The 115343-nt window shown below is 56.4% G+C and carries 92 protein-coding genes, 1 pseudogene and 1 other annotated feature (1 of these 94 only partly in view); of the genes and pseudogenes, 49 read left to right on the top strand and 44 right to left on the bottom strand.

Annotation, left to right across the window (positions count from 1 at the left end):
- Positions 1 to 55 precede the first annotated feature (55 nt).
- The 10 genes from QCD60_RS27410 (at position 56) to yghX (ending at position 10507) form a co-directional block, all read left to right on the top strand.
- The gene (locus tag QCD60_RS27410; protein ID WP_279790241.1) at positions 56 to 1294 is read left to right on the top strand and encodes an ABC transporter substrate-binding protein; all 1239 of its coding nucleotides are present in this window, start codon (positions 56 to 58) and stop codon (positions 1292 to 1294) included.
- A 129-nt stretch (positions 1295 to 1423) separates the two neighbouring features.
- Positions 1424 to 2338 carry a sugar ABC transporter permease gene (locus QCD60_RS27405; protein ID WP_104152307.1) on the top strand — a complete coding sequence of 305 codons (915 nt, stop codon included), beginning with the start codon at positions 1424 to 1426 and terminating at the stop codon, positions 2336 to 2338.
- A 75-nt stretch (positions 2339 to 2413) separates the two neighbouring features.
- Positions 2414 to 3499 (top strand): carbohydrate ABC transporter permease, encoded by a 1086-nt coding sequence (locus tag QCD60_RS27400; protein WP_347950268.1) that lies wholly within the window; start codon positions 2414 to 2416, stop codon positions 3497 to 3499.
- Between the two features lie 27 nt (positions 3500 to 3526).
- On the top strand, positions 3527 to 4663 hold the full coding sequence (locus QCD60_RS27395; protein ID WP_279790239.1) for an ABC transporter ATP-binding protein: 1137 nt from the start codon (positions 3527 to 3529) through the stop codon (positions 4661 to 4663).
- A 68-nt stretch (positions 4664 to 4731) separates the two neighbouring features.
- Complete coding sequence (locus tag QCD60_RS27390) at positions 4732 to 5478, top strand: sugar phosphate isomerase/epimerase (protein WP_279790237.1); 747 nt, start codon at positions 4732 to 4734, stop codon at positions 5476 to 5478.
- Between the two features lie 44 nt (positions 5479 to 5522).
- A complete protein-coding gene (locus QCD60_RS27385) occupies positions 5523 to 6719 on the top strand; it encodes a Gfo/Idh/MocA family oxidoreductase (protein ID WP_279790235.1) in 1197 nt (398 codons plus the stop codon).
- 13 nt (positions 6720 to 6732) lie between these two features.
- Entirely contained in the window at positions 6733 to 7785 is a 1053-nt protein-coding gene (locus QCD60_RS27380) for a sugar phosphate isomerase/epimerase (RefSeq protein ID WP_279790232.1), read from the top strand.
- 22 nt (positions 7786 to 7807) lie between these two features.
- A complete protein-coding gene (locus tag QCD60_RS27375; protein ID WP_279790230.1) occupies positions 7808 to 8956 on the top strand; it encodes a Gfo/Idh/MocA family oxidoreductase in 1149 nt (382 codons plus the stop codon).
- A gap of 160 nt (positions 8957 to 9116) precedes the next feature.
- Positions 9117 to 9500 carry a pentapeptide repeat-containing protein gene (locus QCD60_RS27370; protein ID WP_279790228.1) on the top strand — a complete coding sequence of 128 codons (384 nt, stop codon included), beginning with the start codon at positions 9117 to 9119 and terminating at the stop codon, positions 9498 to 9500.
- Positions 9501 to 9619: 119 nt separating this feature from the next.
- Positions 9620 to 10507 (top strand): YghX family hydrolase, encoded by an 888-nt coding sequence (gene yghX, locus QCD60_RS27365; RefSeq protein WP_279790226.1) that lies wholly within the window; start codon positions 9620 to 9622, stop codon positions 10505 to 10507.
- 162 nt (positions 10508 to 10669) lie between these two features.
- On the opposite strand, the gene QCD60_RS27360 is transcribed toward yghX, so the two are convergent.
- The 11 genes from QCD60_RS27360 to QCD60_RS27310 form a co-directional block, all read right to left on the bottom strand.
- Positions 10670 to 11338 carry a VOC family protein gene (locus QCD60_RS27360; RefSeq protein WP_279790223.1) on the bottom strand — a complete coding sequence of 223 codons (669 nt, stop codon included), beginning with the start codon at positions 11336 to 11338 and terminating at the stop codon, positions 10670 to 10672.
- 120 nt (positions 11339 to 11458) lie between these two features.
- Positions 11459 to 12031 (bottom strand): hypothetical protein, encoded by a 573-nt coding sequence (locus tag QCD60_RS27355; protein WP_279790221.1) that lies wholly within the window; start codon positions 12029 to 12031, stop codon positions 11459 to 11461.
- Between the two features lie 274 nt (positions 12032 to 12305).
- The gene (oadA, locus tag QCD60_RS27350; protein WP_104152297.1) at positions 12306 to 14096 is read right to left on the bottom strand and encodes a sodium-extruding oxaloacetate decarboxylase subunit alpha; all 1791 of its coding nucleotides are present in this window, start codon (positions 14094 to 14096) and stop codon (positions 12306 to 12308) included.
- A 26-nt stretch (positions 14097 to 14122) separates the two neighbouring features.
- On the bottom strand, positions 14123 to 15541 hold the full coding sequence (locus tag QCD60_RS27345; protein ID WP_104152296.1) for an acetyl-CoA carboxylase biotin carboxylase subunit: 1419 nt from the start codon (positions 15539 to 15541) through the stop codon (positions 14123 to 14125).
- 762 nt (positions 15542 to 16303) lie between these two features.
- A complete protein-coding gene (locus QCD60_RS27340; RefSeq protein ID WP_279790217.1) occupies positions 16304 to 16780 on the bottom strand; it encodes a hypothetical protein in 477 nt (158 codons plus the stop codon).
- A gap of 391 nt (positions 16781 to 17171) precedes the next feature.
- Positions 17172 to 19166, bottom strand: coding sequence for a methyl-accepting chemotaxis protein (locus QCD60_RS27335; RefSeq protein ID WP_279790215.1), 1995 nt, complete (start codon positions 19164 to 19166; stop codon positions 17172 to 17174).
- A 361-nt stretch (positions 19167 to 19527) separates the two neighbouring features.
- Complete coding sequence (locus QCD60_RS27330; RefSeq protein ID WP_279790213.1) at positions 19528 to 21522, bottom strand: methyl-accepting chemotaxis protein; 1995 nt, start codon at positions 21520 to 21522, stop codon at positions 19528 to 19530.
- 483 nt (positions 21523 to 22005) lie between these two features.
- Positions 22006 to 23112, bottom strand: a complete 1107-nt coding sequence (locus tag QCD60_RS27325; protein WP_279790211.1) for a hypothetical protein — start codon at positions 23110 to 23112, stop codon at positions 22006 to 22008.
- A gap of 187 nt (positions 23113 to 23299) precedes the next feature.
- On the bottom strand, positions 23300 to 26293 hold the full coding sequence (locus tag QCD60_RS27320; RefSeq protein ID WP_279790209.1) for a response regulator: 2994 nt from the start codon (positions 26291 to 26293) through the stop codon (positions 23300 to 23302).
- Positions 26293 to 27363, bottom strand: coding sequence for a substrate-binding domain-containing protein (locus QCD60_RS27315; protein ID WP_279790207.1), 1071 nt, complete (start codon positions 27361 to 27363; stop codon positions 26293 to 26295). The genes QCD60_RS27320 and QCD60_RS27315 overlap by 1 nt, the downstream gene beginning before the upstream one ends.
- Before the next feature lie 418 nt (positions 27364 to 27781).
- Positions 27782 to 28717 (bottom strand): LysR family transcriptional regulator, encoded by a 936-nt coding sequence (locus QCD60_RS27310; protein ID WP_279790205.1) that lies wholly within the window; start codon positions 28715 to 28717, stop codon positions 27782 to 27784.
- Positions 28718 to 29207: 490 nt separating this feature from the next.
- Here QCD60_RS27310 and QCD60_RS27305 point away from each other — a divergent pair, with 490 nt between their 5' ends.
- Positions 29208 to 31886, top strand: coding sequence for a nitrate reductase (locus QCD60_RS27305; protein WP_279790203.1), 2679 nt, complete (start codon positions 29208 to 29210; stop codon positions 31884 to 31886).
- Entirely contained in the window at positions 31883 to 32800 is a 918-nt protein-coding gene (gene cobA, locus QCD60_RS27300; protein ID WP_279790201.1) for a uroporphyrinogen-III C-methyltransferase, read from the top strand. Before QCD60_RS27305 ends, cobA begins: the two co-directional genes overlap by 4 nt.
- Positions 32801 to 32844: 44 nt before the next feature.
- Here the strand turns inward: cobA and QCD60_RS27295 are convergent, their stop codons facing one another.
- Positions 32845 to 33702, bottom strand: a complete 858-nt coding sequence (locus tag QCD60_RS27295) for a universal stress protein (RefSeq protein ID WP_279790199.1) — start codon at positions 33700 to 33702, stop codon at positions 32845 to 32847.
- Between the two features lie 32 nt (positions 33703 to 33734).
- Entirely contained in the window at positions 33735 to 35213 is a 1479-nt protein-coding gene (locus QCD60_RS27290; RefSeq protein ID WP_279790197.1) for a SulP family inorganic anion transporter, read from the bottom strand.
- 1335 nt (positions 35214 to 36548) lie between these two features.
- Here QCD60_RS27290 and QCD60_RS27285 point away from each other — a divergent pair.
- From QCD60_RS27285 to QCD60_RS27230, 12 genes are all read left to right on the top strand, one after another.
- Complete coding sequence (locus QCD60_RS27285) at positions 36549 to 38552, top strand: EAL domain-containing protein (protein WP_279790194.1); 2004 nt, start codon at positions 36549 to 36551, stop codon at positions 38550 to 38552.
- A gap of 433 nt (positions 38553 to 38985) precedes the next feature.
- Positions 38986 to 39801 carry a transporter substrate-binding domain-containing protein gene (locus QCD60_RS27280; protein WP_110186223.1) on the top strand — a complete coding sequence of 272 codons (816 nt, stop codon included), beginning with the start codon at positions 38986 to 38988 and terminating at the stop codon, positions 39799 to 39801.
- 72 nt (positions 39802 to 39873) lie between these two features.
- Positions 39874 to 40548 (top strand): amino acid ABC transporter permease, encoded by a 675-nt coding sequence (locus QCD60_RS27275; protein WP_279790192.1) that lies wholly within the window; start codon positions 39874 to 39876, stop codon positions 40546 to 40548.
- Positions 40545 to 41198, top strand: coding sequence for an amino acid ABC transporter permease (locus tag QCD60_RS27270; RefSeq protein ID WP_279790190.1), 654 nt, complete (start codon positions 40545 to 40547; stop codon positions 41196 to 41198). Before QCD60_RS27275 ends, QCD60_RS27270 begins: the two co-directional genes overlap by 4 nt.
- 16 nt (positions 41199 to 41214) lie before the next feature.
- Positions 41215 to 41943 (top strand): amino acid ABC transporter ATP-binding protein, encoded by a 729-nt coding sequence (locus QCD60_RS27265; protein WP_279790187.1) that lies wholly within the window; start codon positions 41215 to 41217, stop codon positions 41941 to 41943.
- A gap of 175 nt (positions 41944 to 42118) precedes the next feature.
- Entirely contained in the window at positions 42119 to 43294 is a 1176-nt protein-coding gene (locus QCD60_RS27260) for an amidase (protein WP_279790185.1), read from the top strand.
- A gap of 37 nt (positions 43295 to 43331) precedes the next feature.
- Positions 43332 to 44954 carry a gamma-glutamyltransferase gene (locus QCD60_RS27255; RefSeq protein WP_279790183.1) on the top strand — a complete coding sequence of 541 codons (1623 nt, stop codon included), beginning with the start codon at positions 43332 to 43334 and terminating at the stop codon, positions 44952 to 44954.
- Positions 44955 to 45041: 87 nt separating this feature from the next.
- Positions 45042 to 45854, top strand: a complete 813-nt coding sequence (locus tag QCD60_RS27250; protein WP_279790181.1) for a sulfite exporter TauE/SafE family protein — start codon at positions 45042 to 45044, stop codon at positions 45852 to 45854.
- A gap of 117 nt (positions 45855 to 45971) precedes the next feature.
- Positions 45972 to 47207: an alanine--glyoxylate aminotransferase family protein gene (locus tag QCD60_RS27245; RefSeq protein ID WP_279790180.1), complete on the top strand. Its 1236-nt coding sequence runs from the start codon at positions 45972 to 45974 to the stop codon at positions 47205 to 47207.
- Positions 47207 to 48427, top strand: coding sequence for an allantoate amidohydrolase (locus QCD60_RS27240; protein WP_279790178.1), 1221 nt, complete (start codon positions 47207 to 47209; stop codon positions 48425 to 48427). Before QCD60_RS27245 ends, QCD60_RS27240 begins: the two co-directional genes overlap by 1 nt.
- A 319-nt stretch (positions 48428 to 48746) precedes the next feature.
- Entirely contained in the window at positions 48747 to 49391 is a 645-nt protein-coding gene (gene ompW, locus QCD60_RS27235) for an outer membrane protein OmpW (protein WP_279790176.1), read from the top strand.
- Positions 49392 to 49658: 267 nt separating this feature from the next.
- Positions 49659 to 51161 (top strand): adenylyltransferase/cytidyltransferase family protein, encoded by a 1503-nt coding sequence (locus QCD60_RS27230; protein WP_279790174.1) that lies wholly within the window; start codon positions 49659 to 49661, stop codon positions 51159 to 51161.
- 69 nt (positions 51162 to 51230) lie between these two features.
- On the opposite strand, the gene QCD60_RS27225 is transcribed toward QCD60_RS27230, so the two are convergent.
- Complete coding sequence (locus QCD60_RS27225; protein ID WP_279790171.1) at positions 51231 to 51875, bottom strand: hypothetical protein; 645 nt, start codon at positions 51873 to 51875, stop codon at positions 51231 to 51233.
- Between the two features lie 138 nt (positions 51876 to 52013).
- On the opposite strand from QCD60_RS27225, the gene QCD60_RS27220 reads away from it, so the two are divergent.
- Positions 52014 to 52352: a ribonuclease E inhibitor RraB gene (locus QCD60_RS27220; RefSeq protein WP_279790169.1), complete on the top strand. Its 339-nt coding sequence runs from the start codon at positions 52014 to 52016 to the stop codon at positions 52350 to 52352.
- Between the two features lie 91 nt (positions 52353 to 52443).
- On the opposite strand, the gene QCD60_RS27215 is transcribed toward QCD60_RS27220, so the two are convergent.
- A complete protein-coding gene (locus tag QCD60_RS27215; RefSeq protein ID WP_279790167.1) occupies positions 52444 to 53955 on the bottom strand; it encodes an acetyl-CoA hydrolase/transferase family protein in 1512 nt (503 codons plus the stop codon).
- A gap of 278 nt (positions 53956 to 54233) precedes the next feature.
- Between QCD60_RS27215 and QCD60_RS27210 the strand changes: the two genes are divergently transcribed.
- A complete protein-coding gene (locus QCD60_RS27210; protein ID WP_279790165.1) occupies positions 54234 to 54368 on the top strand; it encodes a hypothetical protein in 135 nt (44 codons plus the stop codon).
- 45 nt (positions 54369 to 54413) lie between these two features.
- On the top strand, positions 54414 to 54809 hold the full coding sequence (locus tag QCD60_RS27205; protein ID WP_279790163.1) for a DUF2809 domain-containing protein: 396 nt from the start codon (positions 54414 to 54416) through the stop codon (positions 54807 to 54809).
- 27 nt (positions 54810 to 54836) lie between these two features.
- Here QCD60_RS27205 and QCD60_RS27200 read toward each other — a convergent pair whose 3' ends face one another.
- On the bottom strand, positions 54837 to 55310 hold the full coding sequence (locus QCD60_RS27200) for a DUF2383 domain-containing protein (protein WP_279790161.1): 474 nt from the start codon (positions 55308 to 55310) through the stop codon (positions 54837 to 54839).
- A gap of 442 nt (positions 55311 to 55752) precedes the next feature.
- Between QCD60_RS27200 and QCD60_RS27195 the strand changes: the two genes are divergently transcribed.
- The 3 genes from QCD60_RS27195 (at position 55753) to QCD60_RS27185 (ending at position 58862) form a co-directional block, all read left to right on the top strand.
- The gene (locus tag QCD60_RS27195) at positions 55753 to 57399 is read left to right on the top strand and encodes an acyl-CoA dehydrogenase family protein (RefSeq protein ID WP_279790159.1); all 1647 of its coding nucleotides are present in this window, start codon (positions 55753 to 55755) and stop codon (positions 57397 to 57399) included.
- A 212-nt stretch (positions 57400 to 57611) separates the two neighbouring features.
- On the top strand, positions 57612 to 58490 hold the full coding sequence (locus tag QCD60_RS27190) for a hypothetical protein (protein WP_279790157.1): 879 nt from the start codon (positions 57612 to 57614) through the stop codon (positions 58488 to 58490).
- 42 nt (positions 58491 to 58532) lie between these two features.
- Positions 58533 to 58862: a hypothetical protein gene (locus tag QCD60_RS27185; RefSeq protein WP_279790155.1), complete on the top strand. Its 330-nt coding sequence runs from the start codon at positions 58533 to 58535 to the stop codon at positions 58860 to 58862.
- A 66-nt stretch (positions 58863 to 58928) separates the two neighbouring features.
- On the opposite strand, the gene QCD60_RS27180 is transcribed toward QCD60_RS27185, so the two are convergent.
- The 9 genes from QCD60_RS27180 to QCD60_RS27140 all read right to left on the bottom strand — a co-directional run bounded on the left by QCD60_RS27180 (position 58929) and on the right by QCD60_RS27140 (position 67375).
- Positions 58929 to 59069, bottom strand: coding sequence for a hypothetical protein (locus tag QCD60_RS27180; RefSeq protein ID WP_347950266.1), 141 nt, complete (start codon positions 59067 to 59069; stop codon positions 58929 to 58931).
- Positions 59070 to 59177: 108 nt separating this feature from the next.
- Positions 59178 to 60956 (bottom strand): hypothetical protein, encoded by a 1779-nt coding sequence (locus QCD60_RS27175; RefSeq protein WP_279790153.1) that lies wholly within the window; start codon positions 60954 to 60956, stop codon positions 59178 to 59180.
- Entirely contained in the window at positions 60902 to 62206 is a 1305-nt protein-coding gene (locus tag QCD60_RS27170; protein ID WP_279790151.1) for an HsdR family type I site-specific deoxyribonuclease, read from the bottom strand. The genes QCD60_RS27175 and QCD60_RS27170 overlap by 55 nt, the downstream gene beginning before the upstream one ends.
- 12 nt (positions 62207 to 62218) lie before the next feature.
- Complete coding sequence (locus QCD60_RS27165) at positions 62219 to 63469, bottom strand: IS4 family transposase (protein WP_279782765.1); 1251 nt, start codon at positions 63467 to 63469, stop codon at positions 62219 to 62221.
- 103 nt (positions 63470 to 63572) lie between these two features.
- Positions 63573 to 63713, bottom strand: a complete 141-nt coding sequence (locus tag QCD60_RS27160; protein ID WP_279790149.1) for a hypothetical protein — start codon at positions 63711 to 63713, stop codon at positions 63573 to 63575.
- Between the two features lie 107 nt (positions 63714 to 63820).
- Entirely contained in the window at positions 63821 to 64381 is a 561-nt protein-coding gene (locus tag QCD60_RS27155; protein ID WP_279790147.1) for a hypothetical protein, read from the bottom strand.
- Complete coding sequence (locus tag QCD60_RS27150) at positions 64378 to 65598, bottom strand: restriction endonuclease subunit S (protein WP_279790144.1); 1221 nt, start codon at positions 65596 to 65598, stop codon at positions 64378 to 64380. The genes QCD60_RS27155 and QCD60_RS27150 overlap by 4 nt, the downstream gene beginning before the upstream one ends.
- Positions 65595 to 67166 carry a type I restriction-modification system subunit M gene (locus QCD60_RS27145; RefSeq protein WP_279790142.1) on the bottom strand — a complete coding sequence of 524 codons (1572 nt, stop codon included), beginning with the start codon at positions 67164 to 67166 and terminating at the stop codon, positions 65595 to 65597. Before QCD60_RS27145 ends, QCD60_RS27150 begins: the two co-directional genes overlap by 4 nt.
- Positions 67163 to 67375 (bottom strand): helix-turn-helix domain-containing protein, encoded by a 213-nt coding sequence (locus QCD60_RS27140; protein WP_279790140.1) that lies wholly within the window; start codon positions 67373 to 67375, stop codon positions 67163 to 67165. The genes QCD60_RS27145 and QCD60_RS27140 overlap by 4 nt, the downstream gene beginning before the upstream one ends.
- A 277-nt stretch (positions 67376 to 67652) precedes the next feature.
- On the opposite strand from QCD60_RS27140, the gene QCD60_RS27135 reads away from it, so the two are divergent.
- Positions 67653 to 67865, top strand: a complete 213-nt coding sequence (locus QCD60_RS27135) for an aldo/keto reductase (RefSeq protein WP_279790138.1) — start codon at positions 67653 to 67655, stop codon at positions 67863 to 67865.
- Between the two features lie 493 nt (positions 67866 to 68358).
- Here QCD60_RS27135 and QCD60_RS27130 read toward each other — a convergent pair whose 3' ends face one another.
- From QCD60_RS27130 to QCD60_RS27115, 4 genes and pseudogenes are all read right to left on the bottom strand, one after another.
- Positions 68359 to 68565, bottom strand: coding sequence for a cold-shock protein (locus tag QCD60_RS27130; protein WP_279790136.1), 207 nt, complete (start codon positions 68563 to 68565; stop codon positions 68359 to 68361).
- Between the two features lie 559 nt (positions 68566 to 69124).
- Positions 69125 to 70342 (bottom strand): IS256 family transposase, encoded by a 1218-nt coding sequence (locus tag QCD60_RS27125; RefSeq protein WP_279784912.1) that lies wholly within the window; start codon positions 70340 to 70342, stop codon positions 69125 to 69127.
- 89 nt (positions 70343 to 70431) lie between these two features.
- A pseudogene (locus QCD60_RS27120) lies at positions 70432 to 71647 on the bottom strand (IS3 family transposase).
- Positions 71257 to 71373: a sequence feature (AL1L pseudoknot), on the bottom strand. (Overlaps the previous pseudogene by 117 nt.)
- Before the next feature lie 585 nt (positions 71648 to 72232).
- Entirely contained in the window at positions 72233 to 73102 is an 870-nt protein-coding gene (locus tag QCD60_RS27115; protein ID WP_279790134.1) for an AraC family transcriptional regulator, read from the bottom strand.
- 206 nt (positions 73103 to 73308) lie between these two features.
- Here QCD60_RS27115 and QCD60_RS27110 point away from each other — a divergent pair, with 206 nt between their 5' ends.
- Together QCD60_RS27110 and QCD60_RS27105 are read left to right on the top strand one after the other, a co-directional pair.
- Positions 73309 to 74214: a DMT family transporter gene (locus QCD60_RS27110; RefSeq protein WP_279790132.1), complete on the top strand. Its 906-nt coding sequence runs from the start codon at positions 73309 to 73311 to the stop codon at positions 74212 to 74214.
- Positions 74215 to 74511: 297 nt separating this feature from the next.
- The gene (locus QCD60_RS27105; RefSeq protein ID WP_279790129.1) at positions 74512 to 75087 is read left to right on the top strand and encodes a flavodoxin family protein; all 576 of its coding nucleotides are present in this window, start codon (positions 74512 to 74514) and stop codon (positions 75085 to 75087) included.
- Between the two features lie 32 nt (positions 75088 to 75119).
- On the opposite strand, the gene QCD60_RS27100 is transcribed toward QCD60_RS27105, so the two are convergent.
- Genes QCD60_RS27100 through QCD60_RS27090 form a run of 3 tightly spaced genes read right to left on the bottom strand, consistent with a single transcriptional unit; the run spans position 75120 to position 79355 of the window.
- A complete protein-coding gene (locus tag QCD60_RS27100; protein WP_279790127.1) occupies positions 75120 to 76712 on the bottom strand; it encodes an HD domain-containing phosphohydrolase in 1593 nt (530 codons plus the stop codon).
- Between the two features lie 15 nt (positions 76713 to 76727).
- Entirely contained in the window at positions 76728 to 78212 is a 1485-nt protein-coding gene (locus QCD60_RS27095) for an HD domain-containing phosphohydrolase (protein WP_279790125.1), read from the bottom strand.
- Complete coding sequence (locus tag QCD60_RS27090; protein WP_279790123.1) at positions 78213 to 79355, bottom strand: FIST C-terminal domain-containing protein; 1143 nt, start codon at positions 79353 to 79355, stop codon at positions 78213 to 78215.
- Between the two features lie 436 nt (positions 79356 to 79791).
- On the opposite strand from QCD60_RS27090, the gene QCD60_RS27085 reads away from it, so the two are divergent.
- Entirely contained in the window at positions 79792 to 83850 is a 4059-nt protein-coding gene (locus QCD60_RS27085) for a CHASE domain-containing protein (RefSeq protein ID WP_279790121.1), read from the top strand.
- Positions 83850 to 84788 carry a diguanylate cyclase gene (locus QCD60_RS27080; protein ID WP_279790119.1) on the top strand — a complete coding sequence of 313 codons (939 nt, stop codon included), beginning with the start codon at positions 83850 to 83852 and terminating at the stop codon, positions 84786 to 84788. The genes QCD60_RS27085 and QCD60_RS27080 overlap by 1 nt, the downstream gene beginning before the upstream one ends.
- Positions 84789 to 85371: 583 nt before the next feature.
- On the opposite strand, the gene QCD60_RS27075 is transcribed toward QCD60_RS27080, so the two are convergent.
- Together QCD60_RS27075 and QCD60_RS27070 are read right to left on the bottom strand one after the other, a co-directional pair.
- On the bottom strand, positions 85372 to 87204 hold the full coding sequence (locus QCD60_RS27075; protein WP_279790117.1) for a protein kinase: 1833 nt from the start codon (positions 87202 to 87204) through the stop codon (positions 85372 to 85374).
- 118 nt (positions 87205 to 87322) lie between these two features.
- Positions 87323 to 88015 (bottom strand): type 1 glutamine amidotransferase, encoded by a 693-nt coding sequence (locus QCD60_RS27070; RefSeq protein ID WP_279790115.1) that lies wholly within the window; start codon positions 88013 to 88015, stop codon positions 87323 to 87325.
- 177 nt (positions 88016 to 88192) lie between these two features.
- On the opposite strand from QCD60_RS27070, the gene QCD60_RS27065 reads away from it, so the two are divergent.
- Positions 88193 to 90055: a transporter substrate-binding domain-containing protein gene (locus QCD60_RS27065; protein WP_279790113.1), complete on the top strand. Its 1863-nt coding sequence runs from the start codon at positions 88193 to 88195 to the stop codon at positions 90053 to 90055.
- A 79-nt stretch (positions 90056 to 90134) separates the two neighbouring features.
- On the opposite strand, the gene QCD60_RS27060 is transcribed toward QCD60_RS27065, so the two are convergent.
- Both QCD60_RS27060 and QCD60_RS27055 read right to left on the bottom strand, forming a co-directional pair.
- Positions 90135 to 91031 carry a hypothetical protein gene (locus QCD60_RS27060; RefSeq protein ID WP_279790111.1) on the bottom strand — a complete coding sequence of 299 codons (897 nt, stop codon included), beginning with the start codon at positions 91029 to 91031 and terminating at the stop codon, positions 90135 to 90137.
- 202 nt (positions 91032 to 91233) lie between these two features.
- Positions 91234 to 92037 (bottom strand): lipid II flippase Amj family protein, encoded by an 804-nt coding sequence (locus QCD60_RS27055; RefSeq protein WP_110187687.1) that lies wholly within the window; start codon positions 92035 to 92037, stop codon positions 91234 to 91236.
- A 338-nt stretch (positions 92038 to 92375) separates the two neighbouring features.
- Between QCD60_RS27055 and QCD60_RS27050 the strand changes: the two genes are divergently transcribed.
- Both QCD60_RS27050 and QCD60_RS27045 read left to right on the top strand, forming a co-directional pair.
- Positions 92376 to 92759, top strand: a complete 384-nt coding sequence (locus QCD60_RS27050; protein WP_279790106.1) for a GFA family protein — start codon at positions 92376 to 92378, stop codon at positions 92757 to 92759.
- Between the two features lie 4 nt (positions 92760 to 92763).
- Entirely contained in the window at positions 92764 to 93729 is a 966-nt protein-coding gene (locus QCD60_RS27045) for an alpha/beta hydrolase (protein ID WP_279790104.1), read from the top strand.
- A gap of 24 nt (positions 93730 to 93753) precedes the next feature.
- On the opposite strand, the gene QCD60_RS27040 is transcribed toward QCD60_RS27045, so the two are convergent.
- Positions 93754 to 94722, bottom strand: coding sequence for a hypothetical protein (locus QCD60_RS27040; protein WP_279790102.1), 969 nt, complete (start codon positions 94720 to 94722; stop codon positions 93754 to 93756).
- 164 nt (positions 94723 to 94886) lie between these two features.
- Here QCD60_RS27040 and QCD60_RS27035 point away from each other — a divergent pair, with 164 nt between their 5' ends.
- Positions 94887 to 95357, top strand: a complete 471-nt coding sequence (locus QCD60_RS27035; RefSeq protein ID WP_279790100.1) for an Lrp/AsnC family transcriptional regulator — start codon at positions 94887 to 94889, stop codon at positions 95355 to 95357.
- Positions 95358 to 95537: 180 nt separating this feature from the next.
- On the opposite strand, the gene QCD60_RS27030 is transcribed toward QCD60_RS27035, so the two are convergent.
- Positions 95538 to 96806 carry a class I SAM-dependent methyltransferase gene (locus tag QCD60_RS27030; protein WP_279790097.1) on the bottom strand — a complete coding sequence of 423 codons (1269 nt, stop codon included), beginning with the start codon at positions 96804 to 96806 and terminating at the stop codon, positions 95538 to 95540.
- A 210-nt stretch (positions 96807 to 97016) separates the two neighbouring features.
- On the opposite strand from QCD60_RS27030, the gene QCD60_RS27025 reads away from it, so the two are divergent.
- The 6 genes from QCD60_RS27025 (at position 97017) to QCD60_RS27000 (ending at position 103197) form a co-directional block, all read left to right on the top strand.
- Entirely contained in the window at positions 97017 to 98237 is a 1221-nt protein-coding gene (locus QCD60_RS27025; RefSeq protein ID WP_279790095.1) for a multidrug effflux MFS transporter, read from the top strand.
- A gap of 268 nt (positions 98238 to 98505) precedes the next feature.
- Positions 98506 to 99891: a DUF805 domain-containing protein gene (locus QCD60_RS27020; RefSeq protein WP_279790093.1), complete on the top strand. Its 1386-nt coding sequence runs from the start codon at positions 98506 to 98508 to the stop codon at positions 99889 to 99891.
- Between the two features lie 227 nt (positions 99892 to 100118).
- On the top strand, positions 100119 to 100379 hold the full coding sequence (locus QCD60_RS27015) for a hypothetical protein (protein WP_279790091.1): 261 nt from the start codon (positions 100119 to 100121) through the stop codon (positions 100377 to 100379).
- A gap of 2 nt (positions 100380 to 100381) precedes the next feature.
- The gene (locus QCD60_RS27010) at positions 100382 to 101584 is read left to right on the top strand and encodes a hypothetical protein (protein WP_279790089.1); all 1203 of its coding nucleotides are present in this window, start codon (positions 100382 to 100384) and stop codon (positions 101582 to 101584) included.
- Positions 101581 to 101976 carry a hypothetical protein gene (locus QCD60_RS27005; RefSeq protein WP_279790087.1) on the top strand — a complete coding sequence of 132 codons (396 nt, stop codon included), beginning with the start codon at positions 101581 to 101583 and terminating at the stop codon, positions 101974 to 101976. Before QCD60_RS27010 ends, QCD60_RS27005 begins: the two co-directional genes overlap by 4 nt.
- Before the next feature lie 57 nt (positions 101977 to 102033).
- Positions 102034 to 103197: a T3SS effector HopA1 family protein gene (locus QCD60_RS27000; protein ID WP_279790085.1), complete on the top strand. Its 1164-nt coding sequence runs from the start codon at positions 102034 to 102036 to the stop codon at positions 103195 to 103197.
- A gap of 38 nt (positions 103198 to 103235) precedes the next feature.
- Here QCD60_RS27000 and QCD60_RS26995 read toward each other — a convergent pair whose 3' ends face one another.
- The gene (locus QCD60_RS26995) at positions 103236 to 104279 is read right to left on the bottom strand and encodes a substrate-binding domain-containing protein (RefSeq protein WP_279790083.1); all 1044 of its coding nucleotides are present in this window, start codon (positions 104277 to 104279) and stop codon (positions 103236 to 103238) included.
- A gap of 422 nt (positions 104280 to 104701) precedes the next feature.
- Here QCD60_RS26995 and QCD60_RS26990 point away from each other — a divergent pair, with 422 nt between their 5' ends.
- A complete protein-coding gene (locus QCD60_RS26990) occupies positions 104702 to 105643 on the top strand; it encodes a sugar phosphate isomerase/epimerase (RefSeq protein WP_279790081.1) in 942 nt (313 codons plus the stop codon).
- Positions 105644 to 105804: 161 nt separating this feature from the next.
- On the top strand, positions 105805 to 106725 hold the full coding sequence (locus QCD60_RS26985) for a sugar ABC transporter substrate-binding protein (protein ID WP_279790079.1): 921 nt from the start codon (positions 105805 to 105807) through the stop codon (positions 106723 to 106725).
- 76 nt (positions 106726 to 106801) lie between these two features.
- Here the strand turns inward: QCD60_RS26985 and QCD60_RS26980 are convergent, their stop codons facing one another.
- The 3 genes from QCD60_RS26980 to QCD60_RS26970 are packed head-to-tail and all read right to left on the bottom strand — an operon-like array spanning position 106802 to position 110710.
- On the bottom strand, positions 106802 to 108445 hold the full coding sequence (locus QCD60_RS26980; RefSeq protein ID WP_279790077.1) for a dihydrolipoyllysine-residue acetyltransferase: 1644 nt from the start codon (positions 108443 to 108445) through the stop codon (positions 106802 to 106804).
- Between the two features lie 46 nt (positions 108446 to 108491).
- The gene (locus tag QCD60_RS26975) at positions 108492 to 109469 is read right to left on the bottom strand and encodes an alpha-ketoacid dehydrogenase subunit beta (protein ID WP_279791075.1); all 978 of its coding nucleotides are present in this window, start codon (positions 109467 to 109469) and stop codon (positions 108492 to 108494) included.
- A 32-nt stretch (positions 109470 to 109501) separates the two neighbouring features.
- Complete coding sequence (locus QCD60_RS26970) at positions 109502 to 110710, bottom strand: thiamine pyrophosphate-dependent dehydrogenase E1 component subunit alpha (RefSeq protein WP_279790075.1); 1209 nt, start codon at positions 110708 to 110710, stop codon at positions 109502 to 109504.
- A gap of 453 nt (positions 110711 to 111163) precedes the next feature.
- Here QCD60_RS26970 and QCD60_RS26965 point away from each other — a divergent pair, with 453 nt between their 5' ends.
- On the top strand, positions 111164 to 112240 hold the full coding sequence (locus QCD60_RS26965; protein WP_279790073.1) for a methyl-accepting chemotaxis protein: 1077 nt from the start codon (positions 111164 to 111166) through the stop codon (positions 112238 to 112240).
- Positions 112241 to 112367: 127 nt separating this feature from the next.
- Here QCD60_RS26965 and QCD60_RS26960 read toward each other — a convergent pair whose 3' ends face one another.
- Both QCD60_RS26960 and QCD60_RS26955 read right to left on the bottom strand, forming a co-directional pair.
- Positions 112368 to 113273 carry a pseudouridine-5'-phosphate glycosidase gene (locus tag QCD60_RS26960; RefSeq protein ID WP_279790071.1) on the bottom strand — a complete coding sequence of 302 codons (906 nt, stop codon included), beginning with the start codon at positions 113271 to 113273 and terminating at the stop codon, positions 112368 to 112370.
- Between the two features lie 11 nt (positions 113274 to 113284).
- Positions 113285 to 114427: a PfkB family carbohydrate kinase gene (locus QCD60_RS26955; RefSeq protein WP_279790068.1), complete on the bottom strand. Its 1143-nt coding sequence runs from the start codon at positions 114425 to 114427 to the stop codon at positions 113285 to 113287.
- Between the two features lie 424 nt (positions 114428 to 114851).
- Between QCD60_RS26955 and QCD60_RS26950 the strand changes: the two genes are divergently transcribed.
- Positions 114852 to 115343, top strand: the 5' end (the start) of a protein-coding gene (locus tag QCD60_RS26950; protein WP_279790066.1) for an EAL domain-containing protein. 1743 nt of this gene lie beyond the right edge of the window; only the first 492 of its 2235 coding nucleotides appear in the window; its start codon is at positions 114852 to 114854; the stop codon falls past the right edge of the window.

Raw genomic sequence — 115343 nt, 5'->3', positions numbered from 1 at the left:
ACCGATCCGGCAATAACACCACAATCTGAAGCGTACTCGTGGAGACAATAAAAATATGAAATACACGATTCCACTGGCTGCAGCCCTGTCTGCAGCCCTCTGGCAACTGCCTGCACAGGCTGCCGATCTTGAAGTGATTCACTGGTGGACCTCTGGCGGTGAGCAGGCGGCGGTGTCCGTGCTGGCCAGGGAGTTTGACCAGCTGGGGGCTGACAAATGGAAAGACAGTGCCATTGCTCAGGGTGAGAATGCCCGTGCCGTGGCCTATCAGCGCATCTTTGGTGGTACGCCGCCGGGAGCCGCGCAGTTCAATACTTCACGCCAGTTTGAAGAGCTGATCAATGCTGGTCTGCTGCAGGATTTGAGCAGTGTGGCTGACAAAGAGCAGTGGGCTTCGTTTATCCGGCCTCCCGCTATCTTCGGACCCTGCCAGAAAGACGGCAAAGTCTACTGCGTGCCCGTCAATCTGCACTCGGAACAATGGATCTGGGTTAACCGCAAGGTCTATCAGCAGGCTGGTGTCACCGAGCCTACGACCTGGCAGGACTTTCTAGAGTCTGCTCCCAAAATCAAGGCGGCGGGCTTTATTCCGCTGGCGCAGGGTGGTCAGCCCTGGCAGGAGTTTCTGCTGTTTCGCGACATGTTGCTGGGCATGGCGGGTAAGGATGTCTGGTATCAGGTCTGGCGTGACAAGAATGCCGATGTTGCCGGAGGCAGCGCGGTACGCAAGGTGTTTGAAACCATGGGTGAGCTGCGCCAGTACACCGATCAGGGCATGGCCGGCCGCAACTGGAACGACACCACCAATCTGGTCATCACTGGCAAAGCGGCGGCTCAGGTCATGGGTGACTGGGCGCGCGGTGAGTTCGTGCTGGCCGGTAAACAGCCGGGTGAGGACTATGACTGCATTCCCGGCCCTTCCCCTGAGCCTTATCTGACGACCAATGGTGACGTCTTTATCTTCCCCAAACAGAGCGACCCGGCAGTCACTCAGGCACAGTTCAAGCTGGCTTCCATGCTGGTGGACGCACGGGTACAGACGCTGTTCAACAACGCCAAGGGGTCACTGCCCATTCGTGATGATGTGGACATGAGTCTGGCCGATGCCTGCATCAAGAAGGGGCTGGCGCTGCTGCAGCGACCTGATGCCATTGTGCAGGGCTATGCCCTCTTTATTACCCCTGATACCCGCGGGCAGATCGAAGATCTCCTGACGGAATACTGGAGTACGCCAGATATGACGGTGGATGCCGCCCAGCAACGCTTTGTCGGGATTATCGGCGACGCTGACTGAGAGCGTTCACCCATCTGCGACAGAGCCCTGCACGGTGTGCAACGCCGCAGGGCCAGAGGATCGCCGATGGTGAATACGTTCTGAGTATGACGGGCCGGTACGCTGGCCCCGCTATCAGGGGGGAGCCCTATGTCTTCATCTGCATCTCAGTCCGGGCGGGCAGGCGCTGCCCGCAAACGCTGGCAGTGGCGTCCGCTGCTGGCAACCACGCCCATGGCCCTGACGGCCATCGGTATCTTCGTGGTCTGTGTGGTGTATTCGGTGGTGCTGGCCTTTACCAGAACCAAGCGCTTCCCGACCTTTGATTTTGTCGGCTTCGATCAGTTTGGTCGCCTCTGGCACACCAGCCGCTGGCTGGCATCGGTGGAGAATCTGCTGATCTTTGGTGTGCTGTTTATTGCCATCTGTCTGCTGGTCGGCTTTCTGCTGGCGGTGCTGATGGATCAGAAAGTGCGGATGGAAAGTGCCTTCCGTACCGTCTTTCTCTATCCCTATGCCATGTCTTTCGTGGTGACCGGGCTGGTCTGGCAGTGGATGCTGGAGCCCAGTCTGGGCATCCAGAACGAGGTGCGCAGCTGGGGCTGGAGCAGCTTCAGTTTTGCCCCGCTGACCGACCCTGATTTTGCCATCTATGGCGTCATCATCGCTGCCGCCTGGCAATCCTCGGGGCTGATCATGGCCCTGATGCTGGCGGGCCTGCGGGGTATCGACAGCGATATCTGGAAGGCGGCACGGGTCGATGGCATCCCCACCTGGCAGACCTATCTGTTCATTGTGCTGCCGATGATGCGGCCGGTGGTGGTGACCTCGGTGGTGCTGCTCGGCGCCAGTGTGGTCAAGGTGTATGACCTGATCGTGGCGCAGACCGGCGGTGGCCCCGGCATTTCGACAGAGGTGCCTGCCAAGTTCGTGATCGATTACATCACCGAGCGCGGCAATGCCGGGCAGGGGATGGCTGCAGCCACCATGATGCTGTTGCCGATTCTGCTGCTGGTGGGACCCTGGGTCTATAACGAGTATGTGCGCCGCGGTGCGCGTCCCTGAGTGTTGAGTCGTGAGCTGCTGCGTGTTGCGCAGAAGATTATCGACCGACCCCAAGCCACAACAAGGATAACGACCATGGCCAAAATCGATGGGATGACCCATTCCAGCCTGATCGGGCGTGCAGCAGTAACACCGCGCTCGGCCTCCCCCCGGGGCCGACGTCGCAGTACGGCAGCGGTGGCAGTGAGAGCAACCGCTGTTGAAGAGACGCAGGTGGACGAGCGCGCCGCTGAAGCGCTGGCGACCGCTGCCCTGCGACAGCTGGGGCAAACGGACAGCGTGCAGCCTAAACCTGCCAGCCGTCGCCGTACGCAGCAACGCTATGGCCGTCTCGGTATCTATGGCTTCCTGCTGCTCTCGGCACTGTTTTTCGCCATTCCGCTGTACGTGATGATCATCACCTCCATGAAAGGCATGCCGGAAATTCGCCTCGGCCAGCTGTTCAGTCTGCCCGGTGACCCCACCTTTGCCGCCTGGATCAAAGCCTGGTCGCAGGCCTGTACCGGGGTGACCTGTGAAGGCATTCAGGCCGGCTTTTTCAACTCCATCAAGATCACGCTGCCCAGTGTGGCGCTGTCGATCCTGATCGGCTCCATCAATGGTTACGCCCTGTCGTTCTGGCGTTTCAAGGGGGCCAACATGCTGTTCGGCATGCTGGTATTCGGCGCCTTTGTGCCTTATCAGGTGGTGATCTACCCGATGATTATCGGCTTCCGGGAAGTCGGTCTGTACGGCACCCTGACCAGCATCATTCTGGTACACACCATGTTCGGCATGCCGATCATGACCCTGTTGTTCCGTAACTACTTCGCCTCCCTGCCCGGCGAGCTGTTCAAGGCAGCACGCATCGACGGTGCCGGGTTCTGGCAGATATTTCTGCAGATCATGCTGCCGCTGGCGGTACCTATCATCATCGTCGCCGTCATTCTGCAGACTACCAATATCTGGAACGACTACCTGCTGGGGCTGATCTTTGCAGGCTCCGACAATCTGCCGATGACAGTGCAGCTGAACAATATCGTCACCACGACCTACGGTGTGCGTGAGTACAACGTCAACATGGCAGCCACCATGCTGACGGCGGCGGTGCCTCTGGCCGTGTATCTGCTGTCAGGCAAGTACTTCGTACGGGGTATTGCTTCCGGTGCCGTCAAAGGCTGATCACTGCTGCGAACAGGAGAACGACTCATGACTCATCTCTCAACGGCTGCCCGCGCGGATAACCCTTACAGCGTCGCCATTCGCGATCTTGATCTGGCCTTTGACGGCGTGCGGGTGCTGCGCTCCCTCAATCTGAACATTCACAAGGGCGAGTTTCTGGTGCTGCTGGGCTCTTCCGGTTGTGGCAAATCCACACTACTGAACTGCATCGCCGGGTTGCTGGATGTCACCGACGGTCAGATTCTGATCAATGACCGTGATGTGACCTGGGAAGAACCCAAGGACCGTGATATCGCCATGGTGTTCCAGTCGTATGCTCTGTATCCGCAGATGACGGTGGAAAAGAACCTGTCTTTTGCGCTCAAGGTCGCAGGGGTCGACAAGCAGGAAATTCAGCGCCGGGTCAGCAAGGCGGCAGAGATGCTGCACCTCACCCCCTTGCTGCAGCGCAAGCCTGCAGCACTGTCTGGTGGACAGCGGCAGCGGGTGGCCATTGGCCGGGCACTGGTGCGTGACGTGGATGTATTCCTGTTCGATGAGCCGCTGTCCAACCTCGATGCCAAGTTGCGTACCGAGCTGCGGGTGGAGATCAAGCGTCTGCATCAGCAGCTCAATAACACCATGATCTATGTCACCCATGACCAGATTGAAGCGCTGACCCTGGCAGACCGCATAGCCATCATGAAGGAGGGGGTGATCCAGCAACTGGACACGCCGCAGACCATCTACAACAAGCCGGTCAATCGCTTTGTGGCCGGGTTTATCGGCTCCCCCGGCATGAACTTCCTGCAGGGACAGCTGCAGCTGCAGGACAGCCAGCCCTGGTTTATCGCGGACAGCGCACTGGCCGGGCTGAGCGTGCCGCTGACCCACTATCCGTTTTGTGCCGATCTGGCCGGCAGCAAGGCGGTGGAGCTGGGGGTGCGACCAGAGCATGTGGTGGTGGGTGAGGCCGCCACTGCCTTGCCTGTCTGCCAGGAGGTCGGGGTAGAGATCGTCGAGCCTATGGGCAGCGATACCCTGGCCTGGACCCGTTTGGCAGGGCAGGCCTTTTCCTTCCGTACGGATACCGAGCTGAATCTGAAACCGGGAGACCGGCTGCTGATCGGTTTTGACCCGGCGCGGGCATCCTGCTTTGACGCTCGCAGCGGTGAGCGAATCTGAGAGCGAGCCTCATTTCTAACCAACAATAACAAGCGTCGCCTGAGGGCGATGCCATCGAGGAAATCATCATGGCGGATTGGTCTTTTCAACTGTACAGCGCCCGTAACTTCCCCCCACTGGCGCAGACCCTGCAACTGCTGGCAAAAACAGGCTACCGCCAGGTGGAGGGCTATGGCGGCCTGTATCCACAGCTGGATGAGCTGCAGCAGGCACTACAGGCGTCGGGCTTGACCATGCCGACAGGGCACTTCGGCTGGGACATGCTGAAGAATCACTTTGCCGATGCCGTGCATATCGCCCGCACACTGGGCATGCATACGGTGATCTGCCCCTATCTGCTGCCCGATGCCCGACCCACCGACAGCGAGGGCTGGCTGGCCTTTGCCGCAGAGCTGGAGCAGGTGGCTCAGCAGCTTAAGCAGGAGGGCTTCGGCTTTGCCTGGCACAACCATGATTTTGAACTGAAAGCGCTGCCGGACGGTGGTATCCCCATGGCGTTACTGCTGGAAGGTGCACCTGGCATGCAATGGGAGGTCGATGTGGCCTGGGTGGTACGCGGCGGTGCCAACCCGCTGCACTGGATCAGTGAGTACGGTGGCCGTATCTGCGCTGCCCATCTGAAGGATATTGCCGCGGTGGGTGAATGCCGTGAGGAAGACGGCTGGGCCGATCTGGGTCATGGCGTCATGGACTGGTCAACCCTCTGGCGGGCACTGCAGGCCACGCCTGCCAGGGTGTTTGTCATGGAGCACGACAACCCCAGCGATCTGGCGCGTTTTGCTGCCCGTTCGCTCAGCACTGCCCATGCACTTTGACCCAAGCCACTTTGATCTGAGCATTTTGATAAGGACACGGAATCATGACCAACCACAGTCATCCTCAGGGGAACATCAATGGCAGCCAGAGCGCCGGGCAGGAACGCGTGCTGGGCGTGGGCATTATCGGCTGCGGCAATATCTCCGCTGCCTACCTCAAGCTGGCACCGCTGTTTCGCGGCATAGAAATGCGCGCCTGTGCCGACCTGAGCAGTGCGGCATCTGAAGCCCGTGCCCGGGAGTTTGGCATCGCCTCGCGCAGTATCGACGCGCTGCTGGCCAGCACGGATATCGACATCATCATCAATCTGACTGTACCGGCAGCCCACTTTGATGTGTCTATGGCTATTCTCGAAGCAGGCAAGCATGTGTACTCGGAGAAGCCGCTTGTGCTGGAGCTGGAACAGGGGCTGGCCCTGCAGCAGGCCGCCACGGCCCGCGGACTGGCGGTTGGCTGTGCACCGGACACCTTCCTCGGTGGTGCTCATCAGCAGGCGCGTGATCTGATCGACAGCGGCAGGCTGGGAACCATTGTGGGCGGTACCTGCCATGTGATGAGCCATGGTATGGAGCACTGGCATCCTAACCCTGACTTCTTCTTCAAGCATGGCGGCGGCCCCGTACTTGACCTTGGGCCTTACTACATCGCCAACCTGATCAATCTGATCGGGCCAGTCAAACGGGTGGCCGCCATCAGTGCCATTCCCAGCAAGCAGCGGGTGATCAGCAGTGAGCCACGCAAAGGTCAGCTGATTGAGGTGGAAACCCCGACTACCATTCACGCCCTGTTGCAGTTCCACAACGGTGCCACCGTCACCCTGGGCGCCAGCTGGGATGTCTGGGCGCATCGTCACGGCAATATGGAGCTGTATGGCAGCGAAGGGTCGATCTATGTGCCGGACCCCAACTTCTTTGGTGGTGATGTGCGTTACACCGAGCGCAGTGGCGAGGCCCAGCTGCTGCAACCCTGGGATCACCCGTTCAGTCCGCCCAACTATCCGGCAGAGGCACCGAAGTTCGCTAACTATCGCACCGCAGGGCTGGCCGAAATGGCGCAGGCGCTGTTACAGGGCGAGGAACCACGCTGTTCGCTGTCACGCACGCTGCATGGCATCGAGGTGATGACGGCCATTCTTGAATCCGGTGAAACGGGTCAGTTTGTCGAGCTGCAGACGTACTGTGAGCGTCCGCCTGCCCTTGATCCTCAGGCTGCCCGCGCCTTGCTGCGCCAGCCTCACTGACGGAGGAATTGCGATGAAAACCATCAAAGGACCGGCCATCTTTCTGGCCCAGTTTGCCGGAGACCAGCCTCCCTTCAACTCTCTGGCGGCCATCTGCCAGTGGGCCGCTGACAAGGGCTTCAAAGGGGTTCAGTTGCCGAGCAATGATGCCCGCCTGTTTGATCTGGCGCTGGCGGCGGAATCACAGACCTACTGTGATGAGGTCACAGGGAGTGCAGCGGAACACGGCATTGTCATCACCGAGTTGTCTACCCACCTGCAGGGGCAGCTGGTCGCGGTGCATCCGGTGTACGACACGCTGTTTGATGCCTTTGCGCCTGAGTCTCTGCGTGGCAAACCGGCAGAACGTCAGACGTGGGCAGTGCAGCAACTGAAGCTGGCGGCAAAAGCCTCGCGGCGGCTGGGCCTGCAGGCTCACGCTACCTTTTCCGGTGCGTTGCTGTGGCCGTTTCTCTACCCCTGGCCACAGCGTCCGGCCGGGCTGGTAGAGGAAGGTTTTGCTGAGCTGGGGCAGCGCTGGCGGCCCATTCTGGATGCCTTTGATGAGCAGGGCGTCGATCTGTGTTACGAGATTCATCCCGGTGAAGACCTGCACGACGGCGCCACCTTCGAGCGTTTTCTGGCGGCGGTGGATCAGCATCCGCGCTGTCACATCCTGTATGACCCAAGCCACTTCGTGCTGCAGGCGCTGGATTATCTGGCCTTTCTCGATATCTACGGCGAGCGGGTCAAGATGTTCCATGTCAAGGATGCCGAACTCAATGGCAACGGCCGCAGCGGCGTATACGGTGGCTATCAGGACTGGCTGCAGCGGCCGGGGCGCTTCCGCTCGCTGGGTGACGGCCAGGTCGACTTCAAGGCGATCTTTTCGCGGCTGGCAGCCATGGATTTTGATGGCTGGGCGGTTCTGGAGTGGGAGTGCTGCCTCAAACACCCCGAAGACGGTGCAAGCGAAGGGGCTGCCTTCATCCGCGATCATATTATTCGGGTCACGGAGAAAGCCTTTGATGACTTTGCCGGTGCGGCGACTGACCGTGGACGCAATCGGGCCATTCTGGGGTTGTAATCAGACGCAGGGGAGATAACCCATGACTAAACCACGTATCCGTCTGGGCATGGTAGGCGGTGGTCAGGATGCCTTTATCGGCGCCGTTCATCGTATCGCCGCACGCATTGACGACCAGTTTGAGCTGGTCGCCGGAGCACTGTCGTCAACGCCTGAGCGTGCGCTGGCCTCCGGCCTTGCACTGGGGCTGGAGCAAGCCCGTATCTACAGTGATTTCGAGGTGATGGCCCAACAGGAAAGCGAGCGTGAAGACGGCATTGAGGCCGTCGCTATTGTCACGCCGAACCATCTGCATTTCCCGGTAGCCAGGGCTTTTCTGCAGGCAGGGATTCATGTGATCTGCGACAAGCCGATGACGGCTACGCTGCAGGAGGCAGAGGCGCTGTTACAGCTGAGTCAGCAGCATAAAGCCCTGTTTGTCCTGACGCATACCTATACCGGTTACCCCATGGTGAGGCAGGCACGGGAAATGGTGGTTAGCGGACAACTCGGTACTTTGCGGGTAGCGCAGGTCAACTATACCCAGGACTGGCTGACCGAGCCGCTGGAGCAAAGTGGTAACAAGCAGGCCAGCTGGCGCACCGATCCTGCGCGCTCCGGTGCAGGAGGCTGCATTGGTGACATTGGTACCCATGCCTATCAGCTACTGAGTTATATCAGCGGGCTGAAGACGGCTTCGCTGTGTGCCGAGATGAGTAGTTTTGTCGCCGGGCGCACGCTGGATGACAACGTGCAGATACTGCTGCGGATGCGCGGAGGCGCCCGCGCCACGCTGTGGGCCAGCCAGGTCGCTGCCGGATGTGAGAACCGTCTGGATATCCGTCTTTACGGAGACAAGGGTGGGCTGGAGTGGTCACAGGAGCATCCCAATCAGCTGTGGTTCACCCCTTATGGCGGACCTGCTCAACTGCTGACCCGCGGCGGTGCCGGGGCAACGGCTATGTCCCGTGCAGAGTGCCGGGTGCCTGCTGGCCATCCGGAAGGGTATCTGGAGGCCTTCGCCTCGCTCTACCGGGATACCGCAACGGCGATCCGCCATTACCAGCAGACAGGTGAAGTGGCACTGTCGGCCTTGCTACCGGGTATTGAGGACGGTGTGGAGGGAATGCGTTTTATTGACTGTGCGGTGCGATCAGGCCGTGACGGCGCGGTATGGGTGGATCTGGCCTGATGGTCATAATGTTTTCTTATTGTTTCGATAAAGGTTGAACGGTGTAAATTGTGATTCTGTCCGTCTAGCCTTATCAACAACCGCAGTGGGCACAGCAGCCAGTGCGTGATCTCGCGAGCACGGCTCTGGTGCGGGGCAGTTGGCAAACAAGGAGGGCAGAATGTCTGAGAGCAAAAATCCTTTTCCTGACGCGCAGTTCAAAGGGTATGAATTTTCAGGATGTGACATGAGAGAGTCCTCCTTCAACGGGGTGGATCTCAGTCACTCATCCTATTGGGCTGTGCTGAAGCAGGCCCGATTTGAGGACTGCAATCTGCACGCCTGTGTCTTCACCAATGCCAATCTCGCCAGCAGTACCTTCGAGAACATCAATCTGAGCGATGCCACATTTCACAACATCAATATGTCGGGTGTGTCGCTGCGCAATCTGAACCTGTCCAACGTACAGATTGCTGATGCCAACATGACAGGCATGACGATTAACGGTGTTCTTGTTGCCGATCTCTTTGCTGCCTACGAAAAGGCAGCGAAAAGTGAAGGGTGATGTACGCCAGAGGAGGCTGACGCGATCAGCTGTGCGAATCACTTCGCAGGGTGATCGTGCTGGACATGAGTGACCGTAGCAGGGCGGCCCCCTGCAACAGGTGATAACAGGAGAAGCGGATGAGCCGTCTTACTGCACAGGATTTTCCTCAGGAATTGTTGGAGCTTTACGACTACTACGCTCACGGCAAGATTTCCCGCCGCGAGTTTCTCGACCGCGCCACCCAGTACGCCATCGGTGGCGCTACGGCGGTGTCGCTGCTGGCAACCCTGAGCCCGAACTATGCACTGGCGCAGCAGGTGGAGTTCACCGACCCTGATATTCTGCCGCAGTACATTACCTACTCCTCACCCAACGGCCACGGCGAAGTGAGGGGTTATCTGGTGATGCCAGCCAAACTGACAGGTAAGGTGCCTGCTGTGGTGGTGGTGCATGAAAACCGTGGTCTGAACCCCTATATCGAAGACGTTGCACGACGGGTTGCCAAAGCCGGTTATATAGCGCTGGCGCCCGACGGGCTGAGTTCAGTAGGCGGCTATCCCGGTAATGACGACAAGGGCCGCGAGCTGCAACAGCAGGTTGATCCGACCAAACTGATGAATGACTTCTTCGCCGCCATTGAATTCCTGCTGAAGCATGAGTCCAGTACCGGCAAGGTGGGCATCACTGGTTTCTGCTACGGCGGTGGCGTCGCCAACGCAGCAGCAGTGGCCTATCCGGAGCTGGCTGCTGCGGTGCCATTCTATGGTCGTCAGCCCAAGGCGGAAGATGTGGCGCGTATCAAGGCGCCATTGCTGTTGCACTACGCCGAGCTGGATACTCGCATCAACGAAGGCTGGCCTGCCTATGAGGCTGCCTTGAAGGCAGACGGCAAGGTCTACGAGGCCTATGTCTATCCCAAGGTCAATCATGGCTTTCACAATGATTCCACCCCCCGTTATGACGAGGCTGCGGCCAGGCTGGCGTGGGATAGAACGCTGGAGTGGTTCAAGAAGTATCTGGCCTGACAGACGGTTTAAGACCCGCTGCATGTCAGCTACAGTGCGTTGAAACAGCCGTCAGCGTTGAGTTGATAGCGGGCGTGAGAAAAAGCGGTTACCTGCCAAGGTGGGTGACCGCTTTTTTTATACATGCAGGCAACGTTTCAGCCTGCAGCCAGATAAGGCACGTCAGCGTAAACACACCAGGCCACGCGGTGTCAGCAGGCTGGCCTCAAGATAGGCGGGCTGACCTTCTGGCAGGGCAAGGCACTGAATCGACGCGGGTAACTGTAGCGGGGCAATCTGCTCTGCCAGTTGCTGAGCGAGCGGATGATAGATGCGCAGCGCCTGCAGCTGACAACCCGACGGTGTCAGACGGCTGGCAGGATGAGGTGCGGTATGCCATTCAATCAGGGTCGGTGCCATGCCGGTATAGGGCAGGGTGCCATCCTGACGCAGGGCAAACAGCCAGCGCATGTCTCCCCGGGTCATGGGTTCTGCGCTGTCAAAGAATCCGGGTAGCTGAAGCAGCAGCTCATTGATTACCGAGGTGCGGCACACCCAGGTCGTCAGTCGTGGGGAGTGCATCTGCTCCGCATCATCCATATTGAACCAGCGCGGATAGCCGGGATGAGGTACTTCGGGGTTACAGGCGATGACTTCCAGATAGGCGCCGTTATCCAGCTGCAACAGGGTATTGTGGGTGCCCATCCGCGGGTGCTCGCCACCGGGCTGAGGACGGATACCAAACAGCTGTTCGATATAGTCACTGCCTTCCTGCAGGCTGGGGGCGGTCACGACCAGATGATCAAGTTCACAGTGAAGCGGGGAGGTTGCAGCAGCTGAAGCGCGGGTCATGGGGTCTTCCTGATGCCTGTAGTAGCCTGTCAGCCGGTAGTTGAAAGCAGTTACCGGGCCGCCTGCCTCTGGCAACGTGCCCGGTAACACAGATCGTTTTTCAACTACCTGCTCAGCCAGTTAAAGGGCTTCGAGCTTACCCTGATCCAGCGCCTTGGCATAGGTCATCTTCTCGTCCATGGTGGCCGAACCATTGACCGTGACCATAAAGCGATTGGCGACAATCATCGTGAGCTGTTCATCATTGCCCTGCAGCACCAGGGTTTTACCAATCTTGGTGACTTTGCCCATGGTAGCGGCCATGGCGGGGTTGGCCAGCATCGGCATCCATTGTGCCAGCAGGGGGGAGTCAGCAGTGATCTGCATTTCCACGGTATTGCCGGCGCTGTTGGTGTAGGTGCGGCTGACCTGGATGCCGCCTCCTAACAGTCCCATTGCGGAAGTGCCGTCAGTGCTGGCTGCTTCTGCGGTCCATTCGGCCAGCGGTTCCGGCATCAGGCCGCTGAGCGCGGTGGCACTCTGCTGGGCGATCAGTTGTGAGGCGTAGTCGAGAGCCTGCTTGGCTGCTTTGAGATCGTGCTTGTTGTAAGCGGTGAGACCTTCTTCGATGGAGCTGGAGATATCGTCGGCATGAGCCAGAGGTAACAGGATCAGGCTGAGAAATACACTGCGGGTCAGTAGGGAAGCTTTCATCGGATTCACTCTTGTTCCATGTGAGCGCTTGCTGCGTGAGCGGGAGAGGTGCAGCGCGCTCCATACTGACAATGATGTAAAGAAAATGTAAGCGCGGCGAAGATGAAATTTATGGGGATGGCAGACGCCTTTGATGGCAGTGGGTAATGGACCTGTTGAGCCGTCGTGCTGGCGCTGTAATGCAGAAAAACAAACCCCCCGGCCTGGGCCGGGGGGGTAGTGTCATCAGTACGCTGACGGCTGTTCAGGCCGTCACTGTTCAGGCCGTCACTGCTCAGGCAATCTCTACCAGAATCTCTCCGGGAGTGACGCGGTCGCCTTTCTTGATATAAACCGCTTTCACGGTGCCGGATACGGCAGCCTTGACCTCGGTTTCCATCTTCATAGCTTCGATAACCAGCACGGCGGCGCCTGCCTCAATGCTGTCTCCCTCTTTGACCAGCACATCAACGATGTTACCGGGCATGGAGGTAGTCACGTGACCCTGGCTGGTAGCCTTGCCGCGACCGCCACCACTGCCACCGGTGCTGTATTCACCCTGAGTTTCCAGGAACACTTCTTCCGGCATGCCATCGATGGTCAGGTAGAAGTTGCGATCATGCTCACCTTTAGGACCTGCACCGGTGACCTGAATATCATAGGTCTCGCCATGCAGCGTCACCTTGAAGGCGGTCGGCACAACACCATCGGCACGGGTGTCATTTTTCGGCAGCAGGGGTTCTGGCTGCAGGGTACCGTCGGCACGTTCCTGCAGGTAGGTTTTCGCTACTTCAGGGAACATGGCATAGGTCAGCACATCTTCCTCGTTCAGCGCCAGACTGCCGATCTGCTCACGCAGCTTGTCCAGCTCATCACCCAGCAAGTCGGCGGGGCGGCAATCGATCACTTCTTCGCTGCCGATGGCCTGAGTGCGCACCTTCTCGTTGACCGGAGCTGGCGCCTGACCGTACCAGCCCTGCAGATAGCGCTTCACCTCGTTAGTGATGCTTTCGTAGCGCTTGCCGGTCAGTACGTTAAGTACCGCCTGAGTGCCAACGATCTGCGAGGTGGGAGTGACCAGCGGGGGGAAGCCCAGATCAGCACGCACACGGGGGATTTCGTTGAATACATCCTGAATACGATCCAGAGCACCCTGTTCTTTCAGCTGGTTGGCCAGGTTGGACATCATGCCGCCCGGTACCTGACTGATCAGCACCTGCGAATCCACATCGTTGTATTCGCTTTCAAACTGGTGGTACTTCTTCCGCACTTCACGGAAGTAGTGGCTGATTTCCTGCAGTAGTTTGAGGTCCAGACCGGTTTCATACCCTGCTGCGTGCAGGGAGGCAACCAGTGACTCGGTTGGCGGATGGCTGGTGCCACCGGCGAACGAGGAAATAACGGTATCCACATGGTCACAGCCTTCTTCCACTGCTTTCAGCTGGCACATAGGCGCCATGCCTGAGGTGGAGTGAGAGTGCAGGAACAGCGGTACGCTGAAACGATCTTTCAGTGCCTTGACCAGATCACCGGTCGCTTTGGGGGTCAGCAGACCGGCCATATCCTTGATGGCGATGGAGTCGACGCCCATGGCGATCAGCTCATCAGCCAGCTTTACGTAGGCATCCAGGGTGTGCACCGGGCTGGTGGTGTAGCAGATGGTGCCCTGAGCGTGTTTGCCAGCGGTTTTGGTCGCTTCAATGGCGGTGCGCAGGTTACGCACATCGTTCAGGGCATCGAAAATACGGAATACGTCCATGCCGTTGGCGGCAGCGCGATTGACGAATGCGCGCACCACGTCATCGGAATAATGACGGTAGCCCAGCAGGTTCTGGCCACGCAGCAACATTTGCAGGCGGGTGTTAGGCAGCGCTTCACGCAGTCTGGCCAGACGTTCCCAGGGATCTTCACGCAGGAAGCGTACGCAGGCGTCGAATGTCGCACCACCCCAGACTTCCAGTGACCAGTAACCGGCCTTGTCCAGCTTGCCGCAGATCGGCAGCATGTCTTCAGTACGCATGCGGGTGGCGATCAGGGACTGGTGACCATCGCGCAGCACTACGTCAGTGATATGTACTTTTGCCATGTTTGGCTACTCCTCGAATATGTGTGTCACAGACCCGCTTGCGCGGCGATGGCAGCGGCGATGGCGGCTGCAAGGGCTTCTGGGTGGCGCTTGACTGAGTAATTGATCAGTTCCGGATGGGCCTCGACGAATCCTGTATTGAAGGATCCCTCGCGGAATTCCGGATGCTGAAGAATATTCTGGTAGTACGGAATCGTGGTGGTGATGCCGTAGATACTCATGTCATTCAGCGCGCGTTGTGAGCGGGCAACCAGTTCGTCCCAGCTCAGTGCCCAAACAACCAGCTTGGCACACATGGAGTCGTAATAAGGAGGGATGGTGTATCCCGTATAGATGGCAGCGTCGGTACGTACACCGGGGCCACCCGCGGAGTAGTAACGACTGATACGTCCGAAGCTGGGCAGGAAGCCATTTTTCGGATCTTCAGCATTGATGCGGAACTGAGCAGCAAAACCCCGGTACTGGATGTCTTCCTGCACAAAGGGCAGTTTCTCACCCGCAGCAATGCGAATCTGGGTTTTGACGATATCGATACCGGTGATTTCCTCGGTGATGGTGTGTTCCACCTGTACCCGGGTATTCATCTCCATGAAGTAGAAGTTCTGCTGATCATCCAGCAGGAACTCCACCGTACCGGCGTTTTCGTAGTTGACGGCTTTGGCTGCCTTGACGGCCAGACTACCGACATAGTTGCGCTGTTCGTCATTCAGCTGAGGTGAAGGTGCCAGCTCAATCAGCTTCTGGTTACGGCGCTGGATGGAGCAGTCACGCTCGAACAGGTGCACCGTGTTACCAAAGCTGTCAGCCAGAATCTGCACTTCGATGTGACGTGGATTGACGATGCATTTTTCCAGAAATACTTCTGCACTGCCGAAGGCTTTGGTCGCTTCAGAAATAACCCGGTGGTAGTTCTGGCGCAGTTCCTGTTCGTTGTTACAACGGCGGATACCGCGACCACCACCGCCAGAGGTGGCCTTCAGCATGATGGGATAACCGATGGCAGCGGCCTGCTCGATGGCGTCGTCCAGATCAGCCAGATTGCCATTGCTACCGGGGGTGACGGGGACGCCGGCATTGATCATGCTCTGGCGTGCCATGGTCTTGTCACCCATGGAGTGAATCACGTCTGCATCGGGGCCAATGAAGCGAATGCCACGCTGAGCGCAGATACGCGCCAGTTCGGGGTTTTCAGACAGAAAGCCATAGCCCGGGTGAAGTGCGTCACAACCCGTTTCCACCGCCAGGTTGACGATATGGTGAGGGTTGAGATAGCCCGCCAGCGGATCACTGCCGATGCAATAGGCCTCGTTGGCTTTTTTAACGTGAAGCGAATAACGGTCAGCTTCAGAATATATCGCTACCGCGCGAATGCCCATTTCCTGGCAGGCGCGAACGATACGAACCGCTATTTCTCCTCGGTTTGCTATCAATATCTTTTTAATCACGGTAATCACCTGTGATAGGAATGAGCGAGCAGCCCTAGCAGATTAAGCGAGTGAGCCAATATGGGGAAGGGGGAAGTGCTTATACCTAAGTATAAAATTATGCTGCGCTGCGCAAGGAAATGGCTTCCGGGTTGCAACTAATAGCCGTGGAATTTGCCTTTATTTACCCGTTAATTGGTTGAATTAGCTAATGTGATCACCTTGCCCGGAATAGCAGATGACAGTCCGAACGCACTTCCTGTACTGGCTGGATGCCGCGTATTTCGCGGTACAGTGGTCATGCCGTGGCTCTGTGTTTGCTGTATTTATGGCGGGTAACATTTTGTTTTATAGGATATTTTTGAAATTCTATGGTGGTCAGCGGAAGGGTCGCAGCGTGAACTGTGCTCTACGTCCAAAGTCTAATCAGGAACTGCGAATATTTTGATATGAAATCCGGTTTTATTTGCAACTATTTGCCTGGTAAACAGCAATCTGGTAATTGCGGTTACTTCTTTTAATCATCGGATTGAATTAAGCCTGATGGTAAAAAATAGCAGAAATATCAATCACCTGATTTAAGTTTAATATTCAATTAACCAATAATGAAAATAAGCTGGATTGAGCTATAGCCATCGCTTTCGCGGGAAATAGACGTTTATGGAAAGAAAAGTGGCGTTTTCAGCCAGCACAAGTACGCGCTGAGAAGGTAAGCACAGCAGCACCGCATCGGGGAGAGGGAAGAGTCTGCCTCGCTGCGGTCGCAGGAGGCAGGGGAGGGCATCAGTTCGAGTTCTGCCAGTCAGTCAGCAGGTTGTTGATCTCCTTACCAATGGGCTCAGGAATGTTCTCGATATACATGCTCATCAGGCCGTCTTTGTGATGTACCACATCCATCACAAAGTGACTTTTGTTCTCTGGTGCGAAAGCCTGGATCATTTTGCGGCAGTCAATCAGCAGTGCATCAATGCTGCGGGCCAGGGCTTCGGGAGTGCGCTCGGGAGACAGATCATGGGCCATGCGCTTGATCGCCTGCTTCAGGCGGGGGTTGTCAGGTAAATGGCCCGCCAGAATGGGCATGAACTGAATTTTCCAGCGGTTCTGGTGTTCATAGTCGGGCAGCAACTGTAATTCAAAGTGGGCATCGTCCGGGCTTTCAAAAATGACAGCTTCTTTGCGCCGATCAGTAATCACCCAACGGTTACCCAGCTGCTCATCAATCTGATCGCACAGGGGGAGAAAATCTTGTTTTTCGAACATGGTTACCTCGGTGATTGACGCGAAAGCGGGTGGCCGCTCCACCCGGCTTTTTAATTCGGATCCTGAAGTTTCAATGCCTGGATTTTTATTAAGGTCGCAGTCTTCAGGACGGCACCGCTGGCCGTCTGTAACAGGCAGCATGGTGCAGCGGGTCTGGCAGATTTTATAAGGCGTTCACGTTAACGATGCAAGAGTGTGATGCCAGTAAAGGCTGGGGCTGTATGGATTCAGTTGCGGTAGGACAAGAAAGCCGATAGTCACAGGCTGTTCGTGTAGCGTGGCGCGAAAGGGTCAGTGCGGGTCTTGCTTGCGTCAGTTGATGGTCTGCAGAAACAACAAAGCCAGACAACACAGATTGTCTGGCTTTGTCCTGATAGGCTATCGGACTGTATCAGGCAGTGAAACGCTGCAGTAACTGACGCTGATTACGGGCCAGTTCCAGCATCTGCTGGCTGCTTTGTGCCGTCCGGCCAGCTCCAGTGGCGGTGCGTTCAGCCGCTTCACTGATACTGAGAACGTTATGGCTGATGTCCTGAGTGGTACTGCTCTGCTGCTCGGTCGCACTGGCAATCTGCAAGTTGAGATCACGGATGGTCGCGATGGCCTGATACATCTCTTCCAGAGTCTGCCTCGCGGCGTTGGCGGCCGATGCGCATTCATCTGTCTGACGCTGGCTGCTTTCCATCACCTTGACCACATCGGTAATGCTGCCACGCATCTGTTCGATCATCTGCTGAATTTCACCGGTGGAGGCCTGCGTACGGCTGGCCAGTGTGCGGACCTCATCGGCTACCACCGCAAAGCCACGACCCTGCTCGCCAGCTCGTGCTGCTTCGATGGCTGCATTGAGCGCCAGCAGGTTGGTCTGCCCGGCAATATTGCCAATGGCATCGAGAATACTGCCGATGCTCTGGCTGTACTTATTCAGTTCCTGTGTAACCTTGCTGGCCTGAATCATCTGCTGTACCTGAACATCAATGCTGGTCAGGGTCTGGCTGACACTGTCCTTGACCTTGTCAGTCAGCTGCCCGGCATTATCCACGGACACCAGTGTGTACTGGGCTTGCTCTGCCACACTGTTGACCGTACTTTCCATCTCGGTCATTGCGGTGGCAGTAGAAGTCAGCTGCAGTTTCTGCTGATTGACGGCTGACATGCTTTGGTCGCTGATTTGCGCGTTCTGTTCGGCCATCTCAGCCAGGCGTGACGCTTCCGATGTCATCTCCATAATCAGTTGCTGCAGGGTGGACGTCAGGCCATTGAGGCGTTCGCCCAGCTTGCCGAACTCATCCTTGCGATTAGTATCGAAGCGCGGCCGCAGGTCACCCTCGGTAACTTTGCCCAGAATAGTGCTGAACTCGGCGAGAGGGCGGCGGATGCTGCTGACGACCCACCAGCCGACCAGAATGGCGACCACCAGCGCAATAGCGCTGACTGCGCTGATGATGCCGCGGCTGGCCGTGATAGTGGCATCCGCAGCCTGGGTCGCCTGCAGGGAAGCCTGATCGGCCTGATTGATCAGCTCACGCAGGGTCGACAGGGTTTCGGTCAGCTGGGTATCGGCAGTTTCCAGAGCGCTACGAATATCTTTGCTGAGCTGATCCTGCTGGCGATAAAGGGCAAACAGGCCGGTATCGGAGGTGATGCTGTTCACGATCTGATTGACCAGCACCTTGATCTTGGCGGCCTGTTTGGCATCGGCCTGCTCAAAGTCAGTAAAGCGGTCATTGATGTTCTTGTCCTGCCCTTCCAGGCTTTTGGCCAGCTCGGCAATGTCCAGACTGGTTTCATAACGGGCAAAGAAAGTGGAGGTGCGCGTCAGCTCCTGCAGGAGTGCGTTGGACTGAATCTGTGGGCCGCTGACGCCAAACTGCCGCTCACTTTGCAGGGCGTAGTTGCGCAGAATGTTGCTCAAGCTGGATTCTTTTCGGTCAACCTGCTGTTTTTCGGTGCGCAGCTTTTCTTCCACCAGCAGCTGTTGCTGATGCTGGTCCTGCAGCGTAGTAGCGAGTTTGGCGTATTCCTCGGCCTTGCTGCTGGCTTGTTGCAGCTGATCGCGTATGCCTGAGTCACTGGGCAGATGCTCCTGCAATGCCTGTTGTTCACTGTTGAAGGCGTCTATTTCCTGCTGGAAAGCCTGACGCTGGGCATCCATACGTTCAGGCAGTGAGCTGCGCAGGAAGTACTGCAAAGCGTTCTGTGCGGACAGAATGTGTAGATTCTGCTCATAGCTGCTCTTTAACAGCGGTGTGGTTTCTTCAGTAACAGAGCGCAGTTTGCTGTTGATGGCTCCGGAGCTGTTGAAGCCGGTCAGGCCTATACCTGCAAGAAGCAATAGAAGCAGGGCGAAGCCCAGAATAATACGTTGACTGACATTCAGGCTCATCGTTACCCCTTTGAAGCTGCACGGGCCGTGGTGAGTAGTTGGGTTGATAGTTGTGGAAGGTTAGTTCCTTCGCAAAGTCGATGTATTCATACTAACGCTCAAGGAATGATCAATCTGCTGCAAAACTGCCCTTTGTCTGCCACAGATCGTCGCTATAGCGCCGACTTTTTCGATTAAGCCAAGCAGGAGTCATGCCATGTCTTGAAAAGAGTGGTTTGGCAGGACATCTGGCTGGCTACAACGATATCGGAGGGCCTGTGGCCTGTCAGGTCACAGGTAAGCAGAGAAATATTTCGCCGGGCGCTGCCGTGAAGGTCGTCTTTTGCCCCACGGCAGCTCTTGCGGAGTGGTGGCTATGCCGTCAGACGCTGAAACGTTGCAGCAGCTGGCGTTGATGCCGTGCCATATCCAGCAGGTTGTGACTGCTATCAGCAGTGGAACGCGCGCCATCGGCCGTCTGCTCTGCGGCATTGCTGATCTGGCTGACGTTCTGACTGATCTCCTGCGCTGTGGCACTTTGTTGCTCGGTCGCACTGGCGATGAGAATGTTCATATCACGAATACGTTCGATGGATGCATTCATCTGTTCAAGTGCCTGACCTGCAGAGGCGGCAACACTGACGCAGGATTCTGACTGGCTCTGACTGGTCCCCATGACCCTGACCACTTCACTGATGCGATTTTGCATCTGCTCGATCATATTCTGGATTTCCCCCGTGGACTGCTGGGTGCGGCTGGCCAGAGTACGTACTTCATCGGCAACGACCGCAAAGCCCCGTCCCTGTTCACCGGCGCGAGCAGCCTCAATGGCCGCATTCAGTGCCAGCAGGTTGGTCTGTTCGGCAATGTTGCGAATGGCACTGAGGATGCTGTCGATATTGGCGCTGTAGGTTTTCAGCTCATCGGTAACGGTACTGGCGTGATTGATCTGTGCAGCCTGAGAACGAATGCTGCTGATGGTGTTGTTGACGCTGTCGCGTGCCTGACTGGCCAGACGGCTGCTGTCATCGACCGCATCCATGGTTTCCTGGGCACGATTGGCCACGTCGTGGACGGTACTCTCCATCTCAGTCATTGACGATGCGGCAGACGTCAGCTGCATCTGCTGATCATGGACGGCTGACGTGGTCTGTTCGCTGATGCGGGCATTGCCTTCTGCGGTATCGGCCAGCCTGTCAGCGGAGCTGAGCAGTTCTCCCAGGGTTTGCTGCAGGGTGCCGGTAAGTTCATTGAGACTTTGGCCCAGTTCACCAAATTCATCCTTGCGCCCGGCATCGAAGCGCACCCGCAAATCCCCCTGCGTAATGCGGGTCAGGGTCTGGCGGAAGGCATTGAGAGGCCGACGGATGCTCATGGCCACCCACCAGCCGATCACCAGTGCAGAAGCGATAGCAATAATGCAGACACTGATCAGGATGGTGCTGCTGGTATCGATGGTACGATCAGCCGCTGTGGTCGCCGTGGCGGAGGCATTCACCGCCTGGCTGGCAAACTGATCCAGCGTATCCAGCGTAGTCTGGATGGTCTGCTCAGCCTGACTGATAGCGTCCTGAATCTGATGTTTGAGGCTGTCCTGCGTGACATACAGCTGATACAGGCCATTGGCGTCAGACAGGTTATAGATAGCCTGCTTGATCAGGATCTGCACCTTGAGCGCCTGAGCATTGTCGACACTCTGGAACTCCTGCTCACGTTTCTGGATGGCTTCTACCAGCCCCTGAATACCGTCTGTCAGGCCCTTGATGTCACGGGTGACATCGTAGCGGTCAAACTGGGTCGAGATCTTGTTGACTTCACGCAGCAGGTTATTGGATTGAATCTGTGGCCCGCTGGCACCGTAAGTGCGCTCGGTGCGAATGGCGTAGTTGCGCAGGAAGTTATTCAGACTCTCGTCCTGACGCTTCATCTGCTGATGCTGGGCGCGTACTTTGCTGGACTGCTCAATGTTCTGCTCATGCAGTGCCATCAACTGCTGGGCAATCGTCACATACTGGCTGACAGCATCATGAGATTGCGACAACAGGGCTTCCATGTCCGGGGCATCGACCAGATAGTCGTGCAGCTCGGTGCTGGTGCTCTCGTAACTGGCTATGGCGTTGGTAAAGTTGGTCTTTTCCTGCTCCAGACGCTGCGGGTCCTCACTGGCGAGGAAATACTGCAACGCCTTGTTGGCCAGCAGCAGCTGAATATTCTGGCGATAGGCACCATTGCTCAGTGGCGTGGTTTCATCCGTGATGAGGTGGAGTTTCTGATTGATGGTCTGAGTGCTGATAAAGCCGGTTGAACCGATACCCAGCAGCAGGAGCAACAGTAGGCCAAAGCCTCCAGCAATACGTTGGATGACGTTGAGCGACATGGGATACCTCTGGTTATAAGTATTATCGGTAACAGTCCAGGAGAGCATCACGGTATGTGCCAAGGTACAGAGCGGGTGCTTTGTCAGTCGGTTACTAAGCCGTGGTTATTGTTATCTGGCCTGTCTGTCTCTGATGCATTTTTGAGCATAATCGGGTGGTTCCACCGGTGTTGATATCCCCAGCCAGACTTCATCATGGCAGTCGGTCTGATTCGGAGATCGGTGATGCCTTGCCTGCATCTGCTCATGCCGTCGTGTGGCCAACGGCATCGTGCTGGTTCTGTCGGTCTAAGGCATGTCCCATTCAGCCTGACGAACTTGCTTTTGATATGTCACCAGCAAGTGAGAATGTAGCAGACAGAACCTCAGAGTAAAGCTGTAAGCACTTGATAAATGGCCGGTAGTCAGAAAAAGGGTAAAGCATGCCGTCGTCCTGCCAGCGTCGTATTTACCGCGCAGAATGATGCGTCCCTGCGTGGTCGATCAGTTCTGGTGCAGTAAATCGAAAGCACGGGCCAGATCGAACTGATGCTCAGCCAGTGGGATTTGCTGGCACTGGTAATCCGGGCAACGCAAGGGGCTGCCTAAATTGTCGTGAGCGGGAATCCAGGCCTGAGCCAGTAGCTGGGTATCGTAGCGCCGGTCGGTATAGGTGGAGGGGGTGATGACAGCCAGAAAGTCACCCTTGCCCAAATAGGTACAGGGGCTAAGGGCAGGCAGGTACTGCTGCAGTGAATCTGCCAGCAATTTGATGGTTCGCAAGCTGCGAGACAGACCAACAGATTGCTGCCAGGCAGACCAGTTCTGGCAGCGCCACAGGGTCAGCTGGGCATGGCTGGCGATCTGTCGGGTGGAAATGGCAAAGAAATCTGGCTGGCTGAGCAGGCCGGTGAGGCTGTCCCGGTGGGCCAGAGCTTCCTGTACCTTTTGTTCATGGATATCTTCGGCCTGCAGCAGGAGCTGGCTGCGATGGTTATCGAGATAGCGAAACTCGAGCCGGTGCCAGCGTTTGCCTATGCTCGTTGAAAGCACTCTCTCGTTGATCTGTACCGGATGGTTTTGTAGCTGATTGAGTACAAAGCGGCACTCTGCGTCCTCTTCCAGAAGGTCCCGCAGCTGGCTGATCTGATAACGAAAGGTCTGATTAAAAATCGGGTTGGAGCTGATCAGTTGTTGCTGTGGCCCGAATAGCGCAACCATGGTGGACTGACTGGTGCTTCTGGCAGGCGCGGGGCTGGCCTGCTCCTGATAGGGGGCCTCACAAAGCATGGCCATATGGCCGTCTTCCATGACGATGCCGGAAAACTGGCAGAGCACTCGTTTGGGCTGACCATGCGGGGTGAGCGTCCACCATTTCAGCAGACGTTCGCCCTGCCTGAACTCTTCCAGATACTGACACAGCGTCAGGTACACCGCGCGCGACATATCCAGACGGAAATCCCGGCTGCTCAGTTCCTGCAAATGGGGGCTGTCCCACAGTTGCAAGCCCGCTTCATTCGCCCAGGCAATACGATAGTTGAGCGTATCGTAGATCCACACCGGGGTTTGGAGCTGAGCAAGCAATTGGGCTTGTTGCTGGAAGCTGAGCAAAACACTGTCCTTAGCTGAATTCAGTTTCGTTGTCTGTAACAAAGGTCGGCCATTCTAGTGCTTTGTAATGGGTGATACAAAGCATTGTCAGCACCGTTTTTGATCCGAAACAGTTGCTATGCGCCTTGCTGGCGTGTATCTGATGGTGTCGGTAGCTCACCCGAACGCGCCATGATGAAACATGTTCTCAGAGCGTGTTGCTGTCTTGCAGATGACGTTCTGGAAGCTGGTGTTGCCAGCGTTGCAGAATAATGCGGATATCTTCGAGGCGGAATGGTTTGGATATGAAGTCGTTCATTCCGGCATCCAGGCAGCGTTGCCGGTCTTCCTGCGCGGCATTGGCAGTCAGCGCAATAATGACCGTCCGGCTGAAGGTGCGTAGCTGTCTGATGTGCTCCGTGGCGAGCAGACCATCCATGATCGGCATCTGCATATCCATGAAAATCATGTCGAAGCGATGCTGGGTGCACTGTTCCAGCGCTGCCTGTCCATTACCCACCACTGTCACCTGACAACCGAGCTTTTCCAGCACATTCTTGACCAGTTTCTGGTTTACCAGATTGTCTTCTGCCACCAGTACGTCAAGGCGAGCGACATGACTCTCGACCCCATGTCCGACGCTGTCGTGTGCTGACGGCGCATTTGCCTGAGAGGCGGGGCCGGTGTTGGCTGTCAGGCTATGATAAATGCTTGTTTGTAACAGATTGCGCCGCACCGGCTTATTGTGACAGGTAGCGAACAGATGGCGGGTTTCTTCCGTAATCGGCCTGACCGCCGAGCTGAGCAGTATCATGGGCGCTGAAATACCACGCCTGCGGATCTCCTGTGCCAGCAGGACGCCATCCATGTCTGGCATCAGATAGTCGAGCAGGATCAGATCGAACTGAGAATGAGCGGCCAGGTGGTCAAGTGCCTGTCTGGGACTGCTGGCCACTGTGGTGGTCAGCCCCCAGGAGCGACAGAAGCGCTGCAGCAGATTGAGATTGGTATGGTTGTCATCAACAATCAGCACCTGTTGTCCGCTGATCTGGCTCATGTCGGGCTGGATGGCTGTGGCGGTATCGGGAGCACGGTCCATGATGATGCGAAAGCCAAAGGTTGAGCCTTTGCCCGGCGTGCTGTCGACGCGAATATAGCCACTCATCCGCTCCACTAGCCTTTTGCAGATGCTCAGCCCCAGCCCTGTTCCACCGAAACGGCGGGTGGTCGATGCATCTGCCTGAGAAAACGGCTCAAACAGACGTTGCATCGCTTCCTTGCTGATACCAATGCCGGTGTCCTGAATGCTGATATCGAGTGCAACGTGCTGGTCGTCGATATGGCTGGCATTGGCCTTCAACAGCACCTCACCGTGATCGGTGAACTTCACGGCATTGCCGATGAGGTTGATCAGAATCTGCCGCAGGCGGGTGGAGTCACCGATAATCTGCGCGGGCAGATTCTCATCGAGGTTGCAAATCAGCTCCAGCCCCTTATCGCTGGCAGCGACAGCAAACAGACTGACGGTTTCTTCCAGATGGGCCGGTAGCTCAAACTGATGATTCTCCAGTTCCAGAGCGTTGGACTCGATCTTGGAGAAGTCCAGCACATCGTTGAGCAGACTCAACAGACTGTCCGCACAGTGATGAATCGTGGTGACATAGTCCTGCTGCTCAGCGTCCAGCGCGGTGTCCTGCAGCAGCTGGACGTTACCGATCACGCCATTCATGGGGGTACGAATCTCGTGACTGATCACAGCGAGAAAATCAGATTTGGCTCGGTTAGCCTGCTCTGCCGCTTCCTTGGCGCGTCGCATCTCGTTTTCTGCTTCTTTACGCAGGGTGATATCCAGCCCCTGTGCGATCGCCGCCGTTGACTGGCCATCAATCATGACCGGCGTCAGGTTCCACAGCCACAGGCGGCCGTTATCGTGTATGACCTCCAGACCTTCTGCTGCCGTACCGCTGCAGGTTTGCCGCAAGGCTTCATGTACCTGTCGGGGGAAAAAGTCGTAGATCAGCGGATAGCGCGAAGACGTCGTGGTGTGCAGCAGCTGGGCAGCTGCTTCGTTATATTGCAGAAGCGTGCCGTCCGGGTGCCAGACCAGAATGGGGGAGAATGCCGACTCAAACAGATCGCGTAGCGATGACTCCTTCTGCCTGAGTTCATTGACCACTTCCTGCAGGCTACTGGCCACCTGATTGTATTCACGCACCATACTCGTCGGCAGCGGCACCAGATCAGCATGCTGAACCTGATCCTGTGCGTACTGCACCAGTTTGCGCAGAGGGCGGATGCTACTGCGGTACACCATGACAGTCAGCAGGGTGGATACCGCAAGTACCAGTGCCAATAGCTTGAGAGCGCTGTCAGTAAAGCGCTGACTTAGCGATGACACGGTATCGGAGCGCGTGACCACACAGAGATCGACATTGGATGGCATCAGGTTGAGTTGCAGTGGGCTGCACTGACCGGTAAAGCGATGATTAGCCGAGAACAGCACTGAGTTGGGCTGCTCGGCCAGTTGATCCAGAAAACCCTGATCGCCGCTGGAAGCCGATAAAGCGATACCCAGATAATCAAGACGCAAGGCTTCGGCCTGAGAGGCTGCCTGAATCTGCTTGCTCAGTGTCACGTTGTTACTCAGAACCAGACCGTGTATCAGCTCACCCAGTACCCGGCCAGACTGATGTTCAATCAGTTGCTGTTTGCTGACCAGAATCACCAGAGGCAAATTACCGAAGGGCGCAGGTAGTTTCACCAGTTGCCAGGCATTCAGTTTGGCCTGTTGACGCAGCTCGCCCAGATGACTGCCAAGGTGATAAAAGATACTGCCGGTATCTTCCCAGATCTGGCGGGATCCCTCTGTCAGCAGGGCAAAGTCAGGTCGGCTGTCGCCCATCATATTAAGTTGCGCTTCAAGCTCTAGCTTTTGCTTCGACGGATCGGACTGCGCCAGCTGGGTAAGTAAATCAGGATTGGTGATGGCCGATCCGACATGCTGAGCCTGAAGGCTCAGCAAATGATCGAAGTAGAGCTGGGCACTGGAACGGGTATGCGAAAGCGTATTCTCCTGCTCGATTTTCAGGGCATCGACCGCATTGGAGTAAGTGGTGTACAGCAAAACCGAGATAGTCAGGGTGAATGCGGTCAGCACCCAGAACAGGACTGCAGTAAACAGCGAAACGCTTTTATGCTTCATCAGGGTGCGCCGGAATACCTGAAAGCGTAATTCTCATAAGCCTTCAACTCATCTGCTGGGGTGTCACGTGTCACCAGCCGGAACTCTCCCGAGTAAATCCGGGGCACTGGCTGGTTAGCGAGATCCATGGCGATGGCTTCGGCCATGGCCACACCGGTATCGTCATTCATGCGCATGACGGTGACATCAAGCTGTCCCTTCTGAATGGCTTCCAGCTCAGAAGCGCCGCCTCCCCAACCATTGATCAGGATGCCTGCCTTGCGATTGCTGGCAGTCACGGCGTCTGCCGCACCCAGCGCCAGGTCGGTTGTACAGGCATAGATGAAGCTGATGGCGTCGGAAGACTGCAACAGTGATTCTGTGGCCTTGCGTGCGGACTCCCGATTGGCATCGGTATAGTACGACTGCAACAGTTTCATCCGGCCGGTGGCTTCCATCATGCTGATAAAGCTGTCTCCCCGATCTTTGCTGACCACACCGGGTGTCCAGTACAACAGACCATAGCTGGCGTTGCCATTGAACTTCTGTTTGAAGTAGTCCGCCAGCAGGCGGGTGCCTGTGACATGATCAAACCCTACATAAAGCAATGGCGGGCGGCTTTCCCAGGTACGTACTGGCGTGGTGATGTTTTGCAGGATGATCTTGGATAGCCCTGTCGCCAGCACGTATTCGATCATACGTTTCTGTGCCGGGCTGTCGAGGGTGGTGATGATGTAGTCCGGCTTTTGCGCCAGCACTGAACTGAAGTCCTCAGCTGCTTTGCTTTCATCCTTACCGGGCGAGGTAGAGGAGACGGTCAGATCGTAACGGATACCCAACTCGTCCAGTCGGGCCTGGAATGCCTGAATATTGCGCCGCCAGTAGTCTGATACCTGTGCCCCAGGGTAGATGATCGCCAGTTTCAGTGGGGTGTGATCCTGCCACGCAGCGTGGTTGCTGGTGGCTGCATTTTTAACTCTGTCTACCAGGGTCTGGCTGAGCGCTTGTTGCTCGGGATTGTGCTGGAACAGCTCATCGGCGGTCATGAATTCGGCATCATCCGCCTGTGCTATCGAGAGCGGAAGGAACATAAGGAGAGTGCAGGTAAACAGCCATCGCAACTTGAATGTAAACATGGTTTAAGTTCCAGCAGGCAGTCATTGAGGGGGGGGTATGTTGGCTTGGGTACGCTGACCCTGTCCTTTCCCTGGTGCGTGCTCGCATTATTCAACAATCAATCTCAGGTGCGCATGTATGCCCTGTGGCAGCTGTTTTATACGAAAAGCCGCGATACAAGCAGAGTTATAGCCTGCTCTCGGCATTCGCGCCATTGCTTAGGATCAACAGAGACTGGGTTGCCAGTCAGGATTGAGGAACAGGACACTCAGCTATATTCAGCTAAATGAGGTTGAGTGGCAAAGCGCAAGGTGAGGCTCTTCACAGAAGGGCTACCGGCAGCCAGTGGTCTCATCTGCTCGAGTCCGACAGGCTTCCGGGAGCTGGATCATATTAATTGTTACCAATACCCATCAGGGCGCTGGCAGCAAAGTGTTCTGTCTTGTTGTTTTCCAGGAAGGTGACCAGCTCATCGAGGAAAATGCGCAGCTTGGTAGGCATCAGGCGGCGCGATGAGTAAACCGCCCAGATGGTGGCGGGTTCAATTTCCCACTCGGTCAGCAGGGGGACGGCAGCACCGCTTTGTACCTGTTCCTTCATATAGGCCATGGGCAGACGGGCAATACCCAGGCCGGTCAGCATCGCTTCGCGGCAGCAGGTCATGCTGTTGGCACTCAGTAAGGCACGGGCAGTGATGTGCACTTCTTCATCTTCATGTTTGAACGCCCAGGTCTGTTGTAGCTGGGAATCCTTTTCAATCACCATGAGCTTATGCGAGTGCAGATCGGTTGGGTGGGCCGGCGTACCGTGAGATTCCAGATAGCCCGCGCTGGCGTAGAGACGCAACGGGCTGTTGAGCAGGCGACGGCATACCAGTGATGAGTCTTCCATACGATTGACCCGGATGGCCAGGTCAAAACCTTCACCAACGATATCCACCAAGCGGGAGCTGAGTTCGGCCTGGATCTGAATTTTAGGATAGCGCTGGATAAACTCCCCCATGAAGCGACCCATAATCAGCTGGCCCAGTTCGGTCGGCATGGCCACGCGCAGGATACCTGATGGCTCGGACTGGCTACGGGTAACGGCCAGTTCTGCTTCTTCCAGCTCACGAAGAATTTCGCGGCAACGCTGGTAGTGGGCTTGCCCCACGTCAGTCAGGCTCAGTTTACGGGTAGTTCGGTTCAGGAGGCGCACACCCAGTCGTTCTTCCAGTTGTGCGATTTTGCGGCTGATCGTCGATTTCTGCAGACCCAGGCTTTTGCCAGCGGTGGTAAAGCTCTGGAGCTCGACGACCTTGATGAAAATCAGTAGTTCGTTCAGATCCATGTATCGCTCCTGTCAAGAGGCCACAGTGTTACCGAAACCGCGTTTTGAAGCAATGAAACCTGGATGCTTTCATCAGTATGCAGGGCATCCCAGAGCACTTGCGCACCACAATGACGCGAGATGATGTGATCTGGCAGATTTCTGGTGCGAGTTTGCGTGGCTGGCTGCTGTCCTGAGAGTTAAAAGCCGCCTGCCGATAGCGCTAGATGTGACTTCCTGCAGAGAACGAGCAGGCAGCGCGGTGCTGTAAGGCTGATGTTTTGTGCATTGCGGTGCAAGTTGACATCATTTTTTAATAAAACTGTGGCACTGGTGTCAGTGTTAGTAAAAGTTGGCACAGTGTCTGCATTGGTTATTGTGCAGGGCAAGCTTCCAAGTTTGGAAGCTCTCCCAGATTAGGGCATGTTGACAATGGCGTCTCATCCACTTCGGTGGGGAGGCGCCTTTTTTTTGCCTGCAATTTTTGTGAGCAGTAGAAAGGGGAGGCCAGATGAGCAGTCAACTGACAGAGCACGCTGTACAGACGGCTACAACAACCTGTCCCTATTGTGGCGTTGGCTGTGGTGTTGAGGTCAGTCTGCTGGGGTCGCACCTACATGCCGTCAGGGGTGATGTAAGGCATCCGGCCAATCATGGTCGACTGTGTGTCAAAGGCTCGTCACTAGCGGAAACACTGACAACTTCTCATCGCATGTTACAGCCTCAGATCGGTGCTCAGGCTGTGCTTTGGGAGCAGGCACTGGATGCTGTAGCAAGTGGTCTGCAGCAGACCATTGCACAGTACGGACCTGATTCGGTTGCCTTCTATCTGTCAGGGCAGCTGCTTACCGAAGACTACTATGTGGCTAACAAGCTGATGAAAGGCTTCATCGGCTCGGCCAATGTCGATACCAACTCCCGGTTGTGCATGGCATCTGCGGTGGTGGGGCATAAACGTGCTTTTGGCGCCGATGCCGTGCCCGCCTGTTATGAAGATATTGAGCTGGCTGATCTGGTGGTTATTGTCGGCTCTAACCTTGCCTGGGCCCATCCCATTTTGTTTCAGCGGCTTTCGGCTGCCAAAGAGGCCAAAGGCACCAAGGTGGTGGTGATTGATCCACGCCACACTGACACGGCTGAGCTGGCCGATCTGCACCTCGCCATCGCTCCGGGCAGTGATGTCTGGCTATACAACGGTTTATGCCGCCATCTGCTGGAGCGTGGATGTATCGATGCAGCGTTCGTCGCCCAGTCGGTGGATGGCTTTACTGAACTTCAGGGGTATTTGCAGCACCCGCAGTACGAGTTAGCCAGCGTGGCAGTCAGAACGGGGCTGGCACTGGATGTGCTGCAGCAGTTCTTTGCCTGGGTAGAGCAGCACCCCCGCACGCTGACGCTGTTTTCTCAGGGTGTGAATCAGTCCAGTCAGGGCACTGACAAGGTGAACGCCATCATCAACAGCCACTTGCTGACAGGACGTATCGGTAAACCCGGTGCGGCGCCATTCTCGGTCACGGGGCAACCCAATGCCATGGGAGGACGCGAAGTCGGTGGACTGGCCAATCAGCTGGCGGCGCATATGGACTTTGCCAGCGATGATGTGGACCGCGTCGGTCGTTTCTGGCAGGCGACGCAGATGGCCAGACAGCCCGGTCTCAAGGCAGTCGAGTTGTTCGAGGCGGTGGAGCAGGGGCAGATTAAGGCGATCTGGATTATGGCCACCAATCCGGTGGTCAGCCTGCCACAGGCGGACCGGGTCAAGGCGGCGCTGGCGAAATGTCCGCTGGTGATCGTGTCTGATGCCGTTCAGGATAACGACACCTTGCGTCTGGCACATATTCGTTTGCCTGCCACCAGCTGGGCCGAGAAAGATGGCACGGTGACCAATTCAGAGCGCTGCATTTCCCGTCAGCGGGGTCTGATTCCTGGCCCCGGTGCGGCTCGCAATGACTGGTGGATCATCACGGAAGTCGCGCGCCGGATGGGGTTTGCAGACGCTTTTGACTATCACCATCCGGTGGATATTTTTCGCGAGCATGCGGCATTGTCCGGCTTTGAAAACGATGGCCAGCGGGCTTTTGATATTTCTCTGCTGGAAAACATCAGTCGTACCGAATATGACCAGCTTCAACCAGTGCAATGGCCGTTGAATCAGCACCATCCTCGCGGCATGCAGCGGTTGTTTGGCAATGGCCAGTTCTGCACGGTCAACGGGCGCGCCCGGCTGCTCTGTGTGGAGGGTGGAGAGCAACGCAAAGGTGTGCCAGATCACTATCCACTGCTGCTGAATACCGGCCGCATTCGTGATCAATGGCACACCATGACCCGCACCGGCTACGTACCGCGTTTACTGCAGCACCGTGCCGAACCTTTTGTGGCAGTCCATCCACAGGATCTCAGGCGTCTGAAGTTGCAGGAAGGGGATCTGGCAGAAGTCGCCAGTCGTGATGGCAGTGTGATCGTGCGCATTCATGAAGACGGTGGTCAGCAACCAGGGCAGGTGTTTATTCCCATGCACTGGAATGGCGTATTCAGTGCGCAGGCCCGGGTCGATACCCTGGTGGCCGCGCGACTGGATCCTTTTTCCGGTCAACCTGAATTCAAGCTGACGCAAGTGCGTCTGCAGCGTTTTGACCAGCAGTGGCAGGGCGTGTTGCTGGCTACGGAAGAGGTGGATATGGCAGGTCTGCCGTATTGGACCCGCATGCCGTTGAGTAACGGCTGGATGTGGCGAGTGGCCTCGCGTGAACCCCTGACCACACTGGCCGATGCGCTGTGTGAGCGTTACGGGCAGGCGACTATGACGCTGAACGGCGCAGCGGGGGCTGAATGGCGGCTGGCGTGGTTCCGTGATGGTCTGCTGACCGCGCTGCTTTTCGTCAGTAACCAGCAGTTGCCGCAGATCGATACGTCTTTCCTGGCTGAACAGTTAAATCAGCAACCTGATGCTACTGTGCGCCGCACTCTGCTGTTGGGGCGGGCGCTGGAGCAGGGGTCGCATCAGGGGCCGCTGGTGTGCAGCTGCTTTCAGGTGGGGGCCGGTGCTATCCAGACAGCCCTGAATGCTGGCTGCAACAGTGTGGAAGCGCTGGAGAGCAAGCTCAAATGTGGAACCAACTGTGGTTCCTGTATTCCAGAACTGAAACGTATGGTTCGTGCCGCTCAGGCACAGGCCGAGGAGGCTGCATGATGTCTATCCCACGTACCCTGACTTCTCGTGTCACCACCAGCCTGATGCAGGGATGGCAGCAGCTGCAGGCGTTTCTCTCTTCCAGTCGTGATGTTACTGGCCATGACGTGGTTAACGGCGGGCAGTTCGCCTCTCGTTTAACCCGGGATTTTCTGCCCGGCCATGTCTGGCTGGTGGGCGCAGGGCCGGGAGACCTGTCGATGCTGTCGATGGGCGTTTATGCCGCGCTGAAAGTGGCCGACGTGATTGTCTATGACCGTTTGGTCAGTGATGCGATTCTTGCCGAAGTGCCGGTCACCACCGAACGCTATTACGTGGGTAAAAGTGCTGGTCATCACAGCGTGCCGCAGGCCCAGATCGAGAGCAAACTGATTGAGCTGGCGGAACGCGGACTGCGTGTATTGCGTTTGAAAGGCGGCGACCCCTTCGTGTTTGGGCGGGGTGGCGAAGAACTCATGCACCTGCTGGAAGCGGGCGTGCCCTGCAAGGTGCTACCGGGTATTACTGCCGCTGCAGGCTGTGCCGCCAGCACCAGCATTCCCCTGACCTATCGCGGCATAGCCCAGTCTTGCCGCTTTATCACCGGACACCTGCAGGAGGGGAAAGAAGGGCTTGACCTCAGCCAGTGGTATCAGCCGAGTCAGACACTGGTGTTTTATATGGGGCTGGCTCAGGCGGGGGCCATTGCTGCGAAGCTGATGTCAGAAGGCGCGGCGTCGGATTTGCCGGTGGCTATCGTCGAGCGGGGCAGTCAGCCGGATCAGAAAGTATGGGAAACCACGCTGGAGCAGCTGGAGTCCACCATACAGCAGCACGGTTGTCAGTCACCTGCATTGCTCATCGTGGGAGAAGTCGTTGCGTTGCGGCAGAAGCTGATGGCATGCCGGTCTGACACGACGGTCGCTGCAGTGTGATAGCGTTCAAAGAAAAGGGATCGCACAAGCGATCTCTTTGCACTTTAGCGCAGTATCAGTAGCGGAATGGTCGACTTGGTGATCATGCTGGTGGTGGTACTGCCCACCAGAAATTGCCGGATGCGGCTGTGGCCGTAGGCGCCCATTACCAGAAGGTCAATCTTTTCCTGCTGGCAGTACTGCTGGATGACTTCATCCACTTCGCCGGCACGAATAACGGTATTGGGCACGCTGAATCCTGCTGTGATCAGTGCGTTTGCTGCCCACTTTATCTGTTCTTTATGTTCAACGGTCTCCGCGCCGACCAGCAGAATGTCGATCTGCAGTCCTGTCAGCAGCGGGCTGCTGACCAGACGCTCAACGCCCTTGCGGCTGGTTGGGCTGCCATCAAAGGCAAACAGCACGCGCTCAGGTGCTTTGAATGTCCCTGTGCTGACCAGAATGGGGCGGTGCAGGGTGCGAATGACGCTTTCCAGATGAGTGCCGACCTGTCTGCCCGGATGGGTCTCGCCTGCTCCCTGCTTGCCCATCACCAGCACACGCATGTCACCTTGCTGTTCGGCGATACAGTCAACCAGATCACCGTGACGCTGCATACAGCCGGCGTTAGCGACGCCGTCGCTTTTCACCCGTTCTTTGGCTGCTTCCAGCATGTGCAGGCCGTGCTGGATAGCCAGCTTGGCGCGTTCTTCATCCAGAGCGGCCAGTTGCTTCAGTAATTGCTCCTGGCTACCGAGGCCGATATTGCCGCTGTAGTCCGCGGCGACGGGATAGCTTTCCCGGTCCAGCACGTGCAGCAGGATCAATGACGTCGACAGGCGCTGGCTGGCCCAGGCTGCGTAGTCGCAGACGGTGCGCGTGGATACTGAACCATCAATGCAGGCGTAAACCTGTTCAGTCATGGGGGAGTCCTCTTTTAATCCTTATATGGCGCTTAATGGTCCATCAGCTTTTCGACGGCTTCAGGTTTGTCATGCACCGCGAAACGATCCATCAGCGTGGCACTGGCTTCATTCAGGCCAATGACCTCAACCTGGGTACCTTCGCGGCGAAACTTGATAACAACTTTGTCCAGTGCATTGACTGCAGTGATGTCCCAGAAGTGGGCACGGCTGACATCGATGACCACTTTTTGCACGACTTCACGGAAATCAAAAGCGGCATTAAAACGGGTGGAGGAAGCAAAGAACACCTGACCTACCACTCTGTAAGTGCGTTGTGTGCCTGACTCATCGGCTTCAGAGCCGATAAACAGGACCTGACCGACCTTGTTGGCGAAGAACAGGGCACTCAGCAGTACACCCACCAGTACGCCGATGGCCAGGTTATGGGTGAAGACCACCACAACCACCGTTGCAATCATTACCACATTGGTGCTGAGGGGATAGCTGCGCAGGTTGCGAATCGAATCCCAGCTGAAGGTGCCGATGGACACCATGATCATCACGGATACCAGTGCCGCCATGGGAATCTTTGAAACCCAGGGGCCGAGGAAGACCACCAGAATCAGCAGCACGACGCCTGCAATCAGGGTAGATAAACGGGTACGCCCACCGGACTTCACGTTGATGACGGACTGGCCAATCATGGCGCAACCTGCCATCCCACCCAGACAGGCGGCCACGATATTGGCCAGACCCTGGCCCTTGCATTCGCGGTTCTTGTCACTGCTGGTGTCAGTGAATTCATCGACGATGGTTGCTGTCATCAGGGATTCCAGCAGGCCAACCACCGCCATGGCAGCAGAGTAAGGGAAGATGATCGCCAGCGTCTGCAGATTGAGTGGCACATCAGGCAGCAGGAACAGCGGCAGACTGTCGGGCAGCTCGCCCATATCACCGACCGTATGGATATTCAGACCCAGCGCCATGGATACCGCGGTGAGGCTGACGATACATACCAGCGGTGAGGGGATCGCGCGGGTGATATAGGGAAACAGGTAAATGATAGCCAGACCTGCAGCGGTCATGGCATAGACGTGCCAGGTGACCCCAATCAGCTCTGGCAGCTGTGCCATGAAGATCAGAATAGCCAGGGCATTGACGAAGCCGGTGACCACAGAACGGGATACAAAGCGCATCAGGCTGCCGAGTTTGAGGTAGCCGCAGACAATCTGCAGCGCGCCGCACAGCACAGAGGCTGCCAGCAGATACTGCAGGCCATGCTCTTTGACCAGTGTCACCATCAACAGTGCCATGGCACCGGTGGCGGCTGAGATCATGGCCGGGCGGCCACCCGCAAAGGCGGTGACTACGGCAATACAGAACGAGGCATAAAGCCCGACCTTGGGGTCGACTCCGGCGATGATAGAAAAGGCAATGGCTTCTGGGATCAGTGCCAGAGCTACCACCAGTCCGGCGAGGATGTCTCCCCGCAGGTTAGAAAACCAGTGCTGTCGAACGGAATAAGCCATGTAATGGTCCACAATTTTCTGGCCAGCATATGTCTGGCCGGAGTGATGTCTTGCTACCCGCTTGTTCTGACGACCTGATCAGGTTTGGTTGCAACCTGAACAGTGCCGACAAACGGCGCGATCGAGACCCGGGGCATCAAAGCACAAGACTATGAAATTCTTATGAAAAATATCGGCCAGTGGGCGGATATTTAGCACAAGGTCAGGCATTCACAGGCCGTCATCTGACGCGCCGTCAGGGTCGTTAGACCATCAGACTCGGCGAAAAGAACGTGTTCACTATCGGCTGTGCACCGGTAAAACAGTGCCGGGAGGTGCGTTTGCATCCTCTTTCAGGAGGGCAGAGGTTAGCGTCCTGGGCGTTTTTACCTTATTGGGCGCCTGCCCGCGTGATCAGAGGTCCGTTCCGAGTGCCTTTACCTCACCCGGTCAGCAAGGCTGCGGGAAGGTAATCTGTGTACAGTCCGAAGGTTACACTCCACAGTCCATGCGTATTGAGTTGCGAGACTATTGAGGGGCGCCGACATGACCAGCGCTGTCGGTGCCGGGTCCTTCCGCATTTAGCAGAGCGGTCTGCCATTAGGCGTAAACCTTGCAGCTGAATGACTATGACGATAGTCGCTGCAGTGCACGAGTACTGAAAGATGGTCGCATTGAAGGCGCTCATCCTAGAGGAATAGCCAGGGTAACGCAAAACGTCAGGCCGGCAATGAAAGTGTCACGTAGGGTGAAAACTTAGCGTTATCCGTTGTCTTTCCCGTTAGTGTTCGGCCGGTACAGTGGGCACTATAGAGAGTTGTGTAACTGCAGTGTCTTGCACCGTTGAGCGCTGGGTGAAATTAGTCATGGCAGAGCCTTAAATACAGTTCTGCTCAGAAATTGAGTGTTAAGGGTGAATTGTTCTCATTGAACTCTTGGCCCGGAATGTTTGGCGTGATACTTTGCGGTCAGGTCGTAGGATGACATATCTCGTAACCAATTCGCGGATATGTTACTGATTTTGGTGGCCTATTACTTATGACGGTAACGTTTGGCTTCATGTGCGCTGCCATGCCAGTCGGGAATGACGGCAGGATGAAATGACAGGGCTGACGACTATACTCATAGTCGTTTCGCTCCGGGTAACGATCAGCTGACCCCAGACACCAGCTGATGCGTGCCACCGACGAATAGTTTTGCGATTGTGTACATATACAGCTGTCCGAAGCTGAGCGTCGCTCCCTGGTTGACCGGAGTGCTGTTCAGTTCGCAAGCAAGCAGCGAGATAGGGTACTGAGGTGTTCAGTACTGAAATGTAAGCATGTCAAAGGTTCGCCGGTAAGCTTAAGGACTAAGATGTTCAATAAAAGTATCCGCGCAGGTCTGTTGGCCAGATTGGGTATCAGCTCAGTCCTGTTCGCCATTGTGGTGGTGGGGATTCAGCTGTACATCGCTACTGAGCGACTTGCTGCGACACAAATGGATTTGATGGAAGAGCTGCTGATCTCTTCTGAAAAACCGTTGTCTGAAGCCATCTGGTCCTACGATGAAGTGACCACCCGTAAGGCATTGCAAGGTCTGATGCGCCTTGATCAGGTGGCTTCGGTAGACATTACCCTTGCCAATGGCGAGCAATACGCCAGCTTCTATAAAGGCGAGAACCTGATGCGTTCTCCGCTGGCTTCGCTGATTTTCCCCAAACTAATGGTGCTGCACCGTTCGCTGCTGGCGCCGGAGTATTCCGGTAGTTTTCGTGGCAAACCCATTGCGACTCTGACCATCGAAGGCAGTAACGATTTTCTGTTCCGGCAGTGGCTGGATGATTCTCTGGTTTTGATTGTCAGTATTTGCGGTTTGATTCTGGCGCTGTTTGCCATGTCCGCCATCGTTGTTCACCGCTTCCTCAGCCGTCCGCTGATTGCGCTGGGAGAGCAGCTGCTCAAGCTTGATCCCAACGAGAAAGACCGGATGTTTCTCGATGTGCCTGAGGGGCACGACGAGGATGAGATCGGCTCGCTGGTCAAAGTGTTTAACAGCAACACCATCAAACTGTCGCTGGCCAATCAGAGCATGGAGCGCATGGCGACCCGTGATCGCCTGACCGGGCTGCCCAATCGTAACCTGGCACTGGAGACACTGGAGCAGACGGTCATTACCGCCCGTGCAGAAAGCAGCCAGTTTGCCGTCTATATGCTTGATGTCGACCGCTTCAAGAACATCAACGATACCGAAGGCCATGAGCGCGGAGATCAGCTGCTGATCAGCCTCACTGAGCGCCTGACCAGCACCTTCGTCACCAAAGGTCTGTTCATTTCTCGCCTGGGCGGCGACGAGTTCCTCCTGATCAGTGAGCTGGCCAGCTCTGCCGAACGTGCTCTGGTTGAGGCTCAGCGCATTATCGATGTCATGCGCGAGCCTTACGTCATCAATGATGTGGCCATGCGTAATACTGTCTCCATGGGGGTGGTGATCTACCCGCAGGACGGCGAGAACGCTGATGCCATCATGCGTCATGCCGATCTGGCATTGCTCAGCTCGAAGAATCAGGGCGGTAATCAGGTCAGTTTCTTTACCAGTCAGCTGACTCAGCACATTCATGAGCGGCTGATGCTGGAAACTGCCCTGAGCCGTTCCATTGATCTGGGTGCGTTCGAGCTGTTCCTGCAGCCCAAGATGCATGCTCAGTCACTGGAAGTCACCGGCTGTGAGGCTCTGATCCGCTGGTTCAGGGACGATGGCACCATGATTTCACCGGCGGTGTTTATTCCCATTGCCGAATCGACCCGGCTGATCATTGGCCTCGGTAAATGGGTCATTGAAGAAGCCTGCCGCATTCTGCAGGGCTGGGTGGCGCAGGGCAGGGTAGTGCCGATGGCTATCAACGTATCGGTGGTGCAGTTGCTGGAAGAGGACTTTGTCGAGTTTGTGCTGGCATGCCTGCGCAAGCATCAGGTGCCAGCCGACATGCTGGAGCTGGAGATTACCGAATCGACCCTGATCGATAACTTCGACAAGGTGGTGGCGGTACTGACCGAAGTACGTCAAAACGGTTTGCGTATCGCTATGGATGATTTCGGCACCGGTTACTCTTCCCTGTCGAATCTGAACCGTCTGCCTATCGATGTGATCAAGGCTGACAAGAGCTTTGTACAGGGTGTGCCCAATGAAGCGGCTATTACGCAGCTGATTGGTTCTATCGGTGAGGTGCTGGGAGTCGAGCTGGTGGCTGAAGGTGTGGAAACCCGCGAGCAGCTGGAATGGCTGCGGCAGAACGGTTTTGACACCCTGCAAGGCTTCTACTTCTCTAAACCCATCCCCGCTCATCGTTTCGAAAAGCTGTTCCTGTTCAAGGATGAGTAAGCGCCAGTGGCAGCGCGCATGGCTGCCACTGGATTCTGTACAGCCTTTCCGTTTCTTCTTTCCTGACTGTTCTCTCTTCGCTTTCTCGCTTTTTCGTTCGCTCGCTTTCTTCCTCACTCCGCTGTTTGTCTTGAATTGATCGTTTCAATCTGGGCGTCATGTCAGGGTGTTGGTTCTGAAACTATCGTTTCTTTTATGCTGTTCTCTTCACTTTTTGACTGATCAATACCCATTCTCAACTAGATCAAACGTATCAGATTCATCGTAATGGTGCGTCCTGCGCTGCATTGGTGCGTTTGTTGAACATGAATCGAGTGTTTCATCCGTGCTGGGCCCGCATAAACCCTCGTAAAAACAACGGATTATATTTTGGCACGCAGGTTGCAAAACTAGCATTGCTTGAATCAAACGTTTCTTACGAGGGCAAGAAAACATGCAAGGCTTGACGTTGAAATCGGTGCGTAAATGGAGCGCGGCTCTGGCAGGTGCAGTTGTTCTTTCACTGTCGGCGGCTCATACCGCCTTTGCTGACCAGCTTGATGACATTCAGAAATCCGGTGTGCTGAAAGTGGCTGTACCGCAGGATTTTCCTCCCTTTGGTTCAGTGGGCTCCGATATGCAGCCCCAGGGCTATGACATCGATATGGCCAACTATCTGGGTAAAGAGCTGGGCGTGAAAGTGGAACTGGTACCGGTAACCAGCGCTAACCGTATTCCTTACCTGCAGACCAAGAAAGTGGATCTGGTTATCTCCAGCCTGGGTAAGAATGCCGAGCGTGAAAAAGCCATCGACTTTACCAAGCCTTATGCTCCGTTCTTCCTGGGGGTATTCGGTACCGCCAAAGCCGAAGTGAAAGATGCCGCTGAACTGGCTGGCAAAACGGTCGGCGTGACGCGTGGTGCAGTAGAAGACATCGAGCTGACCAAGGTGGCTCCTGCTACTACCGATCTGAAACGTTTCGAAGACAACAACACCACTATCTCTGCATTCCTGTCCGGTCAGGTTGATCTGATCGCAACCGGAAATCTGGTGGTGGCCTCCATCGCTGACCGTAATCCTGACCGCAAGCCTGAAACCAAGTTCATGCTGAAAAACTCACCCTGCTATGTAGGCGTTCACAAAGACGAAGCCCGTCTGGTTGAGAAGGTCAATGAACTGATTGCCAAGGCATACAAAGAGGGCGTGCTGGAGTCCATGTCACAGAAGTGGCTGAAGGCTGCCTATCCTGCCGATCTGGCCTCTATGTAAGTTTGAGCTGGGAGGAGTGGCTACATGCCACTCTTCTATACCCAAGGACTCTGTCCCTGTGGAATTGCACGTATGAATTACCAACTGAACTTTGCTGACCTGCTCAACTATCAGGATGTGTTGCTCGGTGGTCTGTGGATGACCATCAAGCTGACCATCGTATCCACCATCGGTGGGGTGCTGCTGGGTATTGCCGGTGCTGCTTCCCGCCGTCATCGCAATGGCTTTCTGCGTCGTGCTGCGGCCTGCTATGTCGAGCTGATTCGTAATACCCCCTTTATTGTGCAGCTGTTCTTTATCTTCTTCGGTCTGCCTGCGATTGGCATCAAGATGAACGAGATCGAGGCGGGTGTGCTGGCCATGGTGATCAACCTGGGCGCCTATCTGACAGAAATTATTCGCGCCGGTATCGATGCGACGCCCAAGGGGCAAATTGAGGCTGCGCGGACCCTGGGGCTGTCGAGCCGACAGATTTTCTTCCGTATCGTGCTGCCGCCGGCGTTTGCCTGTGTCTACAGCTCCGTTGTCAGCCAGTGCATTATCGTCATGCTGGGCTCAGCCGTGGTGTCACAGATTTCCGTCCCCGAGCTGACCTACGCGGCCAACTTTATTCAGTCACGCAACTTCCTGAGTTTTGAATCCTATCTGGTCGCAGCTGGCTTCTATCTGGTGTTGGCATTTGTTATGCGTCTGGGTCTCAATGCGCTTGGCTCCCGGGCATTTTCACGTGAGGAGAAACCAGCATGATGCAGTTCACTGACTGGGACATTCTGCGCAATCTGCTGCTGGCTGCTCGCTGGACCGTGCTGCTGTCGCTGATCGCCTTTGCTGGCGGTGCCATTGTGGGTCTGTTACTGACCTTCATGCGCATCAGCCGTCGCTCGGCGCTGGTGGTGATTACCCGTATTTACACTGAAATCTTTCAGGGAACACCACTGCTGATGCAGCTGTTCCTGGCGTTCTTTGGATTGGGTCTGGTCGGTATTGATGTATCGCCATGGACTGCCGCGGCACTGGCGCTGACCCTGTTCTCCAGTGCCTTTCTCAGTGACATCTGGCGTGGCTGCGTCGAGTCGCTGCCCAAAGGGCAGTGGGAAGCATCGCGTTGCCTCGGCCTGAATTACCTGCAGACCATGCGCTACATCATTCTGCCGCAGGCGCTGCGTGTGGCGATTCCTCCGACCGTGGGCTTCTCGGTTCAGATCGTCAAGGGCACTGCGCTGGCCTCCATCATCGGCTTTGTCGAGCTGACCAAGGCGGGCACCATGCTCAACAACGCTACGTTCCAGCCTTTCAAGGTGTTTGCCATGGTGGCGCTGATTTACTTCCTGCTGTGCTATCCGCTGTCCCGCGCCAGCCAGTATCTCGAACATAAATTGAGCCGTAGCTCGAAATAACCCGGAGGGTGACTGAATGTCTCTCGTTAGTATCCATGAAGTGCACAAGTACTATGGTGACCTGCACGTCCTCAAGGGTATCAACCTCAACATCGAAGCGGGCGAAGTGGTGTCCATTATCGGCCGTAGTGGCTCCGGCAAGAGCACCTTGCTGCGCTGCATGAACGGTCTGGAAAAGTACGACGAAGGCACCATCATTCTGGATGGCAAGGAAGTCAGTACCGATGAGTTTCAGATCCGCCGCCTGAGTGAAAGCGTTGGCATGGTGTTTCAGAACTTCAACCTGTTCCCTCACCTTACAGTCGGCCAGAACATCATGCTGGCACCAACGCTGATTCGGGGCATGTCCAGGCCTGCCGCCAAAGAGTTGGCCCTGGATATGCTTGGTAAGGTCGGACTGGCAGATAAGTTCGGTCAGTACCCCGAGAAACTATCTGGTGGACAACAGCAGCGCGTGGCTATTGCCCGCTCACTGGCCATGCAGCCTAAGGTGTTGTTGTGCGATGAGATTACCTCGGCACTGGACCCTGAGCTGGTGGGCGAGGTACTGAAAGTGCTGGAGCAACTGGCGTCCGAAGGTATGACGCTGATTCTGGTAACGCATGAAATGAATTTTGCACGGGATGTGGGCGACAGGGTGGTGTTCATGCACCAGGGTAAGGTGTGGGAAACCGGCCCGGCCAAGGACGTCTTTGCCGCCCCCCAGACGGCGGAGCTGCAGCAGTTTATCGGTGCCGTCCTGTAGGGTGCGCACGGGTAAAAATTTTGCGCCAGATGAAACTAAAGTTTCATTATTGTTTTTTATGAAATCTTTGATAATTTGACGACGAGTTCAGACCCTGTCTATACCTCGTCAAACCCCAGCGGTGCTGCCGTTCAGAGCCAACTGACACGGCAGTTCCCAGACCAAGGAGCACACCATGACGATAGCTGCCCAGTTCGACGATCAGGCCGTATATGCAGCTGCCGGGCCGCGCAACTGGCAGTTATCCAGTGAAGGTGTGCTGGCCGGTCTGCGGCTGGCGTTCAAAGACCTGTTTCACGTCAGGGGGTATCCGACCGGTGCGGGTAATCCCGACTGGCTGGCCAGCCACGGTGATGCTGAGCAGACCTCCTGGGTCATGCAGCGCCTGATGGAAGCGGGCTGTGTTGCGGTCGGGCGCACCCAGACTGACGAGATTGCCTACAGCCTCAACGGTATCAACGTGCATTACGGCAGTGCTGACAATCCGCGCGCAGCGGGTCGCATCAGTGGTGGTTCCAGCAGTGGTTCGGCCGTGGCCGTGGCGCGCGGTGAAGCCGATATCGGTCTGGGTACGGATACCGGTGGCTCCATTCGCGTGCCTTCCAGTTACTGTGGTCTGTATGGCTTGCGCCCCAGCCACGGGCTGATTGAAAACGCTGACTCGGTGCCGCTGGCGCCCTTGTTTGACACCGTAGGCTGGATGGCCCGTGATGCAGAAACCCTCGCGCGGGTTGGTGAAGTCCTGTTACCTGAGCAGCCTCTGGTTACGCCAGAGTCGGTGGTGCTTCTGCTGCCGGAAGGCATTGAACAGGATGCCCTGATGCCTGCGTTGTTGCAGTGGCTGCCTGCCTTGCCGGAATACAGCGTGGTGCCCGTCAGTCAGGCCTATCTGAGCGGTGCCAGTGAAGCGTTCCGGATGCTGCAGGGGCGTGCCATCTGGCAAACCCACGGTGATTGGATTACCCGCGTTCAACCGCGTTTTGCTGATGATATTGCCGGGCGATTCCGCTGGGCGGCGACCATTACTGATGCTGATGCTGATCAGGCCAGAGCGCAGGCTATCCACTATGTGCAGTGGCTGGCTGAACTACAGCAGGAAGGCCGCCAGCTGGTCATTATGCCGACTACGCCCGGCGCTGCACCTTTACGTGATATGCCTGCACCTGAACTGGCGCAGTATCGTGAACGGCTGATGGGGATGACGGCGCTGTCCGGGCTGGCCCGCTCACCGCAGTTACATATTCCCTGTCTGCACAACGAAGGCGCGCCCTGGGGGCTGTCACTGCTCGGTGCACGCCATACTGATCGCAGCCTGCTGGCACTGGCACAAAGCCTGCCTGCCGCTCAATGATATTTGCCACCCGATACTTTCTGACTGGAGAACAACAATGACCGCACCCCGTGAGATGGAATCCTCAACGCAGGCACTGACTGGCAAGGTGGCCATGACCGCACCTCACTACAAGGCAACCGAAGTGGGGCTGGCGGTATTGCAGGAGGGCGGTTCTGCCATTGAGGCCATGGTGGCCGCGGCAGCGACCATCGCGGTGGTGTATCCGCACATGAACAGTCTTGGGGGCGACGGCTTCTGGCTGATTCAGCGCCCCGGTGAAGCACCGGTAGCGATTGATGCCTGTGGTTTCAGCGCGGCGCTGGCCAGCAATGACTTCTATACCCGCCAGGGCCTGAGTGCTATTCCCGAACGTGGCCCGCTGGCGGCAGTGACCTTGGGCGGCACGCTCGGTGGCTGGGCCAAAGCACTGGAAATTGACCAGCATGCCTCGCTGCCGCTGTCACGACTGCTGGAGCCTGCCCGAGCGCTGGCTGCCGATGGCATTACGGTCACCGCCAGTCTGGAGGCAGCCAGCCGCAAAACCTTTGATACGCTGCAGACTGTGCCCGGTTTCGCACCCGTGTATCTGCCTGAAGGCAAGGTGCTGCAGGAGGGTGAAACCCTGCGCAATCCGAAACTGGCGCACTTTATCAGTCTGCTGGCGGAGCAGGGGCTGATGTCGGCCTATCAGGGCGAGATCGGTGCCACTATCGCTGCAGAGCTGGAGCGCCTTGGCAGCCCGCTGCGAGTGTCGGACTATCAGGACTACAGCGCGCAGGTCGTGACGCCTCTCAGTGTCGCCATCAGTCAGGGGCGGTTGTACAACCTGCCTGCGCCGACGCAGGGGCTGGCCTCGCTGCTGATTCTCGGTGTCTATGACCGGGTGCGTGCCGAACGCAGTGGCGCACGCGACTGGAGTGAAGCTGAGCAGGTTCACCATCTGGTGGAATCCACCAAGCAGGCCTTTATCGTGCGTGACCGTGAGGTGACGGATCCCGGTCGTCTGAAGTGCGACTGGAATGCGCTGCTGGACGAACCCCATCTGCAGCAGCTGGCGGCGCAGGTTGACAGTGACAAGGCGCTGCCCTGGCCGCATGTGGCCAAGCATGGTGACACCATCTGGATGGGCGCGCTGGATCAGCACGGCACCATGGTCAGCTTTATTCAAAGTATCTACTGGGAATTTGGTTCAGGGGTGGTGATTGAGCCCTATGGCCTGATCTGTAATAACCGTGGCGTCAGCTTCTCGCTGGATGCCCGCCATCCCAATGCGCTGGGGCCACGCTTGAAGCCCTTCCATACCCTCAACCCGGCAATGGCGGTGCTGAATGATGGCCGTCGTGTGGTGTACGGCACTATGGGCGGGGAGGGGCAGCCACAGACGCAGGCAGCCCTGTTCAGCCGCTACCTGTATGAAGGTTATTCACTGCCCGAGGCCATTGCCCGTGGCCGCTGGTTGCTTGGCCGTACCTGGGGTGAAACCAGTTTCAATCTAAAACTGGAAGCAGATCTGGATGCCCGGGTGGGTGATGAGCTGCGTCAGCGCGGTCACGATATTGCCGTCGTGCCATCGCAGGTGGAAATGATGGGACATGCCGGAGCCATCGCGCTGATGACCGATGGCAGTGTGGAGGCAGCAACCGATCCGCGCAGCGATGGTGCGGCGCTGGTTGGATAGATCAGGAATCGCCGGCGCTGAGCGCAGGCGTGCAGATGGCTCTGCAAATACATATTACAAACTGCAGGAAACAGGCAGGAGAACACTATGAGTGAATGGCTTCCCGTAATTATCGGTCTGTTGGGGACGGGTGTGGTCGCGGGAGTTCTGGCAGGGTTGCTGGGCGTCGGTGGTGGCATCGTCATTGTGCCGGTGCTGTACTGGCTGTTCCAGCATCTGGGGATCAGTGCGCCGACGGCGATGTCAGTCGCGACCGCTACCTCGCTGGCCACCATCGTGCCGACATCGATCTCCTCGATTCGCTCGCATCATAAACGCGGTAACGTCGATTTCGACCTGCTGAAGTTGTGGTCGCCAGCCATCATTCTTGGCGTGATTCTCGGTGCGTCAGTCTCTACCCACATCAGCGGCCACTGGCTGACGCTGATGTTCGGCGTTATCGCCGTGCTGGTGGCCATCAATATGCTGTTCCGCTCCAAGGCTGCGCCACTGGCGCAGAGTCTGCCGGGCACCTGGGCGCAGCGATTCATGGGGGGCTGTGTGGGGCTGCTGTCAGTGATGGTGGGTATCGGCGGTGGCACGCTGGGCGTACCGCTGCTGACTTCCTTCAATGTGGCTGCTCACCGCGCAGTGGGAACGGCTGCCGCCTTTGGTCTGCTGATCGCGCTGCCCGGCGTGATCACCATGCTGGTGACCGGGTCTGCACCTGCTGATGCGCCGGTGGGGACGCTGGGTCTGGTCAACCTGCCCGGTTTTGCCCTGATCGTGCCGCTGACTGTGCTCTGCGCACCTCTGGGTGTGGCCCTTGGGCAGAAGCTGGATCAGGCCATGCTGAAGAAGATTTTTGCGGTGTGTCTGGCGTTTACCGGCACACGTATGTTGTTGCAGGTGTTGAGTTAACCCCCTGCGAGAGACTGTCCCCGATACAGAAAGTCCCCGATACAGAAAGTCCCCGATACAGAAAGTCTTGGTGCAGTTGCGTACTGCGCCAGCACGATTGAAGAGTAAGGAAAGGCTATGAGTAACTTCGGTCAAATCAATCCACCACCCCGTTTGCTGATGGGCCCTGGCCCCATCAATGCTGATCCCCGTGTGCTGCGTGCCATGTCGGCGCAGCTGATTGGTCAGTATGACCCGGCCATGACCTCGTACATGAACGAAACCATGGCGTTGTACCGCGAAGTATTCTGCACCGCTAACCAGTGGACGCTGCTGATCGATGGCACCAGCCGTGCCGGTATCGAGGCGCTGCTGTTCTCTGCGCTGTGCCCGGGTGACAAGGTGCTGATCCCGGTGTTTGGCCGCTTTGGCTTGCTGCTGAGCGAAATTGCCCAGCGTGCCGGGGCCGAAGTCCATACCATCGAAGTGCCCTGGGGCGAGGTGTTCAAACCCGAGCAGATCGAAGAAGCGTTGCAGCGGGTGCGGCCCAAAGTGCTGGCCGTGGTGCAGGGTGATACCTCCACCACCATGCTGCAACCGCTGGAAGAACTGGGTGCCCTGTGCCGTAAGTACGATGCACTGTTCTATACCGATGTCACTGCCTCCATCGGCGGTAACTTCCTGAAGACCGATGAATGGGGGCTGGATGCGGTATCCGCTGGTCTGCAGAAGTGTCTGGCCGGTCCTTCCGGCAGTTCACCCATTACCGTCAGTGATCGCTATGTCGAAGTGGTGCGCCGTCGCCGTCATGTGGAAGCCGGTCTGGTTACCAGCGCTCATCAGGCAGGTATTGAACCGGCGATCCGCTCCAACTATTTCGACATTCCCATGATCCTCGACTACTGGGGGGAAGAGCGGCTGAACCACCATACCGAAGCAACCAGCATGCTGTATTGCGCCCGTGAATGCGCGCGCCTGCTGGTGGACGAAGGCATGGACAACGCCATTGCCCGCCACCAGTTGCACGGTGACGCCATGCTGGCCGGGGTGCAGGGGCTTAACCTCAAGCCCTTCGGTGATCTCAAACACAAAATGAACAACGTCGTCGGTGTCTATATTCCCGAAGCGGTGCAGGGCGATGCGGTGCGCAGCTCACTGCTGAACGATTTCGGCATTGAAATCGGCACGTCCTTCGGACCACTGCACGGCAAGATCTGGCGTATTGGCACCATGGGCTACAACGCCCGCAAGGATGCGGTACTGACCACGCTGGCGGCGCTGGAGCAGGTACTGCGACTGGCAGGCCACCCGTGTGATGCCAGTGGTGGTGTGGCTGCGGCCATGGCCGTCTACAAAGCCGCAGCGGAGGCCTGATGATGACGACTCAGGAGCTACTGGCGCGTATTGATGCTCTGGCGGCCATCAGCGCAATGGAAGGCGGGTTACTGCGCGCCTACCTGACCGATGAACACCGGCGTGCTAACGAACTGGTGGCTACCTGGATGCAACAGGCGGGTATGTCCACCTGGCAGGATCAGGCGGGTAATCAGTGGGGGCGATACGAAGGCAGCGAGGCGGGAGCCAAAGCGCTGATTATCGGTTCGCACCTTGATACCGTGCCCAACGCTGGCCGTTACGACGGCATGCTCGGGGTACTGCTCGGTATTGCTGCTGTCGATCATTTCAACCGTCTTGGGCAACGTTTTCCGTTTGCCATCGAAGTGGTTGGCTTTGGCGATGAAGAAGGCACCCGCTTTGGCTCCACTCTGCTGGGCAGCCGTGCGGTCTCGGGCAGCTGGCTGCAGGAGTGGTTTGCGATTGCTGATAAACAGGGCGTGACCATGGCAGAAGCCTTCAAAGCCTTCGGCCTTGATCCGGCTGAGGTGGGCAAGGCGGCGCGCCATGCCGATGACGTGAAAGCTTATATCGAAGTGCATATCGAGCAGGGCGTGGTGCTGGAAAGCAAGGATCTGCAACTGGGTACTGTCACCGCCATCGCTGGCGCAAGGCGCAAGCAGGTGGTAGTGAAGGGCCGCGCAGGCCACGCCGGAACCACGCCAATGGATTTGCGCTTTGATGCGCTGGTGATGGCGGCGCATGCCATCACCATGATTGAGCGCAAGGCCAGGATCTGGAATCTGGTGGCAACCGTCGGGCGGGTGGAATGCCTGCCCAACGCGGTCAATGTGATTCCGGGTGAAGTGCGCTTCAGTGTTGATATTCGCAGTCAGGATGATCATGAGCGTGATCGGGCCTGGGCTGAAATGGAGGCGGGTATCCGCAGTATCGTTGGCTCACGCAATGGTGACGTCAGCATCAGCGATACCCACGCCGCCCCCGCCGTACCCTGTGCCGACTGGTTGCAGCAGTCCTTCAATGACGCACTGGCCGAGCACGGTCACAAGGCTTTCTCGCTGGTCAGTGGTGCCGGGCATGATGCCATGGCCATGGCCGACATTACCGATGTTGGCATGTTGTTCCTGCGCAGCCCCGGTGGCATCAGTCATCACCCTGCTGAGTCGGTGATTGAAGACGATGTACGTTCTTCGCTGGAAGTGCTGATCAGCGCTATCGGGAGGATTGCCAGCCACTGAGCCATCTTGTCAGTACATATCACTAAAGCCACCCCGTGTGGCTTTAGTCGTTTTTGTACGGTCCGCAAAGACGAACAGAGGTCGTATTTGGGCCAGCGAATGCTGCTGCCCTTTGCCTGTGAACTGCAAAGAATCGCCATGTTTGGTAATGAATGAGGGCGAAAGTTGTCATAAATCAATTCCTCTCAAGCTGCCGAACCGACCCGTCCGCGACTATTGAGATGGGTCAATATTCCACTGCACCCCGGGTGTTACCTTGGCGACATCAAAGATTTTGAACGCCTTAAAGGGCATTCCACGTTGTTAAGGAATACTGACCATGAAAAAGTCACTGCTCTCTGCTTCTGCACTTATCGCTGCCGCCGTACTTGCTTCTTCTGCTCAGGCTCACGAAAAAGGTGACATTCTGGTGCGTGCCGGGGTAGCCACCGTTGTTCCTCATGAAAGCAGTGACGACGTGCTGGGTCTGGGTGAGTTTCGTATCAACAACGATACCCAGCTGGGTCTGACCTTCACCTACATGCTGACTGACAACTGGGGTGTGGAGCTGGTTGCCGCATCACCGTTCAAACACAACATCGGCCTGAAAGCGACCGGCGATATCGCCAGTGCCAAACACCTGCCACCCACTCTGCTGGGCCAGTACTACTTCGGTCAGGCTGACAGCAAAGTGCGTCCCTATGTGGGGCTGGGTGTGAACTACACCTTCTTCTTTGACGAAGAGTTCAACCAGACTGGCAAAAATGCCGGCCTGAGCAATCTGGATCTGGACAGCTCCGTCGGTCTGGCGGCTGAGGCGGGTGTGGATGTCATGGTTACCGACAAGTGGTTTGCCAACGCTGCCGTATGGTGGATGGATATCGATACCAAGGCGAACTTCGACGTTGCAGGGGGCGGCCATCAGAGCATTGATACTTCCATCGACCCCATCGTGTTCATGCTGGGTGTGGGTTACAAGTTCTGATACTTCAACCGCTCTCATGAGTTAGACCACCGCCGGGCGACATCACGTCTCTCCGCAGCCCGGCGGTGCTTTTCTGAATACGTCTCAGAGCAGCGTGACCCTTCCCCTTGTTACGCTGCCTTTGTTCCTCTTCTGTCTCTCTTCCTGCTGATTTGCTGAAATTCTCCTTACGCAGTGCTCTTTGCCGGGATTTCTGGCTATGCTCAGGCGCTGTGTGATCAGCACGCCGTGCATCGACAGGGCGCCAGTAGCAAGGATCCTCTACCCGTGGCAGACAAACAGTTCGATATTCCATTGCAGCAGGCCATGACACTGCTGGAGCAGGGCCAGACCGCACAGGCTGAAGCCCTGTTGCAGGCGCTGGCACAGCAGCATCCCGATCAGTTGCAATTGCGTCTCCATCTGGCGCAGGTGGCGCTGAAGTCAGGGAAAGGCGCGGCCCACATCGACGTACTGCAGGAGGTCGCTGCTTCGCACCCTCATATTGCAGATGGCTTCTTCATTCTGGGGCAGTGCCTGCAGCAGGCCGGGCGGTTGCCAGAGGCGGTGTTGGCGTTTTATCAGGCGTTACAAAGCCGCTGGGTTGGGCATGAGCCGCTTGAGCAGGCACCGGCCCTGACACAGCAGGAGAGCCAGCTTACAGCCGAAACCGGGCAGGATGGAGAGATTGCCCTCAGGTTACTCTGGCAGGTACTGGCACAGTTACGTCAGGCAGGTATGGCCGCCTTTCCCATGGCTGGCAGCCTGCTTGGACTGGAGCGTGAGGGTAAGCTGCTGGCTAACGATGTCGATGTCGATATCGGTGTCGACTGGCAGCAGATGAGCCAGGTTATCGAGCTGTTAAAAGGGCAGGGGTGGCACGAGGTAGACCGCTCCTATGATCTGATCAATCCACGTTGTCTGGTGCATCCTTCCGGGGTGGCCATGGACTTGTGCGGCTTTGCGACCGACGAGAATGGCGGGGTGATTTCCGGCCTGTGGATGAAGGATGTCCCGTTTCACTGGAATCGCATTACGCGCTTCCCGGCCATTACCCTGACCGCCAGAGAGTCACCCGGCGGTACCATCAGTTATCCCAGTGCTCCCGAGCAGATTTTGACTGCTATGTACGGCGAAGGCTGGCGTCAGCCCGACCGCCATTTCGATACCATCATCTGTGCCCATAACCTGCAGGGCTTCTCCTGGCTGACACGCTGCTATGCCTATGGCCGCCTCTATAACTACTGGACGCTGAACAAGGCCGAGAAGTGCCAGCGTTTGCTGCAGACGCTGGTGGAGAAACAGCCGAACGATCCCTTGCTGCGCCGCCTGTTTACCCATTTCACTGCGCAACTGACTGAACCGCACCGCGTGCTGGCGCTTGGGTGCTTCGACATGCTGCATATCGGCCACATGAATTACCTGCGTTACGCCAGAGCTCAGGGCAGCAGCCTGATCGTCGGCGTGGCGCCGGATGCCATCTGTTTCAGCAACAAAGGTTATCGCCCGGTGCAAACCGACGACGAGCGCATGGCTTTTATTCGCACGCTGGAGTTTGTTGATGAGGTGATGCTCGTTCAACAACCGATGGCCAGCGGTGAGCCCGCAGCCGCATGGATCAACAGTCTGCAGGTGAAGACCGTGGTGTGCGGAGGGGAGTGGCAGGGTTCTGAACGCTGGAACCGGCTGGAGCAATTTCTGAGTAGTTACGGCATCAACGTGATCTATGCTCCGCCAACACCGGGGGTGTCCAGCACCTTGTTGAAACAGCGGGTAAAAGAACAGCAGTAGGGGGAGACGGCTGATAACTGGGCCGACCCCATGCCGCTTGTGAAATAGGGGCAGGGGGAGAGGAGCATCTCAACCAGCGAGCGCAGCAATCGCTCGCTGTAAGTTGGCTCTGGCCTGCGCTTCAAAGCGCTGCCGCAGCGCTGGAGTCAGATAAATTACCGGGCGCTGCAGAAACTGCTGCAATACTTTCGCTCGCCCAACGCGGTAGGTTGCCTCATCCACCCAGGCATATTCACCACGGATGGCCTGATCATACTGATCAAACACCTCAGCACTGGCACCGAGAATGCTCAGATCAATATCCAGCATCAGCGCGGTATCGGCATCGTCAGCGGCGTCATGCCCGGCGGTAGCGCGAATCATCTTGGTCACGCGTTGAATCACTGAGTCATCACCGTGATGTTCACGCAAAAAACGCTCGGCCCAGCACGCACTTTGCTCCTCGTTATCGGCTTGATGAGTGTCGTAAATGGCATCGTGAAACCAGATTGCCAGCGCTACTTCATCCGGCCTGCTCGCCAGTGATCTGACGGCATCCAGCAGCTTCAGGCAGGCATGAATATGCTGCTGGCTGTGATAGTGACGATGAGGCTCTGTGTAGCGGTGCAGCAGCTGACCATAGAGTGATGCACTGTCCGCAGCGAGGTGCATACGCTGCAGCAGCGTGGCCAGTGAGGCTTCGGTGAAGCTGTAATCCGGTAGGGAGTTGTGCATTGTGTACTCACACTGATGTTTTCTGTCTTGCCGATAGACTGATTGCCGCTGTCAAACATAGATCAGCAATGGCCGCTTGCACAGAGTTCAGGCACACTATGCCCCCACACCCATGCTCCGGCGTACACAGGCAGTCCCATGTTCAGAAGCGAAGATTTCCCCAATGATGAAAACGGCGATGTATTGCGCAGAATGCGCGACAGCGGGGATAACTTCGCCCTACCCAGAGATTTTGAATTCACCGTGGTGTTTGCCACCCGTGAAGCGGTGCAGGCCTTCGGTGACCACTTTGCCCAGCTAGGGTATGAGGTGGTGGCCAATGAAAGTGGCCATGTGCCGGAACTGCCCTGGGACGTCACTGTCGTCACCCATATGTTGCCCACCCATGCCGCCATCACCGCGTTCGAGGCCGAATTGCAGCGTGTGGCGACTCCGCTCGGTGGACGTAATGATGGCTGGGGCTGCTTCGAGCAGTAACCTGTCGTTCTGGTCGCTGTTTAAAAACAAAACCGGCTGCAGTGATGCAGCCGGTTTTGTTTATGGGCAGTCATGCAACAGCGCAGGCGCCTTACATATGGCCGTTTTCCTCATAACGCTGATGCCAGCTCAGTGCCTCGCCCAGCAGGTGTGGGGTATGCATACCGCGACCGCTGGCACAGGCACGCTCAAAGTAATCCATCAAGCGCTCACGGTACGCCGGGTGGGCGCAGTTCTGAATGATCTTGTGGGCACGCTGACGGGGTGACAGTCCACGCAGATCCGCCAGACCCTGCTCGGTGACGATGATCTTGACGTCATGCTCGGTGTGATCGACATGGGACACCATCGGCACAATGGCTGAAATGCTGCCGTTCTTGGCAGTCGAGGGCGTTACGAAGATCGACAGATAGCCGTTGCGGGCGAAATCCCCTGAACCACCGATACCATTCATCATCCGGCTGCCCATGATATGGGTGGAGTTGACGTTGCCGTAGATGTCTGCCTCGATCAGGCCATTCATGGCAATTACCCCCAGACGGCGGGCCAGCTCAGGATGGTTGCTGATGTCCTGCTGGCGCAGGATGATGCGCTCACGGTAGAAGTCGATATTGTTGTTCAGCTCTTCAATGGCGACCGGGCTCAGGGAGAATGCCGTTGCCGAGGCCACGCCGAGGGTGCCGGATTTGAGCATCTTCAGCATGCCGTCCTGAATCACCTCGGTGAAGGCGGTCAGGTTTTTGTAGGGGCCGGCATCCAGCCCTTCCAGCACAGCGTTGGGAATGTTGCCGACACCGGACTGGATCGGCAGCAGTTCTTTGGGCAGGCGACCAGCGGCAATCTCACGCTCGAAGAACTCCAGAATGTGTCCGGCAATACGCCTGGAAACCTCATCGGGCGGCGTGAAGGGGCTGTTGCGATCCGCCGCGCTGGTTTCCACTACCCCGATAACCTTGTCCAGCGGACAGTGCAGATACTGCTCGCCGATACGGTCAGCCGGGCTGGTGATCATGATCGGTTTACGATGGGGAGGGAGCGCGGTGCCGTAATAGATGTCGTGCATGCCTTCGAGCTTGGCATTCTGCTTGTCGTTCACTTCGATGATGATCTTGTCTGCCTGCTCGATCCATGTCTTGTTGTTGCCGACGGCAGAGGAGGGGATCAGACGACCATCTTCCAGTATGCCTGCCACCTCAATCACGGCCAGATCCAGCTTGCCGAGAAAACCAGCCCAAGCGTACTGAGATACCTCAGACAGGTGAATATCGATATAGTCCATGCGGCCATCGTTGATGCGCTGGCGGCAGATGGGGTCGGACTGGAACGGCAGACGCATTTCAATGCCGTCCACTTCTGCCAGCACACCATCCAGCTCGGGAGCGGTGGAAGCACCGGTCCAGATGCTGATGCGGAACTTTTCGCCCTGCCCATTGAGGTCACGAATACGATGGGCAAGGGCAGTCGGAATAGCTTTGGGATACCCGGCTCCGGTAAATCCACTCATTCCCACTACGGCACCATTGGGAATCAGAGCTGCAGCCGCTTCGGCGCTCATCAGGCGCTGCAGAAGCTCAGGATTACGGATGCGAGAAGACGCTGACATGAGAGGCACTCCGTCGTTTGCAGACAGTCCATTTATTGGAAAGTAGTTGTTCGGGAAGTTATTTTTCGGAAAACTCACACGCCTGAGCGTGTGTGGAATGGCTGCCATTGTAGGGACTTGGCCGGCGCTGCCGCCTCCTTCTTTCGTAGTAAAAAGCGGCAATCTACAAATTGTTCCTTGATTGCTACAACCCGATGCCAGACGGGGAGCGCCTCAGCCATCAGGGACATGGTTATACGAACGCTTTATTTTTCAGAGTTCGGTAAAGGTGTCAGAGGATGACTGATATAGCGCTTGGTAATTGGCTGGAACATTACCAGACTGATCTGCCGGAAAGCCTGTGCAGTCGGGATATGGACAGCATTTCAGGTTTTTTGCTGAAGGTTGGAACCTGCATGTTTAAAAGCGCGTAATAAATCAGTGAATGGCAATTCGTTACTTTGGAGGAGTGTTATTAAATGGATTTTTTCAGGTTCACTTTTAACTGGAATTGCTGCTTTTTAGCGATATTCTGGTTTTTGGTGGAGGTCGCTATTGCCCGTTATATCCATGATCAGTTTATTCGGCCTTTTATTGGCGATGTGCTGGTCATCGTATTGCTGTTTTATATAGCCAAAACCTTTCTGGCCCTGCGTGATCGGACGCTGGTTATTGGCGCAGTGCTGTTTGCTTATGCCATCGAAGCCGGCCAGTACTTTCATCTGGTGTCACTGCTGGGGCTGGAGCATTACCGGCTGGCGCGCATCGTCATCGGCTCCACCTTTGATGTGATGGACTTGCTGGCCTACACCCTCGGCGGAGCATTGATTCTGCTGGTGCGAAGGAGCAGGGCAACGGATATGACGTTGCCCTGAGCCGCTCCATGAAGTCCGGCCAGTGAATTACGACGCGGCGCGCATGGCTTCCTTGTACTGCAGAATATCCTGCTGGCTTTTGATCATCCTGGTCAGCAGCTCATTCATTTTGTTTTTCAGCGGATGATCATCAACGGCGTGAATGGCTTTCTGCATTTCCACCAGCGTGCGCTCTTCCGCTTCTTCCAGTTGTTCAACCAGCACGTAATTGCTTTTGGCCGGATCAAGAAAGGCGACTTTCAGATCGGCATACCATTCGGTCAGTTTGCCTTCCAGGGTGTGCTTGTGTTTCAGCGGTCTACCCATGCGTTTTTCGTATTCCGGGGACAATACGTTTTCTACTTCTTCGCGCAAGGTGGCCTGATCGAGAAAAAGAGCGCGTAAATCCCGCTCTGTCACTTCCTTGGCCGCATGGGTATAGAACCGTTTGCCGTCTTCGCAGGCGGCAACAAAACGCGAAATAGCCTGGGCATCGTTCTCAGTAAGGGTCTTGTCTAGCATGATGAGTCTCTCCTGACGTATCTCCCGCACGGGAGTCATGGACTGTCATTATGGTTATCGACTGCCACTGGCTTCCTGCCACCTGATCACGGCATATCCTCCCGATATTGCCGTCCAGCTATGTCTACATGTAGCCCTGCCACAGGACTTTTTACAGGGCAGAAGTGAGCGCACTGAAAGAGTCTTTCTAATCCCAGCGATTACCACCGTGTGACAGCGCAGCCCAGCGTGTCAGCGGATGCTTCTGCAGATACTACGCCTGTGCCGTTAGCAGACGATGATCTGGATCAGGCCAGAGAAACCTCAATACCGCACCGATCAGCACCCGGAGGTGCTTTGCAAAATGGCATCCCGACGCCATCAGACTAATCTGAGATAAATGATGTCATCTGTTCACCGCCGTGAAGTGCGTGAGCATGTTCCAGGCCGCAGGAGCACGTTAATGGATACCGGGGCGCCCTCCCTCCATGCTGATACCCATCAGGTCTTCAACGTGGCCAGTCATCTGACTGACTACAACCTTTACACCAGTGATCATGCCCTGCAGCAGGCAGTCAGTGCGCTGGCAGCGCGGCCGGATCATCATCAGCTGAAACTGTTCGGCGCCGAGTCGGGCTCAGCGACGATGATCAGCCATGGCTTTCTCGCCAATGAGCACAGGCCGGTATTTCACAGCCATGACCGCTTTGGTCACCGGGTTGATCAGGTGGAGTATCACCCCTCCTATCACGCACTGATGCAGCAGGCGATCAGCCATGAGCTGCATGCACTGCCGTGGAAGCACGCAACGGCAGGAGCACACATTCAGCGCGCCGCGATGATCTATATGCAGGCGCAGGTGGAGGCGGGGCATGGCTGTCCGATCACCATGACCTTTGCTTCGGTGCCTGTATTGCAAAAAGAGCCTCTTATTGCGGAGCACTGGCTACCAAAAATCCTGTCGAATCAATACGACCCGCGCGACCTGCCGCTCACCAGTAAACAGGGAGCCACCATTGGCATGGCCATGACGGAAAAGCAGGGCGGGTCGGATGTGCGCGCCAACACCACCCATGCGGTGCCGGTCTATGGCGGCTACGAGCTGGTGGGGCACAAGTTCTTTATGTCGGCACCGATGTGCGACGGCTTTCTGGTGCTGGCGCAAACCGGCTCGGGGTTGTCCTGCTTTCTGGTGCCGCGCTGGCGCCCGGACGGCAGTAAGAACCAGCTCTTTATTCAGCGCCTGAAGAGCAAGATGGGTAATGTCTCCAATGCTTCCAGCGAGGTGGAGTTTCGCGGTGCTTTTGGCTGGCTGGTGGGCGAAGAGGGCAGAGGGGTCAATACCATTCTGGAGATGGTCGCCCTGACCCGCTTTGACTGCGCGACGGCGTCTGCAGGAGGGATGCGTCAGGCGGTGGTGCAGGCGCTGCACCACTGCGGGCAGCGCATTGCCTTTGGAGAACTGCTGATCAGACAGCCGCTGATGCAGAATGTGCTGGCCGACCTGCTGATCGAGAGCGAAGCGGCCATGTTGCTGGCCATGCGACTGGCACAGGTGCTGGAACAAAGCCGCGACAACGCAGAAGCCCGCGCCCTGTTCCGTATTGGCACTGCCATTGGCAAGTTCTGGAACTGCAAGCAGGTGGCAGCCCATGCGGTGGAGGCTATGGAATGCATCGGTGGCAGTGGTGTGATGGAGGATTCCATCATGCCGCGTCTGTATCGCGAGGCCCCGGTTAACGCTATCTGGGAAGGCAGCGGCAATGTGCAGTGTCTTGACGTGCTGCGCACCATGCAGAAAGCGCCGGCAGCGCTGGAGGCACTGCTAGACGAGCTGCGCCTGACCGAGGGGATGGACCCACATTACGATGAAGCCCTGACCCGTCTGCATGCACAGTTGCAGCATCAGGATAATCTGCCCTACCGGGCGCGGATGCTGGTGGAACAGATGGCACGCCTGTGGCAGGCCAGCCTGCTGCTCCGCTATGGCGACAAGAGCGTGACCGAAGGCTATCTGCTGTCACGCCTGAATGGTGAATGCCATACCCAATATGGCACCTTGCCAGAAGGGGTGGATGTGCAGGCCATTATTCAGCGTGGCAAGGTATAGGTGCGTGCTCACGATCTGCTGCGCGTCTGTGCAGGTCTCTGGTTTGACATCGACTAAATGAGCAGCCATAGTTTTGGCCCTGTCGAAACCGGACCCGGCTGTACGATACCGGGCTGTTTCGGTCAGCTGAACTACTTTGCTCAAGCATACAAGGACGCTGTAGCGACCAATGACTGGTCGTTGTCTTTCAACGGAAAGAAAGGAAAGCATACGTGTCTACGTCCCTCGCTCAATCCCCCAATTTATTGCGTGCCCCCAAAGTCGTCGCCATCGCTCAGGACAAGTACCTGAAGCCGACATACCCCTTTCCCGATACCTATGCGCTGCCGGCAGGCTACGTGCCACGCTATGGTCAGGACATCACCTATGGCTTTAAAGGCACGGTAACAACCCCGTCCATGTGCCTGCCCGGTAATGCTGTTTCCGGTGGACGTACCGTGGGCGTCAAGGAAAGTGATCTGATTCCTCAGGTGCGGGAACTGCTGGATGAGTTTGCCAGCAATGATCAGTCGGGCATGGCCAGACGACTGGTGGAAGACTTCCTCACCGGGAAGGATTCCGTGCGCATCTTCGCCGACGCGGCACTGAATACTGCGCTGGCACAACATAGCAACATCAGTTACTTCTGCGACGCGGCGGTATCGGCCCCCAATTCGGCTCATCGCTCAGCCGGAAAAGTGCGTATCCATCAGGCGCTGAAGAGCGCCGGTTGGGACATCAACCAGATGAAAACCCTGACGGATCTGGCGGTGCCTGCCGTCAATCTCGGTAACAAGGTGCTGGGCACGGGCGACTTCGGCAACGGGCTGGGGCTGATGATCAATGGCTTCCAGTACGCCTATGTGATTGCTACTGACTATCGTATATCGACCGAAGAACAGCGCTATCAGATGAAGCTCAAGTACGTCTTTTACGATGTCTTTGGTCTGGATGATGATGATCTGGTCGAGTTCGGTGCCTCCAGCAGTTACAACCTGTCTGATGCAGCCAAGGGCATTACCGCCTGGTGGCAACTGCAGCATCAGTTCGGCTATGCGCCGCTGGTGACTCGGGGTGTGGTTGAGCGCACGGTTATCGCGCCAACCAGCTGACGGATAACGCTGCCTGACACTTTTTGGTATGGAGTAACAATAATGAAGATGGCCTCTGCATTGTCATATGCCCTGAGCCTGCTGGTGCTGCTGATACTGGCCTTTGGCTACAGCCAGTACGCCTATTTCACTGGTGGTCCGGATGGTTACGTCACCGACTACGCAGCTGCCGTGCGCAGCCTGTATTACTACTTTGCCGTGCCCGGCCTGCTGCTGATGGGATACAGCCTGATGCTGGGACGAGCGGCCAGACAACGGCCCGTAACTATTCGCCTGCTCGTCGCGGTGCTGGTCTGCATTGCGCTGGTGTTGGCCTTCGCCATGCTGGACAGCCAGTATTACGGCGCGCTTGACCACGGTCAGGGTGGCTGAGGATTGCAAAGAGGAAAGAAAACGGGCTGGTGCACAACCAGCCCGTTTTTGTTTATGGCGCCGGTGTTATTGCAGGGTGGCCATATCCACCACGAAGCGATATGTCACATCGCCTTTCTCCAACCGTGCAAAGGCTTCGTTAATCTGCCCGGCGGAGATCAGTTCGATATCCGCCGTGATGTTGTGCTCAGCACAGAATGCCAGCATTAGAGGAGAATAGACGGTGATACCGGCATACAGCAGGGGAACCGCCGCCGAAGAGCAAACGAGGGAAGCCTCGGTTTTCCCGGCGGGCTGGGGTGGTTTTACGTTGGCTCATATCACGCCGCCCACGCCTTTGAACTTCTCCACAAAGGCCGCGATTTTCTGGAATACGGTTTGCTTTTTGGTCAGGTACTGCGGGTTTAACGGGCTCATTCTGGGCAGCACTGCGTTTAGTTCTGTACCGCTGTCGCTGGCAAACTCCCGCTTGAGTGAAGTAGTGATATAGCGCCTTGCCGCCTCGGCGTTGAGGCTTTCGGCGCTGATCAGTTCTTGTGCTTCACGCTGCTGCTCGGCTTGGGCAAAGGTAAAGAAGGCGTCTATCACGCTGGCCTTGTCACCGATCTGGTCCAGATCGGTCTGGTTGATGAAGTCCACCACCAGACTTTCTTTCGCGCGGTTGCCAAGACTTGCGCGGATCACCCGCCGCACTTCATCCACCAGTTCCGACTTGCTCCTGGTCTTCTTGTTGTGCTCGAAGATCAGTTCAAGGATGTAATCCAGATTGATTTCCTGCGATTTGAGCAGGTCTACCTCAAAGACTACGTCATCCCAGTCGATGGTGGATTTTTCCTTCTCAGCCCCCGCTTTTTCACGACGCAGCCAATCGCGCACGTCGTTGTAAGTAGAGCGGTAGTCCTGAATTTTCCGTTCGGCGGGGAGCGTGATGGCTTGCAGTGCGGTCAGGTCGTCATCGCTCAGATAGTGGGTGGCCTTGAACGCTTCCACTGCCGCAGGGTCATTAATATCCACGTCCTGCAGCGCTTTCAGGCTGGCGAACTCGTCATAGTTCTGCAGCACGTTCTCAACGCGCAAATATTCGCCGAACAGCTTGGCGAAGGCCTTCTTGTCGGCCTCCTTTTCAATGGCCGCTGGGTCAGGGAAGCGAGTTTCCAGTTCCTTCACCACCTCCACAAAGCCACGCCGTGCCACGCCGGTAGTTGCATCGGTGAAGCCTTCCATGTACTCCGTGTAGCTCTTCTCCAGCACCACGTTCTTGGTGTTCTTGTCACCGAACAGGGTGATGGCGTCGATGGTTGCCTGCTCCAGGTCGCGGAAGGTGACGATGTTGCCGAAGGTCTTGGTGGCATCGAAGATACGGTTGGTGCGCGAATAGGCCTGCATCAACCCGTGGAAGCGCAGGTTCTTGTCGACAAACAACGTGTTGAGCGTGGGTGCATCAAAGCCGGTCAGGAACATGCCCACCACGATCAGCAGGTCAATCTCCCTGGCCTTCACCTGTTTGGCCAGATCGCGGTAGTAGTTCTGGAAGCCGTTGCTGTCCACGCTGAAGTTGGTCTTGAAGAGCGCGTTGTAGTCGGCAATGGCCGCGCTCAGGAACTCCTTGGCGCTGCTGTTCATGGCCGAGGCATCAAAGCTCTCGTCCTGAATGTCGCCAATGGCGTCCTGCTCCTCATTGGCCGCGAACGAGAAGATGGTGGCCACCTTCAGAGGCTTGTCGCTGCCCTTTTGTAATTCCCGGAAGCACTCGTAATACAGCCTGGCAGCATCCACACTGCTGACCGCAAACATGGCGTTAAAGCCCCCACTGCCACGAGAGCTGCCCGCATGCAGGCGGTGGGTTTTCTGCCGGAAGTTGTTCAGGATGTACTGGGTGATCTCGCGGATACGATCCGGGTGCAGCAGCGCCTGCCTGTTCTCTGCCGCACTCAGCTTCTTCTCGTCCTGCTCGGTCTCGATGGCTTTGAACTGCGGGCGAACATCGTTGTAGTCCACCTTGAACTTCAACACTTTCTCGTCACGGATCGCATCGGTGATCACATACGAGTGCAGCTCACGGCCAAACACGCTGGCCGTGGTTTCGGCGCCCAAAGCGTTCTCCGGGAAGATGGGCGGCCGGTGAAACCGAACTGGCAGAACTTCCTGAATTTCTTCTTCAGGTTCTTCTGGGCTTCACCAAACTGGCTGCGGTGGCACTCGTCGAAGATGAACACCACCTGCTTGCCGTAGATGGGCAAGTCCGCCTCGCTCTTCATCAGGTTGTTGAGCTTCTGGATGGTGGTGACGACGATTTTGTTGTCGTCCTTTTCCAGATTGCGCTTCAGGCCTGCCGTACTGTCCGAGCCATTCACGCTATCCTGCGAGAAACGCTGGTATTCCTTCATGGTCTGGTAGTCCAGATCCTTGCGGTCTACCACGAAAAACACCTTGTCGATGAAGTCTAGCTCCGTGGCCAGGCGCGCCGCCTTGAAGCTGGTCAGGGTCTTACCCGAACCGGTGGTGTGCCAGATATAGCCACCGCTTTCGGTGGTGCTCCAGTTTTTGGCCTGATGGCTGCTCTTGATCTTCCACAGAATGCGCTCCGTGGCGGCAATCTGGTATGGGCGCATCACCAGCAGCGCGTTGCTCACATCAAACACCGAGTAGTGCAGCAGCACATTGAGCAGGGTGTGCTTCTGGAAGAAGGTGGCCGTGAAGTCCTTCAGGTCTTTGATCAGGCTGTTGTCCGACTTCGCCCAGTTCATGGTGAAGTCGAAACTGTTCTTGTTGCGCTGAGTGGTGTTGGCAAAGTAGCGGCTGTCGGTGCCGTTGGAGATCACAAACAGCTGCAAATACTTGAACAGAGAATGCTCGCTATTGAAGCTCTCCTTGCTGTAGCGATGCACCTGATTAAACGCCTCGCGGATGGCCACGCCGCGCTTTTTCAGCTCCACCTGCACCAACGGCAGGCCATTGACCAGAATCGTCACGTCATAGCGGTTGGCATGACTACCTGTCTGCTCAAACTGCTTGATCAGCTGCACCTTGTTGCGGGTGATGTTCTTCTTGTCGAACAGGTAGATGTTCTGGATACGCCTGTCGTCAAAGACAAAGTCGTGGATGTAGTTGTCGTGAACCTTGCGGGTCTTCTCGACGATGCCATCGCTGGGCTTGTCGAGCCAGGTCTCGACAAAGCGCGACCACTCGCCATTGGTGAACGACACCGAGTTGAGCGCTTGCAGTTGGGTGCGTACATTGGCCAGCAAGTCGGCAGGCGTCTTGATGGCAGCCGCCAATTCATAGCCTTGGTTGACCAGATCCTGGATCAGTTCGCGCTCCAGATCACTTTCGCTCCAATCCACCCAAGTTAAGCCTCAACATGTCTTTTGAATCAAATGCTTACGTGGCTTTCCGCGGTCCTTTGGTCGGGGTTTAGAGGTGCCCGGTCGTCGGGGAAATGTACAGCGCGCTATCTGTTTTGTCGCTTCCGCTAACCGCTGCATGGCTTTCACGCATCCGGTCAGTACCACGGGCAAAATATCTCTCAACGCCATGTGACCGTAAGCACGGTTGGTCGCCTGATCAACACCGACCCGATGTTGCCGTTCTGCGAACATCACCACGACCCTTTCCAGATTGTCACAGACGATCTTGGCGGCAAAATCCTGCATGACCGCTCGTTGGGACAACCCCGATACCTGCTCTATCTGCAGCCGGTGCTTTAACCGTTTGAACGCCTCTTCAATACGCCAGCGTTGATGGTACAGCGACATAAAGACGCTGGCCGGAAAGCGCTGACGATCCATCAGGTTCGTCATCACCACATGGACCTTCCCCTTTGGCGTTCGATATTTGACCAGCCGCACGGGCTGAGGGGTGGGCAGGCATTCATACGAGGCGGCGTCCTGCTGGCTGGGAGCGGGCAACATCACGTCCTGATCTTTCAGACCGGAGGACATGAACTCCCTGACACAGCGATAGCCCAGCGCATCGACCCGCATGCAGAACGGGATCCCTCGCTGGTTTAATGCCGCCACCAGCCAGCGGCAGGGGTAACCGCGATCCAGCAACAGCAGGTCATCCGCGCGCAGACGGTCCAGATGCTCAAACAGCATCTGCCGTTCACCCACCTGGGGGGAGTATAGCGTGGCGGCTAGCATCATCTCGGCCTCGACCAGATAGAGGCCAAAGGCCAGCTGCTGTGGGCGGGCCGCACGTGATCGGTGGCAGGCCCGTACCGCCAGATTCAGGTGCGAGGCATCCGCCGCAACCAGACGCAGGCCGCGCCAGCGCGGTATCAAAGAGTGGCTTTCCAGCAGCGCCAGCAGGTGATCATTGAGTGCGGTAAAGGCGGAGTGAGACAGTTTGGTGCGCGCCTGGGCGAAGGCCTGTTCTGACACGCAATGAGAGAGGCCGGGCTGATGCTGGCAGGAGGCAAAGAACTGATCCAGTTCCACCTGCACGCGTTTACTCATGGAGCGCAACATGCAGGCAACCAGTGAGGTCAGTGGCAATTTGCGTTGCCGTGAGAAGCCATTGGGGTGATCAGGGTGACGCGCCTTTTGTGCGAACGCATCAGAGTGCAGAAAGGTCATAAATCGCTGAAGCAGAGCAGAAAGAGACATGGGAACACAGCCGCAGAGGAGTGAGTTCCCTATTGGTCGCCGTCCGACACAGGAGATAAAAAGCAGGTTAGTCGGACGGCGACCTCGCAAAATCAGCGACAGGTCAATGATTTATATTGGTTTTTTCATTAACTTGGGTGGATTGACTTTCGCTCTGGTAGCTCTCGGCGGGTTTCCATTCACGGGCGTACTTGTCCAGAACGATGAAATTCCTCGATTCGGCAATGGTTTTGTAGTCGCTCATGGTTTTGCTCACTGCGTTCTAATTCTCATCCGCCCAATTTGTCCCGCAGGCTGTGGGGCAAATTCAGCTTCTCTGCGCACTTTCTTTGCGCACCGGTCAGGTGCGGCTCATACAAAACTGCGCTTGAACTTTTCGTGGTTATCGATATTGCTTTGCAAATCCATGGCATCCCAGATTTGCAGTTCCCACGGGAAGTAAAAATTGCTTTTATTCTTGAAGTAAACATGCAGGCCGCGATAGCCTGCTTTGTCCCGCATATACCAATTCTTCAGCCCCAGTTCATCCTGCCAATCGTCCAACACATCCATCAAAGCACGAATGTCGTCCGCACCGAGAATGATGCGGGCGCCAAAAATATCATTGAGCCAGTTGTTGACCGGGTATTGGTCTTCGCGGCCGGCGAAGCGTTCGATCTTGTCGTCAATGCTCTCGCGGGTTTTAACGCGGTAAAAGTATTTGATGTCGATACTGGCCGTCATCAAATAATCATTGATGCACTCATGCAGGGTCAGGCGGTACTTGTAAATATGAGGTACCGGCACATGATGGATCGTTCTGGAAAGATTGATTTTCTCTATCTTCCCGGTCTCAAAATAATCGCTTGAAAAATCACGGTGCAGCCGGTTGATTTCGCTCACCAATTGCCGGGTTTGGTCAATGGGGTTCATGCGGCCACCTCTTGTGGTTTAGGAAATTTCAACAGCAAATCGCGGTAATACGCGTATTGCTTCTGGCGCAGTTCGATTTCTCGGGGCAAGCCTTCGGTGATGGAATTTGTTAGGGCGTCGAATTTGTCGAGGATGGCGACGATGCGGATTTGCTCTTCGAGAGGAGGGAAAGGTAGCTTCAATTGCTCGAACGTGCCGAGGTTGATATTGCTTTGAGCACTGCTTTTCTCCTTCCCCTTTTCTTCCAGCTTGGTCTTGAATGATTGAAGAAGGTATTCAACGTACCCCGAGCTGGTCTTGTTTGAGTCAGCCACAAATCCAATCACACTATCGGGAAAGCAGGCATCAAAGCCCAATATTGATGTTTCAGCAATGTTGGCCGCAATCGTGATGCACAGCGTTCCTTTGGGCCACAGCTTACTTTGCTTCAGGCCGCGCTCGCTGTACGTTTGGTTGAATTCCGTGATGACGTGAGACGCGCTTCTGATGTCACCAGTTTGAATAAACGGCACGTCGCCACCATACAGGCTCTCATCATTCCGCGGACGATGCTTTGATTTTCCGCGCCCAAAATCAATCGCCATTTCGGGCAACGTCTTCCACTCCACATCTCCATCCTCAAAACTCAACAACTGATCACGATAGTAGTTATATTGTTTTTTGCGGGCAGTAAGCTCGGCGGTCAGCTCGGCGGTCAGCTCGGCGGTCAGCTCAGTGAAGGTGTCCAGGGTGCGGACGATTTCAGCTTGAATTTCAAGCGATCTATTTGGATTTTCTGGGCAGGGAATGGGGAGTAGTAAATCCTTCAAATTGCTTGCATTCAATGCAGGAATGCCGTCATACGTGCAAAGTGCTTGGATTTCAGGTTGCAATTTGAGCAGTAGGTGATAAAGGAATCTTGTGCTGACAAGCTTCGGATCTTTGATCGTAACCGAATAGTTCAAATTCCCTCGGAAATATTTCCCAGGCTGCCATGTTACTGAGCCAACCCCTGCACCTCGTGACGTAATGCCAATTGGATCATTGTCAGTGTTCCATTCATCAATAAATCCGAGTGGCTCTCGTCCACTATTAATTACGGGGTACTCGCCTGGGTTTGCAGAGATCATTTGTTTATTAACTGCTTGGCCAGTCTTGATTGACGTGACTTCCCCTAACGTCCTCCACTCTACCGATACCCCATCCAGCAGCCTGTCTAAGAAATTCACATCGTTCATGCCCCCAGCTCCTCGCCGTCAATCTCCGCGACGATGGCATCAAGTTCTTTGCGCAGCTGGTCAATCCGTGTAACCGTGGTTTTCAGCTCGGCATTGAGTTGGGCAATGTTCACCACCTCGCGGTTGTCCTTGGCATCAACGTAGCTACTGACGGACAGGTTGTATTCCTTGGCCACCACATCCTCAAACGGCACCGACCTGGCAAAGTGATCGACGTTTTCCTTGCTGTCGAACACGGCCATGATCTGTTCGATATGCGCATCCAGCAGCACGTTGTTATTGGTTTCTTTCTTGAACAGGCTGCTGGCGTCAATGAACTGGGTGGTGGTGTCTTTTTTGTTCTTGGCCAGCACCAGAATATTCACGGCGATTGTGGTGCCGAAGAACAGGTTGGGCGCCAGCGAGATCACCGTTTCCACGTAGTTGTTATCCACCAGATACTGGCGGATTTTCTGCTCGGCCCCGCCCCGGTAGAAGATGCCGGGGAAGCATACAATCGCGGCGCGGCCCTTGCTGGAGAGATAACTCAGCGCGTGCAGCACAAAGGCGAAGTCGGCCTTGGACTTGGGCGCCAGCACGCCCGCCGGAGCAAAGCGGTCGTCATTGATCAGTGTGGGGTCGTCGGAGCCTATCCATTTCACCGAATACGGCGGGTTGGAGACGATGGCGTCAAACGGTTTGTCGTCGCCAAAGTGCGGTTCGCGCAGGGTGTCGCCAAGCTGGATGTTGAACTTATCGTAGTTGATGTTATGCAGGAACATATTCATCCGCGCCAGGTTATACGTGGTGTGGTTGAGTTCCTGCCCGAAGAAGCCGTCTTCAATGATGTGCTCATCAAAGTGCTTTCTGGCCTGCAACAGCAGCGAACCCGAGCCGCAGGCCGGGTCATAAATCTTGTTGACGCTGGTTTGCTTGTGCATCGCCAGCCGGGCGATCAGCCTGGAGACATGCTGCGGGGTGAAGAACTCACCGCCGGATTTGCCCGCGTTGGCGGCATAGTTGGAGATGAGGAATTCGTAGGCATCGCCGAACAGGTCGATGTGGCTGGCGTCACTCTTTTCATAAAAAGCATGGCCAAAGTCCAGCTCGGCCACGCCTTTGAGCACAGCCGCCAGGCGGCTGTTCTTGTCCTTGACGGTGTTGCCGAGGCGATTGCTGGTGGTGTCGAAGTCGGCAAACAGGCCCTTGATGTCGTGCTCGGAAGGGTAGCCGTTGGCTGAGCTTTCAATGGCGGCAAAGATGTTGGCCAGATCGGTATTCAGGCGCTCGTTGGTGTTGGCCTTGGCAGCGACTTTGGCAAACAGCTGGCTGGGGTAGATGAAATAGCCCTTGGTCTTGATGGCGTCGTCTTTGATGTCCGCTGTGATGACGCTGTCTGGCAGCTCGGCATAGTTGACGCTGTCGTCACCGCCTTCGATGTAGGTCGCAAAGTTTTCGCTGATAAAGCGGTAGAACAACGTGCCGAGCACGTACTGCTTGAAATCCCAACCATCGACGGCACCGCGGACATCGTTAGCGATTTGCCAGATCTGGCGTTGCAGGGCGGCGCGTTGTTGGATGCTGGTCATGCTTGGTTTCCTGTTGCGTCTTTCATTTTGTCTTCATCCGCGCCACCGGCGCGCACCCATTCATCCACTTCCGATACCTGAAACTTCCACAACCGCCCCACGCGGTGTGCGGGCAGGTGTTTGCGGTCGATCCAGCGGTAGATCGAGTCGCGTGTCACGCCCAGATGCTCGGCGATCTGATCTACGGACACCCATGGTTCAGCAGTCATGGCAGCGCTCAGGTAGTAGGGGTGAGGGTAGTAATAAGTCGGTTTAAATCGTAAAGGTTGCAATTTATCAGGTTGATGGGCGGCAGACGAGGTTTCGGTGCCGTGGGCATCATCTTTCTCTTGGCTTCCTGATTGTTCAGCGCGTGAAGGGTGGCGTTAGCATTCAACCCGGCTCCCACCATGACCGCCCAGCCCACCACCATTGATGTCTATCTTGCCCGTGCCGCAGCTATCCACATCAGGTTAGCCCCGCGCCTGCTCGTTGCGGTGCTGGTCTGTGCTGCGCTGGCTGTTGCAGCGTGGCGTGGTGGTGATTCCCAAGTCGGTGACACCGTCACGCATTTTGGAAAATATCGATGTCTTCAATTTCCACCTGAGTGATGACGACATGGTCAGCATCGCTACCCTCGACCGTAACGAAAGCGCGTTCTTCTCCCATCGTGATCCGGCCAGGGTGAAGTGGCTGAGTGGCGTGACGTATCCCACCTGATAACCTGCTCTTCAGGGATGTACTGGCCGCCTGCTCATCCCTCCGGGCGCGGTTCAGTCCGCTGCCGGGCAGTGCTCGCGGATAAAAATATTGAACGGCGTGCACTCCTCCGGCTTGCTGCGCTCGAAGTGTCGGGCCAATAAAGCGCCCCATCTGCCGGTTGTCCGGCACCACATAGGCAATCCGGCCACTGTCTGGCAGATCGGTCACCAGCGTGATCACCGGAAGACGGTGCGACAGCGGACAACGCATGCAACTGGCCCAGATGAGAGGTAGTGGATGACGTGTATAGAAGGAATTTGGCCAGTTAATACTTCTGTATAAGATATCGTTTTAAATTTTTATTTTTTGAATACGATTTTTTATCGGGATGAAAGGATACACAGAAAATGCAGGCGGGGATAAAGAGAATGGGCTATATGGTATTGGGGCTGACTAAATGAAAAAAGCCACCTAACAGGCAGCTTTCTCAACAAATGTTCAGGTTGTTTTATTAAACAACACGAACCTTGTTTGCGCATGGACCTTTTTGGCCCTGGCCAATATCAAACTCCACCTTCTGACCTTCGATCAGAGTGGCGAAACTGCCACCTGCCAGAATTTCAGAATGGTGTACAAAAAGATCTTTGCTGCCATCATTCGGAGAAATAAAGCCAAAACCTTTATCGGAATTAAACCACTTAACTGTACCTTCGTTCATACTGTACTCGTCTTCATAAGGTGAGAATTAATAAGTCTGTTTTCACTATCACCATTACGAAAACAGATAACAATTGCCAACATTTTTAGCATCGCTAAAAGTGTTTCACCGCAAAATCTTTATCACTACTACATAAGAAATAGGAAGGGTCTTGCAGCACTGCCAGACAGAAAATTCTATCTTCCGGAAATATTTTTTCGGAAGAAGTACTAGGTGTCACTCGATTGCAGAACGACACCATACCCTAATTACTACTGAATTGATAACTTTATTATTGTGGGGGCTGAAAACTACCTTCGGATGATGTGCGGGTTAGCTTAGAAAAAGTGTCAACACCATTGGAAAGTCACTCCTAAAATTGTTGTAATTCAACACTATTATCATTTTTATCCATCATTGCGGATGGTGAAAAAATAAATTTTCTTGCCGTTTTTTTAGCGATTTATTTTAAATAAAAATGAGGAAGTGTTTTTTCTCATGTTTTGATATCGAAAGATTGTGAACCACCCCGAGTTTTGCGGAGGCGGGTCTGTCAAACGAACTGTGTAACTGCTCCCTTTCAGAGTGCGGCCAGCGGCACGCGCTCCTCCCCAAACATCACCTGAAAACTCTGTAGTGCCGGTTTCCAGTGATGAATAGCCTTCCAGTTCTTCGATGCTTCGCGGATAGCCAGAAAGAGTGACTTGAGTGCCGAATCGTCGTTCGGAAAAATGCGCCGATTACGTGTCAGTTTCCGCAGGCTCATGTTCAGGGATTCGATGGCGTTGGTCGTGTAGATCACTTTCCGGATCTCCGGCAGGAACTGGAAGAACGGTATGATGTTGTCCCAGTGACCGCGCCACAACCGCACCACCGCCCGATATTTCTCACCCCAATCGCTCTCAAAGTCATCCAGTTCGCGCACGGCTTCGTCCGCTGTCGCCGATGTGTAAATTCGCTTCAGGGCACCCACAACGACCTTGCTGTCTTTGGTGTTGACATAACGCAAGCTGGCGCGCACCAGATGCACAATACACAGCTGGGTCAACGTTTTCGGAAACACCGCGTTGACCGCTTCCGGCAACCCCTTCAGGCCGTCCATACTGGCGATGTAAATATCCTGCACGCCACGATGACGCAACTCCGTCAGCACCGACAACCAGAACTTCGCCCCTTCGCTTTCGGCCAGCCACAGACCCAGCACTTCTTTCTCGCCGCGCAGATTGACGCCAAGCACAACGTGCGCTGACTTGTTCACCACCTGCTTGTTGTGCTGTACCTTGACCACCAGACCATCCAGCCAGACGATGGGGTAAATCGCTTCCAGCGGTCGCGTCTGCCACGCTTTGGCTTCCTCCAGAACCGCATCAGTAACCTGGGCGATGAGTGTGTGCGAAATCGTCACACCGTATAAGTCCACCAGCGCACTCTCGATATCACGCGTGGTCATGCCCTTGGCGTACAGTGTCAGGATCTTGTCTTCCATCCCCGCCAGCCGAACTTGCCGCTTCTTGAGCAGCTGTGGCTCGAAGCGGCCTTCTCGGTCGCGGGGAGTCTCTATGAGCAAGTCGCCGACATCACTCTGCACCGTTTTACGGCTCTTGCCGTTACGGGTATTGCCCCGCTTGGCACCGGGCTCGGCTTTGTCGTGGCGGTCGTAGCCAAGGTGGTCGTCCATCTCGGCTTGCAGGCTGCGATTGATCATGTGTTGCAGCATCTGGGCGTACAGCTTGCTGACATCCTCCGGGGTCTTACATTCCTGAGTCAGCTCATCCAACATCTCTGGCGTTAGTGCCATGTAACTGCTCCTCGCGGTGTTCCCGCATCATCCCATAAACGCAGTTACACAGTTCAATTTACAGACCCGCGGAGGCTGGTTGGTTTGAGTCAAGCCGCAATGGCCTGACTCCCGAGGTTGCGGTAGTAGTTTGCCTCAGCTTCTGCCGGTGGAATATAGCCAAGTGGCTCAAGCAGCCGCTGGTGATTGAACCACGACACCCAATTGAGGGTCGCCAGTTCCACCTCTTCCAGGCTGCGCCAGCGGCGCCGGTGGATCACTTCGGCCTTGTACAGACCGTTGATCGTCTCTGCCAGCGCGTTGTCGTAGCTGTCGCCCTTGCTGCCCACCGATGGCGCGACCCCCATCTCAGCCAGCCGCTCGCTGTAACGCAGCGACACATACTGCGAGCCCCGGTCGCTGTGGTGGATCAGCGCGTTCCGCTCTGGCCGTCGGGCGTATAGCGCCTGCTCCAGCGCATCCAGCACGAAGTCGGTGCTCATGCTGCGGCTCACGCGCCAGCCGACAATGAAACGCGAGAATACATCCACCACGAAGGCCACATACACGAACCCTTGCCAGGTCGAAACATAGGTGAAATCCGAGACCCATAGCTGGTTGGGGCGCTGGGCTACGAACTGCCGATTAACCCGATCCAGCGGGCAGGGCCTGCTTTCATCTCCATGGGGGGTTCGCACCGCCTTGCCCCGGCGTACGCCATGCAGTCCTAAACGCTTCATCAATCGCTCCACCGTACAGCGGGCCACGGCAACGCCCTGGCGCTTGAGCGCACGCCACACCTTGTCAGCACCGTAGACCTGCAGGTTCTCTTCCCAGACCCGCCGAATGTCGTGGCTGAGCGCCTCATCGCGCTTGTCTCGGCGGCTGCGCAGGTCCGGCTGACGTTGTCGTGCAACATGGCGCCGGTAAGCGGACGGGGCAATCTGCAGAACCTTGCAGAGCGGCTCGACCCCGAACCGCGCCCGCTGTTGGTCGATGAACGATCTTATGACTTGAAGCGGCGGTCGAGCTCCGCCTGGGCAAAAAACGCGCTGGCCAGACGCAGGATCTCGTTGGTTTTGCGCAGCTCCCGCACCTCGCGCTCCAACGACCTGATCCGCTCCTGCTCGCGAGTGGTCAATCACGCTGACCCGTATCACGCTCATACTGGCGCACCCAGTTACACAACGTCTGTGGGTTACAGCCTATCTTGCTGGCGATCGATACGATCGCAGCCCACTGAGACTCATGCTCACCGCGCTGCTCAAACATCATCCGTACCGCACGCTCACGGACTTCAGGGGAAAACTTGCTGTTCTTTTTCATGGCTCCATCTTCTCAAAAGTTGGAGCCTCCGCGAAAGCCGGGGCGGTTCATTGTCCTACGAAATCGTAGTCGAGCCTGCTCGTTGGGTGTGCAGTTTTTCTGGTGAGAGTGACACTGCTTCAATATCAGTTTGAACTGGCTCAGATGGTAGAAAACGTGCTTCTCAGAATTCGGGTTGAAACCCGATTGAGCCTTTATCAGTGGACCATGGAGCCCGCTTTTTCGTTTCTGAAATAGGTGCATGAATGACTTTGATCAGCTACGGCAACTGCACGCCAATCTGCCCAGATACCGTGACGATCAACGGGCCGAACTGGCCCCTCAGGTAGACTCGCAATTTGCAGGGATAGAGCCTGTAGCTCAGAAAGGTGCCTTCCGGCGCGGTCTGGGACTGGTGTGGTTCAGACGGGGCAGCCTTGGGGCAAAAGATTGGGATAAATGGGGAAATATGAGGAAGGCTTGGCGGTGGTGAGGGGAAAAGCCTTATTGATTTACCCGGCACGAATCAGTTCGATATCCGTAGCAATATTGTGGTTTTGCACGCTGACATTTCTTGCGTTTCAGTAATGCTCAAAAACGCAGAACTCAGGATTTACGCAGGCTGGAGGGCACCACACCCTTCATTTGACGGAAGCGGTTGGTGAAATGGCTGGATGAACTAAAGCCACATTGCAGGGCGATATCGGTGAGCGGCAGGCTGGAATGGCGCAGTAATTGTTCGGCGCGCAGCAGACGCTGCTGCATCACATACTGGTGTGGGGCCATGCCCTGACTCTGTTTGAACATGCGGGCGAAGTGATATTCGCTGAGGTTGATCTGCCCGGCCAGCTCACCGAGCTGCAGGGGCTGATCAAGATGGGCATCGATATAGGCTTTGATCTGCGCCAGCTGATAAGGCGACAGGCCGCCGCGCACCTGCAGCGCCTGCCACTGAAACTGGGTGTAGTGACGGACAATGTGGGTCAGCAGCAGCGATGCGGCGCTGCTCAGGGTCATGCGGTCAGCCTGATCCTGCCAGTGGCTGGCCAGCAGGAAGTGGCGATAGAGCGCAGCGATCTGCGGGTCGTCGGCAAAGATATGCTCATCGACGCTGAGCGCAGCCGGGCTTTTGTCCCAGGTTTTCTCGGCGATGTCGCGCAGATGGGCATCGGTAAAGTAGAAGTGCACAAACGACAGCGACTCGCGGATATGCCAGGTGGAGGCATACCCTCGCGGCATCAGGCACATGCGATCCGGCGCGCCGCCATTACGCCAGCCGTGAGGGGTTTTCAGGTAAGACTCATAACCATCGGCCACATAGAGGCTGAGGGTGTGATGGTTGGCTTCATCGACCACTACCAGATCGTCATGGTTGGTCCATGAGGCGAGGCCGACACCGTTATCCAGATGTGTGGTGTCGATCAACTGTGTCTTGTGCTGCTGCAGGTTCTGAAAAACCTGATAGGTATTGGACACGGTGCTGCTCCGGTGTCGTTCGGCGTTCTGAAACAGGACGAGGGGCCATGGTAAACCCCTGACCCGGTAGCGCCAAGGCGGCAGGTGGGTAGCCTGCAAAAAAAAGCGCAAGAATATGCAATTCCAGCGCAAGTAACGGCAATGATGGCTGCTGCGTGCTGGCAGATAATGGTTATCCAAAAATGCAGTTTTCAGGATGCCTGACCATGAATGCCATGCTCTATGCCATCACCGTGCTGATCTGGGGGACGACCTGGATTGCGATTGCCATGCAGACCGGGGATGTGCCGGCCCCGGTTTCAGTGTTCTACCGTTTTGTACTGGCCGCCACTGTGCTGATCAGCGTGCTGGGGCTGACCGGGCGACTGAAGCGCATCGGTGGTCGCGATCATCTGTTCTGTATCCTGCAGGGCATGTGTGTGTTCTGCTTCAACTTCTACTGCTTCTACAGTGCCAACCGCTATATCAACAGTGGTCTGGAGTCAGTGCTGTTTTCCATGGCCATTCTTTTTAACGCCATCAACGGCGTCATTTTCCTCAAACAGCGTATTACCCCGCGGCTGATGCTGGCCAACGGTCTGGGCATCATCGGCATTGTCAGCCTGTTCTGGCGTGATCTGAACCCGGCACAGATGAATGCTGATGTACTGCTCGGAATCGGCCTGTGTCTGCTTGGCACCTATGGCTTCTCGCTGGGCAACATGATTACCGCCCGTCATCAGCGCAACGGGCTGGATCTGCTGTCGACCAACGCTTACGCCATGACCTACGGCGCCATCACCATGCTGGTAGTGATTATGGTTACCGGAGCACCTTTCCGTATCGATACCAGCCTCAGCTATCTGGGGGCGCTGGTGTATCTGGCGGTGTTCGGTTCAGTGGTGGCGTTCGGTACCTACTTTGCGCTGGTCGGTCGCATTGGTCCCGGGCAGGCGGCCTATGCCACTGTCATGTTCCCGCTGGTGGCGCTGACCATTTCCACCCTGTTTGAGGGCTATAGCTGGAGCACCTCGGCCATTGTAGGTCTGCTGCTGATCCTGTCCGGTAATGCGGTGATGTTCTACAAGCCCAGAGCCAGAGTGGCGGTCGCTGTGGCGAGTAAACCCGCCTGATGGCTGAGTAGCGCGAGATCCTGATCTGCCCGCAGTCGGAAAACACGATTTGCGAAGTGCAGGGCGCTTGTCGTGTCTCCCTGCCAACCCCAAGAACTTTGTCGTTGCTAGTTACTTGTCGTTGTCAGTTACTTGTTGTGGCCAGTCACTGACAACCCAGGTGCAGATCGTCGGACGGCCTGAAGTGTGGGCATGCGGTAGTCGGTCAACCTGACACGGACAGAAGCAACGTCCACATTTCCCGGCTGAATAGTGATCAGAGTAGGTTTCAACAGCCTGACTCTGCAGGAGACGACGATGGCAAAGGTGATGGTGATTTATCACAGCGGTTACGGACATACCCAGAAGCAGGCCGAGGCGGTGTACGCCGGTGTCGGCTCGGTAGCGGGCATTGAGGCGGAGCTGGTCGCGATCAGTGCGGAAGGCGAACTGCCTGAAGGCAGCTGGGAGAAGCTGGAAGGGGCGGATGCCATTGTGCTCGGATCGCCCACCTACATGGGCGGCCCCTCATGGCAATTCAAGAAGTTTGCTGATGCCTCCAGCAAGCCCTGGTTCGGTGGCCTGTGGAAGAACAAGCTGGCGGCAGGCTTTACCAACTCGGCATCAATGAATGGCGATAAGCTGTCGACGCTGCACTATATGTTCACGCTGGCCATGCAGCACGGCATGGTCTGGGTGGGGACCGGCATGATGCCATCTAACACCAAGGCTGCCAGTCGTAATGACCTCAACTATATGGGCTCGTTCAGCGGCCTGATGGCGCAGTCTCCCGCTGACTCATCACCGGATGAAGGCCCGCTGCCGGGCGATCTGGAAACCGCCAGAGCCTTTGGCGTGCGGGTGAGCGAGACAGCATTGCGCTGGGTGGGCTAACCCCGGGCCTCACTCTGCCAGCCTTGCCGGGGTTACTCGGCAAGGCACATCAGATTGGGTGTGAAGTCACCACGCTCAACCACCCGAATACAGGCCTCGACCACCTTGGGGTCAAGTTTGCTGCCACTCATCTGTCTGATCTGATTAAGCGCGACCTCTGTGCCCAGCGCCGGCCGGTAGGGGCGGTCCGATGACATCGATTCGACAATATCGGCGACCGACAGAATGCGTGCCTCCAGCAGGATGTCATCACCCTGCAGGCCCTGCGGATAACCGGAGCCATCCAGACACTCATGGTGTTGACGGATGATGTCGGCGATGGGCCAGGGGAAGTGGATGTGTCGCAGAATCCGATAGCCAACCTCCGGATGCTGCTTGATCAGATTGAACTCGGCTTCATTCAGCCGCGCTGGCTTGGTAAGAATTTCCGCCGGAATCTGGATCTTGCCCAGATCATGGACGATGGCACTCAGATAGAGACCGTGTAGTCGTTCCTGCTCCAGCCCCAGCTCCCTGCCGATCAGCATGGCCAGCTCGGCAACGTGGGTCTGGTGGCCTGCGGTGTAGGGGTCGCGCTGTTCAAGTACCGCGGCGATAGCGGCCAGCGCATCTTCCATTGCCTTTTCCATCACCTTCGATTGCTCGGCGCTGCGACGTAATGAGGCTTCATAGGCTTCTTTGGTGCGGCGTGACTCCAGGCCGAACTGCAGGTTATCGACCAGTTCAATAAACAACTGCTCTTCTTCCGGGCCGAACGCATCGTCGACCGGGGCAAAAACCGCTATGACTCCCATGCTGGTCTCATCCAGCCGCAGTGGCAGGGCAATCACCGAACTCAGGCCGCAATGTGCATCGGGCTGGCTGGCGGTACAGCCGGATGAGCTGCGCAGATGGCTGAGGATGACAACCTGACCCGATCTGGCACAGCTGATGATGGGATTGCAGTCTGGCAGTTCTGCCTGCCAGCTTTTTTCCAGACCACTGGTGCACTGACGTGCAACGCCGGCACTGGTGATCAGATGAATAGCGGGGGACGTGCTGCGGGTATCGACGCGATAAAGGGTGGCAAGACTGTAGCGGTCACGCTGCACCATCGCCTCACATACCTGATGCAGCAGATGTGCGGAGGAGGATGATTTGACCAGCGCCTGATTACAGGCGCTCATGGCCTGCAAGGCCCAGGTCTGCCGCCTCAGTGCCTCCAGGTTTTGTCTGCGCTCGGTCACGTCCCTGAACATGGCGGCGATGCCGATGACCTTGTTATGGTCGTCGTAGAGGGCAAATTTGATCGTTTCTACCCAGAATGTCTGGCCATCCTGTTCATAGGGTTCTTCATAGAGGTGCTCTTTGCCTGAGGCCATGATCAGCCGGTCGTCAGCCCGGTATCGGGCGGCCAGCTCAGCCGGGAAAAAGTTCAGGTCGGTGCGGCCTGCCATCTGCTCCTTGCACAGGCCGAAGTCGTCGGCATAACGCTGATTGCAGGCTATGTAAACCGAGTGGGTGTCTTTCAGCAGCAGCCGGTGGGGCAGCCGGTCCATCACCTGCAGATAGAGCGTGAAAACCTTTGCGGTGACGGTACTGGGTTCGTCGCTGTGCAGAGCCATTTCGTGCAGTGGGTGATTCATGGCAGCCTCTCCCGGTTAAGGTGCATCAGGCATGTGATAACCCTGCTGGCTGAACAGCTGCAGGCAGGCATCCACGATGCGTGGGTCATAAAGTGTACCGCTGCCGAGTTTGAGGCGAGTCATTGTCTCCTCCTGGCTGTAGCTGCGACGAAAAGGGCGGTGAGACAACATGGCTTCCACACTGTCAGCAACGCGCAGAATACGTGCCTCAAGCAGGATCGCATCGCCTTGCAGGCCGCTGGGGTAGCCACTGCCATCGTAGTTTTCATGATGTTGCAGTGCGATCCGGGCGATGGGCCAGGGGAAGTCGATATCCCTGAGAATGTCGTAGCTGGTCTGGGCATGGAGTTTGACCAGATCAAACTCCTCTCTGGTCAGGCGGCGTGGCCGGGTCAGTATCTCTGAGGGTGTCTCAATCTGACCGATGTCATGCACCACCGAGACCAGCAGCAGACCCTCAAGCTGATCATCATTCAGCCCCAGCATCTGCCCCAGACGCAGGGCCAGATGCTGGGTGCGCTTCTCATGGCTGGCGGCGGAGCGGTCGCGCGACGCCATGGCCCGCGACAGTGAGCTGATGGTTTGCACCAGCGAGGCTTTCAGTGACTGCTCCGCACGCGTGGTCTCGGTGATATCCACCAGCGCAGTGATGGTGCCGCTGGCCTTGCCGTTCAGATCAAAAAACAGGTTTTTGTGGCACAGCATCAGCCGCTCGGCACCGCTGCTGTCGAGGCCGCGCAGAGTGAACGGCGGCAGGTGGCCATCCTGCAGCAGCTGTTGTTTGTACGCCAGATTACGATTGAACCAGTCAACCTCTGGAAACTGCCCGACCGTCTTGCCGGCTATCTCACCCTGCTGAAGACCTGTCAGCTGGCTGAAGCTGGCATTGCAGCCCAGTAAAGTGCCATCAATCTCGGAGTAGTAAACCGCGATGGGGATGGCGTTCAGCAGCGCACTGTTGAACTGCCTGGCCTGTGCCGCCTCTGCTCTGGCGGCCTGGTTTTCGCGCTCGTAGTGATGCTGCAGCTTCTCACTGTCGCGGCACAGTTTGATGGATTTCGACAGGTTCAGCAGGATGGGGCTGAACATGCCCAGCGGCAGCGCGGGAGGGGAGTGGGTAAACATCAGCCACAGGCTGTGCTGACTGTCGATGGGCAGATGCAGAATACTGCCCCGGGCGGGCAGCCTGTCGTGCAGTTCTCCGATCAGACGGATGTCCCTGATCCATTGACTGTGCGCGCTGAACAACGAGTCGGGGAGGGACAGGCAGAGCTGATCAGTCTGCTGTTGCAGAGCAAAGTTGCCAATCACCTTGAGCAGGGTACAACGGCGCACCCCGAGGTTGCTGGTGTCGGGGTGATGCAGTACCAGCCCTGTCGGGCTGGCAGTGTGAAACATGAAACGCTGCAGGCATTTGGTCAGCAGCGCATCAAGGGTAATTTCCCGACCGATGGTCAGGGCCAGATCATAGACCACGGCCAGTGCTTGTTCCTGTTGCATCTAGCCTCTCCAGGCAATGCCAAGCAGGCAGGCATTCTGAAAAACCGGGTAGCCGCCATCGGTGGGTGAGCCGATTTCACCCAGCGACAGCGCACCGGCCAGTGCGCGCGGCCCGGCTTTGTCAGTCAGGCGTGCCAGTTCCGTAGTGGCGTGCTCCTGAAAGTGCAGTCGCCGCCCGGCACAATAAAACAGCAGGAGCGGCAGCCCCTGCCCATCGCCCGGTGGTGCATCCAGTTGTGTGATGAGCTGTGCAGCACTGTCGCCGGGAACCTGGGGAGCCTGTAACAGCATCAGCAGGGAGTTCTCCGGCACCTCACCGACACAAAGCAGGGCACCATCCTCTGTCAGTTCAACAGGGATGCGTATCAGCACATCGCCATTCAGCCGGGAAATGCCAAAGGGGAAATGCACCCCAAGAGAGTAGAAGTTGTCGCGGGTGATTTGCATACCGTGCTGCTGGCGAACGATGTCCTGATAGGCGCTGAAGGCATTCTGCCAGTTAATCTGCTCCACCTTGTTGCCCCGGCTGGACGTTGCTGTCATTACCCGCTCAGGTACGCAGTAATCATGTCGCAGGGCATAGTCGAGTGGCTGCGGCAGGACCAGGCATAGCACGGCATCACGGACAAACTGGGAGGAGTCGAACAGGCATGGCAAGGGCAGAAAGGTTTCACTGCCAGCATTGGCACCCAGGTATCTGACGCTGTCAGCAAAGTGCTGGAACAGATGATCGAGCACGGAGGCAATGCAGGGTATCAGTCCATCAAACAGCAGCATCAGGGTGGGGGGTATTGGGCTGCTGTGCTCCAGGGCTGGCTGCAGGGCATCAATCAGCTGTGCAGCTATCTGCACCGGCTGATCAGTATTGAAGGTGGTTAGTTGCCAGCGTGTGCCTGACGGCAGGGGAATCAGCCAGCAGCCACTGTCGATAAACGCCGCATCTTTCACCAGCATCGGGAATATGGCGCCCACACAGTCCATGCCCAGCTCACGGCATAGGGCCTGCAGCTCAGCAACATGCGTGCGTTCATGGTCAGGCACCAGCAGCAGTAAGGTCTGGCCTGGGTGACGTTGCTGGCAGTTCAGCAGACAGGGCGTCAGGGTGTCAGGCACCAGCGACGGGCAATAGACAAAGGTGCTCATGCAGCCCTCCAGAGCCAGGAAAACTAAATATATGTTCTTAAAGTCATTTTAGACAGGATAATGAGTATGGTCAGTCTGTTTATTCGTCAGATCTAATTTAGTTGATCTGGATCAATGTGCAGATTTAAAGACGAGAATTCGTGCTTTTTGGCGCCTTTGGTGATGTTGTCTACACTACTTGGTCATGCCTGACGCTGGTCTGCTTTTGAGTGGGAAAAGTTGGCGTTATTGGTGCTGACACGGTTAACCCTGTTCCGGCCTCTGGCCTCTACACTTGTCGTGATCGGTAATTTTTATCTGCAGACGTGTTGTCTGGCAGCATCACCCGAGAACAGTTAATAACAATGGTTGTTGAGCAGGATTGGATGACCAGTCGTCTGCAGCTAACCGAAGCAGGGATAGTTTGCTACGCATGCGGATAAGGTGACCGTAACCCATGAAATGGCATAACGCCCGGGGATTGATGACCAAAGCCGTTGGCCTGAGCTTTTGTATCGGCCTGCTGCTCAGCACATTGCTGGTGCTTGAAGTCCGTCAGAACAACGCTGAGCGTCTGGATCGCTCAGTGGAAGAGCTGGGCGACAATGTGGTAGAGCAGGTGCTGGAGCGGGTGCATCTGTATGAGTACGGCTTGAGTGCCACCCGCAGCCTCGTGCTGACTGCCGGTGAACAGGGGCTGAACCGAGAGCTGTTCCACCGCTACATCGGTACGCGTGACTTTGCCGGGGAGTTTCCGGGGGCGCGTGGTTTCGGTATTGTTCGCCGGGTGCCTGCCAGTGCCGTTGACACGTTTGTCGACGCGGCCCGTCTCGACGGCTGGCCAGACTTTGCACTGCATGAATTGTCAGCGAATGACGATACCCGCTATGTCATTCAATATATCGAGCCGGTGCAGCCCAATATTCAGGCGGTTGGTCTCGATATCGCCTCCGAGCGCAATCGTAAAGCCGCGGCAGACAAGGCGCTGGCAACCGGTGAGGTCCAGCTGACAGGGCCCATCACACTGGTGCAGGCGACCGGCAGCCCGCTGCAGTCCTTTCTCATCCTGATGCCCATCTATCGTGATCCCGCTACGCCCGCCACTGAGGCTGAACGCCTGTCGAAGGGCTGGGGCTGGAGCTACGCGCCTTTGCTGATGACCGATGTGCTGGCCGGTCTGGAGCTTGACCCTGACAAGCTCCATCTTGAACTGTTCGACGTTACTGATGTGAGCAAGCAAGAGCGTTTCTACAGTTCCGACGATCTTGATCTGCGCGATACCCACCCCTGGCAACGACAGCATGAAGTGTTTGGCCGGCAATGGGAGGTGCGTGTCAGCGTGCGACCAGCTTTTATTGCCGGGTTGCATCTGCCATCACCCTGGTCGGCGGGTTCTGTGTGTCTGGGGTTGAGTGCCTTGCTGTCTGCGTTGCTCGGGGTGGTGAACCTCAACCGGAAAAATCGTGAGCGTACCATTGAAGATCAGGCACGCATGGCAGCGATTGTGGCCAACTCCGCCGATGCCATTATCGGCAAAACGCTGGAGGGCGTGGTGATCAGCTGGAACAGAGGGGCTGAACTGATATTTGGCTACTCCGCCGAAGAGGCCCTTGGCCGTCCACTGATTGATCTGATTGTGCCGAAACAGCGGCGTAAGGAAGAGCTGGATATCCTCAGTACCATTGCGCAGGGCAGGATCGTGCCAAACTTTGAGACCCGGCGGCAGCGCAAGGATGGTTCGCTGGTGGATGTCTCCGTGACAGTCGCACCCATTGCTGATGCTACCGGCAAGGTGGTGGGAGCCTCAAAAACCCTGCGCGATATCACCCTGCAGAAGGAGGCTGAACAGCGTATCCATGAGCTGAACGCCTGGCTCGAACATGAAGTGGAAGTCCGTACCAGTGAGCTGCAGTCTGCCCGAGACCAGCTGCTGATGGCCTCGGATATTGCCCAGCTGGGTATCTGGACCTGGCTGCCGGCATCCAACAGGCTGGAGTGGAACACCAAGATGTTTGAGCTGTACAGCCAGCCACTGGTGCTCAAGGAGGGGGGGCTCAGTTACAGTCACTGGCGTGAACGGGTTCACCCCGATGATGTCGCCGCGACAGAGTCTCTTCTGCAAAATGCGCTGGCAGGTCAGGGCAAGTTTGACACGGTGTTCCGCATTCTGCTGCCTGACAATGACGTTCGCTACATTCAGGCCGCAGCCTATATTGAATGGGGTGAGGATGGCCTGCCGCTGCGGCTGACGGGGATCAATCGTGATATTACCGCAGAGCAGGAGCTGGAAGGCTGGCTGCGGCGTGCCAAGGAGCAGGCGGATCAGGCCAGCTCGACCAAGTCTTCCTTTCTGGCCAACATGAGCCATGAAATTCGCACGCCGATGAACGCTGTGCTCGGCATGCTGGAGCTGGTGCGTCAGACTGAACTCACCGCCAAACAGCGGGACTACGTAAGCAAGGCACACATTGCCGGCCGCTCCCTGCTGGGCCTGCTCAACGACATTCTGGATTACTCCAAGATTGATGCTGGCAAGCTGGAGCTTGATCCCCAGCCCTTTGATCTGGAGGCATTGCTGCAGGAACTGGCTGTCGTGCTGACAGGCCTTCTGCATAAGCCCGACGTCGAGCTGATGTTCGATATCGATCCCTATTTCCCGGCAAGTCTGATGGGTGACAGCCTGCGCCTGCAACAGGTACTGACCAATCTTGCCAGCAATGCGGTGAAGTTTACCGAGTGTGGGCAGGTAGTCATCCGGGTGCGGCATGAGATGACCAGTCATCAGTCTCTGCACTTGCGGGTGGAAGTTGAAGACAGTGGTATAGGCATCAGCCCCGAGCAGCAGGAGCGTATCTTTGAAGGTTTCACCCAGGCCGAAGCGTCAATTTCGCGGCGCTTTGGCGGTACCGGGCTGGGGCTGGTCATTTCCCGCCATCTTATCCAGATGATGGGTGGTACGCTGCAGCTGGAAAGCGAGCTGGGCCGGGGTAGCCGGTTCTGGTTTGACGTTGAGCTGGCTGTCCCCGAAGGGGTGCCGCTGGCGATGAGCAAGCCTGCTGCAGTCCGACGGATCTTGCTGATAGAAGACAACGCCGTCTCCCGGCAGGTCATGGTGGCCATGTTGCAGCGCCTGGGCTGGCAGGTCACGGAGGCTGCCAGTGGTAATGATGGCCTCGCAGCGGCGCGCCAGACGCTGGAGCAGGGCGGTGAGTTTGATGCTGTGCTGCTCGACTGGTATCTGCCTGATCTGGACGGTGTCGCCGTGGGCCATGCCCTGAAGGCGTTACCCTGGGCTGACAGGTGCCCTTCCATACTGATGATTACCGCGTATGGTCAGGAGCATCTGAACGCGGTGATGTCGTTGCCCAATTGTCCCTTCACTGATTACCTGAGCAAGCCGGTAACCCCCCAGCAACTGGTCAGCACCGTTGATCTGGCCGTCAATGGCGGTAAAGCCATACCGCAACCTTCTGCCATTGTGCATAAACCAAGACTGACCGGGGTGCGTATCCTTATCGTTGAGGACAATGCGTTCAACCGTCAGGTGGCTGCAGAGCTGCTGATCAATGAGGGGGCCGAGATCAGACTGGCGGTGGATGGTCAGCAGGGTATTGAGGCGGTGCATGAATATGCTGATCAGCTGGATGTGGTACTGATGGATGTGCAGATGCCCCGCGTTGACGGGCTGGAAGCAACCCGACAGCTGCGGGCGGACGGACGCTTTGCCCGTCTGCCGATTGTTGCCATGACGGCTAATGCGTCTGGCGCTGATCGTGAAGCCTGTCTGGCCGTGGGTATGGATGCTCATCTGGGCAAGCCACTGGATATCGAAGCGATGGTCGCGACCATCAGTACGATGGTGGCAGAGCATGTGGCAAAGCCGGTGAAGGCCGCCACTCCCAAAGAGACAGGGCTTGTGCTGACAGATGATTCGGAGGATCCGATTCTGAGTCGATTTGGCGGAATGGGCGATCTCTACCTCAGTCTGTTGCCCGGTTTTCGCCAGAACTCAGCGGAACTGCTGCAAAAGTTGCGCATTTACGTCGCGGACAGGCAGACAGACGAAATCAAAGCGGTACTGCATACCCTCAAGGGCTCGTCAGGCACCATGGGGGCGATGCTGTTTTCTGCCCGGATGGCCGCTCTGGAAAAGGAGTACAGGCATACTGAGGCTGGCTTCAGCCTGACGATGGCGGCGATTGATCAGCTGCAGGAGGAACTGGAGCAGGAGCTGCAGCAGCTTCAGCAGCTGGCTGCCCGCTATGTAACGGGCCAGAACGCGGTAGTGCAGGAGGGGCTGTGGACAGAAGAAGAGTGGCGTATCCATCTGCGCTCGCTCCGTGAGTTACTTGATACCAGCAATATGCGGGCACTGGAGCACATCGACCTGTTTCCATTGGGGCAGATATCCGGTCAGGAAAACCGTATTCACATCAATGAGGTGTTGCAGCGGGTGCGTGATCTGGACTTTTCAGGTGCAAGCCGACTAATCAGCGCCATACTGGAGGACATGTAATGCTCAATCATCTGTTACAGGTGCTCCCTTTTTCTGTGGGTACGTTACGGCTGCTGATTGTCGATGATCAGCAGGTGAACATCCGGGTGCTGCATGAAATCTTCAAGCAGGACTATGAGGTACTGATGGCCATGAGCGGTGAGCAGGCCATTTCCATCTGCCGTGGGCAACAACCTGATCTGATCCTGCTGGATGTGGTGATGCCCGGTATGAGCGGTCATGAAGTCTGCAAGGTACTGAAGGCCGACCCGGCTACTCGTAATATTCCCATCATCTTTGTCACCTCTCACAGCGAACCCGCCGAGGAAGCGCTGGGTTTTGATCTGGGCGCGGTGGATTTCATCACCAAACCGATCAACCCGGTAACGGTCAAAGCGCGGGTGCGCACCCATCTGGAGCTGAAATTACAGCAGGATTTACTGCGCTCCATCGCGCTGATCGATGGCCTCACCGGGGTCGCCAACCGCAGCAAGTTCGATGATGATCTGGCACTGGCATGGCGCCGCTGTCTGCGGGAAAGTTCTGCCATGTCGCTGCTGATTCTCGATGTGGATTATTTCAAGTTATTTAACGACGCTTATGGTCATCCCGTCGGGGACAACTGCCTGAGGCAGGTAGCTCAGACCATGAAGAAACAGCTGCGCCGGCCCAGTGATCTGGTGGCACGTATTGGTGGAGAAGAGTTCGCCTGTATCCTGCCATTTACCGATCACGACGGTGCCGTCAATCGTGCTGAGGCGATGCTGGATGCCGTGCGTGAACTGGGCATCATGCACCGGGATTCGGCGATCAGTGACACGGTCACCGTCAGTATTGGTATTGCAACGCTGGTGCCCAATGAAGCGCTGAGTGCTGAGCATCTGCTTAACAGCGCCGATCAGGCCCTGTACAAAGCCAAGCGTCAGGGTCGCGATCAGCTGGTCAGTGTGATGCTCTGACGGTGCTGCGTTGTCAGCGGTGCGGTTCACTGCGTTCACCGGCACCCTACCTCGGGATCACTACGGCGTAGGGTGCTGGTGAGGCACGAACCGCACCGAACTCTGCAACGCCAGAAGCCCTCTCAATCAGTGAGGCCAGTGTTTGCCTGCCAGCAGCGGTGCGGTTCACTGCGTTCACCGGCACCCTGCCTCGGGATCACGGCGGCGTAGGGGGGCTGGTGAGAGACGAATCGCACCGAACTCCGCAACGCCAGAGGTTCTCTCAATCAGTGAGACGATTGTTATGCCTGCCACCGTGGTGCGGTTCACTGCGTTCACCGGCACCCTGCCTCGGGATCACGGCGGCATCGGGTGCTGGTGAGGTACGAACTGCACCGAACTCCGCAACGCCAGAAGCCCTCTCAATCAGCGAGACGATTGTTATGCCTGCCACCGTGGTGCGGTTCACTGCGTTCACCGGCACCTAACCTCGGGATCACTACGGCGTAGGGTGCTGGTGAGGTACGAACCGCACCGAACTCCGCAACCTCCGAATACCTTCAGACAATGGCGTCTTCTGCCTGATACCTATGGCTTGAGGCAGTTACGATGCCAGTCGTTCGCGTGGGTCCCGTGGATAGAAGTTCTCGGCCAGCGCATCCTGATGCTGCAGCTGACGGGTGTTCTTGTAGGGCATCTTCATAAAGCCGGATACCCCCAAACCCCGGATCAGCGGAATACAGGACAGAATGCGCTGCAGGGCACCGGCAAAGTCCTGTTCCCGCTGCTTATCCAGCAACACGTAGTAACTGTGAATTTTCAGATGGGTGGGCAGGGCCTCGAAGATCAGCAGGCCGGTGTGGTGGATGTCGTTGAGGAAGGTGATTTCGCGCATGATTTCCTGCGGTAACTGCAGAAACTCATCAGGATCCTGGCCGTCTTCAAAATAGGAGTGATTGCGACTCTTGTCCTCAACCTGTGGTGCGGTGTGCACCTCATAGGGAATATGCATACCCGGCAGAGGGTGAAAGATATCCTGCTCACTGGCGCGTTCCACGTGCTGGGTGACGCGGGCGTTGAACATACAGCATTTGAATACGCCGACCCTGCGGATAGCACGGGCGAGGGTCACCATATTATTGACCGCAATAATGAAGGAGTGCTTCAGCGCCTTGTTGTAAAGGTTGAGACTGGAGTCGATAAACACGCCGCTCTCTTCCCAGCGAATCGCCAGCCCGCCGACGATGGGGAATTTCCCCAGACGACTGACGGCGGCCAGCAGGGCGCGCTCGGTGTCACCCATGCCGTGCATGAAATTCTTGTAGTACTTCTCCAGCTCAACGTCGTTGACTGCAGCCAGATAGTGATCGGCGTTTTCTTCCCGCAGAAAGCTCTTGCGTGAGGAGTACACCACGGTGTCGATATCGCGGTCCTGATCGTAACTCCAGATTGGAATCAGCGGTTTGGGGGGCGCGCTGGGCAGATCGGGCAGCACCAGCTTACTCATGTACTGCATATTGCGCAGAAAGTAATCCCCGGCCTGCTGCCGACTGGCAAATTCACCGGCCAGCATGGCCTGCAGCATCAGCGCAAATTCTTTAGGCAGCCCCAGTGCCGTGGCCGGAATGGCACGAAAGCCATAGCGGCAGGACTGGCCGGAGGCCAGCGCATAGAGGGTGCCAGCCACACCCTGCTCATCGAAACGGGGCGAGCTGAGCCCGCCGTTCAGCTGTTCGTCACCGATAAAGTAAACATCTCCCAGCTTGGCATTGGTGTGCTGCATATCCTGACCGAGCATGCCAAAGGCACCACCTCCCACGGGCTGGCCGCTTTCATCCAGCTGGGCAAAGACACTGGAGCCCCAGTCAATCAGGCGGATTTCCTCGCTGACCGGGTCAAAGACGATATTGGATGGCTTGATATCACCGTGTACCACCGGCGCACTTTCGCCAGCACGTTTGAACTGGCGCAGCGCCTTCAGCACTTCGGCCAGCTGCGCGGCAATCCTGACCACCAGACGCGGGCTCAGACGTCCGGCCTTGAGCAGATACTGTTCCAGATCTTCGCCCTGAGCGCGCTCCATGATCAGTACTGACTGCTTGCGAATCTTGCTGTATTCACTGACGGCAGGAATGAAGCGGTGGCTGACCTGACTCTGCATCCAGGCTTCTTCTTCCAGCCGGTCCTGCACATGCTGCGGCAGATTGATACGTGAGAATTTGAACACATAGTCGGTGCCGCCACCGGAGCGGCCACCAAAGACGAAGCCATAGGCACCTTTGCCGATAAATTCGATGTCGCTGAAGCCCAGCTGCTCCAGCTGTTCCATACACAACCTGACCCAGTCTTTGATTTTCTGGGCATCCTGATGGCTCATCAGGTAAAGCGACTGCTCCTCGTTGATATAGAACTGCTGCAGGATGGGCTGGGTGGGCATGGGGCGGGCCTTATTATTGTTGGAACGTGTTCACGATCTGCTGCGTGCAGGATCCAGAACCTGTGGCGATAGCCGCCATTGTCGGCGCTTTCTGACACCTCCGTCCACCGCTGTTGCCTCACTCCATCAGCAGATATTCCAGAATAGCCTGCATCAGCTGATGTGCCTTGATATAGCGTGCTTCACTGACGCCCGACAGGGTGGCGGCATCCTGTACCCATTCGCCGGGAACCAGTTCATTGCCGCATTCATCCAGCAGGTCGGCAATAATGCTGGCCGTCATTTCCGGGTGGCATTGCAGGCCGATGACGCGGTCGCCCAGCTGGAACGCCTGATGGGCACAGGCGGCGCTGGAAGCCAGCAACCGGGCGCCTTCCGGCAGGTCGAATGTTTCCCCATGCCAGTGCAGTACCTCAATTTGGGGAGGGAAGATAAAGCAGTCTTCGTCGGTTCCCTGCTGATGAATGGGATACCAGCCAATTTCTGCCACAGGGTTGGCATACACCCTGGCCCCCAGTGCACTGGCAATCAGCTGCGCCCCCAGACAGACCCCTAACACCGCGGTTTCCCCTTGCTGGATGGCTTCACGCAGAAAGCGTTTTTCTGCAACCAGCCAGGGATAGCCTTGTTCATCGTTGACGCTCATGGGACCGCCCATGGCGATGATCAGGTCGAAATCCTGTGCCGGGGGCAATGTCGCATCCGCTTCAAAAAAGCGCACATAGTCGATGCTGGCGTCGTGCTGTTCAAACCAGTTTTCCATGGCACCGATGCCTTCAAAGGCAACATGTTGCAAAACCAGGACACGCATCAGTTAGCTCTCCGTAGGGATGGGTTCACGATGTTGCTGACCCTCGCCGGCGAGGTCGTGAACGCGTTCATAGCAGTGAATTCGGCTCATTGGGCACTTCGCCAAGCATAGTCGCAGTTGGGCTGACGGTCTGCTTTTTGCTTAATAATTTTTTACTGTGAGGAAAAGGAGGCAGGCATGACGTTCATGGCGAGCTGGATCAATTCCCGCTATCAGTCGCTAACCAACAGTGATGCAGAACCCAGCTGGCAGGACGCACTCTGCCGCGGTGAGATTGACAAGGCCCTGCTGCTGGGGGCTGAACAGATGCCGCAAGCCTTGCGCGACAGGCTGCTGAGCACCACTGCGTCCGATGAACGTGCTGGTAGTCAAAGTGACATGGCCATGCCCGTGCTGGTGCAGCGGCTGCAGGCATTACAGCGTCATGGGCAACAGGCACTCACTGTGCTGTCGTCTACCCTTGGCGAGATTGAGGCGCGCACCGCCGAACAGCATGCCTTTGTTGAACGTACACGCGGCTTTTTGCAGCACAGCGGTGACAACGCCAGGGCGCTGCGCACTGAAATAGAACAGGAGCTGGGTGAGACTAACCGGCTGTTCTCCAGCCAGTTTGCCGACTTGCAGGCTCTGATTAACGAGCGTTCATCCGGGGCGCTGTCCGTGATCAAGTCTATTGAAGACATAGGCAAGACGGTTCAGCTGCTGTCTATCAACGCGGCTATCGAAGCTGCCCATGCAGGAGAATCGGGGCGGGGTTTTGCGGTGGTGGCCAGCGAGATTCGCGATCTGGCCATGCGCACCCAGTCCAGCACGCAGGAAGCCTACCAGCAGATGGATCTGGCCATCGTTAGTGACCGGCTGGGGGCGATACTGAACAGTTCCGATCATCAGCTGGGCGAGCTTGCTGTGCAGGTCAAGCAGTCACTGGACAGCATCAACCATCTGCTTGATGAGATCAGCGGCTCGCTCAATGAGGTGGACAGCAACAACCGGATTATCGAGGCAACACTGGGCTTGAGCCACGGTGCGGAGCAGCAGGTCGCTGGTAAGAGCCAGTGGGGGCAGCAGTTGCTGGCCGACCTGTCCGGTGCTCTGCAAGAGCCTGGTCGTCACGGTGAGCAGCGTGTTGAGGGCGCCATTGAGCGTCTTCTGCATCTGGAGCATTTGCATACTGCCAAAGGGTTTGACCGGCTGCAGGCGATCAGACAGCGTGGCGAAATACGCATCGCCATTGAACCGGCTTTTGTCGGCGTGTCGTTTCACCCCAGTGCCAGCGCGCCGTTGCAGGGGCTTGATGCCGAGCTGGCGCAGGCCTTTGCCCAGTGGCTTGGGGTGAAATGCCGGTTTGTCGAGCACCCGTGGGACCGCTGCCTGCAGTTACTCGAAGCGGGGCCAAAGCGTGGTGAAGCTGAGGTCGATCTGGTGTGGAGCGCCATGCCACCGATGCCGGGCTACGATCAGGTGGCCTTTTCCCAGCCTTATGTATTCCTGCCCTATGTACTGGCCAAACGTCAGGGAGACGGGCGCATTGCCGGTCTTAAGGATCTGGAAAGCAAGGTTCTGGGCTGTATCAATGACCCTGCCGCCATGCAGGTGCTGGAGGATGCCGGCCTGCGCTGGGGCGCCAATCGTCATGTGACGGGTGGCAAGGTGCAGCTGGCCAATCTGCTGACCTATAACGATCAGAGCCAGATTCATGACTGTCTGGCCAACGGCGTCGTCGATGCTTTTGCGGTGGACCTGCCGATCTATCACTGGGCTTGCTACGGTGATGCCAGCCCATGGCGCGGCAAGATGGAAGTGCTGCCGGGAAATCTCAGCCCCGAGTTGTGGTTCTATTCTGTGGCGGTGGGCAGACTGGCAGGCAACCTGAGTCTGTTGCAGGCCATCAATGATTTTATCGGACATTATCGCCAGCAACGGGAATATCAGACCCTGATCAGCCGCTGGATGGGTACGGTGTACAACGATCCACAATGGCGTTTTGCCAGAGGGGTGGCGGATATCAAGGCGGTGGAAGCGCTGGCGGCAGCACAGTAGTACAGATCGTGAACAGGGGCGCAGCCGTTGCCGCTGCACCCGGGGCACAGCGGCGTCAGTGAAGCCACTGAACAGGCTGTTAAAGCTGCTCCACGAAACGTGCGGTATAGAGATTGATGCTGGGCTTGATGGCTTCGATCAGTGCTTTCTTGGTGACTTTCATAAACCAGGCCGCTTCTTTGGTTTGCAGCTGCTGGGCATAGTCGGCCAGTGTGGCATCAGGTACGTCGCGATAGGCATAAGCCAGGAACTGCACCCCCGGGCGGGATTCCAGATAGGTCTTGCTTTGCTCTTTCAGGCCATTGATCAGCTCAACCAGCCGGTCTTTGTCGATCAGTTTGTAGTCGGTCTTGCTCTGCACCTGTGTTTCCAGACCGCTGGCGATCAACTGCAGAATACTCGCCATCCAGCGCGAAGAATGCGTCAGGCTGTCCAGCTGATAGAGTGTGGCCACACGCTGCTGGCTGGGGATATGGTTCTGCATGGTGTTGAGGTAGTCGCGCATGGCTTCGCGGTGTTCAGGCAGGCTGGCTTCGGCCTCCAGCAATATCAGTCTGGCTGCCATGGGCGTGCGGGCAAAAGCCAGAGCACCCTGTGCGACCACCGGATCGTAATGCTGGACCAGATAGTCCTGCGCTACGGCAGACATCTGCTCCTTGACGAAAATGTCAGCAAACATCGCGGTGGTGGTGGCCTCTTCGGTCGCGACCGGCGGCTGGCTGCCGGGCAGATTACGCGACATGCGAATCAGCAGGCTCTTCTTGTCTTCCATGGCGATCAGGAAGTCATCGATATGGGAGGCGACAAACAGCTTCTTGACCGGGGAGCTGGGTGGGGGCGTCACTGCCTGTGCCTGACGAAGTGGTATCAGTACGGTGAGCCACAGCAAGATCACACCCAATGTCAGGAGCAGTGGCCAGCGGTTGGCGCTGCTTTGATGAGCAAAGCAGGCACGGGGTAAGAGCGGGGTCAGCATGTCCGGTTATCCATCTTGGCAGTCTGGACCAGCAGCGACAGCTGAAGCCGGTCACCCGGGCACAGGCTTCACTGTCGAAGTGGGAGCCCCAACCTTGGGGCATTACAAGTCACCTGTTCACAATCTGTTGTGTGCCGGCAGCCAGTTACGCTGCATATCGTGCTGGCAGCGGGATCATAAACAGGGTCTGAAGGTGGCCACGTTACATGCGTTCGGCGACATATACAATCAACAGGGTGGCAGGCACCAGCAGCACCTGAGCCAATAGCGTGCCAACAAAGCGACTCGCCACCAGCCAGGCGATGCCACGACGAAAGCGGGCTTCGGTCATGCGGTTGTCCATCACGTCGTCGGTCATCAGTGACATATGCGGGTCAACAAAAACGTACATCATGATGGTGGCAACGCCGTTGATGATGGCGGACAGGTTACTGGAGGTCATGCGCACGTCAGGGTTGATAAAACCGGCGTAGAGGGACGCCAGCACGCCGATGGTCCACAGGGCTGAGACGCCGATATTCATGGCGATCACTCTCAACGGCACTTCGCGGCTCTGCTTCATGCCGACAAGAATTTCGCGGGTGGGCAGGCGGGCCATTTCCTTCAGGCCATCCCAGTCGCTGTTGCGAATGGCATAGCCGATCAGGCTGGGTACTGAGCGGTGGTTCTGAAAATGCACTACCGCTGAGCTGAACAGCCGCTGGAAGGTGGGGATCAGCACTGCGCCCACCAGCGTGGCCAGCGCCGCCGAGGCCAGCAGCCAGCGAAAGTCGCCCAGCATGTCCTGACCCAGACCGGCATGAATGTTTTCTTCAATGCGTTTGGCCAGAAACGGCCCCTGAAAGGAGTTGGCGATGCGGGAGACCAGTACCAGCACGTTAAAGAGCGAAAAGGAGATGGCAATGCGGCGGGTGCGCACACCGGAAATGCGCACGGCAAATGCCAGCGTGCTGATCAGGTGGATGACGAAGGTCAGGGCACAGAGGAAGACGAGTTCGAGGTCCATGAAGCACCTTTGGATGGCGTAGCAAGCGCATACAGCGTCGCGCCGGTGAGGCTGATGTCGGCGACAGTGTAGCCGCTGTCACAGGAATAGATAGTCAGTGAAACAGTTGGCTGCATGCGTGAAGCAATATTCATCACTGACGACCGGGTAGCGTAAGGGAACCTGCCGTCAGGATGAGTCACAGATAACCGATCACTGTTCTGCTATGTCGCCCGGAAAATGGCAGTTGTGCAGAGCAGGGCTATGCTTAGGCAGTGCTGGCCACCGTTGTATGACAATCAGAGCCAGACTAATCAGTACCAGGGCAATCTACGTCACCCCTGGCGGGAGCAAGCATTATGTATCAGGGCAGCTGTCTTTGTGGCGCTATCACCTATGAAATACGCAGTGAGCCTCTCCGGGCCTCTCACTGCCATTGCACTATGTGTCAGAAGCAGCATGGTGCGGCATTTGCCACCTACGCCAATATTGCCCGGGAAGATCTGATCTATCTGACCGGGCAGGACAAACTGAAGACCTATCATTCTTCCGCGACGGCGTTACGCCGCTTCTGCAGTGACTGCGGTTCCAGTCTGGAATGGAGTGACCCACACCGTGCGCCGGACCGGGTGGCTATGGCCATGGGCACCTTTGATACGCCCTATATGCCGGAACATATCACCGACCTGCATCTGGATACCCGCGCCTGCTGGTTACCTTCGCTTTTGGATGAGACGGAATAACACCATGAACGGGGTAAAGCCGCGGACTCACCGTCGCACCATCAGTCGTTTCATGCTGGCTATGCTGTTACTGGCACCCACGCTGCTGTCGCCATGGAGCCATGCCGGGCCGTTGCGTGAGCTGTGGCAGGCCCGGCGTCAGGCACAAAGTGAAGAACAGGAAGCGCACGGCGGTGCCGCCAAGGGGCAGGTGCTGGAAAACGTGGCCTACGGCAGTTCCGATCAGGAGCGGCTGGATATCTATCTGCCGCATCAGCCCCATCAGGCACCCCTGATTGTGATGGTTCATGGTGGCGGCTGGCGGGGAGGGGACAAGGATTCACGCAGCGTGGTTGTCAACAAGATCGAGCGCTGGGTACCACGCGGGCTGATCTTCGTTACCGTCAACTATCCGATGCTGCCCGACACGTCGGTATTGCAGCAGGCCAACTATGTCGCCCGGGCGCTGGCCTATGTCGAACAGCATGCTGCGCAGTGGGGCGGTGACAGCCAGCAGATTGTGCTGATGGGGCACTCGGCCGGAGCGCATCTGAGCGCGCTGATCGGTGCAGACCCCAGTCGCTTTGCCAGCCTCGGCCTGAAGCCCTGGCTGGGCACGGTACTGCTCGACAGTGCTGCGATGGATGTAGAAAGCATCATGTCGAACCGTCACCTGCGGCTTTACGATGATGCCTTTGGTGATAACCCCCGCTACTGGCGTGAGGTCTCACCCATTCTCTATCTTAGCCGGCAGGCTAAGCCTTTTCTGGCGGTGTGTTCCAGCCGTCGTCAGACGTCCTGTGAAGAGGCTGAGCAGTTTGTCGGTAAAGCCCGGCAGCTGCAGGTGAGCAGCAGCCTGCTGCGCGAAGACTTGTCTCATCGAGATATCAATCTGCAGCTGGGAACAGAAGGTGACTACACCCGCACGGTGGAGCGCTTTATGTCCGGGCTCAGTGCTGGGCTGGCGGCAGCCTTGAAGGTGAAGTCCTGACAACGCCGCCGCAAACAGCGCTAGCTAGTTTTTTGTTACCACCCTAAGCGCATGGTCTTTACTGCGCATAAACGGTAAACGCGCCAGAATGCCGATGACCACGACGGCAAACAGCAGCCGTGCCCAGAGAATGCCCGACAAATCCGCTCCCATCAGAACGACCAGCAGGGTGTCTTCAATCACACTGTGGCACAGGCCCAGAAAACACAGGGTCAACATGATGTCCCGTGGTGGCAGCTGACCTGAGCGGGCCTCGCGAATCAGGATGCCGGCACCGTAGCTGAGTCCGAGGGTAACCCCGATGATGGTGACATTAGCGGCATCCTTGCCGATACCGAGAATGCGCAGTATCGGGAACAGCAGAGCATGAATCAGTCGTTCGATGCCCAGCCAGCGCAACACCTTGAGCAGGGTCAGCAAGGCCAGAATGATGGGGAAAATAGTCAGCAGGGTGACTACCTGATCCATCAGCCATCCCACCAACCCGGTGTCGGCTGAGGCCGCCGGGCTCCACAGTACCTGTCCCGGTGTCTGCAGCCAGCCCGTGGCGGCGTAGAACCAGTGCAGAAGCATGCCCAGTACCAGCGCGCCGCCGATGCGCAGAGTCAGGGTGAGGCGCCACGAAACACCGGCAGCTTTGGCGACGGCGCCTTCAACCGGCAGCGAGTGTGCCAGTAGCAGCAGCGTACCCATGATGGTGATCTGGGCACCGGTCAGCGTCTCATGAGCGGCAATATCCAGAAAAACCATCATCGCCGTGTAGATGTTGGTCAGCAGCACCGTGGCCCAGACGATACCCAGGCTATCGGGCAGGCCCATCAGCTGCATCAGGGGCGATAGCAGTTTCCCTAGCAGCTCGGTGCCACCCAGCATATCCAGCAGTTTGACCGCCAGTAAGGCGGGCACCATGACTTTCAGCAGGGCCCAGTACACCCTGAGCGATTCTCCCAGCAGGGCGGTCGCTTCCTTCCGACAGCGCAGCAACATCGACATAACAAAGGCCTCAATGAGTGGGGTGCCAATGAACAGCTATTGGCAGGTGTTGGCGTTGCAGGCAGTGTAGCGTGGCGAGTAAAAATTATTTCCAGATAAGTTATCGGTTCTTTTTATTTAATTTGTTTTATTTAAATTAAAAGAAATTTTATTAGGTGAGTGTGATGGAGCTTGATCGTATTGACCGTGCCATTCTGAGTACCCTGCAACAGGATTGCAGCTGCACCAATCTGCAGCTGGCAGAGCAGGTTGGTTTGTCGCCACCGGCCTGCCTGAAACGGATCAAGCGTCTGACCGATGAAGGTTACATCGACAAGAAGGTCGCACTGCTGGTACCGGAAAAGTTCGGGCCCTGTTTGCATATGGTGGTGGAAGTCATCATGGAGCGCGACAACAAGGCGTTATATCAGCGCTTTCTGAACCGGGCCGTGGCGGCGCCTGAAGTGAAGCAGTGCTATCGGGTGACCGGCGAAGTGGACTTCGTGCTGATCGTGATGGTGCCTGACATGGATGCCTATGAGGCCTTCTGTGACCGGGTGCTGCATGCGGACGACAACATGAAAAAGTTCCGGACTCTGATTTCCATGAAGCGCGACAAATTCGAAACGGCGATTGAGGTGAAGTCTGAACAATAAACAGCCAGAACAGGTGGTTGTTGCGAGAGAAAACACCTGTTCTGGAATATCTAAGCGACTTGCTGCACGGTGATCATTCAGTGCTGAAAGCACGTCGGAGTGCTCATTCAACAGGTGACTGAACTCCGTAGCTCAGCACTTTTTGTCTTATCTGGCTCACGTATTGTGAGCATATTGCTATCAGGAGACAGCACTGTGATTAGTGAGGCTCTGATTTCTTGTCATTACCCAGCTTTCAAATTCGCTGAGGCTATCTTTGGAAAAAAGCTCAGCCAGATCATCCGGATACTGCAGACCCAGTGCCCGATAGCATTGCAGATCAAGATCCTGTTCGCTCTGCACTAGGTTGGGGTCAAGCCTGTTCAGCTTCAGTAGCTGAACCTTTTGCCACAGCCGTTTTGCATGGGGGATGCCGAACATGCTGGAATCTGAGCTGTCTGCAGGGGTGTCATAGTTCACGGCATTGGTGACCTCATAGCGAATTTCGAAGTCAGGTCTGTCATTCAATACGTAGCGAGACTCCAGCGTGCTGCCAATTTCCAGTCGGACTTTATGGCGGGTAAAAGGCATGGTCAGTGAGCATTGTCCCCTGGTAAGGCGATGGTCACCATAGACGACGATCTCAGTAGTAAATTGCAGATCAGTGTAATGCGCAGGATGTTCAGGTATTACCAGCTGCGCAGAGAAGCAACGCTCATCACCGCTAGCGATCGCCAGGGCAGTCTGCCTGTCAAGGCTGAACAGGCGGCCTAATGGAATCGCTGATTGCTCATCTGACGTGCCGGCGGCCAGCAGACTGGCATTGACCTGAATTTGCTCAGGTATCAGGCTGCCGCTGGGCTTCAGGGCCGATACCAGATGAGCAAAGATCGCCACCTGTGGTTCTGCCTTGAGCATGGCCGTCATGGTTTCCGATACAACCAGATCATAGTGAGCTACTGGCGCAGGCCATTTGAGAATATCGGTACAGTGGATGGCAGCAATACGATCTCTGACATCCAGCTCATCTATCAGCTTGTTCAGCAGCATCAACGAACGATCATGGATATCCAGAAGGGTGATCTGTACCTCTTTTGCCGATAGCAGGGGTAGCAGCGGCACGATCAGCAGCCCAAACGGTCCGGTGCCAGCATAGAGAATATTTAGCGGCGTGCTGTCAGCAGCCCGATCTGGGCTATCCAGCCGTTCGCGAATGGCGGCATATACTCCCCGTATAAATACCTGGCTGCGCAGTATTTCCCAGGCACAACGGCCGGCAACGACGGGTGACACCGCATTCCCCTTTGCCGTTGCTGTATTACGCTCTGACATCACCGTGGGATTGAGATCTATGCCGGTGATATGACACAGAATGGCGCACATCTCATCGATTAGCGGCTTGTGACTGGCCAGAGTTTCAACGGGGCTGTCGAGATACTGGCAAATGATGCAGGTTAAGGGATGAGGCACAAAGAATCCTCCATGAATCGGGGAGTGCGAGAGCTGTGAGAGTGTCTAGAGCCTAGTACGCTCCACCAGGACTGCAAGGAGCGAAAGAATACGATGGTCTCATAGCCGTCGCATGCTGGATGCCAGAACGCCGTTCATATAGCTGGCAAAACATGACCAATCGGTTAGTATGTTGCCCCCTCCGTCTCCTCCTGCTTCAAGGAGCTTCGCGTGAATCAGCGCCCTCCCGTTACACCCGCGTTGCGACTGCCTGAGTTTGTTGCCCTGTTTGCGGTGATGATGTCGCTGACGGCCATGAGTATCGACGCCATGTTGCCTGCGCTGCCGGCCATCGGCCATTCACTGGGGGTGGAGGACAGCAAGGACACCCAGCTGATCATCTCGCTGTTTATTCTCGGTATGGGCTGTGGCGAAATTTTCTTCGGTCCGCTTTCTGATGCGATCGGGCGCAAGAAAGCGATCTATATCGGTATTGGCATCTATTGTGTGGGAGCGGTACTGGCATTGACGGCTACCAGCATCGAGCAGTTACTGCTGGGCCGTATTGTGCAGGGCATTGGGGTATCCGGGCCAAAGATTGCGTCGCGGGCGCTGATTCGCGATCAGTTCGAGGGCAATGCCATGGCGCGCATCATGTCCTTCATCATGATGGTGTTTATCCTGACACCGATGATTGCTCCGGCGGTAGGGCAGTTCATCCTGCTGTTTGGTGAGTGGCGTTCGATCTTTCTGGTCTATCTGGTGGCAGCGGTGCTGGCGGTCACCTGGATGGGCATCCGTCAGCCTGAAACCTTACTGCCTGAGCACCGTATTCCCATTTCCCTGCGCAATCTCTATCAGTCGGCGCGGCTGATTATCAGTCATCCAAAAGTGATGGCCTACACCCTGACGGCCGGGCTGATTTTCGGCACCTTGCTGTCGTATGTTTCGACCACCCAGTCCATGTTTCAGGATCTCTATCAGGCCGGTGCCCGATTCCCGCTGTATTTCGCCATTCTGGCACTGGGCGCTGGTTTGGCGTCGATGGTGAATGGTCGTCTGGTGATGCGCTTAGGCATGCAGCGCCTCACGCTGTGCGCGCTGAGCGGCATTCTGGTGGTGGGTTCTGCGTTCCTGTTGCTGACCTGGTATTACCAGGGCATCCCTCCGTTATGGATGTTCATGAGCTGCTGCTTCCTGCTGTTCTTCTGCCACGGCATGCTGTTTGGCAATATCAATGCCATGGGCATGCAGTACCTTGGCCGCGTGGCGGGTATCGGCTCGTCGCTGATGTCGTCCATTTCCAGCTGGACTGCGGTGCTGGTGGCGATACCCATCGGCCGTATGTATGACCACTCGGTCACTCATATTCCCATTGCTTATCTGGCCTCCGGGTTACTGGCGCTGCTGCTGGTACTGGCTGCACGTAGCAGCCGGGCAGGAGCAGTCTGAAGAACGCGATGGTTTGCTGGCGCCTGCTGATCGGCTATGATGCGCGGCGCTATTTACACAATGTTACCGATTTCAGGATGACGTCGGATCAACTTCAGGGAAGAACGCTCTCGATTCAGTCATGCCTGTTTATTCCATACTCAGGCTGATGCGCTTCATCTCTGCTTCTGATTCCTCTTGTGATTGGCTGACCCTGACCGCGCTTTCGGCTGCGCCAGTCTGCAACGTCTGAATATGCTGGCCAGCATTCTTACCTGAGGAAAAAGGAATGAGCTCATCATGTTGGCAGGTACTGGGCATTGCCCCCAGTCTGGATACTGCCGCCATCCGCAGCGCCTATCAGGCCCAGCTGTCCCATACCAGTTCAGTGACAGACTATGAGGGTTACAAGACCCTGCTCGCCGCTTATGAGGAAGCGCTGCGACAGGCACGTCGTGCGATTTCTGCGGGTATTCGATTTCCCACTGCGCGGGAAACAGAGGTCCTGGAAGCTGCCTCCCCTGTATCCAGTCCTGCTGTAACTCAGCCAGTATCGGCTGTCGCTAATGAAAGCGAAACGATTCTGCCGGAAAAGGCTGAGACGGTAGCTGAGGTCGTTCCTCAATATGACGTAATACATGCTGATGTGAATGCGTCAGTGCCGAGTGTATTAGCGGAGGTTTTACCAGCGAACAGCACTGAGTGCCCAGGACAAGACCGTCGCCAGCTTTCTGAAAATGATCATTGGTCCGTTATTTCAGAGGCAGTGTTAACAGCAAACAGTGAGGATATATCAGAACTATCTTTTACTGATCGGTCTGATTGCAGATTTAATACTTTACGTTCAGCAAAAGAGGCTTTTGCCATTATTGAGAAAGAGGTATCGCGTTATTCCGTAGATGAGGGCTTCTGGTTGTTACTGTGCTCTATTCTTCTTCACTCACATCAGCTCAATAAGAAAGAGAGAACGCAAGTGAAAGAGTGGGCTAGTGAATCTATAAGGGGGCACTTTTCAGAGGTTTTTCATGAGGCGTTGCAGGGTGAATTTGCTCAGGGAGATACTCATACGCTATATAACGTTATGGCAGATAAGAGGGATGAAAAATACTCAAGGCAATATCTATGGTCAATACGTCCATTGTTTATGAATATTGTTAGGCCGTTATCACAGCCCGCCAAAACAGATGCTCTTATTGTTTTAAGAGCAGAAATGGATAATGAATCCAACCCTCTTTCGTTGCGCATGGCTATCAATATTTGGCTGGGTTCATATCAGATGCTAGTGAGCACATATCAGAAAGAACCGACAATCCCTGACTGGTGCATATGGGAACCTAATCGGAGAGTCGGTCGCCTTCCCACTTTCATATATATAACGTCCTTTTTTATGCTTGAGGCTTTCTTGTCGAAATATGCCTCAACGCCTCTTTACTGGACCCTGATTCTGCTGCCTGCGTTATCAGGTGTATTTATGTGCATGCGCAGATTACGTGATGCTAATAAAGGGTGGCCGACGCTCCTGTTCTTTCTTATCGCGTTCAAATGGTTTCCCTGGGTTATGTTCGGTGTTCTTTTCTTTAAGCCAGATCCTCTGCCGAATAGGTATGGCCCTTCACGATATTTCTCCACAGAACAGCTTGATGATTTGGCACACTGTCTGAAACAGTTGAGCTGATTTTCGAACGTTCCTCTGATGAGGAGCGGAGTATTTCCCTGCCTCTGCTTCTCGTATCACTTTCCTGTCTGCTGACCCTGTTGGGGGCAGTGGGAACTGACCCGTTTCTTATCCCTACTTAATTGACAGCTAAGCCGTTCGGAATGGTGGCCACCTCCAGCCAAATGACAGGTAGGACCCACTGACTGAAGGCTATCCAAGCAGATCACTACGGTGGGGATACCGTTATGGCCAATAGTTTCAGTTCTTCCTACAGCAAACCCAGGGCGGTCAGGCCCGCGAAGTCTGGTCAGCTGGCGCTGGAAGGGAAGGAGTATCAGGTACGGATTGCCAGAAACAAAAAGGCATCAGCGGCGGACGACAATCCGCCGCTGCAGGCCGTATTTCAGGCCTTATCTGACGTGGCAGGGTCACCCCGCGTGCCGGAGGTCAAATCTCAGGGCGGGCATCTCGCTCATCGCTTGTCAGCTATGCTGCAGGGGGAATAGTCATGGTGCGATCGGTTGCTCCCACCCCCAGTTTTCAGTCAGTAGAGCATCTGCGACAGAGCAATATCGACACCAAGGCGCTGCTGCGCCATGGCAGCCTCTCCATCGGTGGCACTCAGTACCGGGTCAGTGTGAACACGGACGATCAGATTCAGGTGAGGCGCGAAGACTCCTGGGGCAAGCCTGCCTGTAAGAAGTTCTTCGGCGCTGCCAAAGACATGTTCAACCACCGTTTGAAAGATGGCAGCGCTGCGTCCCGAAGTGAGCGCATCGCTGATGTGCTGAACCAGCGGCATGTGCCCGATGCGCCGCTGCCGTCGATGTTCCCCCGGCAGCATAAGACGGAACTGGATATCGGCGACTTCAACCAGTCGGAGCATGCACGGGCGCGGGAAGAAGGGACCACCTATCGGCAGGAGAATGCTGATGAGGCCTTTGCTGCCTACAAGGCATCTCGCCACAACTCACCACAAAGCTCACCCGCGCATTCCACCCATGGCCATCATCACAGCCATCATGGACATAACGAACCCCTGCGCCGCACGCGCTCGGACGAGCTGCCTGCGAAGTCATTCAGTGAATTCAAGCAGGAGTTTGAACAGGTGGAGCAGGGCCGCCTGGATTACCACGGTGAGACCTCCAGTGGTGACAATACCAAGCGTGCCTATCAGGATTATCAGGCGCAGCGCCGTTTTAACCAGTCGGCGCCTAGCAGCCCGTTCCGTTCAGAGCCGGTGAGGTCAGAGCCACAGCGCACCGAATCTGCCGCAGAGCAACAGGCGTCCGCGGATTACTACGGCCACAGTGCGGGCCTGTCCAAGTGGGACACCATGCTGCTGCAGTCAGAGGCTGAACTGGCTGCACGGCGACGCTCAGAGCAACGCACGATGCCGGGCGTAACACTGCAACATGCTCATTCTGCACCGGCACAGCTGGAAACAGTGGGCCGCCTTTCGACCAGAGAACTGAAGAATCAGGCCGTGGATGCGGCGGTCAGACTGAGTGGCAACAATCTCACCTTTGCTGTGAGCATTCTGGAAAAAGTCGATGCGTTGCGAAATAGCCATGCCATCAGTCACGCCAACAAGCGGGAAGCACTGGAAACCTTTATCGATATTCTGAGCAACAAGGATCTCGGGACAACCATGAGCAAGCTGCAAGATCTGAACAGGATTCTGGACGGCGCAGGGAGACACCAACGATGAACGACGTCTTTATCAACCGCCTGTTTGCAGAGACTTTTGAAAAAATGGGCATTCAGCTGGATCCGGACAATATCGGTAATGAATACCAGCTGCTGATAGATGATCAGTATCCGGTACTGATGCGATATGACCCGGTCAATGAGCGCGTGCTACTGGTCAGTAATGTCGATACCAGCCAGGTATCTGAGAAGCTCCTGCCGACGGTAACTAACCGGCTGCTGCAGGCGGGACTGAACCCGCTGACCGCCAGTGGACCCGGTGCCGGCAAGGATGAAAAGTCAGGCCTGTATTTCTGCTACACCACGCTGCCGCGTCACGATATTAATGCTGACAAGGTCTGCCAGGAGATGATCAAACTGGTGGAGTGGAGCAAGCAGGCGGTGGTGGCGTGATGGATGCTGTTGCTTGGTTAGCAGAGCTTGCCATGGCTGGGCTACAGGGGGGCCTCCATGGTTAATACTGTGAAGTCCAGCCACTTTCAGTCGGTGGATGAACTGCGGCATTCGACGGTCACGGTGCCTGAGTTGCTGCAGCACGGCAAACTCAAGGTGGATGGCAAGAGTTACAGCATCAAGCTGGATAGCCATAGTGAATTGCAGGTAGCGGCATCGGCATTCAAGGGGATGAAAGGGCTGTTCAAAGGTGAGTCCAGTAAGGCTGAGAGTGCGGCCACTGGGCGAAGTATTGCGAGTGCAATTGCAGATAAGGCCCGACAGGCATTAAACCGTCATGTGGCCGAAGCAGGGGCTACTGGTCAGGCTGGAACGTCGTCACCGGCAGGTCAGACAGCACTGGCGTCGATGCTGCATTGTGCTGAATCCGCTGATGCAGGCAGGCGGTTACGTGGACACTCCCAGCCTGTGGATGTGATGGCCGTTTATAACCAGATAACCGCCAAGCCACGTAACCAGCAGATGATGTTCAGGCCACAGGATCAGCAGCATGTCCTTGATGAAATGTGCCAGTTGCAGGAGCCGTATCAGGGGCGTGTCTGGATCCAGAGTCAGTTGACGGATGGTCGCGAAGGAGTGTCCCTGCGTGACTACGTCAACGAAGTCCGTGGCCCGGACAGCAGCAAAGCTTTCGCGGGCAATATCCGGTTTTTCAAACAGGCAGCGGATGGCAAGCTACAGTACGGCGAATCCGGCGCCCGAGTCAGTCTGGCGGTCAAACCGGAATATTGCGTTACGCTGGGAAAGATGCTGGCACAACTCTGTGCCACTGATCCTGACGTCAGGGAGGCCAAACTGATGTCGCCACGTATATTCGGCAGCAGTGCGGACTCTGCGGTGATTTATCTGGGCCCCGATCTGCATAAAGCCAGCCAGGTGGCTGAGCGGGTCAGGCGTTTACTGCCGGAAGAGGCCTTTGCAGACCACGCCATTGTCGGTATGCAGCCACTGGCCAAAGGCTGCTTTTACGGCGAGTTAACCAAGGCCGATATGCAGCTTGGCGGTAGCCTTGGACTGTCACGCGCCGCCATTATCAGTGAGGCGGTCAATACTCGTGGCAATACCTCAATGGAACAGCGCCTCAGAAGTGCCATCGAGCGGCGAGGCTATGAGCCTGACAACCCGGCATTTATGAAAAGCAGTAAGTATCAGATGCCGTGATCTTCTGCCGCATCTGCCTGTAACGGGCTGATCAGGCGTTATGTCATGGGGGTATTGTCAGGTTCCACACGTCTGATATGTGAGCCTCTCACTATCAGCTCTCCGGCAATCAGGCAATTAAGTGGCTGGGAGGAGCGGGGTGCTTTCAGTCGCTTCATTACCTCCGCAATCAGCGCGTGCATGGGCTGACGATAACTGGTCAGGTTGTACAGCGGTGAGCTGGCCAGATCGATATCATCAAAACCAATAACTCCCATCTGTCCGCCCATGTCTGCACAGTGCAAGGCTTCCAGTGCACCCATTGCCAGAATGTCATTTTCACAGAAGATGGCTTCAATACGCTGTGCAGCAGGTGTGTTTTGCAGATAGTGGGTCATCAGTGTCAGCGCCTGTTTGCGCTGATAATGTTCTGCCTGCAGATAGCCACTGACGACCAGCCCGCCTTCCTTCAGACGATCACGAAAGCCCTCAAAACGCCGCAACATTGTCGACTCGCTTTTGGGGCCAGCCATATAGCCGATACGCTGTAACGGCTGTTGCAGCAGCAGCCCCGCAATCTCCTGACCTGCCTGATAGCCATGGGTACTGACCACCTGAATATTAGGGTCGTTGCTGTGGCGATACATCACGATCAGCGGGATGTGCTTGATATCTCTGGCCAGTTCTATCAGCTCATCGGTGAGCAGGGTGCCGATAAAGATCAGGGCACTGACCTGAAACTGCTCTGCCAGCGACAGGGTGCGCTCGTAGCTTTTGTGTGAGCTGATGTTGAGCATCATGGCGATGTAGCCTTCACGCTGCAGCTGGCGGGTAATCTCATCGATGACCGGCAGAATGTGCAGGCTGGCCATCTCATCCACCACCAGACCCACAATGGTGCTACTGCGGGTAGACAGGCTGCGGGCCAGCAGATTGGGCTTGTAGCCCAGTTCTGCCGCGGCCCTGAGTACTTTTTCCTTGGCGCTGGCAGAGATGGAAGCGCCCGGAGTCATTGCCCGGGATACTATCCATTTCGATACCCCTGCGTGGCGGGCCACGTCCATCGCGGTGATCTTGTGGCTAGTGTCTTCGTCGGTCGACATATTTTTTGTTTCGTCCGTTGACATCACTTTGTGCTCTGAACTAAGTTGTGTGCAACCGGTTGCATGTGTGCGACTTTATTTTTAAAGTCGGATGCAACCGATTGCAAATGCTACACCTTAGTCTCTTGCCCATTGCTTGGGAAGACTGCGTGCTGATTTGCAACCGGTTGCATTCGTAAGTCATCCAATACTTGCATACACCGCAGATTCATATAAGCGGGTAAAAACAAAAAGGAAACGAGCATGCTGTGTGACGAACCTCAAAGCCCCCGATCGCTGAACCGAATCTATGCCGCTTTCGACGCGGCCGTTGCCGGGGAGACTCCCAGCGGGGCTGGCCTTGCCGCAACGACGGTATACCCATGCCGCTGCCTTTGAATTAACTGCTGTTTTTCCATCTGAGCCTTTTCGGGAATGAACTGATGAAACTCTCTATCTGCACTGACAGCCTGGGCAATTTGCCGTTTGAAAAGATGCTCGACACCGTTTGCGAACTGGGCATCGAAGGGGTGGAAATGACCGTGGGTGGTTGGTCATCTGCGCCACATATCAACGCCGATGAACTGCTTGATAGCGAGCCCAAACGTCGCCAGTTTCTGCAGGCCATCGAGTCTCGCGGCCTGGGTATCGCTGCCCTGAACGTCTCCGGTAATCCACTGGACCCGGGTGCACTGGGTGCCAAACACAAGGCCGATACCGAGAAAACCATCCAGCTGGCCGGACTGCTCGGGGTCAGAAAGATCGTGATGATGAGCGGCCTGCCGCCTGCCAGTGCAGAAGATCGTATTCCCAACTGGATTACCTCCACCATCAGCTGGCCGCCCACGCTGAAAGACTGTCTGGATTACCAGTGGAACGAGGTAGCCATTCCCTATTGGCATGGGCTGACCAGCCGGGCAAAGGAGTGCGGGGTGGAGAAGTTCGCGCTGGAAAACTTCAGCTCCATGCTGGTATGGAACCCGGAAACCCTGTTCCGTCTGCGTGACGCAGTGGGGCCAATGGTCGGTCTGAATCTTGACCCCAGCCATTTGCTGTGGATGGGTGCAGACCCTATCGCTTCGGCCCGTGCGCTGGGGGATGCCATACACCATGTACACGGTAAAGACGCTCGCCTTGAGCGCGGCAAGGTGGATGTGAATGGCCTGCTGGAGTTCAAACCTATCGATGATATCGCCAACCGCAGCTGGAACTATGTCGCTGTGGGTTGCGGTCAGGACCTGCAGTGGTGGAAGGAGTTTTTCTCCGTAGTGCGGATGATGGGCTACAACGACTGGGTTTCACTGGAGATGGAAGATCTGACCATGTCCGTGGAGGCGGGTATCAGAACCTCAGTCAATGCGCTGCAGCAAAGCATCAGCCGCTGATGAGTTCACGGGGTATCACCGGTCTTCGCGTGGTGCCCTGTGCAATGTTGCCGCCCTGTCTGCACCTGTCGTCGGGATGCCTTAAGAGCACTCACTGTGGATGTGGCGGTTGTTACCTCGGTAAAGATAAATACAACAAAACTGATTGGAGTAACTCACAGATGAAAGCCAAGAAACTGCTGCTGGCCTTGTCCCTGTCTTCTGCTGTCGTATCGAGTGCACAGGCCGCCACCATTGGTGTGGCCATGTCCTACTTCGATGACAACTATCTGACGATAGTGCGCAACCATATTACGCAAGTCGCCAAGGAAACAGACACTCAGCTTCAGTTTGAAGATGCGCAGGGCGACATCGGTCGCCAGATCAGTCAGGTGCAGAATTTCATTGCCTCCAATGTGGATGCCATGATCGTCAATCCGGTCGACGCGGTTTCCACGGCCAAAATGATCAAGCTGGCCGTGGAAGCCAAGATTCCGCTGGTCTTCCTCGGCCACGAACCGGAGACGAAAAAGCTCCCTGAGGGCGTGGCCTACGTAGGTTCTGATGAGAAAGACTCCGGCACGCTGGAGATGAAGGAGCTGGCCAGACTGGCAGGGAACAAGGGCAATGTGGTGGTGATGATGGGTGACCTCGGTACCCATGCTGCGCAGATGCGCACCAAGGACGTGGAGGATGTGGTTGCTCAGCATCCGGACATGAAGATCACCGAAAAGCAGTCGGCCAACTTCTTCCGTAATGAAGGCATCGACCTGATGACTAACTGGCTGACCAACGGTACCCCGTTCAACATCGTTGCCGCTAATAACGATGAAATGGCCATCGGCGCCATCATCGCTATGCAGCAGGCAGGTATCGACCCCAAACCCTATTTTATCGGCGGCGTGGATGCCACGCCGGATGCGCTGAGCGAAATGGAGAAGGGTAATCTGGATGTGACGGTTCTGCAGGATCCTAAAGGACAGAGCAAGACAGTCATGGATACGGCGTTAAAGATGATCAGGGGCGAGAAGGTGGAGCAGTGGAACTGGGTGCCTTTCCAGCTGGTCACTCAGGAAAACTATAAGCAGTTTATGGCTAAGTAATACGCCTGCCTCAGCCGGATTCGGTCTGAGGCAGGCGGGAACGCCCGGTCACTTAGGTGAGCCGGGCGTTTCTCGTTCAGCGCAGATAACTCAGCATCGAAACCGGATCTTCCAGATAGCTCTTCCACTGATTGCAGAAGCGCGCCATGGTGGCGCCGTCGATAACCCGGTGATCACCTGACCAGCTGATATGGATGATCTTGCGTGCTTCCACCTGACCCTGATCATTAAAGCGTGGCAGGGTCTGCACCCGACCCAGTGCGACAATGGCAACTTCCGGTTTGTTGATGATGGGTGTGGCCACAATACCGCCGATGGCGCCAACATTGGAGATGGTGATGGTGCCGCCTTTCAGGTCATCCTGACTGACCCGGCCTGCACGGGCAGCCTGCGTCAGGCGGCCCACTTCTTCGGCGATCTCACGCAGTGAACGACGCTGCACCTGTTTGATATTGGGCACCATCAATCCCACGGGCGTATCTACCGCCATGCCGATATTGATATCACCAAGATAGGTCAGCTCGGTGCAGTCAGGATTCACCCGGCTGTTGAGGATGGGGAAGGCCTCAATCGACAGGGCCAGTGCCTTCATGAAGAACGGCATCATGGTCAGCTTGACGCCGTCTTTCTCGAAGCGGGCTTTCATCTGCTGGCGCAGATTATCGAGCGCGGTGATGTCCAGTTCTTCGGAGTAGGTGAAATGGGGGATGGTGGAGACCGAGTCCTGCATCTGGCGCGCCATCGCAGCGCGGATACCTCGAATGGGCTCGATGCGGTTTTCGCCCTGATCGGCAGCAGGTGCTGCGGCTTTTGCTGGTGATACCGCTGCTTGTGATACAGGGGCTTGTGATACAGGAGCCTCAACCGGTTGTGATGTCTGTGTTGCGGATGAAGTAGTCGTACCGACAGGGGCGGGGGAGGCTGCAGGTGCCTGTTGCAGTCGCAGCAGGTCTTCCTTCAGTACCCGACCGTTCTTGCCGCTGCCAGTAACCCGGCTGAGGTCAAGGCTCATTTCGCGGGCGATACGGCGTACTGCCGGGCTGGCCAGCGCCTTGCCCTGCCCGGCAGGGGCACCATGCAGGGCGGCGGGCTGAGCCGCTGTGCTGCTGGTCACGCTGGTCTGAGGTTTTAGCTGAGCGATGGTGTGCACATGGGGAGGGTGTTCACCACTGACTTCGATGGCGTACAGCGGGCTGTGTACCCTGGCGATATCGCCCTGCTGGTAGTAAAGCCTGACGATACGGCCACTATCCATCGCCGGAATCTGTACCAGTGCCTTGTCCGTCATTACATCGGCGACAGGCTGGTCTTCCTCGACCAGATCGCCTTCTTTGACCAGCCACTCCACCAGCTCGGTTTCAACAATCCCCTCGCCAATATCGGGCAGGATAAAGTCCTTGATGCGGCTGGCGCCGTTTACGGTTGCCGGTGTTGTCGATGTTGCTATCGGTGCCGGGTCGTTGGCCGCCTGCTCGGCAGCATCGGCAATATCCAGCGCAAACAGCGGCGCGTGTACTTTGGCGATTTCTCCCTGCTGATAGTACAGCCGTGTTACCGTGCCGGAGTGCATGGCAGGAATCTGTACCAGCGCCTTGTCTGTCATCACATCAGCGACGGGCTGATCTTCCTCAATGACATCGCCTTCATGCACCAGCCACTCCACCAGCTCGCATTCGACAATGCCTTCGCCGATATCCGGCAGAATAAAATCAATTTGCATGTCCCTCTCCTGTTATCTGTTATTTGCGGGGCAGTTCGGCGGGCGCTCAGTAGGAGACGCTGCGCTTGATGGCCTCAAAGGTCTTGAGGTGGTCGGGCATGTACTCCTTCTCCAGTGCCAGAGGGAAGGGCGTGTCCAGACCGGTGACCCGCATGATGGGGGACTCCAGATAAAGGAAGCAGCGCTCCTGAAGGGTGGCGGCGATTTCCGCACCGAAACCACAGGTCAGAGGCGCTTCATGGTTGATAATCAGGCGGCCGGTTTTCTTCACCGACGCTTCCAGCGTGTGTACATCCCAGGGCAGCAGGCTGCGCAGGTCGATCACCTCACAGCTGATGCCTTCTTCGCTGGCCAGTTTGGCCGCTTTCTCGATGGCATCCACCTGTGCTCCCCAGGCGACCAGCGTGACGTCCTTACCTTCACTGATGACTTCCGCCTGGCCGATAGGCAGGGTGTAGTCTTCACTGGGCACCTGACCGACCGAGGCGCGATACAGTTTCTTCGGCTCGAAGAAAATGACCGGGTTGGGGTCGCGGATGGCCGCCAGCAACAGGCCCTTGGCCTGATAGGGGTTGCGCGGCACCACGACTTTCAGGCCCGGGGTATGGGTGAAGTAGGCCTCCGGTGACTGGGAGTGATAGTGGCCGCCATTGATGCCGCCGCCATAAGGGGTGCGAATGGTCAGGCTGCCGACATTGAACTGGTTACCGGAGCGATAACGGAACTTGGCCGACTCATTCACGATCTGGTCAAAGGCGGGGAAGATATAGTCAGCGAACTGGATTTCGGCAATGGCCGTCATCCCGCCAGAGGCGACGCCATTGGCAAAGCCGATAATGCCCTGCTCGGTCAGTGGTGTATTGAAGCAGCGCTGCTTGCCGTACTTTTCCTGCAGGTGGCTGGTGGCACGGAATACCCCGCCAAAATGGCCGACATCCTCGCCGAAGCACAGGGCGGAATCGTCCGTGGCCATGGCAATATCCAGCGCACTGTTGATGGCCTGCAGCAGGTTCATATCACTGATCGTGCCTTGCTGGGTCTGTTTGTTCGTACTCATTATTTGCCCTCCCCGGTGCTGTTGTCCTGCGTCAGGCGCCAGGAGGTGACGGGATAGAAATCCGGATATTTGCGGATGTGTTCCTTCAGCGCCGACAACTGCTCCTGCAGATGCCAGGGCGGGGTGTCGTACACATCGTTCACCAGTTCTTCCACGGGGGATTTGGCAATTTTTTCTGCCGCCTTCATAGCATCCATGACGGCCTTGCGATGAGTGTCTCTGGCAGCGGCTTCCTGCTCTTCATTCCACCAGCCTTGCTGTACCAGCCAGTTCTTGAAACGGATGACCGGGTCTTTCTGGCGCCACAGCTCTTCCTCCTTGCGACTGCGATAACCGCTGGGGTCGTCCGAGGACGAGTGCGCACCGAGGCGATAGGTCATGGCTTCGATCAGCACCGGCTGATGCTGTTCAACCGCCAGACGACGCGCTTCCTGCGTGGCTTTGAGGACTGCCAGCACGTCGTTGCCATCAACCCGGATGGACTTCAGACCATAGGCAACGCCACGGGGAGCAATACCGTCACCGGCGAACTGTTCGCTGGTCGGGGTCGAGATGGCGTAGCCGTTGTTGCGGCAGAAGAAAATGGTGGGGGTTTTCAACACGCCTGCCATGTTCAGCGCCGCGTGGAAGTCGCCCTCAGAGGCCGCGCCTTCACCGAAATAGCAGATAACGCAGTTGGCTTTGCCCTGTGCCTTGAGGCCATAGGCGTAACCGGTGGCCTGTGGCAGCTGGGTGCCGAGCGGTGAGGAGATCGTCATATAGTGCAGGTCGCGCGAGCCATAGTGGATCGGCATCTGGCGGCCTTTGCCCAGATCGTGCTCGTTGGAGAACATCTGGTTCATGAAGTTTTCCAGCGGAAAGCCGCGGAAGGCCAGTGACCCCTGTTCGCGGTACTGGGCGAACACCATGTCTTGGTTATCCAGCGCGGCGGTACTGCCGATGTCAGCTGCTTCTTCGCCGGTTTCGGTCATGTAGAAGCTGATACGCCCCTGACGCTGGGCGGCCAGCATGCGCTCGTCGAGTGCGCGGATAAACAGAAAGGTGTCGTAAATCTTGAGGGCAAGGGCCTGATCAATCTCGGGCAGGGTAGCGCCGGGGTAAAGCTGACCGTCTTGCTGGAGAATCCTGAGTGTCGGAATGGAGAGATCCGCGCTGCCGGTAAATACCGGCTGGTGGACGATGCCACCATCCTGCTGTTGACTGCTCATAAGTGACCTTCTTTTGTTGTTATCTAGGCGGTTCAAAGGGTATTTGAGCGGATTTAGCCGAGCTCCGGTAAGAGCGCCAGCGCGGGACCGGGGGTAGTGGCCGTTGCTTCGGGCATATCCATGTCTGCTGTTAAAGGTACGTCGTTGAAGCTGTTTTTGCCTGCATTCACTGATGCAGTCAGGGCTAACTGATTCTTGGTGTCTGTGCCCGGTGGTTCAAGGCAGCCAGCGGGTAAGTGTCAAATAAAATTATCGCCCTGATCAAAGATTGCACCACCCTATTCTACGTTGACGTAAAAGTAAACTGGCTGCCCGAGGGGAGAGTGTTTCAACCTCACGATGAAGCTCACGATCCACGTCAAAAAAGTGCGCGAATGTGCCTCACCCCATTGGCGCAAAGCCCCGTACTCTCTATGCTGCATGAGATTTTTCGCCAATGAGGGAGTGCCTGTTGTGTGGGTTAGTCGTCGCCGCTATCTGGCCATGGAACAGAAGTACCAGGATCGTATCAATGCACTGGAGGCCGAACTGGTGCAGATGCGTGAGCAGCAGAACACCGTGTCACGTGATACTGAACAGACACTCCAGCGCTGCGAGGCGCAGCGTAAGGAATTCAAGGATGTCAGCCGGCACTGGCATACCGGTACCCAGCTGATTACCGACGTGCGGCAGAGCGTGGCCAATGTGTTTGCCACCCTGCAGCAGGAAAACAACGGCCTGACCAACGCCGATGATCTGTTTGAAGACAGCCGTCGGGTACTGGGCAAGATTCTCGAACAGCTCGCCAGTGCCAAATCTCAGGCGGACAAAAGTGTCGGGCATGTGCACTCTCTGCAGGGCGTGGCCAGGGAAATCGTCAGCTTTGTCGGCGTGATTCGTGATATTTCCGAGCAGACCAACCTGCTGGCGTTGAACGCGGCCATTGAAGCTGCCCGTGCCGGTGAGCAGGGCCGTGGCTTCGCCGTGGTGGCTGATGAGGTTCGCAATCTGGCGCAGAAGGCCTCCGAGGCCAGCGGTGAGATTGCCAATCTGGTGGAGCAGATTGCTGGTGTTACCCGTGAGGTGGAGAACAATATTCAGTCCATGACCTCAAGCAGCGATGCCATGGCAGCGTCGGCGGAGCAGGTGAGCAGTGCCGTCAACGAAGTGTTGAACATGTCTGGCAAGATGCAGCAAACCATCGAGCACAGCGTAAATTCCACCTTCGTGGAAACCGTCAAGCTTGATCATGTGGTGTGGAAGAACAACGTCTACGCCAGCGTCTGGGAGCTGGGTGGCATGGGCGCGGAGCTGGCTGACCATAAGGCGTGCCGCCTCGGCAAATGGTACTACCAGGGGGAAGGCAGTGCGCTGTATGGCCATCAGTCGGCGTTCAAGCGGCTGGAGGAGCCACACCGTCAGGTGCATCAGCATGGTTTGAAAGCACTGGAAGCCAAGGTGGAGGGCAATATCCCCGCCATGGTCGACCATTTGCGGCAGATGGAACGTGCCAGTCAGGAAGTGGCCGGACTGTTGAGTGATCTGGCCTGAGGACGTATCCGCTGGCTGAGTGACCAGACAACAAAATGGGCGCATCTCATGTGAGGTGCGCCCATTTTTATTTTGGCCGGATGTTCGATTTCGTCAGAGCGACAGGCGAGTGTCAGCCTGACGCTGTTTACATGCTTGCGGCAATCTGTGCAGCCAGACGGGCATTATTGAAAACCAGCTGGATGTTGGCTTTCAGACTGTCGCCGCCAGTAATTTCTGCCACCTTGGCCAGCAGGAAAGGTGTGGAGTCTTTGCCTCCAATTCCTTTCTCATCCATTTCGGCCAGCGCGTTGCTGATGGCCTGATCAATCTTGCTGCGATCCATGGCGAACTGTTCGGGGATCGGATTAGCGATCACCACACCACCGTTCAGATTCAGTGCCCATTTGGCTTTCAGGGCATCAGCGATCTGCTGGGGAGTATCCAGCTGGTAGTCGACACCGAAGTCACTTTCGCGGGTGTAGAACGCAGGCAGGGTAGCGGTCTGGTAGCCAACCACAGGCACGCCGTGGGTTTCCAGATATTCACGGGTCAGACCGATATCAAGAATGGACTTGGCCCCGGCGCAGATGACCGCCACGTTGGTATGGGCCAGTTCCTGCAGGTCGGCAGAGACGTCGAAGGTTTCCTCTGCACCGCGATGCACACCGCCAATACCGCCGGTGGCGAAAACACGAATACCGGCCATGGCAGCCAGAATCATGGTAGAGGCAACGGTAGTGGCGCCATCCTTGCCGCTGGCGACGATAAAGGGAATATCGCGGCGGCTGGTCTTGATCACGTTCTGGCCAGCCTGACCCAGGTATTCGATCTCTTCCTTGCTCAGACCCACTTTCAGACGGCCTTTGATGATGGCGATGGTGGCCGGTACAGCACCGTTGTCACGAACGATCTGCTCGACCTGCAGTGCGGTTTCGGCATTCTGCGGCCAGGGCATACCGTGGGAGATGATGGTGGACTCCAGAGCGACAACCGGTTTGCCTGCGTCCAGGGCGGCTTTCACTTCGGGATGGATATCGAGATAGGCGTTCATGGTTAATCCTTTCAGGCGTTGTGCTGAGAATGGGCGGTATAGGGGAGTGCCTCGGTCTGCTGCAGCAGACGCTCGACAGCGGTGACCGACATAGTGGGGTTGATGGTCGATGGGTGAGTCAGGGCCAGCGCCGCACTGGCTACGGCAAAGCGTGCGGCATCGCAGCTTTGCCAGCCTTGCAGCCAGCCATGGGCCAGACCGGCGAGGAAGGCATCACCCGCACCGTTAGCATTGACCAGATCGACCGCCAGAGGGGGCAGAATCTGTTGCTCTGCCGTGCCCTGATCGTTCATTTCACTGAGATACGTGCCGCGTGCACTCAGGCTCAGGCAGAGGCGTTTTACGCCCTGCTGATGGAACCAGTCGGCGAGGCCGGGCAGATCATCGTCGGAGCGGACCTTCAGCCCCGATAGTTGCTGCGCTTCCAGCAGATTGGGCTTGAGGGTATGAATGGACCCCAGCAGCCCGCGTAGTTTTTCCGATTTTGGCCCGGACACGGTATCGACGAAGATCGGCACCTGACTGAACTGGCTCAGCAGGTATTCCAGTACCTCACGACTGAGGTTGGTATCGATGATCAGCAAGCTGGCGCGTCGCAGCATCTCGGCATGAATGACCAGCGTTTCCACCCGCAGGCGTTCAATAATGGCCATGTCGTTGATGGCCACATGCATATCGCCACTGGCATCCAGAATCGACAGATAAGTAGATGTCGTGGCGTCGTCCAGCAGCAGGCAGTAGCGCATATCGATACCCGCCTGCTGACAGTGTTCCAGCAGCATCTGACCGTAAGCGTCTTTGCCGATAGGCGCGATCAGACGGCTGTCTGCCCCCAGTCGGGCGAGGTTTTCCGCTATGTTGCGGCCCACGCCGCCGGGAGAGCAGCTGACCCGGCCGGGGTTGGAGTCCTGCAGCTGAAAGGCGGTGGCCGGCTGGCCGAGGATGTCCATATTGGCGCCACCGATCACCACCGCGTAGGGTGCATCGGCAACGATATACCCCTTGCCGCGAATCGCCCCCTTGTTGGTGAGGTTCATGATATGGCCAGCCACCGCAGAGCGTGTGATGCCCAGACGGTCGGCCAGCGCCTGCTGAGAAATCAGCGGATCCTGGCGGATCAGCAGCAGAATTTCCTGTTCGCGCTCAGTGATCACAAACTTATGTCCGTGTTGCAAACTAAAGTTTGCTAATTATGTTGCTTAATCCCGGTTTGGCAAGCATCACCGATCCTTTTTCTTCCTGCCGCCCAGTTGTTTGATGCTCGACAAGTTATGTCGTGGCTGATCATGCATTTCTGCACTAGCCTGTCTAAAGAGCGGCTGACAAAGAGTCACATTTGGGTTTTAGCAGGCTGTTGAAAAACGTTATCGAGGCAGTCGAGACAAGGAAATACCCCGAGGGCACAAGAAACAGGCGAAAAAGCGGAGTTTAGTGAACTAAATGAGCATTTTGAGCGTGTTTTTGACGCGGTATTCGGCAACGCAGATAGATTTTCAACGACCTGCTAGGCTACCTGTCGCCATTAGGCGTTATGTGGCCACCGTTAGTATTTCTAGCCAGGGTTCGGGAAAGTATTGAATGGATGATGAATTAGGTTTTCTGCCAGAGTCTGATCTGCCCGCCGGTTCCGCTTCCAGCCCGGTATGGCGGGTGCTGGCCGTTGATGATGACCCTAAATTTCAGCGTTCACTGGCATTTGCCCTGGCCAACATGGAGCTGATGGAGCGCTCTATTGAGCTGGTGCAGGCATACAGCATGGCCGAAGCGGCTGCACTGCTGGGGCAGGACCCGCATTTCGCGGTGGTGCTGGTCGATGTGGTGATGGAAACCGAGGACGCAGGCCTGCGTCTGATCAAGGCGGTGCGTGAGATTCTGGGCGTGTCGGAGACGCGCTTTATCCTGCTGACCGGCCAGCCGGGGATGGCACCTGCGGAATCAGTCATGCAGGACTATGACCTGTCTGACTATGTGCTCAAATCCGATCTGGCAACTCGCGGTATACGCAATATTCTGACCGCCGCAGTACGCAATTATCATCAGCTGAAGACGATTTCGGCGGCCCGCCGTGGC

Origin of the sequence: Pokkaliibacter sp. MBI-7, from assembly GCF_029846635.1 — a bacterium.
Classification (GTDB): domain Bacteria; phylum Pseudomonadota; class Gammaproteobacteria; order Pseudomonadales; family Balneatricaceae; genus Pokkaliibacter.
This window is presented reverse-complemented; position numbering and strand designations above follow the sequence as displayed.

What these genes read in the sequence shown, in the direction of transcription:
- QCD60_RS27410 (WP_279790241.1), top strand. Translation starts at nt 56, where the DNA reads ATGAAATACACGATTCCACTGGCTGCAGCCCTGTCTGCAGCCCTCTGG.
- QCD60_RS27405 (WP_104152307.1), top strand. Translation starts at nt 1,424, where the DNA reads ATGTCTTCATCTGCATCTCAGTCCGGGCGGGCAGGCGCTGCCCGCAAA.
- QCD60_RS27400 (WP_347950268.1), top strand. Translation starts at nt 2,414, where the DNA reads ATGGCCAAAATCGATGGGATGACCCATTCCAGCCTGATCGGGCGTGCA.
- QCD60_RS27395 (WP_279790239.1), top strand. Translation starts at nt 3,527, where the DNA reads ATGACTCATCTCTCAACGGCTGCCCGCGCGGATAACCCTTACAGCGTC.
- QCD60_RS27390 (WP_279790237.1), top strand. Translation starts at nt 4,732, where the DNA reads ATGGCGGATTGGTCTTTTCAACTGTACAGCGCCCGTAACTTCCCCCCA.
- QCD60_RS27385 (WP_279790235.1), top strand. Translation starts at nt 5,523, where the DNA reads ATGACCAACCACAGTCATCCTCAGGGGAACATCAATGGCAGCCAGAGC.
- QCD60_RS27380 (WP_279790232.1), top strand. Translation starts at nt 6,733, where the DNA reads ATGAAAACCATCAAAGGACCGGCCATCTTTCTGGCCCAGTTTGCCGGA.
- QCD60_RS27375 (WP_279790230.1), top strand. Translation starts at nt 7,808, where the DNA reads ATGACTAAACCACGTATCCGTCTGGGCATGGTAGGCGGTGGTCAGGAT.
- QCD60_RS27370 (WP_279790228.1), top strand. Translation starts at nt 9,117, where the DNA reads ATGTCTGAGAGCAAAAATCCTTTTCCTGACGCGCAGTTCAAAGGGTAT.
- yghX (WP_279790226.1), top strand. Translation starts at nt 9,620, where the DNA reads ATGAGCCGTCTTACTGCACAGGATTTTCCTCAGGAATTGTTGGAGCTT.
- QCD60_RS27360 (WP_279790223.1), bottom strand. Translation starts at nt 11,338, where the DNA reads ATGACCCGCGCTTCAGCTGCTGCAACCTCCCCGCTTCACTGTGAACTT.
- QCD60_RS27355 (WP_279790221.1), bottom strand. Translation starts at nt 12,031, where the DNA reads ATGAAAGCTTCCCTACTGACCCGCAGTGTATTTCTCAGCCTGATCCTG.
- oadA (WP_104152297.1), bottom strand. Translation starts at nt 14,096, where the DNA reads ATGGCAAAAGTACATATCACTGACGTAGTGCTGCGCGATGGTCACCAG.
- QCD60_RS27340 (WP_279790217.1), bottom strand. Translation starts at nt 16,780, where the DNA reads ATGTTCGAAAAACAAGATTTTCTCCCCCTGTGCGATCAGATTGATGAG.
- QCD60_RS27335 (WP_279790215.1), bottom strand. Translation starts at nt 19,166, where the DNA reads ATGAGCCTGAATGTCAGTCAACGTATTATTCTGGGCTTCGCCCTGCTT.
- QCD60_RS27330 (WP_279790213.1), bottom strand. Translation starts at nt 21,522, where the DNA reads ATGTCGCTCAACGTCATCCAACGTATTGCTGGAGGCTTTGGCCTACTG.
- QCD60_RS27320 (WP_279790209.1), bottom strand. Translation starts at nt 26,293, where the DNA reads ATGAAGCATAAAAGCGTTTCGCTGTTTACTGCAGTCCTGTTCTGGGTG.
- QCD60_RS27315 (WP_279790207.1), bottom strand. Translation starts at nt 27,363, where the DNA reads ATGTTCCTTCCGCTCTCGATAGCACAGGCGGATGATGCCGAATTCATG.
- QCD60_RS27310 (WP_279790205.1), bottom strand. Translation starts at nt 28,717, where the DNA reads ATGGATCTGAACGAACTACTGATTTTCATCAAGGTCGTCGAGCTCCAG.
- QCD60_RS27305 (WP_279790203.1), top strand. Translation starts at nt 29,208, where the DNA reads ATGAGCAGTCAACTGACAGAGCACGCTGTACAGACGGCTACAACAACC.
- cobA (WP_279790201.1), top strand. Translation starts at nt 31,883, where the DNA reads ATGATGTCTATCCCACGTACCCTGACTTCTCGTGTCACCACCAGCCTG.
- QCD60_RS27295 (WP_279790199.1), bottom strand. Translation starts at nt 33,702, where the DNA reads ATGACTGAACAGGTTTACGCCTGCATTGATGGTTCAGTATCCACGCGC.
- QCD60_RS27290 (WP_279790197.1), bottom strand. Translation starts at nt 35,213, where the DNA reads ATGGCTTATTCCGTTCGACAGCACTGGTTTTCTAACCTGCGGGGAGAC.
- QCD60_RS27285 (WP_279790194.1), top strand. Translation starts at nt 36,549, where the DNA reads ATGTTCAATAAAAGTATCCGCGCAGGTCTGTTGGCCAGATTGGGTATC.
- QCD60_RS27280 (WP_110186223.1), top strand. Translation starts at nt 38,986, where the DNA reads ATGCAAGGCTTGACGTTGAAATCGGTGCGTAAATGGAGCGCGGCTCTG.
- QCD60_RS27275 (WP_279790192.1), top strand. Translation starts at nt 39,874, where the DNA reads ATGAATTACCAACTGAACTTTGCTGACCTGCTCAACTATCAGGATGTG.
- QCD60_RS27270 (WP_279790190.1), top strand. Translation starts at nt 40,545, where the DNA reads ATGATGCAGTTCACTGACTGGGACATTCTGCGCAATCTGCTGCTGGCT.
- QCD60_RS27265 (WP_279790187.1), top strand. Translation starts at nt 41,215, where the DNA reads ATGTCTCTCGTTAGTATCCATGAAGTGCACAAGTACTATGGTGACCTG.
- QCD60_RS27260 (WP_279790185.1), top strand. Translation starts at nt 42,119, where the DNA reads ATGACGATAGCTGCCCAGTTCGACGATCAGGCCGTATATGCAGCTGCC.
- QCD60_RS27255 (WP_279790183.1), top strand. Translation starts at nt 43,332, where the DNA reads ATGACCGCACCCCGTGAGATGGAATCCTCAACGCAGGCACTGACTGGC.
- QCD60_RS27250 (WP_279790181.1), top strand. Translation starts at nt 45,042, where the DNA reads ATGAGTGAATGGCTTCCCGTAATTATCGGTCTGTTGGGGACGGGTGTG.
- QCD60_RS27245 (WP_279790180.1), top strand. Translation starts at nt 45,972, where the DNA reads ATGAGTAACTTCGGTCAAATCAATCCACCACCCCGTTTGCTGATGGGC.
- QCD60_RS27240 (WP_279790178.1), top strand. Translation starts at nt 47,207, where the DNA reads ATGATGACGACTCAGGAGCTACTGGCGCGTATTGATGCTCTGGCGGCC.
- ompW (WP_279790176.1), top strand. Translation starts at nt 48,747, where the DNA reads ATGAAAAAGTCACTGCTCTCTGCTTCTGCACTTATCGCTGCCGCCGTA.
- QCD60_RS27225 (WP_279790171.1), bottom strand. Translation starts at nt 51,875, where the DNA reads ATGCACAACTCCCTACCGGATTACAGCTTCACCGAAGCCTCACTGGCC.
- QCD60_RS27220 (WP_279790169.1), top strand. Translation starts at nt 52,014, where the DNA reads ATGTTCAGAAGCGAAGATTTCCCCAATGATGAAAACGGCGATGTATTG.
- QCD60_RS27215 (WP_279790167.1), bottom strand. Translation starts at nt 53,955, where the DNA reads ATGTCAGCGTCTTCTCGCATCCGTAATCCTGAGCTTCTGCAGCGCCTG.
- QCD60_RS27210 (WP_279790165.1), top strand. Translation starts at nt 54,234, where the DNA reads ATGACTGATATAGCGCTTGGTAATTGGCTGGAACATTACCAGACTGAT.
- QCD60_RS27205 (WP_279790163.1), top strand. Translation starts at nt 54,414, where the DNA reads ATGGATTTTTTCAGGTTCACTTTTAACTGGAATTGCTGCTTTTTAGCG.
- QCD60_RS27200 (WP_279790161.1), bottom strand. Translation starts at nt 55,310, where the DNA reads ATGCTAGACAAGACCCTTACTGAGAACGATGCCCAGGCTATTTCGCGT.
- QCD60_RS27195 (WP_279790159.1), top strand. Translation starts at nt 55,753, where the DNA reads ATGGATACCGGGGCGCCCTCCCTCCATGCTGATACCCATCAGGTCTTC.
- QCD60_RS27185 (WP_279790155.1), top strand. Translation starts at nt 58,533, where the DNA reads ATGAAGATGGCCTCTGCATTGTCATATGCCCTGAGCCTGCTGGTGCTG.
- QCD60_RS27180 (WP_347950266.1), bottom strand. Translation starts at nt 59,069, where the DNA reads ATGCTGGCATTCTGTGCTGAGCACAACATCACGGCGGATATCGAACTG.
- QCD60_RS27165 (WP_279782765.1), bottom strand. Translation starts at nt 63,469, where the DNA reads ATGTCTCTTTCTGCTCTGCTTCAGCGATTTATGACCTTTCTGCACTCT.
- QCD60_RS27160 (WP_279790149.1), bottom strand. Translation starts at nt 63,713, where the DNA reads ATGAGCGACTACAAAACCATTGCCGAATCGAGGAATTTCATCGTTCTG.
- QCD60_RS27155 (WP_279790147.1), bottom strand. Translation starts at nt 64,381, where the DNA reads ATGAACCCCATTGACCAAACCCGGCAATTGGTGAGCGAAATCAACCGG.
- QCD60_RS27150 (WP_279790144.1), bottom strand. Translation starts at nt 65,598, where the DNA reads ATGAACGATGTGAATTTCTTAGACAGGCTGCTGGATGGGGTATCGGTA.
- QCD60_RS27145 (WP_279790142.1), bottom strand. Translation starts at nt 67,166, where the DNA reads ATGACCAGCATCCAACAACGCGCCGCCCTGCAACGCCAGATCTGGCAA.
- QCD60_RS27140 (WP_279790140.1), bottom strand. Translation starts at nt 67,375, where the DNA reads ATGACTGCTGAACCATGGGTGTCCGTAGATCAGATCGCCGAGCATCTG.
- QCD60_RS27130 (WP_279790136.1), bottom strand. Translation starts at nt 68,565, where the DNA reads ATGAACGAAGGTACAGTTAAGTGGTTTAATTCCGATAAAGGTTTTGGC.
- QCD60_RS27125 (WP_279784912.1), bottom strand. Translation starts at nt 70,342, where the DNA reads ATGGCACTAACGCCAGAGATGTTGGATGAGCTGACTCAGGAATGTAAG.
- QCD60_RS27110 (WP_279790132.1), top strand. Translation starts at nt 73,309, where the DNA reads ATGAATGCCATGCTCTATGCCATCACCGTGCTGATCTGGGGGACGACC.
- QCD60_RS27105 (WP_279790129.1), top strand. Translation starts at nt 74,512, where the DNA reads ATGGCAAAGGTGATGGTGATTTATCACAGCGGTTACGGACATACCCAG.
- QCD60_RS27100 (WP_279790127.1), bottom strand. Translation starts at nt 76,712, where the DNA reads ATGAATCACCCACTGCACGAAATGGCTCTGCACAGCGACGAACCCAGT.
- QCD60_RS27095 (WP_279790125.1), bottom strand. Translation starts at nt 78,212, where the DNA reads ATGCAACAGGAACAAGCACTGGCCGTGGTCTATGATCTGGCCCTGACC.
- QCD60_RS27090 (WP_279790123.1), bottom strand. Translation starts at nt 79,355, where the DNA reads ATGAGCACCTTTGTCTATTGCCCGTCGCTGGTGCCTGACACCCTGACG.
- QCD60_RS27085 (WP_279790121.1), top strand. Translation starts at nt 79,792, where the DNA reads ATGAAATGGCATAACGCCCGGGGATTGATGACCAAAGCCGTTGGCCTG.
- QCD60_RS27080 (WP_279790119.1), top strand. Translation starts at nt 83,850, where the DNA reads ATGCTCAATCATCTGTTACAGGTGCTCCCTTTTTCTGTGGGTACGTTA.
- QCD60_RS27075 (WP_279790117.1), bottom strand. Translation starts at nt 87,204, where the DNA reads ATGCCCACCCAGCCCATCCTGCAGCAGTTCTATATCAACGAGGAGCAG.
- QCD60_RS27070 (WP_279790115.1), bottom strand. Translation starts at nt 88,015, where the DNA reads ATGCGTGTCCTGGTTTTGCAACATGTTGCCTTTGAAGGCATCGGTGCC.
- QCD60_RS27065 (WP_279790113.1), top strand. Translation starts at nt 88,193, where the DNA reads ATGACGTTCATGGCGAGCTGGATCAATTCCCGCTATCAGTCGCTAACC.
- QCD60_RS27060 (WP_279790111.1), bottom strand. Translation starts at nt 91,031, where the DNA reads ATGCTGACCCCGCTCTTACCCCGTGCCTGCTTTGCTCATCAAAGCAGC.
- QCD60_RS27055 (WP_110187687.1), bottom strand. Translation starts at nt 92,037, where the DNA reads ATGGACCTCGAACTCGTCTTCCTCTGTGCCCTGACCTTCGTCATCCAC.
- QCD60_RS27050 (WP_279790106.1), top strand. Translation starts at nt 92,376, where the DNA reads ATGTATCAGGGCAGCTGTCTTTGTGGCGCTATCACCTATGAAATACGC.
- QCD60_RS27045 (WP_279790104.1), top strand. Translation starts at nt 92,764, where the DNA reads ATGAACGGGGTAAAGCCGCGGACTCACCGTCGCACCATCAGTCGTTTC.
- QCD60_RS27040 (WP_279790102.1), bottom strand. Translation starts at nt 94,722, where the DNA reads ATGTCGATGTTGCTGCGCTGTCGGAAGGAAGCGACCGCCCTGCTGGGA.
- QCD60_RS27035 (WP_279790100.1), top strand. Translation starts at nt 94,887, where the DNA reads ATGGAGCTTGATCGTATTGACCGTGCCATTCTGAGTACCCTGCAACAG.
- QCD60_RS27020 (WP_279790093.1), top strand. Translation starts at nt 98,506, where the DNA reads ATGAGCTCATCATGTTGGCAGGTACTGGGCATTGCCCCCAGTCTGGAT.
- QCD60_RS27015 (WP_279790091.1), top strand. Translation starts at nt 100,119, where the DNA reads ATGGCCAATAGTTTCAGTTCTTCCTACAGCAAACCCAGGGCGGTCAGG.
- QCD60_RS27010 (WP_279790089.1), top strand. Translation starts at nt 100,382, where the DNA reads ATGGTGCGATCGGTTGCTCCCACCCCCAGTTTTCAGTCAGTAGAGCAT.
- QCD60_RS27005 (WP_279790087.1), top strand. Translation starts at nt 101,581, where the DNA reads ATGAACGACGTCTTTATCAACCGCCTGTTTGCAGAGACTTTTGAAAAA.
- QCD60_RS27000 (WP_279790085.1), top strand. Translation starts at nt 102,034, where the DNA reads ATGGTTAATACTGTGAAGTCCAGCCACTTTCAGTCGGTGGATGAACTG.
- QCD60_RS26995 (WP_279790083.1), bottom strand. Translation starts at nt 104,279, where the DNA reads ATGTCGACCGACGAAGACACTAGCCACAAGATCACCGCGATGGACGTG.
- QCD60_RS26990 (WP_279790081.1), top strand. Translation starts at nt 104,702, where the DNA reads ATGAAACTCTCTATCTGCACTGACAGCCTGGGCAATTTGCCGTTTGAA.
- QCD60_RS26985 (WP_279790079.1), top strand. Translation starts at nt 105,805, where the DNA reads ATGAAAGCCAAGAAACTGCTGCTGGCCTTGTCCCTGTCTTCTGCTGTC.
- QCD60_RS26980 (WP_279790077.1), bottom strand. Translation starts at nt 108,445, where the DNA reads ATGCAAATTGATTTTATTCTGCCGGATATCGGCGAAGGCATTGTCGAA.
- QCD60_RS26970 (WP_279790075.1), bottom strand. Translation starts at nt 110,710, where the DNA reads ATGAGCAGTCAACAGCAGGATGGTGGCATCGTCCACCAGCCGGTATTT.
- QCD60_RS26960 (WP_279790071.1), bottom strand. Translation starts at nt 113,273, where the DNA reads ATGAACGCCTATCTCGATATCCATCCCGAAGTGAAAGCCGCCCTGGAC.